Origin of the sequence: Klebsiella sp. A-Nf5 (genome assembly GCF_002810545.1) — a bacterium.
Classification (GTDB): domain Bacteria; phylum Pseudomonadota; class Gammaproteobacteria; order Enterobacterales; family Enterobacteriaceae; genus Klebsiella; species Klebsiella variicola.
In genome coordinates this window covers 1-106,084 of record NZ_PIOG01000040.1, presented here as the reverse complement: position 1 = coordinate 106,084, position 106,084 = coordinate 1, and the positions used below count along the sequence as shown (strand labels likewise).

The window sequence follows — 106,084 nt, the reverse complement described above, 5'->3', positions numbered from 1 at the left end:
TGACCGGGACGCTGATTTTTGGTGAGAACAGTGAGATCACCCCGCTGCCGGCACGCACCACTGACCAGGATCTGATTAAAGCCATGATGGAGGGCGGCACGGCTAAAATCTATCACTGCAATGATTCGGATAAGTGTCTTAAGGTCGTTGCTGATGCCACCGTGACCATCACCTCCAGTAAGGCGCTGAAAAGCCAGATTTCCGCTTTGTTAAGCAGTATCCAGAATAAAGCGGTGGCTGATGAAAAGCTGACGGATCAGGAGAAAGGGTTTATCTCCAGCACCACCATTCCGGTGTTCAAATACCTGGTCGATCCGCAGATGCTCGGGGTATCTAACTCACTTATTTACCAGCTGACGGACTATATCGGCTACGACATCCTGCTGCAGTACATTCAGGAACTTATCCAGCAGGCCCGGGCGATGATTTCAACCGGTAATTATCCCCAGTCGACAATGGATATGATCATGGAAAACCTCAACCAGGCGAGTGTGCAGATTGCCGCTTTCCAGTCCCGCGTTCAGGTTCAGCAGGACGCCTTGCTCGTGGTGGACAGACAAATGAGTTACATGCGCCAGCAGGTCTCTGCCCGCATGATGACCCGCTACCAGAATAACTATCATTTTGGGGGGAATCAGTAATGCTTGAGGTATATGCCATTGCTGGCGGTGACTGGTTACGGGGCAACCTGAACGCGATTGCGGCGTTTATGGGGACCGGCACATGGTCGACCATAGAAAAGATGTGTATCGCCATCTCGGTACTCATTGTGGCGGGGAACTGGGTAAAAAAACACAACGTGATGGACCTTTTGGGCTGGGTCTTTTCCCTCACCCTGGTCTCTATGCTGGTTGTCATTCGCACCCCTGTGCAGATCATCGATTACAGTAACGTCGCGCAGGTCTATGAAGTCGATAATGTACCTATTGGTCTGGCCATTCCGGCGTCGCTGACAACGCGGGTAGGAAACGCGCTTATCCAGAGTTATGAGATGGTCTTCGCGCTGCCGGACAGTGTCACGTACAGTAAAACGGGGATGTTATTTGGCAGTAATCTGGTCGCGAAAAGTACGGATTTTTTGTCACAAAATCCTCAGATTACGACGCTGTTTTCCGATTACGTACAAAACTGTGTGATGGGCGATATTTTTCTCAATCATAAGTACACTTTTGAGGAATTACTGAATTCACCTGATCCGTATACCCTGATTTTTGCAAACCCGAGTCCACTGCGTGGCGTGTTTGATAAAAACAACCAGTTCCAGACATGCGAGGAGGCCTCACGGGATCTGAAATCAGCTCTTGCGCTGGATACCCAGACAGGCGGTAAAACCTGGAACTACTATGTTCGTCAGCTGTTTGGCGGCAAACCTAATCCCGATCTGCTGTTCAGCCAGATGATTGGCGACAGTTACAGTTACTTCTACAGCTCGGGACAGAGCGCCGGGCAGATTATCCGCCAGAACGTCACGATGAACGCCCTGCGCAGCGGGATCCAGAGTTATGCGGCCCGCAGCGGCGATACCGCCAGTCTGGTCAATATCGCTAACACCTCATCCCTTGAAAAGCAGCGGCTGGCACAGGCCACAATGGGGCACCAGGCGCTTCGCGCACTTCCGCTGACGCAGACCGTTATCATGGGGATAATGATTGGGATGTTCCCGATCATGGTGATGGCCGCCATGTTTAATATGATGACGCTGCAGGTGCTAAAGGGGTATGTGTTTGCGCTTATCTGGCTGCAGACGTGGCCATTACTGTTCGCCATCCTGAACAGCGCAATGGCCTACTATGCGAAGCAAAATGGCGTCCCGGTCGTTCTCTCTGAGTTGTCGCAGGTTCAGCTCAAAAACTCGGATATTGCGACCACCGCGGGCTATATTGCCGTGATGATACCGCCCTTGTCGTGGGGGATCGTGAAGAGCATGGGAGCCGCCTTCTCCAGTGCCTACAGCCATTTTTCTTCTTCCGGGCTTGGTGCAACATCGCAGGCGGCATCCGGCGTGGTGGACGGGAATTACTCGTTTGCCAACATGCAGATGGAGAACGTCAGCGGCTACAGCTGGGGTACCAACAGCACAACCAGTTTCGGACAGATGTCGCGGCAGCTGGCGAATGGAGGCATGAGCACGCAGACGCGGGATGGCTCGATGGTCTGGGACAGTGGTGGTGCAATGTCAAAACTGCCGGTGGATATCAACGTCGGTCGTCAGATAGCCAGTGCGCAGCAACAGATGGCCCGTGAGGCTGATGTCCAGGCCGAAAGCGCGCTGCATGGCTATAACAGCAGCGTGACAAGTGCCTGGAATAGTCTGCAGCAATTTGGCACCAATAAAGGGAACAGCGCCTCAACAACGACCGGGGCCGATACTACCGAGTCTTCGCAGGATTCGATGGCCAGAAGCAAGATGTGGAATGCGGTTGTTGCTAATGCGAAAGCCAACAACATCAGTAATGAGGAGTCTTTCCAGCAGTTGATGGATGATTCATCGAAAAGAACTCAATCATTTGATGCACATGTATCTGGTAAATGGAGTTCAGGGGATCAACTGTTTGGCAAGTTAGGAAAGTGGGGCAGTGGTTTTTCTGCTGAAGTTGGTGGTAAAGGAAGTGCAGGCTGGGGGCACAGCTCAGGTAATACAGATAACGTTGGAACTTCCGGTCGGGAATCGAATGACAGCCGGCATGATACCAGCAGTCAGGCGGCGAAAGACTTTAAAGAAGCTTCGGATTACTTTACCAGCCGCAAAACCTCCACTTCGGGCAATATTACCGATAATAATGCCAGCTCGCGTGTTGACCAGTTTGCCGCGTCACTCTCCAGTGCCAAAAACAGCTATGACCAGTATACAACCAGCCGGACACGCAGCCATGAATACAGTGAAATGGCGTCACGCACAGAGAGCATGACTGGCCAGATGAACGAAAACCTGACTCAACAGTTTGCGAACTTTGTTCAGCATCGTGCTCCACAGGATGCCGAGGCCATTCTGACCAATACCAGTTCTCCTGAAATTGCGGCGCAGCGTGAAGCCCTGGCGCGTGAATTCGTCAAAGAGCAGGTAGAACCCAGGGTTGATGCTGCGTATCAACAGGGTCGTGAAAGCATTGGACAGAATATGGCTGGGGTGTCAGGTGGTGGTGACAATGGTTCGGTAATGGCCGACTACGGACAAAATTCTGGTCGTATCGATGCTATGACACAAGATGCGGGTATTAAGGATAATGTGGGTCAGAAAGTGGATGGGATGATTACAGAGAATAAACAACAGTATCAGGAAACCCGCGAAAACATACAACGGCAAGGCGTAGAGGTGAAAAATGAGAATGCTGAAATGGAAAAGAGCCATAAAACAAAAGCAAATGAGTTTAAAGGTGATTATAATGAAAGAAAGAGTAAGGTAAATTCTTTACCAGGGGCTGACTCTCCGGCTGAGTTAGAGGAAAAAGCAGCGAAAACGCAAAAGGATTTTCTTGATGGGAAAAGATGAAAATGATGATGACAAATAAAATCCTCATTGAAGAAGTAGATCAGCTGAAAAATATTTTTTCACGAGGTGAAATGGAGATACCATCTTTTTGGTCATGTCTATGGCCAGGGGTAATTATTGCTGCCTGGAATATGGTTTGCGCCATAATTAGTGTGGGGGGCGGGTATTTGTCTGTTAAATTCATATTTTGGGTGTTGGTGTTCCCCGGCGTTATAAGTCTTATGATTCTGCTTGGAGTGGCAAGTGCGCGTTCACTTTTTTTATCTGTTCCCAGAACCTATAGAATGCGCTCGCAGGTATATCGGTTTATATCTAGAAAAGTAATTGTCTATGCATTTGTGTATATGGCTTTAATTCTAGCACTTGCACTATTTAATAGGGTGTATTATGCCTCTCCATTTCCTTTTGCGTTCATGGTTCTTATTGCGACGATTTTTGTGTGGTTTGTTATGAATATTGATTTTGGAAGATATCAACTTTCGGTACTCTCATCTGCGATAAACTCTTTCCGCGCAGAAAAGTTGGGGGGGTAATCACCCAGATGCAACCTATCAATTATGGTGGTTTATTAACAGGCTAAAAGTTTCTTTTTGTTATTATTGGCTGTCTAGGTTTTAATTGGTTTTTACATCTCGCTTAAAATTCGTATATAGTGAATGCGCATTCCGAAATTATAAGAGAATGTGTATTCACTCGTATTGATTATGTCACAAGGATTCAGGATGAAGCTTAATAAAGTCATGGCTGTGATGGTCGTCAGCTCTGCGCTGGTGTTATCTGGATGTAGTGCAATGGGAACCGCTATTAAAAAGAGAAATCTGGAAGTAAAAACCCAGATGAGCGAAACAATCTGGCTGGAACCTTCAAATAATAAGACGGTTTATCTGCAAATCAAAAATACCTCCGATAAGGATATGAGTGGCCTGCAGGCAAAAATTGCCAGCGCCGTCACTTCAAAGGGATATCAGGTCGTCAGTAACCCGGATACGGCGGGCTACTGGATCCAGGCGAACGTGCTCAAGGCCGATAAAATGGACCTTCGTGAGTCTCAGGGCTGGTTAAGCCGGGGTTATGAGGGCGCTGTGACTGGCGCCGCTCTTGGGGCGGGGATTACCGCTTACAATTCCAGTTCCGCGGGAGCAGCCCTGGGAGTAGGGCTTGCAGCCGGTCTGGTCGGAATGGCGGCTGACGCGATGGTGGAAGATGTGAACTACACCATGATCACCGATGTTCAGATCGCGGAAAGAACCAAAACACAGGTTCAGACTGATAACGTGGCCGTATTACGTCAGGGAACATCTGGCGCAAAAGTGCAGACAAGTACGGAAACGGGTAATCAGCACAAATACCAGACTCGCGTCGTCTCTAACGCTAATAAAGTTAACCTCAAGTTCCCTGAAGCCCAGCCTGTTCTTGAAGACCAGCTGGCAAAATCGATCGCAAATATTCTGTAAGTTTTCTACTCCACGGCCCGGGCACTCCGGGCCAGACTGGCATCACCTTTCTGGTGTGTCAGAATTAATTCGTCCAATAATCAGTTAATTCCACATCTAAACGGTGAACAGTTGCGCAATTTATTTGTGCATCTGTGAGGCGTTGCCGCCTTCGGCGGAGTCTTTTCGTCTTTATTTGATCAGAGGTTATTTATGGCAATATCTGAACCTGTCAGGTCTCTTGAAACATATAAACTGATGCCTGGCGATATTTATTCACATCCTGCTGTGGGGGAGGCTTATTCCCTGCAACCCCGTTAGGTCTGTTTTCGCTGATTGATTTGTCCTTCCGACCCTAATACTTTACTGACGGATTAGTGCCATGAGTTTCAATGCCAAAGATATGACGCAGGGCGGTCAGATCGCCAATATGCGCTTTCGCATGTTTGGTCAGATTGCCAATATTATTTTCTACGTGCTGTTTATTTTATTCTGGGTGCTGTGCGGGCTGATGCTGATGTACCGGCTCAGCTGGCAAACCTTTGTGAACGGCTGCGTATACTGGTGGTGTACGACGCTGGGTCCGATGCGCGATATTATTCGTTCCCAGCCGGTATACACCATTCAGTATTACGGCCAGTCGCTGGAATATACCTCAGAACAAATCCTGGCCGATAAATATACTGTCTGGTGCGGAGAGCAGCTGTGGACCAGTTTCGTCTTTGCTGCCGTGGTTTCTCTTGTTATCTGTATCGTGACGTTCTTCATCGCCAGCTGGGTGCTGGGCCGCCAGGGGAAACAGCAGAGTGAGGATGAGAATACCGGCGGGCGCCAGCTTTCCGATAAGCCCAAAGAAGTGGCCCGTCAGATGAAACGTGATGGTATGGCCTCTGATATTAAAATTGGCGACCTGCCTATTCTTAAAAACTCCGAAATCCAGAACTTCTGCCTTCACGGTACCGTAGGCTCCGGTAAATCAGAAGTGATCCGCCGGCTACTGAACTACGTGCGCGCCCGGGGCGATATGGCCATCATTTACGATCGCTCCTGTGAGTTCGTCAAAAGCTATTACGACCCGTCACTGGATAAAATCCTCAATCCGCTGGATTCGCGCTGTGCGGCCTGGGATTTGTGGAAAGAGTGCCTGACGCTGCCGGACTTCGACAACATCTCCAACACCCTTATCCCGATGGGTACCAAAGAAGACCCGTTCTGGCAGGGCTCCGGTCGCACTATCTTTGCCGAAGGCGCGTACCTGATGCGTGAAGACAAGGATCGCAGCTACGAGAAACTGGTTGATACCATGCTGTCCATTAAAATCGACAAGCTGCGCGCCTATCTGCAGAACACGCCGGCAGCGAATCTGGTTGAAGAGAAAATTGAGAAAACGGCCATCTCCATTCGTGCCGTGCTGACCAACTACGTCAAGGCTATTCGCTACCTGCAGGGCATTGAGAAGAACGGCGAGCCATTCACTATCCGGGACTGGATGCGCGGTGTCCGTGAGGACCGACCCAATGGCTGGCTGTTTATCTCCTCCAACGCTGACACCCATGCTTCCCTGAAGCCGGTTATCTCGATGTGGCTGTCAATTGCTATCCGCGGCCTGCTGGCGATGGGGGAGAACCGTAACCGGCGCGTGTGGATTTTCGCCGACGAGCTCCCCACGCTGCACAAGCTGCCGGACCTGGTCGAAATCCTCCCGGAGGCGCGTAAATTTGGTGGTTGTTATGTGTTCGGTATTCAGTCCTATGCCCAGCTGGAAGACATCTATGGCGTCAAGCCTGCCGCCACGCTCTTTGACGTAATGAACACCCGGGCCTTCTTCCGTTCACCCAGCAGGGAGATCGCGGAGTTTGCTGCCGGTGAAATTGGCGAGAAGGAAATCCTCAAAGCCAGCGAGCAGTACTCTTACGGTGCGGACCCGGTGCGTGATGGTGTGTCGACCGGGAAAGAAAAAGAGCGGGAAACGCTGGTCAGTTACTCCGATATTCAGACGCTGCCTGATCTGTCCTGCTATGTCACGCTGCCCGGGCCGTATCCGGCCGTGAAACTGGCCCTCAAATACAAACCGCGTCCGAAAATTGCCGAGGGATTTATTCCTCGCTCTCTCGATGCGCGGGTGGATGCGCGGCTCAGAGCGCTGCTTGAAGCGCGGGAAGCTGAAGGCAGTCTTGCCAGGGCGCTTTTCACGCCGGATGCGCCGGAACCCGGGCCCGCTGCTACAGACAGTCACGCCGGTGAGCAACCTGAGCCGGTCAGTCAGCCTGCGCCAGCAGAAGTGACAGTATCTCCGGCACCGGTAAAAGCGCCGCCGCCAACGAAGATGCCGGCAGCGGAACCCTCCGCCAGGGCTCCTGCATCACCGCCACCTGAGGCGCCCGTCCTGCGGGTCACGACCGTACCGTTGATCAAACCAAAAGCAGCCGCAGCGGCCGCTGCTGCCTCAACAGCATCCTCTGCCGTTACCCCTGCTGCAGCTGCAGGCGGGACAGAACAGGAGCTGGCGCAGCAGTCCGCAGAGCAGGGGCAGGACATGCTGCCGGCCGGCATGAACGAGGACGGTGTGATTGAAGACATGCAGGCGTATGACGCCTGGGCTGATGAGCAGACGCAGCGGGATATGCAGCGGCGTGAAGAGGTCAATATCAACCACAGCCACCGCCACGATGAGCAGGATGATGTCGAGATTGGGGGGAACTTCTGATGATGTCGATTGGCTCCGTTAAATCGGCGGGCAGTGCCGGTAATTACTATACGGATAAGGATAATTACTACGTCATCGGGAGCATGGACGAACGCTGGCAGGGTAAGGGGGCTGAGGCGCTGGGGATCGACGGGAAAGCCGTGGATAAGGCGCTGTTTACGGAACTGCTGAAAGGGAAGCTGCCGGATGGCAGCGGCCTGACCCGGATACAGGACGGCGCCAACAGGCACCGGCCCGGTTATGACCTGACCTTCTCGGCCCCCAAAAGCGTGTCGGTCATGGCGATGCTGGGCGGCGATAAACGCCTTATCGATGCCCACAACCAGGCGGTAACCGAAGCGGTGCGGCAACTGGAGACGCTGGCCGCGACCCGGGTCATGACGGACGGTAAAAGCGAAACGGTGCTGACCGGAAATCTGATTGTGGCGAAATTCAACCATGACACGAACCGTAACCAGGAACCTCAGATACACACCCATGCCGTCGTCATTAACGCCACGCAGAACGGGGACAAATGGCAGTCTCTCGGCACAGATAAGATCGGTAAAACAGGTTTTATCGAGAACGTGTACGCGAACCAGATAGCGTTCGGGAAGCTTTACCGGGAGGCGTTCAAACCCCTGGTTGAGAAGCTTGGCTATGAGACGGAAGTCGTGGGCAAACACGGGATGTGGGAGATGAAAGGGGTCCCTGTGGAACCCTTCTCCACCCGGTCTCAGGAGGTCAGGGAGGCCGCAGGACCCGATGCCTCCCTGAAGTCCCGGGATGTGGCCGCGCTCGATACCCGCAAGTCGAAAGAAGCCATCGATCCGGCAGAGAAGATGGTGGAGTGGATGAACACGCTGAAGGAGACCGGGTTTGACATCCGGGGGTACCGTGAGGCCGCCAATGCGCGAGCCGCAGAGCTGGCCCGTGCACCTGCCGCGCCGGTGAACACTGACGGTCCGGATATCACGGATGTGGTGACGAAAGCGATTGCCGGTCTCAGCGACCGCAAGGTGCAGTTCACGTATGCCGACCTGCTGGCACGCACGGTCGGCCAGCTGGAGGCGAAGGACGGTGTCTTTGAGCTGGCGAGAAAGGGCATCGATGCCGCCATTGAACGGGAGCAGCTTATCCCTCTCGATCGCGAGAAAGGCCTGTTCACCTCAAACATCCACGTTCTCGATGAACTCGCCGTCAAAGCCCTGAGTCAGGAGGTGCAGCGCCAGAATCATGTCTCCGTCACGCCTGATGCGTCTGTGGTGCGCCAGGTCCCTTTCAGCGATGCCGTCAGCGTGCTGGCGCAGGATCGCCCGGTCATGGGTATCGTTTCCGGTCAGGGCGGTGCAACCGGCCAGCGGGAGCGGGTGGCCGAGTTAACCCTGATGGCCCGGGAGCAGGGGCGTGACGTCCATATCCTGGCGGCCGATAACCGCTCACGTGATTTTCTCGCCGGTGATGTGCGTCTGGCCGGGGAAACGGTGACCAGTAAATCCGCCCTGCAGGACGGGACGGCGTTTATTCCAGGCGGAACACTCATCGTGGATCAGGCGGAGAAGCTGAGCCTGAAGGAAACGATTTCCCTGCTCGATGGCGCGATGCGCCATAACGTGCAGGTCCTGCTCTCCGACAGCGGGAAGCGCAGCGGGACCGGCAGCGCGCTGACGGTGCTGAAGGACAGCGGCGTGAATACGTATCGCTGGCAGGGTGGCCATCAGACCACAGCCGACATCATCAGTGAACCGGATAAAGGAGCACGCTACAGCCGGCTGGCACAGGAGTTTGCCGTCAGCGTGCGTGAAGGGCAGGAAAGCGTGGCCCAAATCAGCGGGACGCGTGAACAGAGCGTACTCAACGGCCTTATCCGTGACTCCCTCAGACATGAGGGGGTGCTGGGTGAGAAAGACACGACCATTACAGCCCTGATGCCGGTGTGGCTGGACAGCAAAAGCCGGGGCGTGCGGGATTATTACCGGGAGGGGATGGTGATGGAACGCTGGGATCCGGAGAACCGGACGCACGATCGCTTTGTCATTGACCGGGTGACCGCGAGCAGCAATATGCTGACCCTGAAAGACCGGGAAGGGGTCCGTCTGGATCTGAAGGTTTCCGCGGTCGACAGCCAGTGGACGCTGTTCCGGGCAGAGACACTGCCGGTGGCAGAGGGGGAACGTCTGGCGGTGCTCGGGAAGATACCGGACACACGCCTGAAGGGCGGGGAAAGCATCACGGTGATGAAAGTGGAGGACGGGCAGCTGACGGTACAGCGGCCGGGGCAGAAAACCACGCAGACCCTGGCCGTGGGCGCGGGCGTGTTTGACGGTATTAAAATCGGCCACGGCTGGGTGGAAAGTCCCGGCAGGTCGGTTAGCGAGACGGCAACGGTCTTTGCGTCTGTGACGCAGCGTGAGCTGGATAACGCCACCCTCAACCAGCTGGCGCAGAGCGGAAGTCATCTCCGGCTGTACTCGGCGCAGGATGCGGCGCGCACGACGGAGAAGCTGTCGCGGCATACCGCCTTCAGCGTGGTCTCAGAGCAGCTGAAGACCCGATCCGGCGAGACGGACCTGGATGCGGCCATTGCGCAGCAGAAGGCCGGACTGCGTACCCCGGCAGAACAGGCCATTCACCTGGCCATCCCGCTGCTTGAAAGTGAGAAACTGACCTTCTCCCGGCCCCAGCTGCTGGCGACGGCGCTGGAAACCGGGGGCGGGAAGGTTCCGATGGCGGACATCGACACGACCATTCAGGCACAAATCAGGTCGGGGCAGTTGCTGAATGTACCGGTGGCGCACGGCTACGGCAATGACCTGCTGATTTCCCGTCAGACCTGGGACGCCGAAAAAAGCATCCTGACCCGGGTGCTGGAAGGTAAAGACGCGGTGGCCCCCCTGATGGACCGCGTGCCGGCCAGTCTGATGACGGACCTGACCGCCGGACAGCGGACGGCGACCCGGATGATTCTGGAAAGCACGGACCGGTTCACGGTGGTTCAGGGGTATGCCGGGGTGGGGAAAACCACCCAGTTCCGGGCAGTCATGAGTGCCATCAGTCTGCTGCCGGAAGAGACCCGTCCGCGCGTCATCGGCCTGGCGCCGACGCATCGCGCGGTCGGGGAAATGCAGAGTGCCGGCGTGGATGCGCGCACGACGGCGTCGTTCCTCCACGACACGCAGCTGCTGCAGCGCAATGGCCAGACACCCGATTTCAGCAACACTCTGTTCCTGCTCGACGAGAGCTCGATGGTGGGGCTGGCCGATATGGCAAAAGCCCACTCCCTCATCGCCGCCGGCGGTGGACGGGCGGTGCCCAGCGGGGATACCGACCAGCTGCCGCCCATCGCGTCGGGCCAGCCGTTCAGGCTGACGCAGCAGCGCAGCGCCGCCGACGTTGCCATTATGAAAGAGATTGTGCGCCAGATACCTGAGCTGCGACCGGCGGTCTACAGCCTGATTGAGCGGGATGTGCACCGCGCCCTGACCACCATTGAGCAGGTCACGCCGGAGCAGGTGTCGAGAAAAGAAGGCGCCTGGGCGCCGGGCAGTTCTGTGGTGGAATTCACGCCAAAGCAGGAAAAGGCGATAGAAAAGGCGCTGAGCGAGGGGGAAACCCTGCCGGCAGGTCAGCCCGCGACGCTCTACGAGGCGCTGGTGAAGGACTATACCGGACGGACCCCTGAGGCACAGTCACAGACGCTGGTGATCACCCATCTGAATAAGGACCGGCGGACGCTGAACGGTATGATCCATGACGCACGGCGGGAGAACGGGGAAACCGGCAAAGAGGAAATCACCCTGCCGGTGCTGGTCACGAGCAACATCCGTGACGGTGAACTGCGCAAACTGTCGGCCTGGACGGCTCATAAGGAGGCGGTGGCGCTGGTTGATAACGTATACCACCGTATCAGCAAAGTGGATAAGGCTAATCAGCTGATCACCCTGACAGACAGTGACGGAAAGGAGCGATATATTTCACCCCGGGAGGCATCGGCAGAAGGCGTCACGCTCTATCGTCAGGAAAAGATCACCGTGTCTCAGGGGGACCGAATGCGCTTCAGCAAAAGTGACCCGGAGCGCGGCTATGTGGCCAACAGTATCTGGGAGGTGCAGTCTGTTTCGGGTGACAGTGTCACGCTGTCTGATGGCAAACTCACCCGCACGCTGACCCCGAAGGCGGATCAGGCGCAGCAGCATATCGACCTCGCCTACGCCATCACGGCTCACTGCGCCCAGGGGGCCAGCGAACGGTATGCCATCGCGCTGGAAGGGGTGGCCGGTGGCCGGGAACAGATGGCCAGCTTTGAGTCTGCCTATGTGGCGTTATCCCGCATGAAACAGCATGTTCAGGTCTACACCGACAGCCGTGAGGGCTGGATAAAGGCCATCCAGCATTCACCTGAGAAAGCGACGGCGCACGATATTCTGGAACCCCGTAACGACCGGGCGGTGAAAACCGCCGATCTGCTGTTCGGGCGGGCAAGGCCACTGGATGAAACCGCCGCTGGCCGGGCAGCCCTGCAGCAGTCCGGTCTGGCACAGGGAAATTCACCGGGAAAATTCATTTCTCCGGGGAAAAAGTACCCTCAACCACATGTGGCGCTGCCGGCATTTGATAAAAACGGGAAAGCCGCCGGTATCTGGCTCAGCCCGCTGACCGATCGGGACGGACGGCTGGAGGCTATCGGCGGAGAGGGACGGATTATGGGCAATGAAGACGCCCGGTTCGTGGCGCTGCAGAACAGCCGCAACGGTGAAAGCCTGCTGGCCGGGAATATGGGGGAGGGGGTCAGAATGGCCCGCGACAATCCCGATACCGGGGTGGTGGTGCGGCTGGCCGGTGATGACCGCCCCTGGAACCCCGGGGCCATGACCGGCGGGCGGGTATGGGCTGATCCGGCGCCGGTGGCTCCGGTACCGCAGGCCGGGGCTGACATTATCCTCCCGCCAGAGGTTCTGGCGCAGCGGGCGGCAGAAGAACAGCAGCGCCGCGAAATGGAAAAACAGGCGGAACAGACTGCCCGGGAAGTGGCCGGGGAGGCGCGTAAAGCCGGCGAGCCGGCGGACCGGGTGAAAGAGGTTATCGGGGACGTCATCCGCGGACTGGAGCGTGACCGGCCGGGCACGGAGAAAACGACGCTACCGGATGATCCTCAGTTCCGGCGCCAGGAGGCGGCGATTCAGCAGGTGGCCTCAGAAAGTCTGCAGCGTGAGCGTCTGCAGGCTGTGGAGCGGGACATGGTGCGCGACCTGAACCGCGAGAAAACCCTCGGGGGCGACTGACGCGCCTGCGGCTTGTCTGCTCCGGCAGCCTCCCCGATTAAAATCGGGCAGTCTGCCGGAGCGCTAAAAGGAAAAAACATGAGAGCACAACACACATTTCCAGGTGCGACAGACCGCTGGCTTCAGCGCCTGCTGACCTGGACACCGGGACAAACGGATATGATTAAAACGGTCGCACTGGTACTGATGGTGACTGACCACACCGGCTTACTGCTGGCCGGAAACAATGAAGTGATGCGCCTGCTGGGACGGGGCTGTTTTCCACTGTTCGGACTGGTGTGGGGAATGAATCTGGCCCGGCACGCGGAAATACGCCAGTCGCAGCTCAACAGCCTGTGGGGCTGGGCGCTGGTCGCCCAGGTGTCGTTTATGCTCATCGGATATCCGTGGTATACCGGGAATATTCTGTTTTCCTTTGCCGTCACGGGTCAGGTCCTGCGGTGGGTCAGTCAGCCGTCCTGGTATTACACCCTTCCGGCGGCTGGACTGCTGGTCACCTGGATCCCCCTGTCAACCGCCAGCTACGGCATGGCCGGAGTGGGCATGCTCACCGCCAGCTGGCTGCTTTGTCGCGCACAGCATGCACCGGAACGGCTGGGATACGGGGTGCTGTGGGCCCTCATGGTGTTGCTGATGAATATGCATGACGTGAGTGAATCGGTGGCCGGACTGGCGATTGCGCTGCTGACGCTGATGGTGTGCTCATCTGCCGGAGAACGTGTGAAACGCTTCTGGCCGCGGCAGTTCTTCGTGATGTTCTATGCGGTGCACCTGGCGGTACTCGGTATTGTCGTCTCGATGTAAAAAAAAACCGGACACAGGTCCGGGGGGCGGGCACATTGCCCGTAAACGTGACAAAGGGGACATCATCGTTGTGTCCACTGCATTGCGAGGTGAAACGATGATACCGTTAGCGTATCGTATAGCACAGACCTGTAGCTTTTATTGATATGGCCCCTTATGAGTGAAGAAAAACGCCCTGTACTGAGCCTGAAACGAAAACCGGCGGAGAACAGTACGGCCCCCGCAGAGGCAACCCCTGCTCCTGGTGTGGTGCGCCGAAAGAAGGTCGTGGTGGTCTCGTCCCCGCCGGCCTGGAAGGCAAAAAAAGAGAAACTTGAGAAGGTTAAACAAGCGGCCGAAGCCGCCGCGCGCAACGCTGCGCCGGTTCCGGTTAAAGCGGTAAAGACGCCACCTCCGGTGCGTTATCTTCGCCTGCTGCCGCCGGAACAGGCCATTATGACGCTGAAGGCATTCTGGCCACAGCTGTTCGACGGAAACTCACCCCGTCTGCTGGCAACGGGCATGCGCGAACAGCTGTTTGCCGACATTGTGAACCGTGACCTGCCGCTGTCGCATAAACAGGTGATTAAGTGCCTGAAGAGTCTGACCCGGTCTGCGGGCTATCTGTCCCGGATGAAGGAGGGAGCCGCCCGCTATGATCTGCAGGGGAACGCCGTCGCGACCGTCACTGCAGGGGAAGCGCAGTACGCCAGCGAGCGCATGATGAAAGAACTCCTGCGAACTGAGCGTATGCGGAGCCAGTCAGCTGGCTGAATACAATCGAGGAGAGGAAATGGATTTTGAAGCGCGGAAACAAAAGGCGCTGGCGATAATGGCCAGCCGTAAGATGTGGAAAAGCAATTATGCACCGCTTCTGATACGACTGTTGTGGCGGCTGGGGATAAACATTCCCCCGCTGCCGTTTGCTCCGTTCTGGCAGGTTTTTGGCGTGATGGCAGGCTCTTTCTCCGTCGGATACGGACTGTGGATGTACTGGATGGTGTGGCGGGCCCAGGGGATGCCACCCCTGTTCGCTTGCAAAATCAGTCTTATTGCGGGCGTGTTATTTGGCCTGACGATGGCACTGTTTCATCTGTGGCGGCGAAAGGTGAATAAATTACCTGACTGGAAAGATTTATAACGGAATAATACAGGCTGTCAGGTTGTGAATATCCCCGATCTGACAGAACCCACATCCTCTAAAAAAACATTAACCCTGTATGGTGCGGTTATTATACTTGACTGCGTCCGTTCTGGTATTACTCCCGTCCGGAAAGGTCTTTTGCGTTTATTATTTTCTCATAGTCAGAAAAATATATTCAAACGAAAGAGAGGTCAAAGGGTGAAAGGCGTTGTGACTGAGGCGTGTGTGTTGCCCGGGTATGGGAAGTCGCGAAGAATGACAAGCCGTTCGGTACACTGAATGGCCGATTCGGGACTGCCTCGTCCCGGGAGGATGTGACGCTTATAAGTGCTCAACTTTCAATTTAAGTCATCCACTTTCAGCATTTAACTGATTTCAATATTTTCATTATATTACGACGTGCGATTTATGAAATGTACAGGCTTTCATATCGTGCGTTTATCATCAAATAAAAAGGAATATTACTATGTTTAAATATTGTATTCTGCGCAGACAGCAGCAGCTGTTCTGTTATTTCTGCGGTATCGTGCTTGCGATGGTTCTTATGCTCCTGTTCCCTTCTGTTTTCCCGGTGAGTGGGTTTTATCTGCTTATATCGTCTGTTGCACTGTTCTGGGCAGGCCTTGCCCTTTATACCCGTCACATCGACCGGATGAGAAAGCCAGAGGTCTCACCGCTGGTCAGTATTCGCGACAGTATTCAGGTGGTGGCCGAGGTGCCGCGCCATGAAAAGGCCCGGCTGGAATGGGAAATCCTCCGGGATGATGAGGTGTTTCGCCAGCAAAGGTGGGAGCTTACAGGCCTGACCGGACGGGTTATCAGCCGGGGGCTGTTGTATACGCCGGCGGTGATGCTGGTCGGTATCGGTATTCTCGCCTGGTGTTCCCCACAGGATGCTATCCGGCTGATTAATGCTCTTCGTAATATGCCTGCTGCGGAACTGGTGCATCAGATTGGTTTTGCCCTGTGCCTCTTCCTGCAGATTAGCGTCATATCAGTTCTGATTGCTGATGTTGTAGCCGGGAGAGGACTGCCGAATGTATTTCGCCGCGCGTTGCTCAACAGGCTGCCGGCAGAGTTCTGCCTTATCAGAAGAGGGACAGAAAGATGAGGAAGACGACAGAAAAACGCATCGGGAAAGAAAGGAACATCAGGGAATAAAATACATGGCAAAGATATTAATGATGGCGGGCAGTACCGTTGTTGTGCTGAGTTTGCTGGGATTTCTGGTGCTGCTTCTGAAAGGACGCGCAGTAACGAAGACTTCCCCGGTACTGAGGTCACTGAAAGCCCTGGGTATTCGCCCCTCAGAGGCTGAGCAACGGTTGTGTCGCCAGCGGGTCTGGGTGGGTAATGACACACTGATGACGCCACGGGAACAACATTTTTTCCGGGCATTACTGAGGCATACCAGCCGAAAGCGCTGGCTGTTGTGTCCTCAGGTCCGGGTGGCAGATATTGCCACACTCTCTCCCCATATCCGGCCACGATCCCGGACCTGGTGGCAACTCTTCAGGATGGCATCACAGTGGCACTGCGATGTGGTCATCGTTGACATCCATACCTTCGCCATCATCGGCGCAGTTGAACTGGATGATGCCTCACACCAGAAAAAACACCGTATCCGGCGCGATATTCTCCTGGAAGAGGTTCTGAGGCAGGCCGGTATTCCACTACTACGCGATCGGGATTCAGAGAGGCTGGTAAGAAGGGTCGGAGAGTTTCTGAAATACCGCGGAGCCGATGCAGCCGAAAAATCCATAACCGGTATGAATTCAACGGCAGAGCATACTGAACGAAAGGAGAATGAAAAATGATTATCGCCGCCGAAGTGAAACGTGATGAACAGGGGTACTGGACACATCCTGCGCTGGCACGAAGTGGTTGTGAAACTTCCACAGAATTAAGCTACTGGCTCAGAACCCATAAACTTCAGTGCTTTGTGATGACAATGCGCGATGAAGCGCCTGAAGCTTTCGCTGCCGGATTTACTGATGAAGCCCCGGATGCCCGTGGCTGGATACCGGAACCTCCGGATGATGATGGCTGGTTTCTGGGCTCTGTCCACGATACCGGCGACGGACCTGTCTGCTACTGGTTTCGGCATACCACAAAATCCTGACGCCTCCGCATGGCGTCGTTGTCCAACCCCGGGAACGGGGAAAAGCCTGTTTCCCCCGCTCCCGGCGTTTCTTAAACACCCGTTAAGGAAATACTGTGAAAAAAATTAACCGTACACTCCACAAATGTTGTCTGTCGGGGCTTATCAGCCTGGCTTTGTGTGCACCTGTTCCGGCCGTGTATGCCGCCAGCATCGAGACAGGATATTCTCCGGAAGGAACGGCTCTGCAGCTGGTCCTGAAGACTATTGATTCTGCGCAGCAGGAAATCCGGCTGATGGGGTATTCCTTTACCTCGCCTGAAGTCGCCGGTGCGCTTGTCAGGGCAAAGCGGCGTGGTGTCGATGTGAAAGTGGTTCTGGACTGGAAAGCCAATACCGGCAAGCAAAACCAGGCGAGCCTGGCGGCCATGAATCTTCTGGTCAATGCCGGCATCCCGGTTCGCACAGTGTCACAGTACAAAATCATGCACGACAAAGTCATCATTGCCGACGGCCGCAATATTGAAGTCGGGTCTTTTAACTACACCCGCGCCGCTGATCGGGTCAATTCAGAGAACGTGCTTGTCGTATGGGATGATCCAGTCGTTGCTCAACGCTATCTGCAGCACTGGTCGACCCGTTGGTCGCAGGGGACGGACTGGAAACGGGCTTATTAATGCTCCTCAGACATAAAACGAGCATCAATACGGTTTACTTACGTCCATGCTAAAGCACCTGGTCCAACCGTATCTCTTAAGCCTTGCCCCTGAAGGTACTCACTTTTAGTTCAGGATGGGGCTACTCTCCCTCACTCTTAAAAGAGGGCATAGCATCTCATTCAGTTGAAATTTGTACGCCAATACAAATTACAATTTTAGAAAGGATCTCTTGCAAATTGAAAGTAAGTTATTGATTTGCAGGATCTGAGAGTTCTGTAGTATCCTCCGTTCCGAAGACATTTCTGAGGTGTCAGGAGAGCGATAAATGTCACGTTCAGCAGATAAAACCACTTCATCTACGAATGCAAAACGTGCATACCGGAAAGGTAAGCCAATGTCTGCCAGTGAGAGACAGCTTGCCGCAATTGCGCGGAAACGCGAAACTCATAAAGAAGTTAAGGTTTTTGTTAAAAACCCACTAAAGGACGTGATGATAGCGGTTTGTGAGGAAGAAGGTCTGACACAAGCCCAGTTTATCGAGAAACTCCTCGAGCGAGAGCTTACAGAACGTGGTCTTATAGATGTAAAGACTTCACATTCTTGATCATGTTTTTATTGAGTGCTAGATTGTTGATGGTCTGAATAATTTTGGGTGTGCCGCGCCGTAAGGTGGCAGGGAACAGGTTCTGATGAGGTATCTACCCGGGACCAGAAAAGCAAAAACCCCGATAATCTTCTTCAATCTTGGCGGAAGGAAAAGATTAACGGGGCCTTCATAAACTGCATAGAACGTGTTGCTCTATGCAGGGAGTATATGTACATGCTCAGAAAACTTCAAGATCAGTTTCTGTGTCATTCGCTCCTTCCGCGCAACATAAGCGCAGGAAGCGGTGACTGATATCCTTGAAAACCACTATTCACAGGTTAAAAACCCGAATCCGGTATTCACGCCGCGTGAAGGGAAAAAGACTCTGCCGTTCTGCCGTAAGCTGATGGCGAAAGCCGAAGGCTTCACGTCCCGTTTTGATTTTTCCATTCATGTGGCGTTTTTGCGTTCGTTGGGTAAGCGGCACAGGATGCCGCCACTGTTGCGCCGGCGTGCAATTGACGCGCTACTGCAGGCAATGTGTTTTCACTATGATCCGCTGGCCAATCGCGTGCAGCGCTCGATTACCAATATGGCCATCGAGTGTGGACTGGCCACCGAGTCCAGGAGCGGCAACCTGTCAGTCAGCCGTGCCACCCGGGCGCTGAAGTTTCTGGCCGAGCTGGGGCTCATCACCTATCAGACTGAATATGACCCGCAGATCGGCTGTAACATCCCGACCGATATCACCTTCACCCCGGCTCTGTTTTCCGCGCTTGACGTTTCTGAGGTGGCTGTGGTGGCCGCGCGGCGCAGCCGTGTGGAGTGGGAAAACCTGCAGCGCAAAAAGCAGAAACTGAAACCGCTGGAGATGGACGAGCTGATCGCAAAAGCGTGGCGGTTTGTGCGTGAGCGTTTTCGCAGTTATCAGGCTGAGCGTAAATCTCATGGCCGGAAGCGGGATACTGCACGGCGGGATGCATCACGGCAGCGTCATGACATCGAGACGCGCGTGCGTCAGCAACTGACCCGCGAATACGCCACCGGCCGCTTCAGGGGCGATAAAGAAGCGCTGAAGCGTGAGGTTGAGCGCCGTGTGCAGGAGCGCATGCTGCTGTCGCGCGGGAACAACTACACGCGACTGGCCACTGTCCCCCTATAACATTCCTTCCTTAAAAAATCCGGCCGGCGCCGGAGGCTTTCGCACGCCTGTTGGCCGGCTACTACGTATTATCTTATCTTCAGGCCTGCATTCCTCACCATAATTCCGGTCTTCCTGGCGTCAACGTGGCCTTAAATGTTATCGCCGGCGTCACTTCTGACGGCCGATTTCTGTTATCCACATATAACTGCAAGGGAGTATTTCATTAGGCTACAACCGTGATACGCACAAAGCACATGCCGTCGGTCTTTCAGGGCGCGTGGTTCCTTTTAAACACCAGTTCTGTACCTCTTTTAAAGATCCTTTAATAAATCCTGTAAACACATAACCTGTTCATCGCCTGCCCTGTGGACAGGCTCCGGAGAATGCCCGGCCTTGCAGCGACCTGACGGTCGCGCCGGTTCGGCAACATCAGAAAGAGCTCCCATCGCTTCGCGACGGGCCCCGGCCGGAGAATTAAATTAGTTACAGCATTCAAAAGGAAGTTTGTCATAAAACCAGCGCCGGTTTGCCAGCCAGGTGCCCCTCCCCACCACTGAAAAGCGCCCCCGCCCCCGGCCGAAGGCCGGGAGTAGTGTCGCTTTTAATGATGGGTGTTGTAACTATTCTTCTTCATCGCTGTGGGTGGAGCTGCGGTCAGTTGTCTGGTACACTCTCGTAAGCGGCCCTGCGGCCCGCTAACGCGGAGATACGCCCCGACTGCGGCTGTCGCCTTGCCGGGTCCACTCCGACCGCGTACAGAGGCGTCTGAGATGTTTTTCGCGGGTATAGCTTTGCAGGATGGGGAGGGGGATTGGCAGAACCTGTCAAAACGACAGCCGGCTGCGCCGGGCGACGGCGCCATTTGCCCACAGTACTCCATTCAACTTCAGCTGGCGCCTCCATGCCGCTTTCGCGGCATTCAAAAGACTTATCGCTATTCCCGGCTGACGGGGTAAACAGTTCCGCATCCACATCTGGACGGAGATATTCTCAGTCCCGCTTTGCCATCTTTCCTGAGTCAGGCCGTGCAGAAGCCGGGAACTGCGAACTTCTGGAACAGGTGTGGGCTGGCCACGACGGATGATGGGTATGCCGGAAGTTTCGCGAGGAACGCGGGATCGGTGAAGGCGGCTCGGACCGCCTCAGTTGATTCCCACATCACATAGTTCAGGTAACTAGGACTATCGCCGATCGCCCGATGTAGTTGCATGGAAATGAAGCCCGGTTGATTTGTTATGACTTCGGCAGCCGCCCTGAAAGCGTCCATGAAGCCCGCTTCATCGGTGGAATAGTAACGTTCGCACTGTACCCGAAATGATCGTTTCTTACATTAGGAAGGTAATACTGTCGAGGCTCCTATTAACTGGTGGATTTCCATTAGTGTAAGCATTGCGGTCTAATGAGTTTTCTTTTCGAGACGCCATTCACATGGTGCTGTAGGTGGAGAGGCAGCACACATATTGCAACTATCTGTTGGCCCATCGACAGCGTGGCAAATACCGAATGTAGTTCTTGGTTTAGTCACCATCACAACTGTATCTGCATCATGTAACACTGATTCTTTTGGTCTACATTCCCATTTCGCAAGGCAGCGTGTATGAATTTGAGCAGATAGTTCACCTTTCACCCAAATCCCAGCTTCAGAAAATGCAAAATTACACAGAATCATATAGAAAATAAATCCATACACTGTTTTCATTCATCACCACCGCTATCGTCGTTGCCTCTGTCATCTTGTTGATCCATTTCTTGCATGCCCTGATCCTCTGGCTCGTCTAATTCAACTTGGTCTGAATCTGGCGCTTCATCCTTATCAAAATCAATGACCTCTTTTCCATCTTCAACGTGTGAGTCATAATCTTGACCGTCACCAGGAGTGACGACTTCGGCGGCTGTACCATCTTCAGTTTCAAAGCCTTCGTGAAACATATCTGGGTGATCTGGTGTATCACCTTCGCCATCATAAGGGTCAGAAAATGCAGGGGTTACTAATGAATAAAGAGTGAGAAGCACGGCCAATATGAAATTCTTCATATTTACACCACCATAAAGAATAATTGACAATTTTCGCCTGCTTATTACAAACATTGATTTCCATAGTAATTTTCAAAAACAACAAAATTTCAGCGCTATAAATCAACAATAAACAAATTCTCATGCTTGTTAAATTTCAAGTCAGAAGTATTATGTATATGAAAGATAAATGAATTCGCTATGTCTTGATTCGAAATCAAGAACTCGCATGAAATTACATTATTTAAATATAGCAGCCAATATTATTTATTCAATTTTCATAAAGAAGTAAAAATTCATTTAATCAAAAAAAAATAATAATCCATAAGAGAGTACGAAGATAATATTATTCATCGAAAGTATGGTAAATATAAGAACTCTGTAACTTACTTACAACATTATCTATCGTTTGACTCTGACCCACAATCAGTGCAGTTCTGCGAGTTTCTCACGTACCATTGTGAACCTGGCCCAAAGTCAGTATACCGCTCGCGGATAATACTGAGTGCGTCGCGGGCAAGACTATCAGGTAACTGGTTATGGCTGGATTTTTCGCGACAGCGGTTAGCTATACCAATCGGGCCAGATTCACGGTTAACAAGTGAAAGCGGTCCATATTCACGATAGAGCTCCAGCAACCGTCGGCGGTGTCTGGCCGGGTTGCTGCAAGACGTGTGGTAAGACGGGGGTCGATAACGTCCTGAAGGGGGTCAGTTTGGATATCGAAAATTTTTATACGTTAAGGTCGTTTTTGACCTTCCTACTTTAGCTGGCCGCAGCCGACGAAACTTACCCGAAGCCGGTTTCCGAGGTACAGCGAGACATCAGGGAACTGCGCTAACAACCCGAGCTCTAAGGGGATTCTTTATGGTATGTGAGAAGAGCCTTCTCACCAGTTTCGGTAGCTAATCGGGACCAGTCCGACCGCGTACAGAGTCGTCTGTGGCGTTTTAAGCGGATATGGCTTTGCAGCTACCGTGTTAAGTTCCCTGGTGTCGCTGAAATAGTTGATGAACATCCCCCTAAGCGTCAGCAGCAAGCTGCCGCCGCTAAGGCCCCGGAAATCACGCCCTTTACGTCGTAAACGCCGTAAAGCCCGCTCACCGGGGTTAAAAGGGATTACATTAACTTCTTCATTGCTATTAGCGGGTTAAAGCTAATCAGGGCAGGGGGAGGGTGGCAGAATTTATAGCCCGGCAACCGGCTACGCCGGGCTTTCGGCGCCATTTGACTCCACAGACACATGTAACCTCATCTGGCGCCTCCATGCCGCTGACGCGGCATCCAGAAGTTTCCCGATGCTGTAAGTCTTAACGTCTGCTTTGTGCCAAATGCAGACCTGGCAGCGCTTAGGCAGTCCGCTCCGTATTTTGTTTCACGAGTTATATTTTTCGCGGTTGCGTATTGAAAAAAAGATGAACAGTACCTATTTCATTATTTCCCGTGCTAATGGTTTTTCCTTTTCAGGAGTGCCCTTACGTGAATGCGAAAAAAAAGGCGGATGATTCGAGTGGGCGTTTTAACACTAGCCCTGAAGTGAAAACTCTGGTCTGGATCCGTGCTGCGGGTCATTGTGAGCTCTGCGGAACCGATCTGACACATGATTTTCGTATCGGTACGCCGATGAAATGGGGAGAAGTAGCCCATATTCTTCCTGCCAGCCCGAAAGGCCCCAGGGGAAACGCCACACACAGCGAAGAAGAGGCCCTGGCACTGACGAATGACAGCGAGAATCTTATGCTACTGTGTCCGGGATGCCATGATCGGGTTGATCGTGACGGCGATAATTATCCCGAAGACGATCTTAGCGGACTTCACTCTGCCTGCCTGACCAGAATTCGCCTAGCGGCTTCCACGCCCGGGGAGGAACGCGCCATACCGGTTATCGTTCAAAGCCAGCATCATCAGACTCTGGTTGCAATTCCGGCGCAGGCCCTTCTTACCGCCATGTCTGCAGAAGGGCTGACGGCACAGTGCCATCCGGTTACGGTTGTGTTCCCTGAGCCCAGTTCACGGGGAAGGGATGCGAGTTACTGGCAGGCGATTAAGGATTTAATCACTGAAAAACTCGAGGCCGGGCTTGCCCGCCGCGGGGGGCAATTTGGCGATAAGCCGGCGCTGGCCATAGTTGGGCTTGCGGATATTCCGGCGTTGTTTTTCCTCGGCCAGACCATTGGCGACCGCTATAAACGCTTTCAGTATTCATTTAACAGGGAACATATATTGCGCTGGCCGGATACAGATGCCCTGCCGCCGGCGTTTACCTCTTCTGAACTTCCGCAAGGTGAGGGGCCAGTTGCTCTGGTGCTGTCTCTTTCCGCAGCGGTACCGCGAGGCGATGTTACCGCCGCACTGCCGGGTGCCCGGATTGTAGAATTCACTGTCCCTGAACCCAGCTATGCCATGGTGACAAACCGCAGGGTCATCCATGCGTTCAGAGATGAGCTGCAGAAGCTGCTCAGTCAGTTAGAAGCCACCACGACCCAGGCCATTCATGTTTTTGCCGCGGTGCCTGCTGCGCTGGCCATTGAATTTGGGGCTTTGCTGACGACCCAGCATCAGCATCCCTACATCATCTTTGACCGTGACAAAAATAACGCAAACCAGTTTCGCCCCATGCTTAGCATCGGATGTACAGAGGAGCAACGTCCATGAGTAACGAACAGACTAAACACCGCAGCTGGGAGTATTTTCTTCTCCGTGCAGCCCGAAAAATTTCGTTATCAGCAGCTCAGTACAGCGTTATTGATGCTCGCTACTCTCAGCTGGAAAAAATTCTTTCTGCTGCCGATGATCCCCTGCTTGCGGATGCCCATATTTTTCCCCAGGGTTCTATGCGTCTTCAGACAACGATTAACCCGGTGCCTGGGGCGCCAGCAGATCTCGGGACAATTGATGCAGATGCGATTGTCTGGTTACCCCATGCCAGAGGGATCGATGCCCGGACTGTATTAGAGGTCATTGAACGTCGTTTCCAGGAGGGCAGTAGGGTTCAGGAGGATATTCAACAACTTCGTCGCGGTGTCAGGATTGTTTACGCCGATGAAAATCCGGGTTTCCACATTGATGTCACACCTGCACGTCCCTGCCATCATAATGAGCAAAGCGACGGACTGGGCATGCTCGAAGTACCCGACAGGGAGCACGGCTGGAAGGCAAGCAGTCCCATTCCTTATGCAGACTGGCTGCATGATGCGTCAAAGCATGACATCATGCTTGAACATGTTGTTGAGTTTAATAAAAGTCGTGCAGCAATGGACTCTGCGACCCAGGCCCCGCTGCCTGAATATAAAGAATATCAAAAAGATGATCCGTTACGTGCGAGCATTAAACTGATGAAAAGGCACAGGGATGAATGGGCGATCAGGACGAAAAATGAAGGATACCGGCCTATTTCGGCAGTTATCACCACGCTTGCGACTCACGCTTATCTGGATGTTGTCGCGCAGTCAGAATATACCGCCTTCACCCCGCTTCAGGCTATCCTGGCAATCGTGAACAGGATGCCTGACCATATTCACCGTTACAGTAATGAGTATTACGTCTGCAATCCTGAAGATAACGGCGAGAATTTTGCGGAAAAATGGAATCGCCCAGATGAAGGTTATAAATACGTTGATGCCTTTAATAAATGGCATGCGAGTGCCCGTTCGGCGCTGACGCTGGGGCTCGACAGCCACGCGTCGACAGAAACCTTTGCGAAGGCGGTCCAGGAGCAGTTCGGTATTGGTCCGACATTCGTTCGCGAAGTTAACGAGAGCATTCCGGCAAACTGGACGATGCCCGGGCGGCAAGACGGTGTGACACGAAACTCTGTCGCAATGGGGTCTCTGTTCGGGAGTTCAGTCAGCAGTAACCAGTCTCAGGCAAATGTGGCACCTGTCGGGCGACTCGGCTGATATGAATGATGAGATGATACAACGCGGCATTTCCGCCCTTAAAGACTGTCTGGGCGCGGATAATGCTTCGACTCTTCTCAGGCCCGCAGAATTGCGGGTCGGTGAGGCGGCCGCCTTTTATTTTCCTTTACCCGCTGATTACACCGGCCTTGAGCGAAGACTACGGATTGGTTTTCCCAACGGTTTCCCGTCTGAATCCCCTAGCCTTCAGGTTGAACCTTCACCGTGGTTAGTCTGGCCCCATGCCATGGCGTCCGGGTTGTGTCTCCATGGATTCAGGGAAAAGCCCGTTACGGGCTCGCCTGAGAAAATTGTTCATGACAGCTTGTCCCGTTTTGCGAGCATTGTGTCTTTTTCTCTGGAAAACGCAGATCCTGCACGGCGTGAGATGGAGTTTCAGAATGAAATTTCCACTTACTGGCTCTGGCAGCTTAAACGATCGGCACGTAACCTGATTCTTCTGGGAGAGCCTGAATCGGGTTCAGTTTTGTATGTTGTAAGCGATCCGAGGTATACCGGACATACTGGTCTCAACCCGGTATGGGTTTCGTCTGACAAGAACGCTATCCGCCGGCATTTCAGACATGCCACTGGCCGTTCGGTTGTGATAAGAAGCCCCCATGAAGCAGGTTTCTTTGTCAAACTGACGTCTTTGCCTGGCATTAAGGTGCCTGAACCTCACGCGTTTCTCGAATGGCTTGCTCCCCATATTTCTGAAGAATCCCTGGCCGCGATGTCTGAATGGTCAGAAAAAAGTAGTGCTTTGCTTTCTCGATGGGTTGTCATGGCATTACCGGGTGGGGACGGGGCGGCAAGATTTACTGTTAACCTGTGCACCAGAAAGAAGGAAACAGACCGTACAAATTTTTACGGCCTGAGATCCTCACGCCGTCAGTCCGGGTTAAAGAAAGAAGGACCTCCGGCCAGTATTCTGTCATCGCGTGTGAACGTTATTGATCGTGGGGCATTTTTTTCACGGGATCGAAGTAACACAGCAAAAACACTTGAGAACTCGCATGTTGTCTTTGTCGGTGTAGGGTCGCTGGGATCTGCTGTGAGTATTCAACTCGCCAAGGCCGGTCTGGGCAGGCTGACCCTTATCGATCCTGACAGACTGGAGTCACCCAATCTGGGGCGGCATATGCTGGGTGCTGAGGATTTAGGCAAATTTAAGTCTCAGGCCATGCGCCATCGTCTGCTTCAGGATCTGCCTGTGCTTGATGTCACCGCGCTGGATACATACATCGAATGGGTTATGAGTCAAAAACCCGATATTTTCGAGGATGTTGATCTGGTTATTATCACGACAGCTGACTGGGAATCAGAGTCTGCCCTCTGGGAAAAGAAAGCCTCCGGAGCGAAATGGGGGCTGATACAGGCCTGGAGTGAGCCGCATACACTTGTCGGGCATGCACTGATCGCACCTGAAGGCCGCTTTGATGCAAGATATCTTTTTAGCGATAGAGGTGACTTCAGGCACCGGTTTACCGACTGGCCGGATGGGGGCGTTGTGCCTCTTCCTGCCTGTGGTGAAAGTTTTATACCGGGAGGCTCGGCGGGAATGAATGGTGTTGCAACAATGGTCACTCAGGCCGCAATACGTTACCTGACGACTGTAGGGGATGTCACTCAATGGCATTCCAGTGTGTATCGCCCTGATGAGGCCGGAGTGTTAGGAGGACGCTATACGGGACCTGTACTTCCTGAAGGAGTTGTCCAGAGTATTTTTGAACGTAACTGGCCGAAACCCGGGCAAAACGCATGAATGAAATAGCATGGCGCTGGGCCTGGCCGGATATGAATGCGGAGCTGCAGGTTGGGCGGCAGGTCTCTGAGATGTTCGGTCACTACCGGCAGTCACAGGGAGAAAATGAGCGAGGCGGGCAGCTGTTTGTCGATCCCGCCCATCCCGGCGGCATTGTACTGTGTCATGCTTCAGCGCCACATCCTGCGGACCGCGCTGGCAGAACGTGGCTCGAACTGAGCAGCGATCGCTGCCGCATTGAAATCGAGAACGCAAACAGGAAGGGATTGCGCTTGGTTGGATACTGGCATACGCATCCGCAGGCAGTTCCTCACATCTCAGGGACTGACATTGCCAGTTTTGCGAGATTCGCGAGGCAAAATGCACATGATCTTCCCCATCCCGTGGCGGTGATTGTCGGCACGTCACCATCGACCGCAGGCATTAAAGCCTGGATATTTCGGGAGGGCAGGTATCAAGAGGCAGTGTATGCAGCATCCTTGTCGCGGCCTTAACGGACCCAATTCATCAAGACCCTTTATTTTGCATCAACGCAAAAAGCTCTGCCTGAAATAATGCATCATCCAGAGCATTATGGCTGGGTCTTCCTTTGGCAGATAAACGCTGTGTCATCATTGATGATTTGGTCTCAGACCACGTACAGCCTGTTGCCCCCATAAAGTAAGCTTTAATATCTAATGCACTGAAGCCAAATGGGTTGTTCCCCGTATATTTATGGAAGTAGTAATTGATGAATGACCAGTCAAAGGGGGCATTCAGTCCCGTAAAGACCGGCTTCTGGCTCGGTTGAAGGTGGGATGTGAGCCAGGTGGATAACTGAAGCATGGCGTCCGCGGGGGCTATGCCGGTGGTAGCCAGTGCCTGAAGGTTAAATCCCGTCACTGCCAGCGCCTCAGGATCAAAGCCAGTACAGTCAGGCTTCAACTCGGCATAAAAACGCACGTCGGGCGCATGCACCAGACAGGCCCCAATGGAAAGCAGACTAAATAATCCCGGGACCGGGCCGGATGTTTCAATATCGACTGAAACGAAAATCTCGCTAGCATTCATAATCACTCCTGCGATTGAGGGCACTGCTATCCGGTTTGTAAAAGAAAACGATACGCTATTACGGGTGGTATGTATCTACCACACCACCCTTTAAGTAATGCCTTCATCAGACTAAAACCATATGCGAACTTCCGCTGTTCGCTCATAGCGGACTGCGCTCACTTATTGCAGTGAGCGTTACCTTGAGTTTAATGCCAGCCTGGTATCGTCAGGATGACAGTACCGGTTTCAGGCCTTCGTCATTAAAAACGGTTCCGGTCTTCAGGACGCCATAACACCAGTGCACCAGTTTCCGCATCAGCGCGCCAATGGCCACCATTTTAGGTTTACCCCGCAGGCACATCTCATCGTAAATATTACGCATTCGCTTATTGTAGATTTTTCCGCACAGGGCGGACATGTAAAGCTTCGCTCTCAACTGAGGGGGGCCGATTTTCGACATCCGCGGTCGGCTCCGGACCGATGTGCCTGAGCGTTTCTCGATCGGCACCACGCCCAGAAAGGCGGCAGCCTGCTCAGCCGATACAAAGTTATGGCTGCGAGGCACGACCAGCATATGCATCCCCAGCTGGGGACCAACCGATTTAATTGAGGTCAGCAGTGTATAATCACGCCTCAGTGCAGGGCTGGCTTTGATATGTGCTTTTATCTGCCGCTCGATATTACTTACCTCCTCGCGCAGAAGCTGCGCCATACGCCTGCAGGAACTGATAATATCTGCAGGTGTGTCTGTCGACAGGTATTTTTCCAGCCTGTTCTCCTCACGCAGGGCATCACCCAGCAGAACATCCCGCCGTCGCAGGAGTGCACCGAGATATCTGATTTCGGGTGCCGGCGGCTCCCAGCGGTGTGGCTTCTTAAGGAATGCGTAACAGGCCAGCATATATGCATCCACCTTATCCGTTTTTGTCATGATTCCCATGCCACGTGCAAACTCCCGACTACGGTGAGGGTTGGCCAGTGAAACCTGGAAACCGGCATCATGTAATTCAGTGGCCAGCCGTTCGTGATAAACACCGGTAGCTTCCATTACCACATGAACATCTTCCGGACTGCAATGTTGAAGCCTGAGCCAGCGAAGAATATTTTCAACTGAATGCCTGTTATTCTGGATGTTACGGGTTTTTATGCGTCCTTTGATACCATCATAAAGCATGCAAAGATCCAGGGTGTTTTTACTTACGTCAATGCCGACTGGAAACATGGTCAAACTCCTCTCACATAAACCGTCACGCCTGTTCGCCTTGTACATACGGAGTCGAGCTCCCGGTAACCGTTCAACCTGATGTGCTGGCGTGAAAGGTGAAGCGGAGGGCCATGTGCTGCAAATCAAGGTTCAGCGGTGCCGACTTTTCTGACCTTAAGGGAAGGGGGCGGCTCACTCTGCTTCAGTGGTGGTAGCTAATCACCACAAACTGTTAGATACAAGGATGGGGGATTATTACGGCTAAAGCCGTAATGCTTTTTTTGTCCTCGCTTCGCTGCGGGGTCTCCGGCGTAAACGCCTCCCATACGCTGACGGCATCTGAAACATGACATTAAGCAATGTGCACTTTATGTTTAATTGTGAAAATTTAATGGACATTAAATTGCATAACATTTCAGAAAACGGAGTTTCGATGTCGTGTTTGTCCTCTGCCAGGTATGGCTTTCTGCTTGCCGGTCTGATATCAACAGGTCTTATCGAGGTGAGAAACGCAAAAGGTGTTGTGTACTACGCTAAGTATGACGGGAAAATTATAAATTTGAGAAATTATTCTACTAGTGCGCAAGAGTCTAAAGCTCGATGGACAATTGACATTATCGGGAATAAAGATATAAATACAGTTTCGAACCTCTCTGACAACAAGTTTGAAATCAAGTTTAGATATGGGGTTATATATGATTACGAATGATGAATATAAAAAAAGGAAGGAATCCCTTGAAGGGGCATCAATGGTTACGATTTGGGAAAATATTCACCCAGCTAGTCTAGCAGGTAAGGTGACGCTGTCATTTGATGAAGAGAAAGAGTTATTTTTCTGGTTTATAGAGCGTTTGATGTATGAGGGTAAAGTAAAGTTTGGAAACAGTGGCGAGTTCTGGACGGGTACAATAAAAGAACAGGTCTCTAAATTTAGAGAAAGTTTCCCAAATTCTCCTGAAGAGATGGAGTGTGGCGCTTTTAATGGGTATTGGTTTTTATCTGATGCTTGTCCTGCAGGGCTTGTCTGGATTCACGAAAACGGCTATCAGGATTGGACTTAGGTAATGATATTTTAACATTCTCCTCGTCATTTAGGACGAGGAGAATGTGTGCGCCCAGCATGGGCGCGAAAGGCATCGAAGAAATGCCGGAAGTAAAACGGCGTCAGCTGAATCTCTCGGAACGCTAGTCTTATGAAATTATTATTACTTCTCGTTTGTACTGCACTTATATCAAATGTGGCATGTGCAGTTGAAAATCTGTCTGATGAAAAGCCAGAACGCATAAGCTGTCCCGAACCTGTGATGCCGACTAAGGCTCAGGCATTAAGAATTGAAGGTACTGTTGATTATGCGGCATATGTTAATGAAAAAGGGGATGTTGATTCGGTAAACACTACGGGTGATGAGATTTTCTTCAGGGAAACTCAGACTGCCTTTAAAAAATGTAAATTTAAGCCGGGTCACCCCGGAGTTGAACGAGGAACAATAAAATTCAGCTTTTTTACGAAAAATTAGTGGCTCTGAGATGTATGTCAATTTTTAGTGATGAAGACGCGAAGAATAAGGGGCCTGATGCTCAGTCGACCGAAATCTCACGTTAGGAGAAAAAATCCGTCTGAAAAATCGATTAACACACACGCATGTGTACTATGTGCCGTTTTTCAATATGATTCTCACTGTCCATAATATTTTGATTTATCAGACAAAATAGTCTTCGCGTGTGAAACCGTTCCATTGAGCGTCGAACCCCTAAAACAGGGGGCCGCAGAGCCGGAAGCCATTTTATGCCGGTTTACCAAAAACAACGTTCATGGTTGGGAAACTGAATCATCGTTTTAAACATTTCCTGACCATGAATATTGTCGTCAGACGCGCAACGATGGCATGAGGTTGTGGCTCCTGTGTTAATAAAATACGAATTTCGATTCTTTTTGACCTTAAACTCATTTTTCAGGCGCACTTATCCTGCGGCCTGTGCCTGAAGCCATCGTTTACGGTCAATGTTATGCAGCCTTTCGGCCACTAATTCCGACGCATGCCTGCCGGCCTGCGCGCTGACAAAACGCAGGCGGTTGCCGCACAGGATGCATTTGTACGGGTCCGTGCGCAGGAACGCCTTCATAAGTGCAGCGAAGCCCGGCTGCTCCGGTTTTTTCCGCTCTTCCATCTCCAGGGCTTCATACACCTTCGGCAGCAGCTCGCCCCGTTTCCGGTTGGATAAAAATCCGTAGTAGCGCACCATCTTAAAGTGCTTCGCCGGGATATGATTTCTCATCTGTCCCCGCTGGGATGGGAACACATCAACCTGAGTGGGGATTACGTCTGGCGAACAAACCTTAAGCTGGGTCAGGGAAAATACCGTTCGTTACGCTCAGTAGATAGCAGCATGTACAAAAAACAGGCTTGACGTAGGATATTTTCCGTTTTCCAGGCGTCCCCTGATCCTTCAACTCACCAAAATTTCAACGCCACCCGAAATCTGATTTATTCAACAAAGCCTAGATTTTGTACAAAAGTCATTTTTTATATGGTTTATTAAAATTTACCTAAACAAAAAATTGATCTAAATCAAAAAAACAATAGCTTTGTTATAATTTAAAATGCATATTTTTAATATGATTTTTAAGAGACACCAAACCTTTTGATTGGTTTTTTTGTTTTTTTTATCTTATTTTATGCTTTTTTTTAGCATATTATTCTGTGATTATTGTTTTTTATGTTTTTTAATTCTTCACATATTGTGATTGGTTATTTTCTTGCATATTAAAGGCTTGTTGTTTAATTTTATTTCCTGAGTTTTTTCTGGGCTGAAAACCGTATCACTAAATACTAACTCATGGGCTAATCTGATAAATGGAGAAAAGACATTTTTTAATTGGTTATAAAATAAATGAGTTTTATTTCTATTCTATAGAAAACAGGACTCTATTTAGACTTAGTGAAAAAATGTCAAAGGTTGTCTTTAGGCGTACGATGGCTAGTTTATTCGAGTATCTTTTGAATAATTCTCAAGGGAGGGTGGTTTGCGATAATGAAATAATGACGAATGTTTGGGAGTTGAATAGTTTAAAATCTTCAAATCAAAGGCTTTGGCAAGTTATGGGGAATTTAAAGCGTACGTTAAAGAGTTTTGGTTTGGAGGAGGATTTAATAATTAGGGCTAATTCCAGCGGATATATTGTAAAATATAATACAGTCTGTGAGTTGTATATTAAAAAAATTTATAGTTAAAATAGTTATATAAGGATTAAAGTATGAAAGTAAATACATTATGTATTGCGGCTATGGCTGCTCTGTCCCTCAACTCCGCAGCGGCACTGGCCGATGATACCATCGTGGTAAATGGCGGTACAGTGCATTTTAAAGGTGAAGTCATCAACGCAGCCTGTGCAGTCGATGCCGGTTCGATAGATCAGACCGTTCAGTTAGGTCAGGTTCGTTCAGCCAAACTTGCTGCTGAAGGCAACACTAGCTCTGTGGTCGGTTTTAATATTCAGTTGAATGACTGCGATACAGATGTTTCCAAAACAGCGAGTGTGGCCTTTACTGGCACTGCAATTAATGAAAAAACCCCGAATGTCCTGGCTCTGCAGAGCTCTGCTGCTGGCAGTGCCACAAATGTTGGTATACAGATTCTTGATAAATCCGGCAAACCGCTGGATATGAACGGCACTGCTTTTAGCAATGCAACCACCCTGAACAATGGTACTAATATCATTCCATTCCAGGCTCGCTACTACGCGACTGGCGCAGCAACCCCAGGTATTGCTAACGCCGACGCGACCTTCAAAGTGCAGTACCAATAATTCACTCATGACGCAAGGACGCAGCCCGGGCCAGGATGGCCCGTTATCAACGACAGGACTGGGATGATAACGATGCAAGGAATGAAATCTGGTCTGCTGTTTTTTTTACTGTCGCCGCTCGCGCTGGCCGGAAATAACTGGAATGTGACGTTACCCGGCGGAAATATGCGCTTTCAGGGCATCATTATTGCCGAATCCTGCCGCGTTGCAGCGGGAGACCTGCAGTTGACGGTCAATATGGGTCAGATCAGCAGTAATCGCTTTCATTCAACAGGGGAAGATGCTAACCCCGCGCCATTTGATATTCACCTTCAGGACTGCAGCACGGCGGTCAGCCGGAATGTTGCTATATCGTTTCATGGCGCGGCCGATGGCAAAAATCCGGACGTGCTCTCGGTTGGTGAAGGGCCGGGTATCGCGACTGGCTTAGGTATTGCGATATTTGATAAAGAAGACCAATTAATTCAGCTAAATAGCCCGCCTGGCTCCTGGCGGCGGCTTTATACCGGACCCACCACGCTGCATTTCGTAGCCAAATATCGGGCGACCGGCAATCAGGTCACTGGGGGAGCAGCAAACGCGCAAGTTTGGTTCTCTCTGACCTATCAGTAATTAACCAGCAAATATGCCGAAAGTAGGAAACAACGGTGAGTACAAAAGGGGTAAACGTGAAAAAGAGACTGGGGATGACGCGAGGAATGCTGGCGGGATTATTGATGATTACCGCAAGCAGTTACTCCGCATGGGTGCAGGCTGGCGTCGCGCTTGGCGCTACGCGTGTTATCTATCCGGCGGGGCAAAAGCAAGTTCAGTTAGGCGTAAGCAATAATGACGATAGCAGCACCTATCTGATTCAGTCGTGGGTGGAGAACGTGGATGGTGGCAAAGATGGTCGCTTTGTGATAACCCCACCGCTGTTTGCCATGCAGGGGAAAAAAGAGAACACCCTGCGCATTATTGACGCAACCAATCAGCAATTGCCCCAGGACCGCGAAAGTCTGTTCTGGATTAACGTCAAGGCCATCCCTTCGATGGACAAATCCAAGCTCAGCAATAACACCCTACAATTGGCGATTATCAGCCGTATCAAGCTCTATTACCGCCCCGCTAAGCTGGCGTTGCCGCCGGATCAGGCGGCGGAAAAGCTGAGCTTTAGCCGCAGCGGTTCATCGCTCACGCTAACGAACCCAACGCCTTACTATCTGACGGTCACTGAACTCAACGCCGGAACCCGGGTATTAGAAAATGCGCTGGTACCGCCGATGGGAAAAACCTCCGTTAAACTGCCATCGGATGCTGGTAGCAACATTACTTATCGCACAATTAATGATTACGGCGCGCTGACTCCGAAAATGAAGGGTGTGCTGCGTTAATACGGCGTTAGTTAGCAGGATGGTCCTGTACATCTAAAAATAATAATTAACAGCCGGATAATTTAAAGCCGGAGGGATTATGTTTTATTTAAATTATGGAATGAGCCATTATAATTCACGGGTTGTCATATATAGTTCTCGTGCTATTTTGGTCATGGCGAAATTCCCCGTGGCGCTTTGTTTTGTCCTGCAGGCAAGCTATGCGCAGGCAGAGCTCTATTTTAATCCACGTTTTTTGGCTGACGATCCCGCCGCGGTGGCTGATCTTTCCGGATTTGAAAATGGGCAAGAAGTGCCGCCCGGCACTTATCGCGTCGATATCTTTCTTAACGATCGTTTTATAACCACCCGCGATGTGACCTTTACTCGCGGCGAAAAAGGCCACGGCCTGAGCCCATGTCTGACCCGGGGCGAGCTGACCAGTATGGGAGTCAACACAGCGAAGGTTAGCGGGATAAACGCCCTCGCCGCTGACGCATGCGTGCCCCTCATCGAACTCATCAATGATGCGTCCACCCGCTTTGATGTTGGCCAGCAGCGCCTAAATCTCACCGTGCCTCAGGCCTTTATGGACAATAACGCGCGCGGCTATATCCCCCCTGAACTCTGGGACGACGGTATCAACGCTGGGCTATTGAACTACAACTTCACCGGCAACAATGTCCACAATGATACCGGCGGCAGCAGTAATTACGCCTATTTGAACCTGCAAAGCGGCCTTAACCTCGGCGCCTGGCGCCTGCGGGATAACACCACCTGGAGCTATAGCAACGGCAGAAGCAGTTCCGGTAACGAGAATAAATGGCAGCACGTTAACACTTGGCTGGAGCGGGGTATTACCTCGCTACGCTCGCGTCTGACCCTCGGCGACAGCTATACCAACAGCGATGTCTTTGATGTCCTTAACTTCCGCGGCGGGCAGTTAGCGAGTGATGATAATATGCTGCCGGACAGCCAGAAGGGATTTGCCCCGGTGATACATGGTATCGCCCGCGGCACCGCACAGGTGTCGATCAAACAAAACGGTTATGAGATTTACCAGAGCACGGTACCTCCGGGCCCGTTCACCATTAACGACCTCTATGCCTCGGGCAGCAGCGGCGATCTGCAGGTTACGATTAAAGAAAACGACGGCACCAGTCAGGTCTTCAGCGTGCCGTGGTCAACGGTGCCGGTGCTGCAGCGCGAAGGCCATACCCGCTACACGCTGACCGCCGGCGAGTACCGCAGCGGTAACGCTCAGCAGGAAGAACCAAAGTTCTTCCAGAGCACTCTCTTACGCGGTTTCCCCGCGGGCTGGACGCTTTATGGCGGCACCCGTCTTGCTGACCGCTACCGCGCCTTTAACTTCGGCATGGGAAAAAACATGGGCGATTTCGGCGCTATGTCGCTGGATATTACCCAAGCCAACGCCACGCTGTGGGACGACAGCGATCATCAGGGGCACTCAATCCGTTTCCTCTATAACAAATCGCTGAGCGATATCGGCACAAATATCCAGCTCGTGGGCTACCGCTACTCCACCAAAGGTTATTACAGCTTTGCCGATACTACCTATAGCCGGATGAGTGGCTACGACGTCGAGACCCAGGACGGCGTTATCCAGGTGAAGCCCAAATTCACCGACTACTACAACCTCGCCTACAGCAAGCGCGGCAAGGTGCAGGTCAGCGTCACCCAGCAGCTGGGACGCACCGCCACGCTCTACCTGAGCGGCAGCCATCAGACCTACTGGTCAACCGGCAAAACAGATCAGCAGCTGCAGACCGGGCTTAACGCAGCAGTTGACGATATAAACTGGACTTTGAGCTATAGCCTGACTAAAAACGCCTGGCAGCAGAGGCACGATCAAATGCTGGCGGTGAACGTTAATATTCCGTTCAGCCACTGGCTGCGCTCAGATAGCAAATCATTATGGCGGCACGCCAGCGCCAGCTACAGTATGTCACACGATCTTAACGGCCGGATGACCAATCTGGCGGGACTGTACGGCACCCTGCTGGAAGATAACAATCTGAGCTATAGCATGCAGACAGGCTACGCCAGCGGCGGCGAAGGCGATAGCGGCGGAAACGGCTATGCGGCGCTGAACTATCGCGGCGGTTATGGCAACGGCAACGTCGGCTACAGCCGTAGCAACGGCTTTAAACAGCTGTACTACGGCGCCAGCGGTGGCGTATTGGCCCACGCCAACGGCGTGACCTTGAGTCAGCCGCTGAATAACACGGGGGTGTTGGTGAAAGCACCGGGCGCAGACAACGTCAAAGTGGAAAATCAGACCGGGGTGAGTACCGACTGGCGAGGCTACGCGGTATTGCCTTACGCCACCGAGTACCGGGAAAACCGGGTGGCACTGGATACCAATACGCTTGCCGATAACGTCGATCTCGACGATGCGGTTGTTAGCGTTGTACCGACCCATGGCGCGATCGTGCGGGCGGACTTCAAAGCTCACGTTGGGGTTAAGCTGCTGATGAACCTCAGTCATAACGGTAAACCTGTACCGTTCGGCGCGGTGGTCACCTCGGGCAGCAATCGGGGCGGTAGCATCGTGGCCGATAACGGCCAGGTCTATCTGAGCGGGATGCCGCTCGCCGGAAGCATACAGGTGAAATGGGGAGAAGGCACGGACGCCAGCTGCGTGGCCAGCTATCGCCTGTCGGAAGAGAGTCAGCGGCAGGCGCTTAGCCAGCTATCGGCAGAGTGTCGTTAAGGAACGCATTATGATAGAAAAACCACTTAATCTACTCGGCGCCTTACTGACGCTGGTCTGCGCTAACGCTTTTGCGGCAGACAGCACGATCACCATCAGCGGATACGTGCGTGACAACGCCTGCGCGGTGGCAACCGGGTCAAAAGAGTTTACCGTCGATCTGATGAATAACGCTGCCAAACAGTTCAGCTCTGTAGGCACCACTACGCCGCTGGTGCCGTTCAGTATTGTGCTGTCGCCCTGCGGAAGTTCGGTTACGGCGGTGAAAGTTGGCTTTAACGGTACCCAGGATAGAGACAATAACGACCTGTTAAAAATCGACGGCGGTACATCAGCAGCGGCAGGCATGGCGGTACAGATCCTCAATAACCAGCTAGTAAAGCTTCCGATCAATGTGCCCTCTTCGTCAATCACCTGGACGACCTTAACGCCGGGGCAAACCAACACCCTTGGTTTTTACGCTCGGCTGATGGCGACCCGCGTTCCGGTGACCGCTGGCCACGTGTACGCCACCGCGACCTTTACTCTTGAATTCCAGTAACCGGAGGCTGAGATGACACAACGATATGCAAGATGGCTTCTGGCGGGGGCGCTGGCGTTAAACCTGACCATGCTACAGGCCGCGGACATCACCATCACGGTAAACGGCAAAGTGGTTGCAAAACCCTGCACAGTCTCCACCACCAATGCCTACGTCGATCTCGGTGATCTCTACACCTTCAACCTGGTTTCAGCGGGTTCAGCTTCAGCGTGGCACAGCACCGCGCTCGATTTAAGTAACTGTCCGGTCGGCACCTCGCGGGTGGTTGCTACTTTTAGCGGCACGGCGGATAGCACTGGCTATTACAAAAACCAGGGCACCGCCGGCAACATCCAGCTCGAACTGCAGGACAACAGCGGGACGACGCTCAACAACGGGGCGAAAACATTGGTTCAAATCGACGATAGCTCACAGTCGGCACATTTTCCGCTCCAGGTTCGGGCACTGTCGGTCAGCGGCGGTGCCACTCAGGGAACTATTCAGGCGGTGATTAGCATCACCTATACTTACTCTTAAGTCATGAGTATATATTAATGAAAATAATAAAAACTTTATTAGTCGGATCAATGTTGATTTTATGGTCAACAAACTCATTGGCTTTTCAGTGCAAAAGCGGCAGTACAATCATCAAAGAGGAAGGAGGAACAGCTACAGTTATTGTAGATTTAAAACCGCAAATGAATCCTAATGAAAATTTGGTTATAGATTTAACCTCTCAAATTAGTTGTAGTAACACCCGAGAACCTGAAAAAGATCCTGATTGGCACGATTTAGTGTCGCTTTATAATGGTTCGATGTACAAGGGAGCATTAGAAAACTTTAAAGGTAGAGTTATATTTAATAATAACCCATATCCTTTTCCCGTAGTCAATGAATCTGGTCAGCTAACGATAAAGCCATCGGGAAAACCACCAACATTTAATACTCCAATGCCTCTTATTCTATATTTAACTCCAACAAGCGCGGCTGGAGGTAAAGTAATAAAAGCTGGGGATTTGTTTGCTGAGCTTGTTTTACATCAGGTAAATACAGTAACAACAGACTCCAGTTTTTATACGTGGAAAATAATTTCAAATAATGATGTGACAATTCCTACAGGTGGGTGTGATGTTTCATCTCGGGATAAAGTTATTGATTTACCAGACTATCCAGGAGAGGCTGCAATACCCTTAACTGTGCATTGTGCGAAACAGCAAAGTATCGGATATTATCTGTCCGGAACTACAGTCGATAGCGATCATTCAATTTTTAGCAATATCGCGTCCACCTCTGCAGCACAAGGAATTGGCGTTCAGATGAAGCGAAACGGCGTCGTAGTTCCGACAGGCAGTAATGTCTCACTGGGCACGGTAGGCTTATCCCCGGTAGATCTTGGACTGACTGCGACCTACGCAAGAACCAAGGGGCAGGTGACTGCGGGTAAAGTCCAATCTATTATAGGTGTAACGTTTGTGTACCAATAACTTAGCCAAGATAAGCAGAAAATATCTATTTTAACTGAGTTACTCATTGTAATATGAAGGGCGGGCAGGTTTTATTCCTAATATTCCTGTCTACGGAGTCTGCTACTGAGACGAGCAAGTATGGCTGCTTCGGGCAGTAATATAAAATTCTGAAGCAGCCATTCAGTGGTAAAACTAAACATTAGGCTGTGTCCCTTAATTGCATAACCTTATGTAAAAAACGGATGCAACCCAGTTTCACCATCGCCAGGTAATACCTCTCCGTTTTGTCGTAACGTATGGCAATGCAGCGGTATTCTTTCAGGCGACCAAAGCACCTCTTTACAACGTTGCGATTGCGGTAGGCTTCACGATCGAGCGGTGAACGACCATCTGCGACCATTTTTTCATTAAATTTGCGCGGCATGACAGCTTGCATCCCATTTATTTTCAGTTCCTTACGTAACGCATACCCGGATTAGGCATCAGTCAATACTGCGTAACTGTAATCACACCCGTTTTAGTTCCACGCACTTTTTGAGATTTCCGGGGTTTCAGCCATGAGTCGGTACTCTTCCGGTGTCAGGTTATTCAGGGATCCGTGGGGGCGCTCGCCGTTATATTCAGCCAGCCAGTGCTCTGTAATTTCCCGTGCTTCATTCAGTGTTCTGAACAGATAAAAATCCAGTATTTCTGTTCTGTATGTCCGGCTGAATCGTTCGATAAAGGCATTCTGCGTTGGCTTGCCGGGCCTGAAAAACTCCAGCATGACACCATGCTCTTCTGCCCATTGTGCCAGCGTCAGCGAGATCAGTTCCGGACCGTTATCCATCCGAATCTTTAGCGGATATCCGCGGTTTGCCACGATCCTGTCCAGCACTCTAACGACCCGCTGCGCCGGGATATTCAGGTCAATTTCGATCGCCAGTGCTTCGCGGTTAAAATCATCCACCACGTTGAAGGTCCGGAAGCGTCTGCCGCACACCAGCGCATCGTGCATAAAATCGATGGACCAGCTATGGTTCATCGCCTCTGGCGTCACCAGCGGAACCGGATTGCGCACTGGCAGGCGCTGTTTTCCCTTACGGCGAAAATTCAGTTTCAGCAGGCAGTAAATCCGGTGAACGCGCTTATGGTTCCAGCTTTTGCCCTGCCTGCGCAGCACCTGAAAAAGCTTTTTAAATCCGTATCGCGGATAGCGTTCAGCCGCCACGGTCAGTGCCATAATGACTGGCTCATCACGTTGCGTATCCGGCTGATAACGAAATACCGTCCTGCTCAGCGACAATATCCTGCATGCCTGACGTAAGCTCATGGCAAACTGCGCGGTCTGATAGCTGACCAGCTCACGCTTTATCGCTGGTTTTAAAGCTTTTTTTCAATAACGTCTTTCAGGGCGCGGCACTCCAGACTCAGGTCCGCAAACATCTGTTTCAACCGGCGGTTTTCATCTTCGGGGCCCTTCATCTTTTTGATATCAGAGGCTTACATACCGCCGAACTTCGCTTTCCAGTTGTAGTACGAGGCCTCAGAAATCCCGGCTTCGCGGCACACATCTTTGACGGTGCGTCCGGCTTCGACGGACTTCAGAACGGCAATGATCTGGTGTTCGGTGAATCGGGCTTTGCGCATGGCGATCTCCTCCTGGAACATAATCTGTATGCAGAAAGATCTCTAAATGTGAATGGTCCGCTTTACCGGGATGCTTACAAGCTGAATCTCTGTTTCCAGTTGGTTATGCACTGGCTGCCCGTTCATTAAGATGAAAATAACAGACTTATTACACGCTATTGAATTCTGCTACAGAACAAATTTTGTTTAATTTTTAAAGCAATATAGGATAGGTAAACCAGACCATTGAAATATTTTTTCACCATTCAAAGATGATATTCGATCAAGAATAAGAGTTGTTCCAGGTTTTATAAAAAAATCAGACAGAGAACTATTTATAACCTCACTAGATGAGTTTTCATCATCCTTGTTAATAACTCTTTCATTTGTAAGTATTAATTTATTTCCATTTCTTTTTAAATTAAATTTTATTTGCCGATCTATTTTGTTTTTGACTTTATTTCCTAGAGTGTAAACTCCATGCAACTCCAGAACCCCTTCATCTTTGAAAAAGTGAAAAATCACATTTGAATTAATTCCAGAATTAGCATTCTGAATTGTCATGTTACTTCTACATGTCTCTACATGATCTGAGTTATACAATAAAAAGTAACACACATAGCATAATGCTATTAGAGCAAAAAAAACAATGACTTGAAGTTTTGATTTATGTTTCATGCTGCTTATCCTCAAAAGTAAATAAAGACACACCACAATTACCTAGGCTTTTATTATCAAAATACTTATTTTTACATTGTACAATGCTAACATATGAAGTGTTTTCATTAGCTGTAATGAATAGGACACTGCCTGGAACACAAAGTTTTTTATATTTATACAGGAAACGTAAGTGTTTATCCGAATCAGTGGCATTTGAATTAAATCTGACATTACATTGCCCTAAGTATTTTACTCCCGGGGTGTAATTTTCAAAAACACTATCTTTTAGACCTATATCGGAATTTAAAAAAATACTAATGAAAAGGAAAAATATAGAAAAAGGTAAAACCAATCTTGCTAATAATTTTTTTAAGTTTTTGCTTACACTTTTTTTATTGATGGAAATATTGTTGACAGAGTCATGGATATTGTTTTTCTTTTCAACAACTGCATTAAAAATTACGCCGGCCTTGCGTATTGATTTTATCTCGATATCACTGCTCGAAATTTTTTTAAGCGATTTACGAAGCACCAGGAGTGCTTGGTGCATCGAACCATAACTTACCTGGCGGTATTTCTCTCCCCATACAAACTCCATTATCTCATCATAATTAATAAGGGTTTGACTATTTCTGCAAAAGTAACAAAGCATTTTACTTACGATATTGGTTAAATGTACCCTCATACCATTGGATGACGAAAGTATGACTCGTTCAATCGGATCGAACATTAACTCATTGTTTATTATAAACAACTCTGTTTCTTCCGTGTTTGTAAGGGTTTTCATTGACGATGACTGTTATTTAAAGAAAAATCCTAAGTGAGCGCAGTTTATATGGTGAATATTAAATGCATCTTAAACAATGGTTTTATGTGAGCTGAATGTATCGTTATTGGTGTGAGTGCTAGGTTAATTTAATTTTTTTATGATAAACATAATAATTACATTTAATATTTTAATTATTGAACTGTTATTTAAATGTTTCATTTTTAACTCACTTACAAAAATGTATAACAAAGATTCGCGGTATCGCTTTTTATTGCATGACTCCAATTTGTGTGACCTTCGCCCCATTAATTAACATACGAAGATATTCCTCTTATTTCCGCCTCGATGGCATACAACTCGCCGATCCATTTCAGGGCTTCCTCTGTCAGGGCTGACGGGGTGCAAACGTGCACATCGTGGATCTTACGGAGGGCGCGAGCCCAGCAGGCTGCTTCCGTTAGCTGGCCATTGCGGTAAAGTTCATTGAACCCGGCATACGCATCGACCTGCAACACACCACTGAAGCTGGCAAGATGGGGATGCGGGTGGATGTCCACTATTGCCGGGTAGGATCAGCGGTTGCAACGATTACAGATCAGAGCATCATCCATTAAATTGATAGATTACTCAGTTTTTAGTTAATCAAATTTAAAATTAAATTTCATAGCATTTTCAATTATTTAACTATCATATTTATATCAAAAATCATTTTGAAAAAACTATGATATTATTATTTATGTTTATAACTATATTCATGTTCCATTTACTCCAGCTCCGACTTATCATTTCTGTAATAACTAACTAAACATGTAGGGGCAAATTTCACAAATAAGGATTTTAATTTTTATGGAATTTTTTTTTACATCTTTACTACTTGAAATGATAATAAATGTATAGAAATTAGTAATTTCATTGTTTGCTGAATGTTTCTATCTTGTTAATTATCGTGGATTTTGGAAAAAAACTTATGTTATATTTTTTATATTGCAGTGCATTAACATGAATAAACAACATACAATTTAAAGATATGATTAACTATAACCCATCTAATCTGTGGTTATTCTTCTATAAAACTACATGGAATGTAGCATATGAAACTACGCATTTTTTCGCCCTTCGTTATAAATTAAATTCTTGAAATAAAATACATTGCGAACGAATATGGTTTTCAGCCTTCTCTTTTTGTCGCTGTGTTATTCAATTAATCTGAAGGCAGGATGCATATGAAATATAATTCAAAAGTAATATATGGATATAATATTGGTAATGAAATTCTATATCAGGTTTCCGGACGTGCTCTTTTGAATATCAAGAGAGTGAGCGGAATGTCATCTAAAGTTCATTTAATAAAACTAAGGAAGACCATGGCGGAATTGTTTTTATATCTATTAAAAAATGCGACTAAAAGGGTTGTTTATGATGATGAAATTCTGACTCAGATATGGGACAAACATGGATTAAAAGGTTCTCACCACAGGTTATGGCAAGTAATGAAGGATTTGAAAATAAAAGTTATTGAAATAGGTTTAACTGAAGACTTCATAATTAGAGTAAATGGAAAGGGTTATCTTTTAAAACATAAAGTCATTTTGCCATTATGTGTCAGTGAATGAATTTGGAGTTGAATATGTATTATATATTTAGTGATGATTGCTTTTTTTCTCATGGTATTTCCTGTCTCCTTAAAGAAAGAGGTGTTAATTTTCTTAATGTACCCATAGCTGACATACAAGATATATGCATCGTAAGTAAGCTGTCTATATTAAAAAATGACACCGTACTTATAGCAATTGAAAATTGCTATTTAAGAAATTATGTATGTAAAACCATTCCCAAACAAGAAATACATATTTGTTTTGTCTATGATTTTCGTTTTGAGGGAATAATATCATTATTTAATAACAAAGGAATTGTTTCAAAAAAAGCGAAAGAAAATGATCTTCTTTTATCTTTAAAAGAAGCCTCATCAAGGTTCGATAATTTTATTTTATTAGATACGGAAGATCAGGTAATTCTTGATTTACTCACATCAGGAATGGAAACGTCAAAAGCAGCACGTAAAAGAGGTGTGCCAATAAAAACGTTTTACAGCAAAAAATATCGAATGCTGAAAAATAGTGGTATAGCTAACAGTAGTGCGCACGCATTATTTTTACTTAACAAAATAAAAATAACAAACATGATCTTAAATGATAATAATTATCATTTTTTCTAAACTATCACAACATCCGGAGTTATTGAAAACACCCGAACTGGGGTAAGTTTCCTCGCTACCGGTCATTGCTGCCAGGAAACATATATTTCTGGCATGCTAAATGGGGTTAATTTCGATATCGAAAATTATTGTACTATAAGGGCCTCCACGGCATGTCAACGCCGCTTTTTTCGGTTTCTGTCTGCTCGTCAGTAAAAATAAAGGGGAGAAACTGCGGTACTATAGGTTCTGTCGCATTAATGGCAAAGTGGCGGCAAAAGAGGGGGGGACGAACTCCTGGACCTTCAGGAGTTAATTTATGCATTCATATGAGAACCGGATCCGGTCCGTCGAACTCTATTACCGGTACGGAAAGAAAGCCTCCGTTGTTGTCATGGAGCTGGGATATCCTTCCACAAAACAGTTGAGCCGTTGGGTGCGGATTTATGAACAGAAGGGCGATTTACCCAGAGATTTAAAGCCAAGGGAACGCTATTCACGTGCGCAGAAAATTGCTGCTGTCGAGCATTATCTTACACACGGTGGATGCCTGTCGTTCACTCGTCGCGCCATTGGTTACCCCAGCAACGAGGTTCTCAAATCCTGGATTCGGGAATTTTACCCGAACAGCCGTCTTCTGATTATTCGCTCAGGCACAAACAAATGCTTCAGCCCGGAAGAGAGATCTCAGGCCGTCAGAGAGCTCTGCAGCCGACGTGGAACCGCGCTTAAGGTTGCACAAAACATAGGCGTCAGCGTTCCAGTCCTGTACAAATGGAAGAAAGACCTTATCAGTGACGAGGCTTATCAATCCATGCACAAACGAAAAACTGTCCTTCAAGATAAAAACCAGGATGCTTTGCTCGGTGAAATCCAGCGACTTAGGCAGCAGGCTTATCAACTGCAGCCCGAACGGGACATACTGACCAAGGCGAATGAACTGATAAAAAAGACCTGGACATCAACTTTCTGATCCTGAAAAACAGGGAGAAAACCCTGATATTTGATGCCCTTAAGAAAAAGTACCCTGTTGCTGAGTTGCTAAGCGTTCTGCAACTTGCCCGCAGTTGCTATTTTTACCACAAAGCCAGCAAGCGCTTTTGCGATAAGTATGCGGAAATACGTGTGATCATGGCTAATATCTTTGAGGAAAATTACCGCTGTTACGGCTACCGGCGTCTTCACGCGATGCTTCGCGGTAACAACAGAGTTATTTCTGAGAAAGTCGTCCGCAGACTGATGGCAGAAGAGCAGCTCGTTGTTAAGCGCACCAGGCGACGACGATACAACTCTTACTGTGGCGAAATCGGCCCGGCACCGGAAAATTTACTCGCCCGGGATTTTAGTTCCTGCAGGCCAAATGAGAAGTGGCTGACCGATATTACGGAGTTCCAGCTTCCGGCTGGAAAAGTCTATCTGTCGCCGGTTATCGACTGCTTTGATGGCCAGGTTGTAAGCTGGTCGATAGGAACACGCCCGGACGCAACGCTGGTGAATACGATGCTCGATGAAGCACTCGATACGCTCAACGAACATGATAAACCGGTAATACACAGCGATCGTGGTGGCCATTACCGGTGGCCGGGCTGGCTTGATCGTATCAACATATCCGGAATTATAAGGTCCATGTCGCGCAAAGGATGCTCGTCGGATAATGCGGCGTGTGAAGGCTTCTTCGGGCGTATCAAAAACGAAATGTTCTATGGCAGAAACTGGGCTGGTATCACGCTGGAAAAATTTATCTGCTTCCTGGACAGGTACATACGCTGGTATAACGAGAAACGTATCAAGCTATCATTAGGTGCAATGAGTCCGGTGAAGTACCGGCAGCATCTTGGGATCATAACATAACAGTCCAGGAAAACATCCGCAGCCCCAGACGGACATCTCAAATTAGCTACTACAAACCTGGTGCGCTTAATGCGTTTTATGTTCAAGGTGACCTCATCGCGCTGGAGTTTCCCAGCCAGCGAAGTATATCTGCGGCAAGCCTGTCGCTGGCCAGACCAAAGGCCTCGACGACCTGGCTCATCGAACTACCGCTTATGGGTTGATGTATCACGAAACGCTGGCTGGCTATCACGCGACGGTCGGATGTTTGCACCAGACGCGCGTCAAACTGAATCAGCACTTCGCCTTTTTTATCGCTATAGACCCCCTGGAATGAGGATAAATCCCCCCCGAGTTCAAAATCGGCCTGCAAATTATCTTCATCACTACTGACAGAAATGAAACGGCCATCCGTGCGCAATTCCTGTGTCAAACGATTACGAAACAATACAGGCACCGAATCACTCCAGCGCGACCCGCTGTAGACTGTTATCTCTGCACCCTGAGGCTGAACCGCAATACGTGAACTGTTGATAAACTGGCTGGTACTGGGCTGCATAACACGCAGCGATCGGTTTATGGTTGGACCGCTGGCAGGCACTCCCGGCTGGGCTGGCAATAACCAAACCTGCGAAACAGGTCTTTGCGGCAACACCGTGCATGCGGCCAACGGCAGACATACCAGTACAATCAGCAGCCTTAGATTCTTGCGAGGTAAACAGGAAAACCCAAGAGTAAAAACGGCCATTATGGTGTAAACTCCTTCATACGTTCCGGCCCTCTTAAAAGGGCCGCTGGGTTTGCTTCCAGGCTGTTGATCGCTGCGCGTAAAGTGGCCAGGGTTTTGCGTAATTCAGCTAAGGCTGGCCCCAGTTCGTTAAATCCCTGAATGCCGTTGTTAAGTGAATGCTGATTATCGATGACGATCTGATTTAACAGACTGGTCGTCTTTTGCAATAGTGCCAGGGTATTGGCCGCATTATTAACCAAATCTTTCCCCTTACCGTCCAGCAGCAAGTTTGCATTGCGCATCAGACGGTTGGTTTGCGCCAGCGTCTCGTTACTTTGTTTCGTCACTATCGCCAGTTGCTGCAGGATGGTACTGATATCTTCACGCTGATCGGCCACGGTACCAGTAATTTTTTCCAGGTTGTCTAACGTTTTGACTATTCGCTGCTGATTTTCCGTAGTGAGTATCTGATTTAAGCGTAACAGGACCTCATTAACGTTGGTCATTACATCTTCGCCATTAGTAAGCAACTGGTTCAGCGGAGAAGGGGTTGCAATGATCACAGGGATCCTATCATTTTCTCCCTCCAGCACCGGGCTGGTTTCACTTCCACCGCTAAGCTGAATAATTGATGTCCCGGTAATACCTGCCATAGCCAGCCGTGCCTTGGTATCCTGGCGAACAGGCGTAGAGGCCTCAACTCTGATCCGGGCCCAAACTTTACCGGGGTTATCCCTGTCCAGACGAAGCTGAATCACCTCACCAACCCGGATCCCGCTAAAATTAACTGTACTTCCTTGGGAAAGGCCGCTCACCGCCTCGCTAAATACGATGTCGTACGTGTGGAACTGGCGATCTCTGTCAGATTTGCTCAGCCACAGGCTAAACAATAGCACTGCAGTGAAAATGATGAGAGTGAACAATCCAATGAGAACATGGTGAGCGCGAGTTTCCATTTTTTTATTGCCCCTCTTGTAACGTCGCCTGAGTCTGCTGTGCTGCTCGCCCGCGTGGGCCGTGGAAATATTCCTGAATCCAGGGATCTGGCGTTGCTGCCACCACGTCCAGTGAATCCACGACTAAAACTTTTTTTTGCGAAAGCACCGCTACCCTGTCGCAAATTGTATAAAGGGTATCCAGATCGTGTGTAACTAAGAATACAGTTAACCCAAGCGCATTGCGCAGTGTGGCAATGAGGTTATCAAACGCGGCGGCACCTATAGGGTCGAGACCAGCGGTTGGCTCATCAAGGAACAGGATTTCCGGATCCAAAGCCAGCGCTCTGGCCAGTGCAGCGCGTTTCACCATGCCACCTGAAAGTGACGAGGGATATTTATCTCCGGCGCTGCCGGGCAAACCAGCCAGTGCGAGTTTAACCTGCGCCAGCTGCTCGGCGTCGCGGCGAGGAAGCCCAGCAAACTCAATTAGCGGCAGAGCCACGTTCTCCGTGACTGTCAGCGAGCTGAACAATGCCCCTCGCTGAAACAGGACGCCAAAACGCCTTTCTAGCACGGAGCGGCGCACGCCACTGAGTTCGGTGATATTTTCACCAAATACCTCAATTCGTCCGTCCGTCGGGTGACGAAGACCGACGATGCTACGCAGGAGCACTGACTTTCCGGTACCCGACCCGCCCACTACACCCAGTATTTCGCCACGACACACATCGAGGTCGAGATCGACGTGTACACACTGCGGACCGAAGCAATTACGCAGTTTACGAATGCGAATTATGGCGTCCTGACTCATGTCTTTTACCATCCCATCTCCATGAAAAACAGTGCCGCAACCGCATCCAGCAGGATCACTACGAATATTGAATGTACAACGCTTGCGGTGGTATGTTCTCCCACCGATTCAGCACTTCCGCTGACCTTAAATCCTTCGAGACAACCGATGATGGCAATCAGGAAAGCAAACACCGGAGCTTTAATCATTCCCACCCAAAAATGCTCAAAGCCGACGTTGTTCTGCATTATGGTTAAAAACATTGTTGGGGATATATCCAGTGTTAAAGCACATACAACAATACCACCCAAAATCCCGCAGATCATACCGATGAAGGTCATCATTGGCAGCGCCACAAGCAGCGCCAGCACGCGTGGAAGCACCAGCAGTTCAACCGGATTTAGCCCCATTGTCTGGATAGCATCAATTTCTTCATTAGCCTTCATCAGGCCAATCTGTGCAGTGAAGGCACTGGCAGTTCGTCCGGCCATCAGTATTGCCGCCAGCAGCACGGCAAATTCGCGCAGGAATGAAAACGCCACCAGTTGAACGGTAAATATACTGGCGCCGAAAGTGGACAGTACCGTTGATCCCAGGAATGCAATTACCGCGCCGACCATAAAGGTCAGCAACGCAATGATAGGCACGGCATTCAGGCCAATTTGCTGCAGATTAGCGACCAGAGAAGTCACCCGCCAGTGAGCAGGACGCAACAGGGTGGCAAAAAGTACCTCCATCGTCAGCCCGATAAACCCGATGAGGGCAACAAGATTCTGCCAGAAGCTTTCTACCGACTTACCGATGTTCGCCAATAGCTCGGTCACGATCCCCGGCTGATGCTGCGCAGGAGGGGTGACGTAATTCTGTAGTGCCGATCTGACTGTTTGCAGCAGGACACGACGCTCTAAGGGAAGCGTTGGTGCAATACGTTCGAGCTCAAGCACATTTTTTTCACCAATAAGCTTAACCAGCAGCGTGGCGCCCGCGGTATCAAGTGTCCCTAACTGGCTCAGATCGAAAATGGCGTTCGAAAGGAGTTGAGGCTGTAACGCGCTGACGGCAGGCTCCAGACAAGCATAATGCGCTAGCACCCAGTCACCGGAGGCAGCGATACGGGGAGGATTTACCGTTTGATCAATGTTGAGCAGTCTAGCGAGCGTCTGTTCAGTCATCATGAGGGCCTGTAATTACTCAATCTGTTCACGTGGCCTGAAGGCAAACCACTAAAAGATGTCATTACCTCAAAACATGTTGCCAGGTTGCAACACTGAACCCGCAGCATCCTTTTGAAAGTCGATATCATAATAGGCGCCAGTAGTACGCCTAATGCCTGGTAATCAGGGCGCCTTTAGAGAATTTTATCAGTAAAAACAGATGCCTGCCCGGAAAATCAATCACACTAGGTAATGAATATTTACACTTCGCATAGTACGGTAAGCATAGCAGCAACGCGTAGTGTTGCTGCGCCAGCGTTGAACCGTTTCAACTTTCCAGGCGATCGATATCACACCTTTTTTTGGCCTGGCTCATATACACGACCACTACCATTTCTCCTGATGGCTGAAGCCGCCCGGAAATGGATGAGGCCGGATGTGATCAGTAAAGTGGCAAAAGAGATCGCCAGATGCTGTGCTTATTTCCCGGCCCTAAAGGGCGAGGCTTCAGGCGCATCAACGGCAATGTGAAGAATCAGGAATCGGAGCTCATCTCGCCTGTTGGTTGATGAGATGACGGTGGCTGGTTCATGTTCTTTAACGCTAATTTATACATACCCCCCATCTTTCAGGGGGATGCTAACTGGGCGCTGTTGCTCGGGGCTGCCTGAGAAGGCTTCTGACCTGACAATGCCTGCCATGAGACAGGCACTTACGAAGTCACAGGAGAGCACAACTATCGCTGAGCACAGCAGTGCTAAAGACCTGGAAAACTCTATTGTCTGGGGAACTTGTCATCAATCCCCCAGGTGATTACCGCAGCTTATACACACCTGCCTGCCAGGGGCTCAATGACAGGGATGAGCTGTGCGGCGCAGCCGCCTGCTGCTGAGTATCAATGACCACTTCCTCGATGGCATCATTAGCCGGGAGAGTATAGCGGACCGGGTACTCCTTAAAGTTCACCACGACCAGATAACGCTCGTTACCCAGCGTTCGGGTATAGGCATAAACGGTATTGTCCTGTGGATTAAGATCCTGATAGGCGCCATATACCAGAGCAGGGATATGGTGGCGTAGCTGAATCATTTTTTTATAGTAATTCAGCACTGAATCTTCGCGGGTTTCTTCGCGTTCGGCGTTGATCTCCACATAGTTTGGGTTGATGTGAAACCACGGCTTTCCGCGAGTAAAACCAGCATTCAGGGTGTCATTCCACTGGAAAGGTGTTCTGCTGTTATCGCGGCTCGTCAGGCGCACATTATCGAGAAACTCTGTGGCCGTGACTTTTCCACTCTGGACATAATCCTGCCAGAAACCTTTGACCTCGATGTCGTCAAATTCGTTGAGTTGCCTGAAGGGATAATTAGTCATTCCCAGCTCTGAACCCTGATAAATAAACGGCGTCGCCCGCTGAGTGAGGGTAATCGTCGCCAGTGCCTTAGCCGACGCCTCCCGCCATTGCGGCCTGTCATCCCCGAAGTGAGATACCGCACGGGGGTTGTCATGGTTATCTAAGAAGAACGTGTTCCAGCCATACTTTCCGACCGTGACATCCATTTTGCTGATGATCTGGCGGAACTGAGAGAGCGACCACGACTTGTGACGCCAGCGTTCATTGCTGTCGCGATCGAGACGAATGAGGTCAAACATAAACGCCATATTCAGCTCATGTCGGCGGCGATCAAAAAACTGCGACGAACGATCCAGCGGGACGCCAAAAATTTCACCCGCGGTGGCCACATCATACCGGGACAGAACTTTCCGGTTCATTTCCTGAATGTATCGATGAATATTAGGCCCCATGGTGTATTGTTCAGCAAAATTTTTCTGTTGTTCAGGTGTCAGATTGGGAAATCCCGGGATTTTGGAATAAGTTGCCACCGTATCAAATCGCATGCCTGAAACGCCTTTATCCAGCCAGAAGCGGAGCATTGCGTAAAGATCCTCACGTACTTTCGGGTTATCCCAGTTGAGATCAGGTTGCTGTCTGGCAAAATAGTGTAAATAGTACTGTCCTGACTTTGCATCTTTTTGCCATGCCGAGCCGCCGAAAAATGAGGGGTAATTATTAGGTGGCTGATTATCTTTTCCGTCACGCCAGAAATAATAGTCACGATAAGGGTTGTTTTTATCGCTTTTACTCTGAATAAACCACGGGTGTTGATCACTGGTATGGTTAATGACCACGTCGATCATTAAGCGCATATTTCGTTTTTTCATTTCGGCAACAAGGTTATCAAAATCCTCCATTGTGCCATACTCTTTCATTATCTGACGATAATTACTGATGTCATAGCCGTTATCTGTGTTCGGAGAGTCATAATGGGGATTTATCCAGATAGCGTCAATACCGAGCGATTTCAGATAGTCCAGCTTTTCAATGATACCGCGAATATCGCCAATGCCATCATCATTGGTGTCTTTAAATGAGCGAGGATAGATCTGATAAAAAACAGCTTCTTTCCACCATGCAGGATATTCACTTTCCTTTTGAACGAGAATATCCTGATTCACGGATGGTGCGGCACTGACAGCCGGGCAGGCCAGGCTTATCATCAAAGATGACAGCGCGACAGCCACCCCGGTACGTAGTGTAATAAAAGACATAATAGTTTCCTTGCAAAGTCAGTTGTGAATGAGACAGGTCTTTATTAAAGACATGCGTAACTCATCAGTAACCAGAGTATGAGTCCGGTAACAATGATTATTTTCAGGAGAAAATTATTTCCCGGAAAGCTATATACCGGAGGTAGCCTTGAACGCCTGGCTTTGATGAGCAAATAAGGGGGTAGTATAATACTCCACAACACCAGTGATATACCTGCAAAGGACAAGGCAGATAAAAAACCTTGCGGAGCAATAATACAGGCCATTGCAGGAGGTAAATAAGTCAGAAATATTGCCAGCGGGCGTGAATACTGACAGTTAATTTTGTTCAGTGTATCCTCAAGATAATCGCTTAAGCCGATTGAAGCCGACATCAGTGAAGCTAAAACGGCAATACACCCAAAGGCGACCAGTATCAGACTGGTAGCAGAGGTAGTCCGGTGGATATTGAGGGCAGTAATAAAGGCGCTAATATTCCCACCTTCATCGCTGACATGCCGGATAGCCTGAGGCGTGAGCGCGCCCATCGTGAGCGTCAGCCAGAAAGCATAGACAGTTAACGAAACGGCGAAACCGTAATAGAGAGAGCGGAGAATCGCGCGATGATTATCCCCCCGGTACATTCTTGTCAGGGAGGGAACGCTGCCATGAAATCCAAAAGCGATAACGCAGACCGGTACGATCGGCAGGTAATACTGTAGCGGCGTGCTGCCGGCGAGGTCGAGTAATCTGAGTGCTTTTACGCCTCCTGCGGTACCGGCGAACAGCAGGAGAAAAAGGGTGAATTTGGCAGCGATAAGGCCGGAGAGGAGAAAACCGGGCAATTTGCCGCCTGCCCACAGAATCAGCGAGGTCGTTAGCGACAACAAAATGATCGGCAGCCAGCTGCGGCCTGCAATATCGGGAGGGAGGAGATCACACAATATCGATGCTGCGCCTGATATGTACGCGTAGGTCAGTAAATAGAGTACGAAACAGAAAGCCACGCCGATGATAACGCTGGCAGCGGGTCCGAGCAGGGCGTGGGTGAAGGTATGAAAACTGGCTCCAGGAGGAAAGCGCATCGTAATGTCGACGAGGATCAACCCTGTGATCAGCATCAATATGCCTGTTACCGACAGGACCAGAAGGCCCTTTATAAACCACACGTGGACGAAAGCAACCGGCAACGCGAACATGCCTCCACCGATAATGGTCGCCACCATAAGAGACGTTCCCCGTAGCGGGAAATTTGTTCCTTTCATATGAGCTAGTGTCCGTAAGCGGCCTGACGAAGCAGGCCGGCAGTAGCTATTTATTTTGTGGCTTCAGCCAGTGATTCGCTGAAGTTTTTATGGAAGTCGTCGATTTGCCCGCTCTCATGAAGCGCAGACAATGCGCAACGCAGAATGGCGTGTCCTTCCTCAACGGTTGGATACATCGCCACTGTCGTGGCGAAGCCGCGATCGTGCAGTTTTTTGCACATCGTAATGGCGAGGTCTTCGTTACCTATCAGGATCCCCCGAATCGGCATTGTTGTGCCCCGGTTAACTATCTCGGTCCCGCCGAACACTTCGTCAAAATAACGAATGACGTTCTGTAGCTTCTCCTGACGGGCTGTGACGGTGCCGTCCAGGTGGAGATCGGCTGAGGCGACGCATGCTGCTATCCCCGGTAATGACGGTGGTCCACCAAAGGCGTAGGTTGTACCGTAGGTTTTAATAAAGTTGATGGTCTCAGCTTCCCGACAGGCGATAAATCCGCCGTGTGAGCCAAAAGCCTTGGACAGCGATCCGGCGATAATAATACGCTCGTCAAGTCGATGGTTGAGGCATGACATGACATATCCCGAACCGTAATCCCCGTAGATAGAGGTGCCGTGCGCATCGTCAATATAGGCGAAGCCGTCATACTGATGCGCCAGGCGAACGATATGTGCGACAGGGGCGATACCACCCATTGAGCCTACGCTGTCTGATACCGAGATCGGTGTCAGTCCCTGGCTGGCCGCATAGCGAAAAGCCTCTTCAATCCGCGCCTTGTCCTGGAAATCAATTCTGACGACTTCGCCAAACTGCTGTAAGAGTCCGCGGTTGATCTGCAACGTAGCGTGCGCGGTCTTCTCCATAATAAAGTACGGTTTTTTACTGAACGTAAAATGCGGCAGCGTCCCGGATGCCAGCAGCGGCAGCACCGCAATATGGCAGAGAGTCACCGCGTTGAACGTGAGGGTATGAGCCCCATGCATGATGTCGTTCAGACGCGCTTCCAGCTGCGGAAAGAGATCGACTTTAACCCGCGTTCTGGCGACAGAAACCTGCACACCAAAACGTTCAATGGCATCGACAACCGCTTTTTTCAGCGCCGGGTGGGTCTCCAGCCCAAGGTAAGAGCAAGAGACAAATTCCACCATTTTTCTGCCATCGTCGAGGGTAATGACCTTACCTTCTCTTTTTACTGCGACCAGTTCGTTAATATGTTCTGAAAATACCCTGGTCTGATATTTTAATGACCTGTCTATTTTCCTTTTTTGCCAGTTTTCCATTGTGTTACCTTCATTGTAGTGACTACCAGAAGAGATAAAATTGCCAGTGTTAACGTGCTCATGCCGAGGGTTCTGTCAAAACCCATACCGGTATCCGTCAGTTTTACGGCGAAATAGCTGATGGCACCGGCACTCACTGTTTGAATAAATCCGGTGACGGACGCCGCAATACCTGTTTTTTTCCCTTTGATTTGCAGGGCGATGAAGTTCGCGCTCGGGTAATAGGCGCCAAGGGTGAGGTTGAAAATCATCGATCCGGCGATGCACAATATCAGCGAGTGACTACCGATAATAAAGGGAAAGACCGACAGTGCATTAATACCAAACAAAAACCATGGATTAATTATTCGCTCGAATTTTGCGAACTGATTACCAATAATAAAAAATAATACGGATGCAGAGAACAGCAGCGAGTAGTGTATGGTGCTTAGCCCAAGCTGCTGCATAAAGATGGCCGGCGACAGTGAGATATAGCAAAACAGCGAACTCAGGATCAGCGAAACCAGCAGCGTTCCCTGAATAAATGCAGGGGTGATAAAACCGGAAGAAGAGGATACTGTGGCCACGTCATGATACACGAGGCGACGCGGAGAGAGCAAAAGGGTGACGACGCTAAACAGGGCCATGACAAGGAATATCGTGTTCCAGCTCAGATAGCCGAGGATTGCGGCGCCAGCCAGGGGCGCAATGAGAGGAACAACTGCACTGGCTGAAGAAATATCGGAAAGCGCGCGCTTGAGTGTTAATGGGGTAAACGTCTCTTTGGCGATGGCTTTGGACAGAACAGGCCCGGCGCCGGCACCCAGAGCCTGTAGTGCCCTGCCGGCTAACAACATCTCTAAGCTGTCGGACATAAAGCAGAGGAGACTTCCCGCCAGGAAGAGCAAAAAGCTGGCCGTCAGTATTCGTAATTTACCCAGCTTTTCACCGAGAAATCCTGACAGTAACTGACTGGCCGCGTATATCACCAGAAAACCACTAATGGTTAACTGTATAGCTGAATAATCAGTATTAAACGCTTTTTGTAACAAGGGCAGCGCTGGAACGATCATATCTGTCGCCAGTGCGGAAACCGATGCGGCGAGAATAAGATATAAGTATATCCTGTACATAATAAACTATTCCGTTGGGATTAATTAAATCATGAAATTATTATTTATCAACAGGCCGCTGATTGTTTACGAGTGAACAAGTACCGATTCCAGTTAGAATAAAAAGCCAGCTTCGTAAAGGACAAAGTTGCGAACTGGTAAGCAGAATATTACGCAACAGAGAGCAATATTCTGCCCGACTCATCGCCGATTCCATTATCGACATCACTGAAAAGCTAAATCGGTTTAGCAACGAGGCGTGACTCTGGTTGCCATGAGAGTGGCGCAGCCATTGACCTGCAGTTCGGGAAAGCATTTCCCGGCCGTAACGCGGCGATAGCCGCACATGGGAAATCAGACGATTAATAATGGGAACGATGAGGGAGATCGCAGCAATATAAAACGCTTTTCCTGGAGCGGATTCTGGCTGCAGGCCAACAGAATGGAGCTGTACATGGAGCGTTAAAACCAGCAGTTTCGATCCATTGTGGTGGGGCAACGGCCACTGAACATTGCCGATTTGCCGTTTATACAGCATTACCGCGTTTAAAGCCCATTTCACCCCTGTCATAAGAACCGGGTTCGTGCCCTGAACGACAAGATGGCGTAAGACATCATTCCTTCGCCAAAACAGGGTCGATGGTGTTAGTAACAGGTAAGGCATGCTCATTCCTTGCATCGCTTTGAACTGTACTAAATGGTAACGTTATTTTTTTTAAAGTTTCAATAAAATTTTATATTGATTTTATTTTATCTTTATAATCAGCAGATTATCATTCGTTCGATGCTGTAAAAAACAGGGAATCTTACTGTACTAAAATGTCTAAAATGGTTAATTCAAAGACACGGACGCTTCAAAAAATCTATCAGACTACTCACGACTAATGAACACCGCACTGAGTGGGGTGTGATGACGTTGTGGCGGGTACTGAATGTCGCCCGAACCAGGTTCTATGCGTGACTACACGGCGGTTGTAGCCAGCCATGAACTCTTCGGCAAAGGCGTTTGCGGCATCGGGTGTACTGATACCACGGAGCCGCAGCACCTTGAAAGGCGGTCCTGCCAACGTCAGGTAAGCCGGCTCCTAATAATTGTCAAAGCTCAGTTCAGATTTCCGGGGCAGGGCAAAGCTCAAAAGTCTACTCTGTGCCAGGAGCGGACATTACTGACACAAACAAAACCAGCAAATGGATTACCGGGCGGCCGGGGGCGACATTTCCGGGAGACAATCAACTGGAAACATTTTAATGTGAGAGTTTATGCAGGTCACAGCGTATGTATTACCATATGCCATTGGAAGAATGATGCATGCTACCTTTGAGTGTGGAATAACCAGAAGCCTATTGCGCCGGAGGATGTCTTGCCATGTTGACCGATCTCAGCAGAGATGAAAGTAAAAGACTTGCGGCAATCGACTTGTTGAAAAATCCTGACAAGGGCCGGGATGATGCGTTAAAAAAATATACTCATCTAATATGCCAATTGCTGAACATGCCGATGGGCTTTGTTTCTGTTCTCGATGAAGAAAAGCAATACATCAAATCAGCCCAAAATGTTGCCGTCACTGAAATCAGCCTGAGCGAGGCATTTTGCGTACAGACCCAGGAGCAGAGTAAGACATTCATTTGTCATGACACTCATCTGCACCCTACCTTTCGTGACTATCACGCGGTGAAAGAGGATCCATTCATTCGCTTTTATGCAGGCTGCCCACTTAAAACCCAGGATGGAGTACCCATAGGTACCTTGTGTATCCTCGATACTCAGCCCAGGGAACTTTCAGACGAGCAGCTCGATCTTTTTGAAAAGATTGCAGGACTTATATCGGATTTTCTGGCCTCGTGGCACTCCGTCGGCTACCTCGATATAGTCACGCTATTACCAAACCGGCAGCGACTGCTGAAGGATATAGAGGTTTCAACTGAAGGCGTATTCAGGCTCGTCATTATTGATTGTATTGATATGCCATTAGCCTACGAAATGGCTCGCTCACTCGGTATGACTGCCGTAGAAAATCTACTTCGTAATATGGTCGCAGAGCTGCAGATCCGCCTACCTTTAGAAGGGCCGCTCTACGCCGTGGCAGTTGGACGATTTGCCTTTTTTACCCATAAGGAAAAAACTCGGACATTAGAAGATATCTCTCAAAGCCTTCAGGGGATCCAGGCCAGGCTTACCCCTGAAGTTCCCCTTGATCTTGATATTCACATGGGTGACTCCGGGCTTTGCGATAAATCTCTGACATCGAATGAAATACTGCGCCGTGCAGTCAGCGCATTGCATGAAGGGATAAGTCAGGGGCGCCGGTTTACAGTTTATGATGACGCACTGGATAGCCGTAAGAAGACTGATTTCAGCCTTCTTACTGAAGTTAGACAAGCGCTACAAGAAAACCAGGGCTTATATCTGGTTTATCAGCCGAAAATCTCACTGGTGACAGGGCGTGTAACCGGAGCCGAAGCTTTGCTTAGATGGCAACATCCTAAAAATGGCGAAGTGTTGCCGGGTGTGTTTATTCCTCTGGTCGAAAAGACCAGCCTGATGCGTGAACTCACAGCATGGGTTATCGATCACACTATTGTGCAACTGAGTGCCTGGCAAAGCCGTGGACTTTCTTTCCCTGTGTCGATTAATCTGGCTGCCAGTGATTTTTCAAGACCAGATTTCTGCGATGAGCTGGAACAGAAAATGCTGGACGCGCGTCTGGATCCCGCCCTGCTGGGGGTGGAGTGTCTGGAAACCGAGAAGATGCTGGAAAGCCCCGCTGCACTTATCGGCCTGGACATGCTCAAACAACGCGGATTTAAAATATCTCTGGATGATTTTGGTTCCGGATACAGCAACATTAATTACCTGCGACAAATCCCGATGGACATCATCAAGCTTGACCGCTCTATTGTGAGTAAGGTTGCTGACGACAATGCCAGCCGCATTATTGTTCGCAACGTTATCACACTCCTCAAGCAGCTCGACTATATCGTTCTGGCCGAAGGCGTCGAGGATGCCAGGACCGTTGATATTTTAAGAAGGCTGGGCTGCGATGAAGTTCAGGGCTATTTTTTTGCCAAACCGATGACCCCTGATGCTTTTGAAACCTGGTATCACGGCAGAGAGGAAGCCTTAAAGTGAACGAGTATTAAGTAAAAACGTATGCTCGCCTGCCCGAAATATATAAACGGAAGGGAGCTGGTCACCCTGACCTGCTCTTCATTGATTATCAGCGGCCGATTTTAGTTCTGCATCCTGGTAATCATTACAAACTCTCACTTACGCTTCTCGCTCTAAGCGGTCTTAGAGACTGTCATGGGCATATTACCAGGCGTAGAAACCCTGCGAAGGTAGGGTTATCCCGCCTTTGCTGTTGAGAAAGGTAGTTTAATTTGCACCCGACATCACTCTCATTGATTAAAGCACGGGGTGGAGATTACTGCGGTCCACAGTTCTGACAAACAGTGAAAGAGAAGGCCTGCGTAAAGAAAAAAGGTGTCGCGATGCGTGATGCAATTACCTTATGACAGACCTTGCGGTGATTTACAGCACCGGGCGGATTCCGGACGCTGCGAGCCCACTCATTCCTACGAAGCCTGATTCTGCTGTACCTCAGGCCATATGATAGCCTGCGCAACAATCACATCCTGCCCATTAAACGTTGCGGCGGGGGAGCCATACAGTTGATAACCAAGCGCCAGTGCTTCTGAAACCCGATGACAAAATTTAGCGTCATCCTTACCTGTCAGGAGACGATAACGAGGAAGACCATCCGGAGGTTCATGGCCCTTATTTTTTATTTCTGGATTGCTCATGGTAGTGCTCCTCTTCAATTTTAGCCTTTTTGGCTCTCGTTATTCTTATCTTCACAAAACCATAAAAAATCATAATGATCAATCTGGACCATGCGTCCAGGGGAGTACTCCCGGGCCCTGGACGTCCCATGAGTGCCAGAAGAGGACGTTGTTAATGGCATGATATATGAACAAATGGAGTGCCGATCATCAATCCCAATATTAACCCATACTTGAAATATTTTCATCACAGGCCTGATAATGGAAGCGTTAACTATACACCCCAGCTAGCCTACGACTTTGGCGAGGCAATTCTTAAAGTTTAAAAGGGCTTTAGGGAAATTTTACTCAGCTAAATAACCGCCATCGATTGGATAAACTCCTCCGGTACAGAATGCTGAATTATCTGACAGTAAAAACAGTATGAAGTCTGCTACTTCTTGCATTTTTGCCATCCTTTTCATAGGGTGGCTATTTGCGAAACTACGTACGATATTTTCTGGGAACTCACTCATTCGTGGGGTTTGGACATAGCCCGGAGCTACTGCATTGATTCGAATGCCTTCACATGCAAACTCCAGCGCTGCGGTTTGGGTTAAACCGATTATGCCATGTTTAGCCACGGTGTAAGGTGCTAACCCAGGAATGCCAACCAGTCCATTTACTGCAGATAAATTAACTATAGAGCCACCAGATTTCATCATCTGAGGTATTTCATATTTTAGGCAGTAAAAAACACCGCTCAATGAAGTTGCAATAACCTTATCCCAGTTTTCAATTGTCTGCTCAGTTATATTTATACCATGTTCACCTGTTAAGCCTGCATTATTTACTGCATAATCAAGTCTGCCGAAATGTTTGATAACATCATCTATCATTTGCCGTACTTGTTCAGGCTGTGACACATCACATCCGATCCCCACGGCTTGTTGTCCCTGTGAAGATAATTGTTTCGCTTTTTGTTTAGCCTGTTCTGACGAACGGGATACAATAACGACCTTAGATCCATGCTTATGTAATTGGTCTGCGACTGCCTCACCTATACCTGTAGTGCTTCCTGTTATGACAGCAACTTTATTCTTGAAATTCATAACCCCCCCTATGAAGTAGAATTGAGTCTTTCAGCTGGGTTAGTATACAAATTAGCTGTGACAGTTTTTGTCAGTACTCTTTCTCCTCGCAGATCCCTTCTTTAAGCCTCCATTTTTTCAATAAAACTTCTCTGCTTTCACTATATGTAGAATCAAGTTGCACAATATCTTGAATTCTGTCCGTTCTAAAATGACGAAAATCATTTCTCATTTCACACCATGCAACCAAAAGCCAGCATGACTCCATGTATACCAATCCGATTGGCCATATGATTCGAGAAGAGTAACAATCCTTCTTATCACAATACTTTAGTTTTATTCTCATGCGATTTTTAATAGCATTGCGAACACCTTCAAAATATATCTCATTATTTTCTGAAGGACCGATCAGATAGGATTGACTCTCAATAAGGTTTTTTAATTCACCAGGAATGACGGCGTGTATTTTGGCTAGTGCATTCTTTGCGGTAATTTTGAAATTACAGTCAGTATTATGAGATACCCAATTTAACCCAAGTGTAATGGCATTGATTTCTTCATGAGAAAGGTTTAAGGGTGGCAAATGAAAGTCAGACTTAACGATGTAACCAATTCCAGCACCACCTTCAATGCATACTCCTTGATGCTGCAGCATTTTTATATCCCTGTAAAGAGATCGCACACTTATTCCCAGTCTTTCTGAGAGGGTGGATGCAGTGATCGGATATCTTTGTGCCCTTAATATCTGTAGTAGTTCGAGAAGTCTTTCTGTTCTAGTCATGTTGATAAATCCATCTTGATCTTGAGACGATATCTTAAATCATCTATTAGATAAGCATCTTAGTACAAAGCGAGTGTAACGGGCTAAGTTGAACAGCTACCGATGATTACTACAGTGCTATGTTCGTAATGCATGCATAAGCGGTGATCATGAGTGTAAAGGTCCGCAGTTCGCTCATAGCGAACTGCGCTCACGCGTTACCTTGAGTTTAATGCCAGCCTGGTACAGTCAGGTTGACAGTACCGGTTTCGGCCTCGCGGAGAATACTGATGATCTGTTCGTTGGAAAATCGCTTCTTCATGGGGATGTCCTCATGTGACTGATGAAGACATTACTAACATCGCGGTGTATTAATCAACGGGGAGCAGGTCAAACAGCGAGCGCCCCCATGAATCCCTGAATAACCTGACGCCGGAAGAATACCGGGTGATGGCTGAAACCCCGGAAATCTCAAAAAGTTCGTGCAACTTAAACGGGTGCGCTTACAAGGATATATAGTACCATTTCATATGATTTAGTTATTTGATGAGGATTAAGACGAATTATTATCCTCTGTACAACGTACCTTCGCCTGCTCGTGCGCGCCGCCACAGCTCATCATCCGACAGTGTGGTCTGAATGAGTTCAACAGGAACGCCATTATCATTGATAATCGCCACGAAGAAATCGTCGATGGGTTCATAGGGTCCGAGGAGAAGGCACTCGTCCTTTATCGCCTCAGACAAGTTATCAACCCTGAATGCAACATGGGGGACGCTTTTAATTAAAGGGTGTAAAGTCGAGTTCTCCGTGAATCTGTGCCACTGTATCCGGAACTTGCCGGGATTGTCGGTGGTATACATTCCGGCGACTTCACTGAATACGCCCTCTTCCCTACCGTCCTGGAGTGGGATCCCGATGTGATGAAACTCATATCTGACATTTTTTTTCATAAAGCATAGCCTGTGTGCATGAATTTTCTAAATATCTTTAGAACGTTTATATTGCTCTCATTATATGCTGCACAAATGGTACCGAATCACGAAGTGAATAGTTGAGTATAGCACTATGATCAAGCCCAGGATAAATATGGACTTCACTAATTGTACCAGAAATGTCGACATCCTCTGCAAAGTATCTCTGCATGAGTACGGGTACGTTAATATCATTGTCACCAATACCAATAAAAACCGGGTGCATTATATTCAGTGTAGGGTAGGCCATTTTTGGAAGTATCTCTTGAAATAATTTCCATATTTCAGGTTTTATACTGTTATTTAGCGTGAGAGCTTTATCAATGACAATCTGTTTGAGCGATGAGATGGCTAATATTTTAGACTGGGTGAGCACATCCCTTACCGGTTCCTGAAAGAAATCCCGGGAGTCAAGACTACCGTTTACATCTGCGCACGATTGCCATATATAAAAAATATAAGGCAGCCTGGGGTCTCCTGACATCGTGGGGTCAGTAAAACTTAGCATACTTTCGAAATTACGGCCTCCGGTGAAATAAGGTGTCCCTGTCAGGACTGAACCAGCAATATTAAGCGCTGGTGCGTACTGCATCTGATAACCCGCAGTAGAAAAGGCAGCGTGAGCGCCTTGTGAATGACCGATTAATAATATTCTGTTTTTTAGCGGGAATACACCAAGAGCGGCACGAATGCCATCAAGGACACTCCACGCCACACTGCGTGCGTGAAGATAGTGATGCAGTCCCTGAGACCCCAGTCCAGGATAGTCTGGTGCAAAAATGGCGTACCCCAGTGATAACCACGTATTCAGATACTGACTGTCCCTGAAAGAGCGGACATTCAGTGATGGCGCACATCCATAAGCGATACCGACAGTACCATGGTGCCAGACGATCAGCGGCCAGCCATCTTCAGGTTCAGAACCCTGAGGCAGAAAAATGGCAGCGCTGTCAGTTCGGATTCCCCCTCCCTGAACACCATCGCAAGAACTGTATTCTATACGATACTGATGGAGGGCAGCCGTGAGCCCGAAATCGGACTCAAGGCGTGTTTTAGTCAGTACTGTCCCAGCCAGCTTATCCGTATTATTGTTAAATCTGGAGCCACCCGGTTCGATCCTGACTGTATTAACGTGGGGCATATGTAGTCTTCCATAATTCAGTATTAATAAACTTAATGATTTTTAAACGATTAAAAATATGCTCATGCTCAGCGAACGGATCTCTCAGAGCATGAAGATACATATCAGACACAGCCCGCAGGATTTAGGCTGGAGACTGTGCGGCAAAAAAGATAATGGTGAGATTGTATCAATAATCGTTCTGATAGCATCCTGATTTATTTGCTAAACGACTCCTAACTCCGAAAACAAAGAAGCCCAAAGATATTTGTATTTTCTCTTTGTTATGAAACATCACCATGTCATAGTAAGAGAAATACGAGCGATTAGCTGCATGTAAAGATGCAGGAAGATAGAGTAATTTGAAAAGCATAGAACACCCCGACACACATTAATCGATATAAAGACAATCATAACCTGTGACCTGATTATCTTTAATGAACTATTATTAAAGATAATCAGGATATTATGGCTATGTCCGAAGGAGGTTCATCGCAAAACATTAGGTCCTCAAAGACTAATGGTTTAAAACAGTTATACATTAGCAAATCAAAGTTAAACGACAAATATACAAGCCAGTATTAAACCGTATTGCATCGTGTTAGGCTCTCGCCGTGTTATCATGGCAAAACATTTCTAACACATTCATTTGCTGATTCGGCCTGTAGTTTAGACCCGCGTTAGTAAGAATGCCCGCTGCTGAATACCTTGCCTGGTTTCGCAAATTCCGACTTGTCCGTACGCTCATGTCGGTAAAGAGCTATGGCTACCATCGATATCATGAACATAGTGATGAGAATACGGTCAGTTCATCCCGTCCACCATTACGTACCGCTCAGCAGTCTCTGCAAACCATTTCTGGGGGAGACCGCGTTAAATGAAGTGCATTCACTGCACATTATGAATAATCTGTTACAAACCCGATACCAGCGGCCTAAAAGTTGGCTATATTCCGGATTATTGATGGTAAACGGATGCTGGCCTTGCAATTCAGACGATCTTTTCTGGCGGCCTGTGCAATACAGGAATGATAGTTGTGCTAAGAAGCTGATGTCATTGAAGTCACGTTCTACGGAACGGAAGAGGGAATATCTATGCGACTTATCAGGAAAGAATCACCAGATGTGTACAGGGCTCTGGTTGGCGAACTATCACGCACGCTTATCCCGACCAGTATGATGGGGATCACGATTCTGGTCATCGGAAGCTTTGCCTTCTGGACCCTTGGAAGTATCCCTGTGGTGCTTGCTACTCTGATGGGCGGCGCTGGCTCAGTTGCGAAAGTGATTACAATATTGCTACAGATGAAAAGGCTTCGTCTGTCATCTGAATTACCAGGACTGGAGGGTTCCAGACGCTGGGAACTTGCCCATACCATCATGACGGTCACGGTTTCATCATCAGTGAGTGGTCTATCTTCGCTTATGTTTTTATCTACTTATAATCAACTGCATTTACTGGCCACCACGCTGTTATTCGGATACTGCGCTGGGGTCTCCACGCGTCTGGCCCCGCGACCCGTTATCGCCAGTACTGCCATGGTGATAGCCACGGTACCCGCCATTATTTGCACCTTCATGACAGGTGACACATCACACCGGATTGTTGCGTTAATCTTTCTGGTCTTCCTGCTGGGAGGGATCCACAGTGTTATGTATATCCATCATAACTCGGTGCGTAACATCAGCATGCGTCTGGATATGGAAGTCCTCGCCCGTAACGATCCCCTGACGGGGCTTGCTAACCGTCTGGGCTTGAGGGAAGCATTCCGACGAAGCGTACTGAACACCAGGTTGATTGCCATTCACTGTCTCGATCTTGATGGCTTCAAGGACGTCAACGATAACCATGGCCATGGTTCAGGGGATAGGGTGCTTAACATTGTTGCGGATCGACTGAGAAGAATTGTCCCTGAAGGGTCTACAGTTGCCCGGATCGGGGGGGATGAATTCGTCGTGCTGCAAAACATCTTTCATCATGTGGAAGAGTCTGATGAGCTGCGAAACCTGATTGATGCGAGTCTTCAGCTGCCCTTTGAACTGCCGGGCGTGACGGTTAGCATGAGCGGAAGTATCGGCACGACCAGCTGCGAAAGCCTGACGGCAGACCTGGATGTAATGATCAGTGTTGCCGATGAGAAGTTGTACAGTTGCAAACGCATCCGTCATCACGGGCGCATAACATCACCGATTTACTCCTGTAGTGAATCACGTTGCCAGCAGGAACACCCTTCTGCGACTTTCCTGCATGGATCGCCAGACTCTTCCGACTAAAATTATCAACTACAGTCAGCGCCCGTAAACGACGTCCGTTAAACAGGTTTTCCGACACGAAATCCATACTCCAGCACTGATCAACACCTATCAGGACGGGCGCTGTTGGCGATGTGCTGCACTGATATGCCTGCGCGGGCGTTTTCTCCGCAAGTATCTGCGCAAGTATCTGCGCAATCGGCGCCTGATTTTAATACAGGCCTCAGAGACCGTCCAGCTGTTGAGGCGATTGTGTGCGGATTACCCATTTGGACAGAGATTTTCCTGATGCCGGATAGATATAAGCAACAACCTAAAATCAAATTAAGTACTGGCAAAGCGGAGGTAGTCCATAAAAATAAAAAGTGGCTTCAGAAATGCCCATCTTTCTGCAGACTTCCCCGAGGCGGATGCCGGTTTCGGCCTGTTGCAGCATAAACCCAATCTGTTTTTCGGTATAGCGGGTCTATTTCATAGCGATGTGCCTCTCTGTGAGGTGGATGAAAGACCGAAGGCTTCAGTTTAGCCTGGCACTATTTTCAGGGAGGAGGTCTATATCCAGTGTTATAGCTTGAGCAATAAAACATAGCAAATGGAATATGTTATTGATATTTAATAATATTTTGACAAAATAAAAATCTATGGCATCATGCTGTCTTCTATATCATGAAGTCGTAGCACAGTAATTTCCCTGACATTTGGTGTATTTCATTACGCAAAGAATCTCATTGAGTTCTGTATGACCAGCCAGGGAAGTTAGAAAATGGAAACTAACATAAACTTACACTCCTGAGTAATGTCACAATGATTTATTCGATTGCTGAGATTTTTTTTTCCCTAGTCATCATTCTCATAGCTGCCGAGATTTTCACTAATGCACTCGAACACCTCGGCCATAAACTACGCCTTTCACAAGGTGTAACGGGTTCACTATTCGCGGCTGTAGGGACAGCGCTGCCTGAAACCATTGTGCCACTTCTGGCCATCATTTCCGGAAACAACTTGTCAAGCCACAGCGAGGAAATTGGAGTAGGGGCGATCCTGGGGGCTCCTTTAATGCTATCAACTCTATCTATTTTTTTGATGGGAGCTGCTGTTATAAGGAAGAGAGGATATGCAGGAAAAATCACTCCTGAGCCAGGTGGGTTTAAGCGCGATACAAATTTTTTCCTGGTAGCTTTCATTCTCGCAACACTTGCAATGTTTATTCCGCACGATAAGATTCTATACAGACAGGGTATCAGTGTGATTCTGGTACTGCTGTATTTTTTTTATGTGTATCGGACGATCAAAGCATCTAGTGAACTGGTTCTGGAAGGTGAAGAAACTCAAGTCGAGAAACCGCTGCTCTTATCCTATGCAAGGTTACCCGAAAGACTTATCACCATTATCATACAAGTTCTACTTGGGATCGGTATTCTTCTTGTTGGGGCCTTTGGTTTTATCAATGGTGTGGAAACCACCTCAAGATATTTTGGCGTTTCAGCTTTACTGTTATCACTTATTATTATTCCGATTGCAACAGAGTTACCTGAGAAAATTAACAGCATCTTGTGGATACGTCGTGGAAAGGACACTCTGGCGGTTGCTAATATTACTGGTGCGATGGTATTTCAGGGTACGATACTACCAGCTATTGGGATCACCTTAACGCCCTGGGAGCCACGTACGGAAGTCTTTACCGGAGTACTAATTACACTTACCGCCGCATTCTGGTTATGGTTCGTTGCCAAGAAAAGTACGATAACCGTGGGTTGGTTAGGGTTGAACGGTTTGCTTTACGCGCTCTATATCTGTATTTCGTTGTATAACCTTTAAACAACTCCTCTAAAATTTGGACCTGAGCCGAGATCACTTTATCTGCAGGGACTGCTTCGACTGAACAATATTTTCAATCACTGCATGGCGTAGCCAGACGAGGGATGGAAAACCCTGTACGAAGCCGGGATCCTTGTTAACAGCTATCCGCGCTCAGATGGGAATTCTGCCAGCATAATTTCCCGCACCATATAGGCTTCAATCAAATCATGCATAGTGCTCCATGCAATGTCAGGAGCGCTGGCTTGTTGTCTTCCATTTTGCCGGCATCATCAGGTCCGCAGGTGAGGGGAGGGCTCATCGATTCCGGTAGGGTTCCAGCAACGGACTGATTTCCAGTACGCGCTCCTCTGCACGCCTGCGGGGCATTTTTTTCTGTGCATTCGCTTTCTTTCCGCCTCCAGCTCATCCTGTTTCAGCTACACCAGTCTCAGTACGGAACCTAGCCGTTTATTGTCGACAACAGCACCATGATCAATACAGGCCTGTTTATCGACAACCCGATAGCAAACTCCAGGGCCAGCCTCTCAGGGCGTTTAAAAAAACGCAGTGTTACAGATGCATTATGTAAAGGAGAATATACAGTTAATTCTTTATGTTTCCATTAAGATAGGGTTGTAACAGTAAATGGTTACAGTGGGTTTAAACATAGCCAAAATATTACCAAATGACAATTCATATTGTTCTCATTTTTATTGTGAAAGGGGCTCAAGACTTTTCACTGATATATTGGGTGCTCATAAGTATCATAAAAAATGAAAATGTCACCGTATTTCCAGGTCTGCTCACAAAATTTTCGCCCATGTTGGTTTCCGTAGTTGTGAGATTTTTAACGGATTCAATATATAGTTTTTCATCATCAAGAAACGATACAACGCTCATCCGGTGATCAATACGCCACGATGACAGGGTAGAAGCCGGTAGCAGTAATGTTAATGTGTGATGCAACCGATCTGTGGAAACGTCGTCCCTGCGGGTTCACAGATTTGTCTCTTTCGATCCACCGCTATCACGCTCGGCGTCCAGTTATGGATGTCTATTTATCAGGACGCATCACTGAGGTGGGACTGGATCACAGGCGTATTGCCTATCGCCGCATCTGGCAGAGTTACTGTGCCGTGAAGGGTTTAATGTTAATCATAAGCGTGTATCGACTTTATCATTGGACTCGGCTGGGCGCAAAACGCAGACTACGTTGTAAAAGGCTGGCAACAGAACTTCTGTTACTGCTCCGCGCGGCGGCGCCAATCCGGTCTGGTCGATGAATATCTTCATGGACGTGCTGGCCGCAGGTCGAAGAATCAAGTGCCTTACCTGCGCGGATGGCTTCACTTAGGAATTCCTGACTGTTAATGTTGCCTTTGAAATTTCAGGCGTGCAAGTCACGCGAATTCTGGACAGAATCGCGCGGTAAAGCGACCTTACGGCGACGTTAAGAATAGCTCAGATGCCGGTGTTTATCCGCAAAGCGCTTGACCAGTAAGCTTGTAAACATGACATGAGGCTGCGACTTGTCCAGACCGATACGGAACATATTTATTTTACTACTATGCTCTCACATATATGTATTTTTTAAATTAATAACTCAAAGCGGTCAAATAAAAAAACCACCTCCGTTTATTATTCATTTAAAGAATCTACAATATAATAACACTCGGTTACTTGTTTTCGGTTATCTTTATGACATATGCCATTGCTCGCCCCCAATCCAATAAGTGGTTTATTCTTACGCTGGTAATATTAATGTATCTTCCAGTTTCGATTGATGCAACGATTTTACATGTTGCCATTCCTTCATTAACTTATAGTCTCAACGCGACCTCTAATCAGGTGCTTTGGATTATAGATATATACCCGTTAATTATGTCGTCATTTATTTTGCCGATGGGAGTATTGTGTGACAGATATGGCGTAAAAATTATTGCTTTAGGCGGCTCTATATTATTTGGATTCTCATCTGCGGTTGGAGCAATATCTGATTCAGCATCAACTCTTATAATATCACGTGGATTTCTTGCTATTGGAGCCGCCATGATACTTCCGGCAACGCTTGCCAGCATCAGACTTACGTTCCTGAATAACCAGGAACGAGCTATTGCGCTGGGAATCTGGTCAACAATTGGAACTGCCGGAGCAGCACTCGGACCGTTAGTAGGTGGTGTTTTACTGGAGTATTTTTCGTGGCAATCAGTTTTTCTAATCAATATACCTATTTGCATACTCGTTACCGCATTGTGTACAGCTATGAATATAAGAAAGGTAGAGAAAAAAACAAAAAAAATTAATGCAATAGAACCTCTGCTGCTTATAATTTCAATGCTTATGATTGTTTTCTCTATAAAGTCCATATTCAGTCAAAATGAAGAGCCAATGCTTGTTCCTTTGTTGATTTTCGGAATTTTATTAGGTTTTTTGTTTCTCAGGAAACAGTTAATATCCTCTGACTCAATGATTGATATCAGCCTTTTCAGTGATAGACATATCTTGGCTGGATTAATTATGGCACTATTTAGTATGATTTCTCTTGTCGGTTTCGAATTTTTCATTACACAAGAACTTCAGCTAGCTATTGGCATGAGCGCATTGAATGCAAGCCTCTTTTTGCTTCCCTTTATAATGTCTAGTTGTCTTTCTGGACCTTGTGTGGGATGGGCTCTGGGTAAAGTTGGATTACGCTCTATAGCATTTATGGGTATTTTTCTCAGTTCAGTAAGTTTTGCCGGCTTATCTTTAACAAATATTAGTAATCATAACTTACAGGCATGGGGAATGATGTTACTCCTTGGGTTCAGTATTGAAGCGGCTATGCTCGCATCCACGACAGCAATCATGAATGCGACACCTTTCGGTAAAGGTGGAGAGGCAGGAGCTATAGAAGGTATGGCTTATGAATTTGGAACAGGAATTGGCATAGTAATATTTGGACTTATGACATCCTCATTTTATACAAAAAATATTAAATCATACTTAGGTGAAAGTAATGTTCCTGACATCCATTTAGCATCATTATCGGAAACTATAAAGTATGCTGAAACTTTATCGGGTGTCGATAAAGAAAAACTGTTCAGCATAGCAAAGCAATCTCTCCTTGACTCACATTTTTATATCATGTTGATAGCTTGCATTTTTCTTTTAATTCTTTCCATTGTGATATTTTTCTTTCTAAAACCCAGAGTATAGATATAGGATTTAAGTTAACTCCAGCTTCCGGCTGGAAAAGTGTATCTGTCGCCGGTTATCGACCGCTTTGATGGCCAGTAGTGAGCTGATCGATAGGAACACGCCCGGCTGCAACGCTGGTGAATACCATGCTCCATGATGCGATCGGCACGCTCAGCGCAAATGACAAACCGGTGATACACAGCGACCGCGGCGGCCATTATCGATGGCCGGGTTGGCTTGATCGTATCAACACATCCGGACTTATAAGGTCCATGTCGCGTAAAGGATGCTCGCCGGATAATGCGGCGTGTGAAGGCTTCTGCGGGCGGGTCAAAAATGAAATGTTCTATGGAAGAAACTGGGCAGGTATAACGCTGGAAAAATTTATCTGCTTCCTGGACAGATACATACGCTGGTATAACGAGGAGCGTATCAAGCTATCATTAGGTGAAATGAGTCCGGTGAAGTACCGGCAGCATCTTGGGATCACAACATAACAGCCCAGGAAAACATCCGCAGCCCCGAGACGGATATCTCAATTTAGCTACTACAACATCTGTCTAGCCAATGTTGAAATGTCGTATTTAAAGCCAAGCTGAAGTGACGTCTGTGGTGAGTCCGGGCAATGCCTTCTTCAGTCTGATTCAGGGTTTGAGGACGGGCGAGGGTGCCAGGTTTTCTCGGCAATCATCATTTTCCGCACGGTCTCTTTTGAAATCCGGACACCGTATTCTGTGGTCAGAATTAGCCAGATGGCTGACGGATTCATATCCCGGCCGCGTGAGCGAATAAGCTGCAGTGCCTGATCTCTGATGGTGGTGTTTAACTGATGATTGCCTGGCTTTCCACGGCGCCGGCTGACCAGACCGGCTGGCCCCAGCTCGCGGTAGCGTTTAATCAGGCGGGAGCACTGACGACGGGTGAGCTCCATGGACTCTGCCACTTCTGCCAGCGTAATTTCCCGCGCCATATAGGCTTCAATCAAATCCAGGCGTAGCGCTTCGTGAAGTGTCAGGAGCACTGGTTTGTTGTCGTCCATTTTTCTCTCATCTGTCGGCCATATCAGATCCGCAGGTGAGGGAAGGGCTCATCGCTTCAGGCTGGGGATAAAATCCTGCGGACTGGCCAGCACCCGGGTTGATCGCCCTGAGCTCTTCCAGTGCACGCTCCTGAGCGCGCCTGCGGGGCATTTTTGTACTGCGCATTCGCTTTCCTTCAGCCTCCAGCTCTTCCTGTTTCTGCTGTGCCAGCCTCAGAACGGCACCCAGTCGTTTGTTATCAACAACCGCCCCCGATCAACGCAGGTCAGTTTATCGAAAATCTTATAACCCAGTGGCCGGTGCTGATGCCGGAAAGTAATGCTTCCGTCAGGGTAATCATAAACGGTAATTTTTTCACCTGCTATGCGCGTATTTTGTTCGGTGGGTTCAATGATATACATCACTTTATCATACTGAAAAGTCAGTGCTTTCGATAAGGTCCGCAGCTCCTGCCAGGCGAAGATATCATTCAGCTCCAGTGGACTCTGTGTGACCGCACGGTGCAGATCTTTAGGGTATTTTGCCGGCCGGGAGAAACGACGGTTAAAATCAGACATGAAATGTTCAATCCACTGATTGGCTTCAGCAACCGAGCTGATGTTCTGCAGTCGCATCTCTTTAATCGGGCGATCCTTCAGGGTTTTATTGACCCGTTCCACGCGTCCTTTTGCCTGGCTGCTGTTGGCACAAATCAATTCGATCGCCAGTTCCCGGAGAGCCCGTCCGAACTGGGTTGTGCCGGTACGTCGGCTTTCGGGTCCGCTGACCCTGAACACAGTATGCTTGTCGCTGTAAAATGCGACAGGTTTACCATGTTTATCAATGTATTGCCGGGTAGCCATCATGTAGTCAAAGGCGTTTTCTGAATCACAGAATCGCAGGTGCATCAGGCGACCTGTGGCGTCATCCATGAAGACCAGAAGACAGCATTTTGGGGCTCTGCCTTCGAACCAGTCATGGTGAGAGCCATCGATCTGAACCAGTTCGCCGAGACAGTCGCGACGATATCGCGGCTGGTAAACCCGGGGTCGCCGGCGGGAATGAGGACGCCAGAGACCGTCGGCTGTCATCCAGTTACGGATGGTTTCAACGGAGAGATAAATATGATGGCGTTCAGCCAGTTTTTCGGTTGCGAGCGTTGGGCCAAAATCTGAATAGTGGCACCGGATCAAATCCAGGGCTTTACAGCGTGTTTCTTCGTCGATCCGGTTGTTTGCAGGACGTCCACGGCGGGAAGATGCAAATGCGGTTGCGCCATCTGTCCGGTACAGACGCACAAGACGCTGCACCTGACGAACACTGAGCTTAAGTATGTCTGCTGCGTCGCGCTGAAGCAAAGCCCGGTCAAATACTCGCTGAATGATGCCAAGCCGGTAAAGTTCTTTGTCTGTCATAGTCACCAACATAAGATCGCGGTCCTGTGCTGTGCAAAATGAAGGCTTAGCGTACACGACGCGTGTGAATTGTGCTGAGACGACAATAACGCTTTGTGCTGACAAACCTGGTGCGCTTAACAAAGATTATGTTAAATAATGACATAAATAACATAAAAATCAATACGTTACGTAAGTTTCAGCTACTTTCCCACTCCAGTAACGAGTCATGGAAGTTTAAGGAACAGAGTCCGCTTATGAGTTTGCGATGCCTTAAATCCATGGTGAGCATAGAAGCCTTTGGCTTCTTCAGTAAGCGCGTGAACCATTATCGCACGAACGCCAATATTCTCAGCTACGCGATAACAGCGTAGAACCGCATCGTGAAGTAAATCGGCGCCAACCCCTTTTCCGTGCAATGAGACATCTACCGCCAGGCGAGCGAGTATAATTACCGGTATAGGATCTGGCATGTTACGCCGAAGACTACCTGTCGCTTCCGTATGGTTAACGCTACCGGTGGCCAGCGAGTAAAAACCAGCTACTTGCTTCGTACCCGTCTTGCAAACAACGAACGTTCGTGCGGCGCCAAGAGCTTGATTTTTTATACCTCTCTGTTTTAACCAATCATCGAGTACCGTTTCCCCACTGACGAAGTCTGCCAGTTGATGGGCGCTGGATAACGGCTCGGGCGCAGTTATACATCCCACTGAGGTTTCCTTGCCAGTAGTTTATTAATGGCAGGCTCATCCTCGACTGGTGCATCGAGCATGTCGATGAACTCTGCATACTGTTCGTCGTTAAAATTGAAAACACGACGATCAAGGATCACATTCTCCGCAGCCTTGCAGGCCATCTCTAGGATAAAGTCGGTTCGCGATTTATGAAGGATCTCTGCAGCGGCATCGATGAGTGCTCTCTGAGACTCTTTAGCTCTTAGGTTGAGTTGAACATCTGATTTCATACACACCTCTCCTGTATAGCAATTGGTATACAAGAATAACACAACACGAACGTATAGCAAATGCTATACACATCAAAGTGTCGATAATATTTTTTATGTTAAATATCAATAAGTTATTCTAATGCTTTGTTGTTACTGAAAGATGCTGAAAGTTACTTTTCTCAGAAACTGCCCTAAAAAAAATGATAAATCGCTCTTTTTACCTTCTTAGCTTCTTCGGCTAAAAAAAAACTGTGATAGCCTGATAATTACAAACCGAAGACAAGAGTGACACTGATGAGCTTATATGAGAAAAAATGGTTCCATGGTACGAATGAAAAATTTGAAGCGTGGTCTTTTCCACCTCCCAGAAAAAAAGGCAATGAAATACTGCAGGTACCGCATACAGCAGTATTTCTGACATCTGAAAAAGATTTTGCTCAGGGAGCAGGAAAGCATTTGTGCTCTGTTAAATTTATTAAGCCACCCAAAATTATTGATACTGTTAATAACTATGAAAGCAGTGAGCGACTGCGCTTACTGGTAATGAAAAACCCAGCGATTGCCCGTTCGCTTAATATCAACAAAACTTTCTGGCATGAAGGATGGAAGACCGGAGAGGTTATGAGATTTACCTATCAGGACAAATTTCTGGCCAGTGAACTCGATAGATGTATGAGAAGCCAGGCAAAACAAATGAAAACATCCCTGGAGGACTTTCTGCGTATTTTTAAGCATAACCTGACGCGGGGGTTGATTGAAGAAATGGTAAAAGCCACCCGGACCCTCGGTTTTGATGGTTTTGTGGGCTACGAAATTGATAAGCATTCTGCAGATGGTCAACGAAAAAGCAGGGAAATTATTGCATTATTAAATCCGGGGTTCATTACCCGGCCGGAATGGTTGGCATGAATCTGTAGATCAGAGCTAAGCCGTTCAGATGTTGCCGAAAGGAAAGTAGGGGCTACGCCAGAATTCCGAAGGGTTCTGTAAAAGCCTCTTTATCTGTCCTGTTCAGTCAGACCAATAATCATAACTGGCCTGGGGATACGACCCTCACTGAATAGTCCCCTTTTCTTTCATTATATAGCCTGTCGGTAATGCAAATGGCATTCAGGCGTTCAGGTCCGCGCCATTTTGTTTCAGATAATCACTGATGCTCAAACCGGACTGATGGTGAAGTGCAAGAATTCGTATGGGCAAAGTACGTTACGCCGCGCTGGCCCTTACTGAGCCAGAACTGGTGGATAATCTCTTCGAGTAAACGAAGAAAGTACTTGAATGTAGATAGTGATAGCCATCTCAACATATGGAAGACAGCCATTATTAAGTAATATAAGACCAGAAAATTAACTATACTGCACCGTTCATGATTATTAAAATGGCATCCCTGAGAGATTCATCATACTGATGTCATCTTTTAGCACGACCACCTCGTAACAGCATAAATAATGAGGTAAAAACCACTAACATCACATAAAACTGAACGGAAGAGACCTGTTCAGACAGAAATACTGACGACAGCATCATAGTTATCACAGGAGAGGGGGCAGTAATCGTGCTGGCCAGAGAGACATCAATATACCTGACACCATTAAACCAGAATATGAGCTCAAGGTAATAACAGCCTCCCATTGTCAGGGCAAAAATCTGGAAATCGGCGGAGAATAAGCTCCGGAGTAATTGCTGCTCAGGTACTGTGACCAGCGTGGCAGGGAATAAAAAAATGCAGGTAATGACAAGGCGGGTAACGGTTATCTGAGAGGGGGTGATGGAGGTACTTATCAGTGTTTCACGCAATATGACATGCGCAATACTCCATAAGGCAGGGACTGCCAGTGCCACCATAAAACCTGTTATATCTCCTGTTGGCTTCCAGGTACCTTTGGTTGTCAGGTGATATAATGCAAGCACGATGATACTCATCCAGAATATCTCATGGGGAGCTTTCTTTTTTCTATAAATACTCCACTCTGTTACTGCAGAAAATATCGGGTACATTTGTAATGCAATTGCCGCATTTACAGGTCCTGCTTTATCAAAGGCCAGCACATATAGCCACGTTGATAATGCAAACAATCCACCAGTGAAAAGCAGATTTACTGAACGAAAACTGCCTGATAATACAGTAAAAAAACGTTTGTCCTTTCGTGATTCCTGAATTAGCTGGAGAAATGCGCAGACCAACTGCCAGAATGACAGCCAGAAAGCAAATAGCAACGCGCTATATCCTGACGGGCGGCTGAAAGAGAGTACAGGCATAATACCCAGCAACACCAGGCTACCCGATGCAAAAAAAATTCCCTTCAAGGAAAATGAATTCCTCTTTTGCATATTTTTTCACTCCAGTGCGATCAGCTTTAAATAAATAGATATTGTATTGTATAATTATCACTCCGATAGAATGCAACAGGTATATTGCCTTCATGACAATCTGGATTCCTGATTTATCACTGAGAAAAGGGGCTCGATGCCGGGCACTGGCCAGTGCAATTATTGACGACATCCGTAGCGGGATTTTACCTGCCGGAGCACGTCTACCTCCGCAACGATATCTTGCAGACAAGCTGGGCCTGTCACCCAATACCGTCATGCGTGCCTATATGGATGTGACCCGACGTGGTTACATTGAGGGAATTGTCGGGCGGGGAACATTTGTTGTTTCGCCAGATAATCAAAGGAATACAGAGCGGGCTGGTGCGGTACTGAGACCTGATGCTGGCCCCATAGATTTTTCAGTCAACCTACCTTTCATGGAAAATAACGGAAACCTTCTTGAAGGCACTCTTGCCGGGATTATACGGGAGAATAATTCGCATATGCTTCTGGATCACTATCCGGATGCAATGCGGCTCCGGCATCAAGAGGCCGGAGCACAGTGGCTCTGCCGTCACGGGCTTAACTGCAGCGCAGATACTGTGATGATAACCAGTGGCGCACAGCAGGCGATTTTTATTGCGCTGATGACGCTGCTTAAGCCTGATGACGTTCTACTGACCGAATCCCTTTCTTATTCGCCGGTAAAAGAGATGGCGCAAAAGGCAGGCAGGCGGGTCGTGGGCATAACGATGGATGATGAAGGTATTTCACCGGAACATCTCCGGGCAGCTTGTCGACATTACAGGCCCCGGGCGCTGTATCTGATGCCTACCCTGCACACACCCACAGCGATTACAATGGGAGAGGACAGACGCCGCGAGATTGCACTGATAGCGAGAGAATTTGATTTTTATCTCATCGAGGATGATGTATTCGGTATGTTACCCGCTTCGCGTCCAGCTCCTGTTGCAGTGTATGCCCCATTGCAAACCGTATTCATCACATCACTGTCTAAATCGGTAGCCCCCGGGTTACGGGTGGGATTTATACATGCTCCAGACAAAATATTACGGGCACTGGCGTATACCAGCCAGCTTATCTGCCGGCATCAGCCGGCCATGATGGCCGAGATAGCCAGCAGATGGATACAGGAAGGTCGTGCTGAGGAAATGAATGCAATGCAGCGTGACCATGCCAGACGCCGTCAGGCATTGGCAGCATCCTGTCTTGGCAGTACGAGCTTTCATGCCAGTCCTGAGGGACATCATATATGGTTGTTCCCGGGGGAAAACTGGGATGCCGACACTTTTGCTACGGCCGCAGGTGTGGCTGGGGTACTAGTCAATCCGGCCAGCATATTCTCAATGAACCAGGAGAAACTCCCTGCGGCGGTCCGGGTGTGTCTGAGTCATGAACGGAGTGACCAGCGGGTTTCTGATGGACTGAACCGTTTAGCAGCCCTGATACGGCAGGAAAGCACTCAGGGCCCACTGGTATATTAAAGTGCTGCTGACTTGTGAGGAACGTGGATGTGTGACATCAGAAAATACTCTCTTTCCATCATTATTCTGTTCAGGATATCAGGCCTTGAATCAGCGTAAATACATACAGTCCGTGGAGAGGGCTATGCTGCTCCTTGAAACACTGGTCACCCGTAACGAAGGATTCCGTCTGGCCGAACTGTCAGAACAGTTTTCTCTGAATAAAACGACGTTACATGGGTTGCTCGCCACGCTTTCTTCGCTTGGATACGTTTCACGCCGTGGGCAGTATTATATTGCGGGTCTGCGGTTACGGGATGTCGCCCGGCCGCTCACGGATACGGACCAGCAACTTCGGGAAATCTTTACTCCCGCACTACGCAGGCTTGCTGTGCTCAGTAGCGAAACCTGTTGGCTGGCCGTGCCATGTGGTACACGTGAGTATCTCTATATTGACGCGATCGAAGGCGGAAGTTCGCTGCGTGTCGCCAGTCCCAGGGGGACACGGGAGGGACTGACCACTTCAGCAATTGGACGTGTCTTTCTCGCTTTTGATGATGACCTGACGAGAACCCTCAGAAAAGAAGGGATTATTACTGACAAACTCAATAGCGAGCTGCTCTGTATCGCTAAATCTGGGTATGCTCTTGATTTAGAGGAGGCGGAGGAAGGACTTAACTGCCTCGCGCTCCCCCTGCGACAGCATGGTTACGTAGTCGCCGCGCTGGGAATGGCGGGCCCTTCTCATCGCCTGCATCCTGACTATCTCAGACGGCTGGCTGTCAGAGTGATGAGGGAAATGTTTGACATTATCAAACTTTAACAGCTGATAGCTGGCATTGCTTGGGCAATATAATCCGGTCCGTTATAAAAACACTCTTTCATCAACCGGAGTGTTTTATATGTTCGAGAAAATTTCACGTGATGCCATTCGTACAATTACCTTACTGGCTCAGGAGCAACACCAGGCTGTTTGTATCAGTATTGTGGACAATGCAGGCCTGCTGAGAAGCTTCCTGCGAATGGACGGTGCTGTAGCCGGCGCAATTGATGTTTCGATTAAAAAAGCTCGCACCGCAGCCTTGTTTGGTTCTGATTCAGCCTCCCTGGGACAGGAAGCCCGTCCGGGCGGGAAAATTTATTCTCTGGAGTCGACTAACGGAGGCTTAATCAGTTTTGGCGGCGGGGTTGTTTTGCGGGACGATCAGGGCAATATTCTTGGCGCTGTTGGTGTGGCCGGGGCTACGGTAGATGCTGACCAGCAACTCGCTCTGTCAGGAGCCGCGGCTACATCTGCAGCAGGCAGGGTGTAAGGCTATGCAGCGTATTCACCCCGGTTTGCTGGCATTGTCCGTGACAGCGTTTGCTATTGGTATGGCCGAATTTATTGTGGTAGGTATTCTGCCTGAAATCGCGACAGCACTGACCATTGATCTACCCCGTGCCGGCAACCTTGTGGGTTTGTATGCGCTGGCTCTGGCTGTCGGTACACCGTTACTGGTGATGGCTATCGCTGGTTTCCCGCCAAAAAGGGTGCTGACAGCCCTGATTATTATGTTTCTGGCTGGAAGCCTGCTTTCGGCACTGGCGGACAGTTACCCTCTTTTTCTTACCGGGCGACTGATAACCGCCGTCGCGCATGGCAGTTTTTTCGCCATCGGGGCAACGGTAGCCGCCAGGATAGTCCCTGCGGGGAAAGCAGGTAAGGCCATAGCCGTTATGTTTGCCGGACTGACTCTGGCCATGGTTATTGGGGTACCGCTCGGCAGCTTCATTGGTCAGATAATGGGCTGGCGGGTGCCATTAATCATGGTGAGTTTACTGGCTCTGCTTGCATTACTGGCAACAATATTCTGGCTGCCCGGCATCAGAAATAGCGGATCCGGGAATGTAAGGGAACAGTTGCAGGCGCTGGCACATCCGGCAATCCTGACCATGATGAGCATTACTGTGCTGGGGTTTGGGGCCAGCTTTGCTGCATTTACGTTTGTGATCCCCATTCTGACGACACTCAGCGGATTTTCTTCCGAAGTCGCAAGCTTACTGTTGATAGTTTTCGGGGGAGCCACACTGACAGGTAACCTGGCTGGCGGTCATTTTTCATCGACCCGGGGCTGGTCCGTAACGCTGGGTACACAGATTGTGTTGCTGGCAGTGTCATTAATCGCTCTGGCCCTCTTTCTTCAGTGGAAAGCGGCTGTCATTGGGTTACTCTTCCTGTGGGGAGCCCTTGCATTTGGACTATCTCCTGCGGTACAGCAGGGCATGTTGTTAGTGGCTGAACGCTACACTCCGCGAGCTGTCGGATTTGCCTCTGCCCTGAATATATCTGCTTTTAACCTGGGTATTTTCTGGGGGGAAAATATCGGAAGTGTACTCGTGCATCATAATAAGCTCGCATACACTCCTTTAGCCGGGGCGGTGATGTGTATGCTTGCTCTGCTGCCCCTCTGGGGGCTTGTCAGATATATCGGCTGTCAGACTATAAAATAATAAAGTACCGGGTAAGCCGTCAGGCATGGCCCGGTTTAAAAAGATACGCTGACAGTTCGGCAGCGGTGATATCAAACTCGAATTGCTCTATTAATTCTGCCAGTTTTTTCCCGGCCGTTTCACAGTCAATCTGATTCAGCAAAATCCGGACAGCGACCAGTTTAAGCTGCGGAGAAAGATGTTCCCGCCGCGCCCAGCGTGGCTTTTACCTCGGTGTTTTTCCAGAACGTCAGCTTTGCTGTTTATTCGCCGTGCAAGCCATCAGTACTTTATCAAGCGATCCTACCAGCCAGTCGATATCCTCTGTCTGGAACGCCATCGGCGGGCGTAGCTTCAGCACGTTGCCATAGGGCCCGGCCACGGATGTCAACACTCGCTCGGCGCGCAAGCGTTCGATAACATCCAACGCCAGCGCTTTGTCCGGCGTTTTGCTCTCACGATTGCTTACCAGCTCGAAGCCGGTAAACAGCCCGGCGCCGCGCACGTCGCCGACGTTCGGGTGGCGATCTGCCAGCAGCGCCAGCTCGTTACGTAACAGCTCACCGACCCTGAGGCTGTGCTCCTGCAACTTCTCCTCGCGAATAACCTGCAGCACGGCCTGGGCGGCGGCCATCGACACAGGGTTGCCGCCGAAGGTGTTGAAGTAAGGAATATCGTCACTGAAGGCGGCCAGTACGTCGGCTTTTGCCAGCAACCCGGAGACCGGGATGCCATTTCCCATCGGTTTTCCAAGTGTCACCACGTCCGGCACAATGCCGTGGCGGCCAAAGCCCCAGAAACTCTCTCCGGTGCGGGCAAAACCCGGCTGCACTTCGTCAGCAATAAAGATCCCGCCGTTAGCGTGCACCACGTCGAGTGCCGGCTTCAGGAAGCCCTGCGGACCAGGCAGTACACCATCGGAGGAGAAAATCGAGTCCACCATAAGTCCGGCAAACTTGATGCCGTGGACGGCCATGTCATCGATTTGCTTCTGGATCTCCTGCGCCCACCAGATGCCGAGATCGGAGGCGTCCACCCGATAGCGATCCGGCGGCGGCACCAGCCGGGTGGTGGGTGCCAGCGGCTGACCGCTGCCGAGCGCCGGGGAGGCGCCAGAGGTCAGCTCGCTGGTACCATGATAGGCCTCCTGGCTGACGATGATCCCTGAGCCGCCGCTCCAGGCCTTAGCAATGCGGATTGCCAGGTCGTTAGCTTCGGAGCCGGTGCACATATACATCGCCTTATTGATGGCGTCAGGCACGGTGGTCAGTAGGTCGGCAGTGTAGTCCAGGATACGCTCGTGCAGATAGCGTGTGTGGGTGTTGAGCTGGCTCATTTGCTCGTGCACGGCAGCAATCACAGCCGGGTGGCAGTGGCCGATGCTGGCGACGTTGTTATAGACGTCGAGATACTTCTCTCCCGCCGCATCCCAGAGATACTGCCCTTCGCCGCGCACCAGATGCACCGGATTACGATAAAACAGACGGTAGGACTCGCCCAGCAGTTGGCCGCGTCTGTCGGTCAGCCTTCGCGTCTGGGCATCCAGAGCATCCGCATGCTCTGCGCGAAAGCTGTTGGTATCCATGATGGTAGAACGTGTCGCCATGATAACTCCCGGTTTCGGTTGACTCGCTGGTTAAGTTCACAGGTTTTAGCCTACACGTGACTCCCACCAAAATGCAATAAAATACACAAATACATTTTCATGCACTCAATTAGTGAAATAAAAACACCAAAAAAGTGCAATAAAATCCACAAAAAACCCAATAAAGTTAAAAGCTTCATGGCGATATTTTATTTATATTATTGTTTTTGATTGTTATCTATTAAATACACATACAAATGTTCTCCTGGCACAGAAAGTGCACATAATTACACATTGCCAATAACGCAATCGTTAAGTGAATACACAAAAAGCGTATTCATGGCGTAAGGCACAGCGCACCACCACTTTTAACCGCATTAAGGAGAGTTCAATGAAACGCTTTTCATTTCGCCGTACCAGCCTGATGGCCACCTGTGCTCTCGCAACGCTCTCCGGAGCGGCGCATGCGGGAACCATTACCGTGTATACCTCGCTGGAAGAGGATGAGATTAAGGACTACGTCGAGAGTGCAAAAAAGGATATGCCGGATCTGACCATCAACGTACTACGCCTCTCTACGGGCGATCTGGGTCCGCGCATTCTCGCGGAGGCTAAAAATCCGCAGAATGACGTTATCTGGGGATGGGCGCTGACCAACGTGATGGACCCCCGTATTGAGGGCTTACTGGAACCCTACACCGCAAAAGGTAGTGAAAAGCTTGGTGCCGCCTCCCGCGCACCGGACCATAAGTGGTTTGCCACCACTGGCTATATGGCGGCGTTCTGCGTTAACACCGAAGCCCTGAAGGCAAAGAACTTACCGGTACCGGAGACCTGGCAGGATTTGACTAATCCGGTTTATAAAGGCGAGGTGGTGATGCCGAACCCGGTGTCCTCCGGCACTGGATATCTGCAGATTGCGGCCTTGCTTCAGTCGAAGGGCGATGAGAAGGGCTGGGCGTTCCTGAAATCGCTGGACGGCAATATCGCCCAGTACACCAAGTCTGGCTCCCGTCCCTGCAAAGCCGCGCGCACCGGTGAGTACGCAATTGGTGTCTCGTTGGCCTTTGCCGCGATGCAGTCCATTGAAGAAGGCTATCCCGTTGAGATGGTCATCCCGAAAGACGGTGCAGGCTACGAGCTGGAAGCCTCCGGCCTGATGAAGGCATCGAAAAATAAGGCCGATGCTAAACGCTTCCTCGACTGGACGCTCTCCGGTAACGCTGCCACCCGGTACACCAAATACAAGGAGATTGTCACCATTCCGGGTGTACCGCAGTCGCAGGCTGCAAAGGCTGCGGGCCTGCCGGCGGACCTCTCTAAGGTGCTCTATCCGGTGGACTTCGCCAAAAGCGCCAAAGAGCGCGATACCATTCTCGCCACCTGGCAGAAGACAATCGGTCGTTAAGCTGGAGGAGGACGCTATGGCTTTGGTAATCGAAAATCTCTACAAAACTTTTGACGGCTACGTTGCCCTGGATCGCATCAACCTGTCAGTCGATAAAGCGGAGTTTGTCTGTCTGCTCGGTCCCAGCGGCTGCGGCAAGACAACACTGCTACGCATTATCGCCGGTCTGCTGGGAGCTGACGGCGGTAAAATCAGCCTCGACGGCAGGGATCTGGTCAACGTTCCGGCCCGTGATCGCGGATTTGGCATAGTCTTTCAATCCTATTCGCTGTTTCCGCATATGACCATTGCCCAAAACATCGGTTATGGCCTGAAAATACGCAACACACCGACTGCTGAAATCGAGGCTCGGGTCAGCGATCTGCTGGAAACGGTGAAGCTTGCTGGCTTCGGTCATCGCTACCCGGCCCAACTTTCGGGGGGACAGCAGCAGCGGGTGGCGATCGCCCGTGCGCTGGCGGTCAGCCCCTCCCTGCTGTTGCTCGACGAACCGCTCTCTGCGCTGGACGCACGGGTGCGAGCCGGACTCCAGCAGGAGCTGCGCGAGGTACAGCAGCACCTCGGCATACCGACCTTGATGGTAACTCACGATCAGGAGGAGGCGATGAGCATGGCGGATAAAATCGTCTGCATGCAGGGAGGTCGCATTATGCAGGAAGGAAGCCCGCGCGAGCTATACACCACGCCGCACACACGATTTGTGGCCGAATTTATGGGTCACAGCAACCTGCTGCCGCAGGCGGTGGTGCAACACTGGATGCCGGACTTGCTCGCAGGCGGCCAGCCGGAGGATGCCGAGCTATTTATCCGCCCGGAGCGCATTGGCATTCGCCAGGCTCCGGATGCGGAAGGGATGGTGGTGAGCACCAGCTTCCTCGGTAGCATTCAGCGAGTGCAGGTGCTGTGGCGATCTCAGCCGCTGCTGGTCGAAACCAGCAGCGCCGTGGGGCTGGCGGCTGGGGACCGGGTTACTCTCTCTTTTGACGCGCAGGACTGCGCATGGGTGCAGGCATGAGCAGATCACTTCTTCCTCCGCAATCAGCGGCTGACCGCTGGCTCTCCCGCCTCTGCCTTTGCCTACCGCTGCTGGCGCTGCTGGCCTTTTTCGGCGGACCAATGCTCAGCATCCTCTGGCACAGCCTGGTGGACGACCGCAGCGGCGCCGTCGGCCTTAATAACTACGTGACGCTGTTTGACGCTCCCGGCGTCTGGCGGGCGCTCGGCAACAGCCTGCTGCTGGGCATCGCAACCACGATTATTACCCTGCTACTGGGTTTTATCGTCGCTTACGGCCTGCAGTTTACCGTGATGCCTGCGAAGCGCTTTATCACGTTCGCTACCGCGCTGCCAGTGCTGGCGCCTTCTCTGGTACTGGGGCTGGGGCTTATTTTTCTGCTCGGACGCAACGGTATCGTCGGTAATATTCTGGGAGTGAGGCTGGATATTTACGGCTTTCACGGCCTGCTGATTGCCGACGTGCTATATGCCCTGCCGCAGGCTGTGCTGATAATTCAGGCTGCTCTGCGCCACAGCGACGCCCGTCAGTATGAGGCGGCCGGTGTGCTGGGGGCCAGCGGCTGGCGACAGTTTCTCGATATCACCCTACCGGGCGTGCGCTTTGGTTTGCTCAGTGCCGGGTTCGTGGTGTTCACGATTACCATTACCGATTTTGGCAACGCTGTGGTGATCGGTGGCGACTTCCCGGTGCTGGCGACTGAGATTTACAGCCAGGTCAGTGGGCAGATGAAATTTGGTATGGGAGCGGTAGTCGGCATTCTGCTGCTGCTGCCGGCGGCGGCGGCAATCTGGATTGAGCGGGCGGCGGCCAGGCGGCAGAAAATGATCGGCACTGCTTCGGCTCAGTCCTACGTTCCGACGCCGCAGCGCGGGCGCGATATTCTGTTCTGGCTGCTGAACATGCTGATTTCTCTGGCAATCGTCGCCACCATTACCACGGTGGTGATGGCCAGTCTGATCCGGCTTTGGCCCTACCGGCTGGACCTGACCCTCAAACACTACAATATTGACCTGGCGGGGGGCTACACGCCGCTGTGGACCTCTGTTGGGATCTCGGCACTGGCGGCCATAGTCGGCACGTTACTGTTGTTCCTGCTCACCTTCGGCATTCGCCGCCAGCCAGGGCGAACCGCAGACTTCGCTACACTGCTCAGCGCGCTGCCGGTGGGCGTACCCGGGCTGGTACTGGGGCTGGCCTACGTCTTTACCTTTAACAGTGCCGATCTGCCCTGGGGTATGCTCTATGGCACCGCGTTACTGGTGGCGCTGTGTAACTACTACCACTACCACACCCAGGGCTTCACCACCATGATGATGGGCATGCGCCACGTGCCCGGTTCGATGGAGGATGCCACCAACGTACTCGGCGGCGGGGTGGTACGTATAATGCGCGACGTCTACCTGCCGGCGATGCGGGTGACGATTATCTCGGTGGCGATGTTCCTGTTTATGCGCTCAATGGTGACGCTCTCGGCGGTGATTTTCCTCGTCACGCCCTCGCTGCCGCTCGGCGCGGTAACGGTGATGCGCCTCGACGAAGCGGGCTTCACCTCCCAGGCGGCGGCTTTTTCTACGTGCATCATGGGGATTGTCGCTATAATGGCGCTGCTCCTAAACCTGTTAACCGGCAAGCGCCGATAGAGAACCTTTATTCATGTTAGAAGAGACCCGCCTTCACCGTATCTGTGCGCTGCTCTCCACCCTCAACCGGGTCAGCACCGAGCAAGTTGTCCAGCATCTCGGTGTCTCCCGCGAGACGGTGCGCCGGGATGTGCTGAAGCTCGAAGCGATGGGCGCGCTGCGGCGGGTGCATGGCGGGATCGCCTCCATCGCTCAGGAAGCCGAGCCACCGCTATCAGTGCGCAATACTGTACGCGCGAAAGAGAAGCGCGATATCGCAAGGGCAGCAGTGCAGCAGCTGATACCGGGGCAGACGTTGTTTATCGACGCCGGCAGCACCACCACTCTGCTGGCGGACGAACTGCTGTCGATGCCTGGCATGATCATTATCACCAATAGCCTCAACGTGGCTCTCAAACTCAGTGGCGGAGAGATGCCCCTTAAGCATGAGGTTATCCTGCTCGGGGGCCATATGGGCCCGTCACTGCAGGCCACCAGTGGCGATCGGACCATCAGCGAAATCCACCATTACCGCGCCGACGTAGCCCTGTTGTCGCCGGTCGGAGTAACCGCCCGCGACGGCGCCAGCAGTTTTGCCCATCATGAGGCGGCCATCGCCAGTGCGATGGTGAGGTGCGCTAAAACACGTATTATTCTTGCGGATCACAGTAAAATCGGCGTCACCAGTCGGGTTATTTACGCTCAGATACCTGAGATAGATCTCATTATTACCGATCCTGCAGGTGCCGAACTTGCGGAGTGGCAGTATCTGCAGAAAAGCGGCCCGCAGACGCTCATTGCCTGAGTTTAAAGTTGTACGCAACCAGTTTCGCCACCAGACTGCCACCTTTTCGGAGAGTTGTAGTAGGTCAGACTAGCAGTATGTTGGAAAGCACGTAGATAAAACACCATGAGCGCTTGCAGTGATTACCCCTGTATGAGGTGTAACGTGATGCACTTAAGGTATTAAAAAGCCCCGTTTATGCGAGGCTCGTCATTTCAGAGAATCACATTACATTCGTGTGGCAATAAGAACAGAAGAGGCTTTGATCAGTGCTATCACACGTACGCCCACTGCCAGCTGTAACACTTCGCAGCTTTCATTGGTGATGACTGCCACGATTTCAAATCCGGCATCGGCATTTACATGAACGGTCGCATTTACCGCACCTTCCGTTACCTTGCTCACCTCACCTGCAAACTGATTGCGGGCAGAGAATTTAAGTCCACAGCTTTCGGTCGCCAGCGTAACCCAAGGAGCCTTTATCAGCGCGATAGCTTCTTTACCCGGCAATAGCCCGAGCACATCTTTGCTGCCAGATGTGACAATAGCAATCAGCTTTGCTCCACCTGCCAGTGTTAATTCGACTTCATCGTTAACTGCACCGTGTTCTGTTGAACTCACTATTCCGACGAGCTGATTACGAGCTGAAATAGCCATGTTACCTCCATGGGAATTGATCAGGGATTTGTTATAGCAAGTCCTTCCCTTCTTATCCATACCCATTTTCTTATCGTGGTTTTTAGTTGTGCAGTTTTGGAGTCCACGAAGCAGAAATGGATCGAGGAGGTTTCCTTTGATTTTGGCATAGCAAAGCTTATCTGCCGTGTTCCGAAGATGCAGAAATTCGGGTGATTTAAGTATGGTGACGTTGTCCATGCCCGCTGGCAGTCGCCAAACGCGGTTAAATGCCGCGATAAATTCGTCCGGTATTGTCGCTGTCATTTCCGCCCTTCCCGTTGCTGATAATGCTCTGGAGTATACCGCGCAAAACTTCATAAATATCACGGATTTCCCCGCCCTTCTCTGTCCGCCTGCGCTATCATTATGCCGCCGCCGGATTGACAGGTGTGCCTATCGCAGAGCTGGGCAAGCACGGCCCTGTATTTCATCCCTGGCAGAAAGGATCATTCCTGTTAAGGCTGGGGCATAAATTCCAGGTTCTAAAAAATTAACCGAAGCGTAAATCGCCTAACCGTGCCCAATTATTTTTTTGCCACTATCAGATGGCCCGGTTGCTGCAGCGATGAGATAAAAGGCAGAGGGGATTTCTCCCGGTTAAGAGCCGGGGATAACAACGGCTATACGAAACACGTTGTTTTCGATAGCTGACCCCGCATTAATCTGACAAGCTTTATTTTTTTAATTTCAAAAACACAGCACAAGATAACTTGTCTATTTTAGATCTAATAATAACCGTGTGAAATCACATTTATTGCACCAGGGCATGATGCATTTGCTCCCGGTCGGTGCAAAAAAAACAGAGAAAGCTGGCCAAATCCTTTTTTTTTAATGGCACCATTTTTGCTTTAATTCATTTTCACGAAATGGAGAGGTAATAAATATGGAACCTGTATTAAATCTTTTTACGACCAGTCATGACGAATACCATACTGATGAAACTGCTTCAACATTTGGCATACTGCAGACACTCCCTGAACACATCCCGTCAAAAGAAAACCATATTGTCCCTGGTGAAATAATTGAAGAGTGGATAAGTAATAAATATGGTGCTCTGATTAAACAACTGACAGACAGGATCTCAAATAATGCACTCCGGAATCTTTCGCGGGCAGGTCAGGACAATCCCTGTGATTTTCGCGAGATTATTACAGAAGTAATGACATCCCGGCTAATCAGAAGAGGGACCCTCAGCGCAGAGGCTCGAGCGCAACGAGTGGCAGATATTCAGACTGACCCAGCCGGTCGGGTGACGTTCTCCATATTGTTGTTACCTTTCCGGACACCGTCGCCACTAAAACATGACTCTTTATTACCGGACCTGGGGGAGTACTACACCCTGAGTGTACTCTATGCCCTTGCTGCCAGCTGCCGGCAGGTCCAGCGCAGTCTGTTTAATATGGCTCATTCCGTCTCCGAAACACTTAAAGCACAGGGAACTGATCCCTGGACATTGTTACGGCAAGCCGGAGAACGTACATCCGGTAAACGCGGAGAAGCTATGACTCTTATTGAAGAGGATTTGAGACTTAAATTTTTCGGGAAGGAATACATCCGCCGGCGAAAATTCATCCGCTCAATACTGCAGAATGACACATGTCTGAATTATGAATACCCGGAACATCTATTCTCATTTTTACTTCTGCTTTCTGATGCTGAAATGTCCCCTGTACAGTTCAGGCACTGGATACAGGCAGATATTACTCCGGTACATATTTATGCTATTCAGGATGAATATCGCTACCCGTGCTTCGATATGCTTGACAGAAAGATGATACGGGACTATCGCGACGATCTCCTGGCTTTTATGGATACCGTCAATATGGACAATCAGTTACTGTCACTTATCCGTTACGAAGATATCCAGAATAATTTATCATGGAAAACCCGGTATTTTAATGATCTTGAATACACCACCAAACTTAATGCTTTGATGGCGTGTGTCAGTGATTCTGAAGGGTTGTACCAGGCAGAAGGAAGGGGGGCTTTTCTTACGACTTTGCGTGAGCAGGATCCCCGCCTTCAGCAGTTGTTTGAACCGCTTCTCTTTGCACTACCCTACCCTCTCCTTGAAACGTATGCCCGGGAGCAGTCGCTTGAGTACGGCGAGTTTTACTGTCATTTCATGAATAATATCTATACCCCTCAGAAAGAAGATGTCGAGTTATTAAGACGGGTGATCCTGAATCAGGTGCTGCAGGCGGTTGCCAGATACGTTGCAGCCTATGAAAGCAATACTGCAGGTAAAAATACGACCGGGTTCGATGACGTGCGTTCCCTGTTCCCTGAAACCCTGCGCATGTCGATACACCGTAAAGATGAGAAACACGGGCATTACTCTGTGCAGATATCGCCTTCCTCCTCCCGGGTCCCCTGGCATGGTGTGGCTGTTCTGGAACCAACACAAAACGGGTTTCTGCTGGATGTCCGTCTGGAAAGAGAGGTTCGCGCAGCCGGATATACCGGAGTCAGTCCGACCGGACGTGAGCAGTGTCCCCTTTTTTTTGTCCCTCCCGGCATCAGTCTGGAACAGTTAACGCAGCGTTTAACCGATGATTCTTTCGCTTTACTGTCGTTGAGTTCATCCCTGTAGGAGGGCACCATGCGATATATTCCTGGCAGGATCCCTGTGATACTTGCTGTCAGTAATTTGTTTTTTACCTGTGCCGTGTCTGTTGACCTGACCATTGCCACCCTGGTGGGCTATCAGCTGGCACCGACTGATGAACTGGCCACGGTTCCGTTTGCACTTATCACGGTCGCCGGTGCGTTCTCGAGTCTGTTTGCGGCCGGCATGATTGGTCGGGGAAACGAAAAACTCGCGTTTATTCTGGGCTCTTTATGCGGTAGCGCAGGCGGATTACTGTCTTTCCTCGCTGTGCTGAAGAGCAGTTTTATACTCTTTTGCACCGGCTGCTTTCTGGTGGGGGTCTATCAGGCTTTCAGCCAGTACTATCGTCTGGTTGCTGCCGATCACTCCCCACCTGAAGTGAAAGGGCAGTCAATCTCTCTGGTTATGATTGGCGGTGTTGTGGCAGCAATCCTCGGGCCATTGCTGACGATTATTGCGCGGGATATCCCCGGACTCCCGCGCTTTGCCGGTGTTTATCTCGTTGTGGCAGGGCTGGGTATTCTGTCTGCGTTTAACCTGGCTCTGTTCCTTGAGCGTTCAAAAAGTTACTCCCCTTCCCCGGATACCCGGGCGATCCAGGGAGTATCGCCAACCAGCCGGGAGTTAATGAAACGTCCGGATTATCGTACGGCCTGGTTTCATCTGGTTATTGGCTCCTTCATCATGCTTTTTCTTATGACGGCGGCCCCGCTCTCCGTTACGCACCATCACTCGATGAATGATGGTGCACTGGTCATTCAGTTGCATCTTCTGGGGATGTATGTCCCTTCACTGTTTACCGGTCTCCTGATACGAAAAGTGGGTCTCACCGTTTTGTTGTATGCGGGGATTGCGCTTAACCTGGCCGCTATTGCGGTAAACCTGACCGGAGAAACGATGCTGGCATACAGCTTAAGTCTGCTTCTGGTCGGGGTAGGATGGAACTTTATGTTTGTTGGCGGTTCGACGCTGCTCAGTCTGTCCTACCGTGATAATGAGCGAAAAAAAGCGCAGGGTCTGGCAGAAACCAGCCGTTTTGTTTTCTCCGCGATAGCCACATCCGGAGCAGGCGTGATGCTGACCCTGCTGGGATGGAAGCTGCTGGGTCTGATGATGATACCGGTTTTACTGGTATGCCTGGCTTCCACCTGGCAGTACAGTCGGGCTGTACGGAAAGAGAGGACTGGCACGTCACGCCCTGCTGCGGACGGTTCTTCCACCCGATAATACAGCACTGCCGTCATGGGAGGCAAAAGAATGCCGCCCGGTCTCAGTGTTGTCCCTTACGCAGGTAAATCCCGGGTAATACGCCTGAAAAGCCATCCCGCGGGGTGGCTTTTCCCATTTTCTCACAGCCATCAGTGATGGCTACAGATCCCCGAACAATATCCTCAAACGCTCCAGTACTGGCGCGACGTCCGGGGTTGAAACCAGCGCCAGAAACTCGGTTTCGAACGCGGTGTATTCCTGCCTGGTCAGAAACAGCCTCAGACCGCCCAGAGTCATCACAACCTGCGCGTTATCGGCCTCGGGGAAATATATCCCGGCGACCGGACTCTGCCAGCTGCGGGCGTGATACTGATCTGCGGCTGAGCGGGCACGGAACAGGCGCCACAGGCACGAGAATGTGATCCAGTCATAGGTCTGGAGAAATCGTCCATCCCCCACGGTCAGTGCAAACCGGGGACCGGGCAGGCTGCTGGCGTCTGCCTGTGCCGTCTGGTTGCCGGCCAGCCAGAGTTCGACCAAGAGTCCGCCGGCCAGGATTTTGCGGATCAGATCCGGCATTAGCTGGCCGGTTTCTTGGGCGAACCGGTCCCGCTGCTCCGGCGTGTGGCGGCGCTGACGGACTGCCAGCGGCAGCAGCTTTTTCAGGCGAGCCGGCGTGCAGATCTGTGCCAGACACTCTGCCGGATACCGTTCCAGGGGGAATGCCTGCGAGGCCAGCGGACGCAGCAGAAATTCGGCGCTCAGCGCCTCGATATCTGGTCTCAGACTCCCCAGACACTGTGCGGCAGCGTCGGCCCAGCTGGTTTCGGCCTGCACACGCAGCTCGCGGCGGACATAGAATTCGTCGAACGTCAGTTGGTTTTCGAGGGCCGCCGCCGCCAGCTCACAGCTGATATGCAGGGCGGTTTCGATCCCCTGTCTCAGGGTGTTGAATTTATGGGAGCAGGAAACATGACAAGTCCCGGAAACGGGATGTTGAGTACCGATTCTTTCATCAGTTCCGAAACCGCTATTAAACGGTCCCTACAGTCATTCATTGTTCAGTTTCATTGCGTTTTCAACTTCAGCGACCATCTTTTGCAGCGTATCCTCACCTACATTTTTAATATGATCCAGTCTTTTCTCCACTCCGGTAATACCAAATACGTTCTGAAGAGCCTCCATGTTGAGGCGCAGGTAAGTTCCAAGGTTGCTGCTACTGACAGCTGTCCTCAGGTTCAATAACATTTGCAGAAACGCCCTGTCGTCAAGAATAGCCTCACGAACCCAGGCCCTCATTTCTTCCAGACCGATGACGTCCCGCCATGCGTTAAGAAAGCCTGACAAATGAGATATTTGAGCCTGCGCATGTCGAACGTCATCATCTTCAAGCCGAATTTTCATCATCAGACACAGGTGAGACAGCTCTTCTCTGGTTACGGGGTCACCATCTCCCTGCCGGGAAATAACACTCAAATAGCAGGTTGCCCAGGCAAAAGCCCTGGCATCGCGGAAAAGTCGACTGATGTAAGACATCGCCAAAGCAGGCTGTCTTTTCTTCAGCTGAGTAATGAGCTGAGATGCGAGGGTATATAAACCAAGTTCTTCCGGGCGAAAAAACAAATCCCTTTCACGGTAAAAGGGAATGATAGAATCACTACAGCGGAACAGAAACTGCAGAAGATTCTTCTGCGCATGAGATCCCGCGCTTTTTGTCATAACTGGAGTTAGTCGGGTCAGTATATGTTCAAACCAGGTCCGGGATGACACCCCATTTGCTGTTATGCTGTTAAGCAGCCGTCTCTCCAGCGCAGTATAGTTGCTGGCCGCGAGAGTAAGTAAGTCCTTAATATCAGCATCAGACATCACGTTCTGCGGAGCTGAGAAGGAAAAATAGAACCTCCAGTAAACCGGGCTTCCTAATCTACGCTGCGCATTAGCTCGTTCCGAATTGCTTCTGGCCTCGGAGCTAAACAGTCTAAGTGTTTTATCATCAAATCCCTCGATGCCAGGCAGCCAGTCATGTAATTCATAGATATGTCTCGCTTGGATGGAACCAAAGTGTCTTAAGGCCTGCCTCAGGTTTTCGGCCAGGGCGACCTGATCCTCATCCGAAACATCCCCGTCACGATTCTCCACTATCGACCATTCCGTCAGGTAATGCTCGACCCAGGTTGCGAGTGCAGGATTGACGGTTACAAGTAACTGAATGAGGCACAGATCCGGGAAAAAAATATAATCCCGTAGTCCGGAATAACGGAAACGGACTCCGTTTAGGGCCTGATTCACTTCCCGTGGAGTGGACAGGGCTTCGCCGTAAATCATGGTATAACCAGCCAAAGTCTGCAGGAGCTCTTTCTCCGGCTCGCCTTCATTGACCTCCTTCCAGAGAGCCAGTGCACCTTCACGGAATTCACGTCTTAAATCAAAACCTTCCGGCCTTGGAAGACAGAATGACAGAGGGACAATTTTCTGTAGATACAGCGCTCCGTTCTGAACACCAAGGCTACTCTCCACTGCATGAGCCATGCACATCACGGTCATAGCACATGACGTACCGGAAGCGAGAAAAATCAGCCACCGAACGCACCATGCGCAGTATTTCCACCGCCTGAGCCGGTTCAAGTCTGTCCAGATCATCGATCACCACGATAAAGCTGACGCCAAGCTCGGTTATTTTGTTTTCGATATCAATGCGGAGTTCTGATGCTGTTTTCCCTCGCCAGCTTAGGTCAGTATCCGACAGGGTATCCATTACGTCAGCAACAAACTCCCCTCCGGGGACAAACTTACCAGCAAAACGCGTCAGCGGCGCGAATCTGCGGGATGTCTGCTGAGCGTAGACCAGTATATTTTCCGCCAGAGGAGAAATTTTCCCGACATGAGCACCAACAGAAGTATCCAGCTTGTTGAGCCTGGCAGCGATCGTCAGAAGCAATGCGGTTACCGGGCTTTCATCGGGTGAATTGAGCCACGGAGTAAAAGGAATAATCTGTGTACTGCTTGGTACTCTGACTCTCAGCTGTTCTGACAGGAAATTCAACAGTGTGGTTTTTCCTGCCCCCCATCGCCCCTCAATACCAATCACGGTGCTGATATTCTCGTCGAGCGCACAGATGCTCTGTGCCAGACCTGCTGCAATTAACGTAAACCCGTAGCGATCCTCATCAGGCCTCTTCGCCGGGCCTTCAAATCCTGCACGAGACACTTCTTTTCCTGTTATCATTTATCCATCCCCACACATACAACGGAGTCCATTCAAGGCCTCCGCCTGACTGACCCTGGCCCAAATTCAGTGCAGTGCTAAATCAGAGATCTTCGTCTTTCCGGAGACTTCGGATGAATTCAGCCGGAGTCATGTCATTTAATGATGAATGCGTTCTCTCATGATTATATTCCCTGCGCCAGTTGTCGAGTTTGTCCTGCGCATCTTCCAGCGAGAGAAACCAGTGAATGTTCAGGCATTCATCCCGCAGACTGCCGTTAAATGATTCAATAAACGGGTTATCCGTTGGTTTTCCGGGGCGGGAGAAGTCCATTGTAACACCGTGCTCATACGCCCATTTATCCAGACTTTTCGAGATAAATTCGCTGCCGTTATCTGTCTGAATACGTACCGGCAGGCGCTTGCCCGGCACCCGCAACCTTTCCATCACACCGACCACATCCTCACCTTTCAGCGACTTTCCGGCATGGATCGCCACACACTCCCGACTAAAATTATCCACTACAGTCAGCGCCCGGAAACGTCGTCCGTTAAACAGGTTATCCGACACGAAATCCATACTCCAGCACTGATCGACACCGGTCAGGACCGGACGTTGCTGACGATGTGCTGCACTGACATGCCTGCGGGGGCGCTTTTTGCGCAGGTTGAGGCCTTCCAGACAGTAAATCCGGTGTGTTTTCTTGTGGTTAACAGGCCAGCCTTCCCGCCGCAGCTGAATATGAATACGCGGACAACCGTAGCGGATCCGGGTTTCCGCTATTTCCCGGATACGCAGGGTTATCGCCCGATCATCCCGCCGGCTCTGCCAGTGGTAAACGGTTCTGCTCTGCATCAGCAGTCCGCATCCCCGTCGGACACTGATACGGTAAGCCTCCCGCAGAAAATGCACCGCCTGACGCTTCTGAGCTGGCCTCAGAACTTTTTTTTAATAACTTCCTGCAGCATCTCCTTGTCCAGACTTAAATCGGCCACCAGACGTTTCAGACGCTGATTCTCTTCCTCAAGCTGGCGCAGGCGGCGCAGCTCTGTCACACCCATGCCGCCAAACTTTTTCTTCCAGTTGTAAAATGTGGCTTCAGAAATGCCCATCTTTCTGCAGACTTCCTCCACCCGAGTGCCGGTTTCGGCCTGTTTCAGCGCAAATGCTATCTGTTCTTCGGTATAGCGGGTCTTTTTCATGGCGATGTGCCTCTCTGTGAGATGGAAGAAAGACCGGAGACTTCAGTTTAGCCTGGCACTGTTTTCAGGGAGGAGATCAAATTAAAGTTTTCGCAACCTATTACGCTCTACTATTCCACCAACTTTGCAACAGTGACGGCATATGCTCGAATAAACCGATATCATTTATTGAATCCAAATTCATTATAAAAACTAAATTCGCTAAATTTAGGGGTAATTTCGGCCGAAGTGATAGATTTAATATCATCTTTTCCCTCTCATATCTGTACATTGGTTTTATCAACTTAGGGTTATTACTCAAGTAATTTATAACTTCATCATCTTTCGCCGATGGTTTTAATTTTAATCTAAACTTATTTATTAACATTGCTTTGATGTTTTTATTTTTATAATGTGTATAAGCTAGTTCATCAAAAAGTTTGAGGAGTGTCCATTCGCTGGTTTCTAAAGTAGCATAGACACCATTAAAAGCTCTGTTTTCCTTGTCTAATCCAACCCAGTCACTTTTGCATTTAAATCTTAAATCATGATCTACCTCATGCCACCCCTCAGATAGAACTGTTCGTATTTGCAACTCAAATGTATCATCGATAACTTCTAGTAAACTTTCTGGAACGAATGAGGAAAAATAATATGAATCTGGTAGCTTGAAAATCAAATTGCAACGTATTGCAGAAAATGTTTCGATTGCTGGCTTGTCTATTTGTGAGTCTTTCTCAATAAATATAAATTTTTTCACTAGGGCATTTTTAAGTATTTCAATATCATCAATAAAATACAATGCTATTCGAACACCAACAATATCTTGTATTTTTTTCATGCAATTATACTTGCCGGGATTATTCTTTATTTTTGACTCTAATGAGTATAAAGACTTTTCTCTATAGAAAATTCTATACATAATGCCGAGTGAATCTATAGTTCTCTCGATTAGTGCAATAAGGTTTAATAATTGATTATTGTTCATTTTTAGCGCCCCAAAATATCTTTGATGATTTGCATATTTTGTCCAGAGAATTCTAAACCTACCCAGTTTTTTCTTTTCGCAGAAATGATAACGCCTTCCTTCCTGAATTCGTCTATAGTGTTACTAATTTCTTGCGCGGAGTAATTACTTCCTCTGTAAAAAATGAACAACGGCCTGTGGGCGAATACAATCGTTTCCCGACCAATAGGCCAGAATTTTTCAAGTACATATGCTTTTAACTGATTTTCCTCTGTAACCACTGGCTGGTTCGTTGAGGCCATCATCAAACATGATGACAAAGATAACCTCGATGATTCATCCATGACAGGTGATATAAACTCATTTGAGTTATAATCACCATGCACATGGCAATTATAAAATGAGCAAGAAATGAAGGTGTTGTTTTTAAAACATTCCAAGTCAATAGAACAGTTAATGAAAGTACAATCATAAAAGAAAGATGAATGGACACCACCATTAATGAATAGATTACTTGATTCAAAATTTATCTCTTTGAATTGTGAGTTCTTGTAACCACCTGATACTCTATCAAGTAAAGTCTGCTCAAATACAACCTTTTCCTCATCTGAAAGTAGTATGAGACTATCTTTCAATCTATTCCAGACAAACTCTCTGGTTTGTAAGGTTCTGGAGGAAAATGCGTTAATAACCGCATCAATAAAAATACTATCAGCAAGCCACTCTTCGTCAGTATTTATTATATCAGTGCCAACAAAATGCCCTAAAACAAAGTTATTAACAAACCCAATTTTCTCATCAATACCTGACCTATCAAGTAAAGCATGATTTGACAATTTTTCGATCATCTCTTCAAATGTAGGCCTCAAATCATGTTCATATCGACTTCGACACTCTTCGATTAATTCAAGCTCATCATAGGAAATGTAGTTTATTAATGACTCCTTTGATGTCTTGGTATAATTAAGCTTAATCATATGTCTTGCTAATCGAGTAAGAAGCGCAGATTGTTCATTAACCTCAAGCTTCAAATTCTGTCTTTCTTTTTCACGATACAATATAAGATTAAAATATTTGTGAACAATCTCATCCGGCATGCTAATTACTTCATTAAATTGTTCGCTCGGAATGAATTTCAAAAAAGTCAGTAAAACTGGATTTGAAAGGTTTTTAATATTAATATTTAGCCTGTTAAGCATAGAATATCTTTCAAGACTTAACCAGTTTTTTGCTGAGGGCTCCTTAAGTGTATACCGCATAAATTCAAAATTTGTAGAGTTCTCACCAATCCACTCATCAAAATCATCACCTTGTAAAATTGCAGTCTTCCTTGTTGTTAATATAATCTTTGCATTATTTTCCAACATCTTTCCAATAGTTTCGAGCATGGCTTGAGACTTTTCAAATTGGAATTTCTCATCTTCTCTTTCATTAAGTAGCTCGTCAAAACCATCTAATATTACTGTGATTTTTCCATTCTTTATTTCTTTATTTCTTTATTTACTAACATGGGGGGCACTGCAGGGAAGGAACGAGCAAGCTCTCTTTGTAGAACGTGGTTGAATATTTTAGCATGTCTGTCACGAGAAAGTTCAGCAAATAAAACAAGATGTTCATCATCTTGCTCAGAAAGGATTCTCCCTATTTCGTACGCCGTGCACGTTTTCCCAAACCCCGCAGGAGCCTCAATAAGAATAAGTTTTGGCCCATTTGTATTTATGTCAGATCTAATATCACTTAAGATATCCACTTCATTTTCGAAATATTCCCCATCCTTATGGTAAGGAGACTGAATATATTCATAAGCGATATTAGCTGTAGGAAAGGATTTAGTTATATTTGATATATGTAAATTATAATCTCGTTCAAAATTTGCTTTTGTCCTTTTAACAGAAAAAAAACCTTTAAATAGATTTTTTTCAATATTATTTAATGATGTAAAATGCTCAAGGTTCACGTGATAACCTAAAGAAGACAGTTCTTCTTTGATATCGTCACTATTTGAGGGCTCAGTTGAAACTATGATCGCATTATCAAAAACACCTTGAGTAATTGTAAATACTAAATTGTTTTCATCCGAAAAATCTTGCCTGTAATCGAAACCATAATTATGATAAAGCGAAATTATTTCATCAATATTGTTCATAATCCCACCACCTACTAGCAATAATTGTTTGGGATTTAATCTTACACCTCTCTTTAATACGTAGCAATAGACTCTCTTATTAATAGCGTTTTCTTTGCTTTTTCATAAAATTTTCAACTTATAGTACCTGACCCTAACCCGAAATCCTGCACTATTCAGAAACAGAATGCCGGCAAGATCTACACTCCCTGAACGGAGGTGGTGCCGATGAAAAAATCACGATTCACCGAAGAGCAGATTATTTTTGCCCTGAAGCAGGCTGAACTTGGTCGTCCGTGCCGGAAGTCTGCCGTAAGCTGGGTATTTCCGATGCCACGTTCTATACATGGCGCAAGAAATACAGGGGGATTTCTCCTTCGGAGCTGAAACACATGCGGCAGCTTGAGGAAGAGAATCTCAGATCGAAGAAGCTGGTTGCCGGTCTGAGCCTCGATAAGGCCATGCGGATGTGCTGGCAAAAAAGAACTGACGCAGGAGTGTCTGCACGCATGGGTCCGGGACCTGCTGGTGAAAACTGTTAAACTCATACCTGAAGCCAACCAGGATCTTGAGGATATCTGGTATTACGGGTACCACCATTTCGGAGAGGAGTAGGCCGACAGATATATTAATCAGCTCTCCGGCATTTTTTTGGTTTTAAGTGATCATAATATCTGTGCTCCCCGCCCTGAACTGGCGAATACATATTGTCACTCCCCGTTGAATGACATATGCTTTATTTTCTGCAGACTGATACTGAAATTATTATTATCCGTATATTAAGTCAGCATCAGGATGCAGGCCGTCATCTTAACTGGCACTGGTCAGTAACTACATTGCGCTGCGTGAAAACTGACAGGGTTACAGGGGTGTACCAGGTCAGAATTCACGTAGCGCATCCTCCCCTTCTCTTCTCCCTTCCCTTTTTGGTTCGATCCTGTTTACCCTGGCATTACCCCAATTCTCCCAAACACCGTAAAACGGCCCTCAGCCCGCGTCATGACTGACTTCAGCGTGGTTCGGCGCTGAAAAAGGATCCTTTACGCATTTGGTTTTACCCGCAATAATGCGGGATAAGACAATAAAAGGATCCGCGCGCTGCGATTTATTGTGATGGCAGGATCGGGCCTTTCAGGCCAGAATAACTGTATCCATGACCAGTGCGTGCGCTACGTGAAAAATAGCCGATGAACAACATTATTCCCCTGCAGAATTCACCAGAACGCGTTTCGTTATTGCCGATCGCCCCGGGCGTTGATTTTGCGACCGCGGTGGCACTCCGGCGGATGGCCACCTCAACAGGAGCCACGCCGGCTTACCTCCTGGCACCGGAAGTGAGCGCCCTCCTCTGGTATATGCCGGACCAGCGTCACCACATGTTGTTCGCCACCATGTGGAATACCGGGATCCGTATCGGTGAAGCCCGGACACTCACCCCGGAATCCTTCGACCTGGATGGTCTGCGCCCTTTTGTGCGGGTGCTGTCGGAGAAAGTGCGCGCGCGTCGTGGGCGGCCGCCAAAAGATGAAGTGCGCCTGGTGCCGCTGACGGATGTCAGTTTTGTGCGTCAGATGGAGAGCTGGATGGTGACCACCCGCCCCCGCCGGCGGGAGCCGTTATGGCCGGTCACGGATGAGACAATGCGCAACTGGCTGAAACAAGCGGTGAAGCGGGCTGAAGCTGATGGCGTGCATTTTTCGATTCCGGTAACGCCGCATACTTTCCGGCACAGCTATATCATGCACATGCTTTATCACCGGCAGCCAAGGAAGGTTATCCAGGCACTGGCCGGGCATAAGGATCCGCGCTCGATGGAAGTCTATACCCGGGTATTTGCGCTGGACATGGCAGCCACCCTGGCCGTTCCCTTTACCGGTGACGGTCGAGATGCCGCGGAGATCCTTCGTTCCCTGCCACCCGCCGGCTGAGATTGTCGGGCAGGCGGCCGGAGCTTTTGCCGCTACGTGAAAGGACTCGCTCCGCTCCCGGGTGAGGCTCAACGTGCCGGACGCAGAAGCGTGACGCTTATCCGGTTGACCCGGACATCATTTCTGTTCGGGTCTGGGCTAATACCGCATCCAGTCCCCCCTCACCTTCATATCGCACCATGACATCATCCGCATTAAGCAGGCCCGGTCTTCAGGTGATCAACTGACATCTTCATACCGCAGACAATAAAAATTACTGTGATCCGGATATCAGCAGGAGTCCTGAGCGAGCAGGTTACAGTGTAAATACCTGAGGGGCCTTTCAAACCCGGCAAGCCTGGTCGTTATTCAGTACGAACATATAGTCAGTGACTGCGTCCCGGGGCGGTTCTGACAGCCATGGGCTTTCTCTTTACGATTGCAGGCGGACCGCGGGTACGACAGGATTAGCGAACTTCGGAGGACTGGTTTTAGCGGCAATACGGGGATCAATGCTTTGCTGAGCAGTTTCATTCAGTGCGGACCGGGGATGTACTCAAATATTGACTGTGGGATGCAGTCATATGGAGAGTACTCAGCTGGCCGGGTAACATCCCCGTCAAACTTACATACCGCAGTCAATATCAGCATATTCTGGCCAGAAATAACATACTTCAGTCAATATTGTCCGTTATTCACATGCAGGAAAGAGAGCGAATATTGACTGTGGTATGCGTGATGCATATCACAGTCAATAACTAATCGCTTATGCATACGACAGTCATGGTAATGCGTATCGCAGTCAATTTTCCGGCTTCATCGCCGAGAGCGCTTCAGCAAGTTTCTGAGGATCGATGCCTGCAGCCTTCAGTGCCTTAATGACTTCGTCATAATTCTGCTCCGGCGCCTGCTCCTCTTCCTCCCTGCGCGGTACCTTCACCGTCCCACTGATGAGTTTGGGATTGCGATAATGCACACTGAAGTAAGTCGCCCGGCCACGTTTAAACTCGGTGTAATCCAGATAGCCGATATCCCGCAGCTGCTCCATCGCCTTTCGGACCGTGTGGTTCTGCGTATAGACATTTGAGGTGAGATTCAGCCTGTCCCGCATACGTTTCATGGAGATAGGTGCGGGGTTCTGGGGAAGGCTCTCGATGTAGGTATACAGTGCCTGGGCCGATTCCTTCCGCTGCAGGGCGTCAATCGCTTTCAGCCGAAGCAGTACCCGCCTGTCCATGTGGTAAAGCTCAAAGAGCTTGGGTTCAGCCTTGATCTCCACGATATCCTCGTTGATGTCATAATAGGCTGACTGCACCAGATGGGTGGTCCATCCTTTGGTCTCGCTCTGGAATTTCAGGGTAACCGAGGCGAGTTTAAACAGGGAATTACTGATGCGATCGCGCATTTTCTTGTTTGAGCGCCGGGAGTCAAATCCACACATCTTAACGAATTCAACGAACGACAGTTCCAGGGTGTCACTTTTTACCCCATACTCTGACATGGAGCGAATGATCCCGAGCCACACTTTAAAATCCGTGTCCATATCAAGACGCGAACCGGTGATCTTAACGTCGGTGTACCCTTCGCTTTTAGCAATGGACAGCTGTACAAGCTCCTCAGTGGCATCTGTGACGTTTTTCCGGTTTGCCTTACTCCTGGAGGTTGATTTCAGGGTTGGAACGAAGAGACCGAGCCTCATGAGCGCTACCGGCTGCACAGTACTGGTACTGTTGACATCCAGCTTAACAACTTCGCCGGTTGTCTTGTCCACTTCCTGAAGATTGAGAGGTAAGCTGTTATTTTCGCTCGTCATCTTGATCCTCAACGGTTATCCACAAAAGAATGTCGTTATACGTATCGCAGTCAACGGATATACATACCTCAGTAAATACCGTTGCATATCACAGTATTAGATTTTGCATACATCAGTCAACATTTTACATTCCACAGTCGATCCAGTATGACGTTCAGGCCAGTTACTACGCCTGCTGCAGCGATCCGGGGATCTCTTTAGGATCTCAATATGATCTCTTTGGGATCAATTACTGGATCGAAGCAATGAATAACGCTCATCCCCGGCCTGTCTTCCACACTACTTTCAGGGTCCTGCAAGGATAACCAGAATGCCATATGTGTAACGCTCCCTGATTCAACATTAAATCTTGATTGCGGTATGTAGAATCTTCTTCTGCTGTTAACCAGCCTTCAGCTTTTTAGCTTCATACCATAGTCAATTTTTTACATATTACAGTCAATTTCATGAAGAGAGACTGATCCGGAGAAGTCGCAGGCATCGTAGCGTTCGTGCTTTGTGCTGCCTCTGTACTTTTCCGCTTCCTCGCCGCGTTCTCACTACGTGAGATCGCTTACTGCGGCGAGCGGCAGTGAGAAATATTGACTGCGGTATGTGATTTACTCCCTTTTCTCTGGTTTACTGCCTTCATTACCGTCAACTTTGCAATTTTTAGATGACTTTGCGATTTTATTGTTGCTTTGCAAAAAATTTCAAGATTTAATAAAATAATGCAAAGCGATGATTAAAGGATGCTCAGAATGGGACTGATGGACACACTTAACCAGTGCATTTCTGCTGGACATGAGATGACGAAGGCTATTGCCATTGCGCAGTTTAATGACGACAGTCCGGAAGCCAGGAAGATCACACGCCGCTGGAGAATAGGTGAAGCGGCGGATCTGGTTGGCGTTTCTTCTCAGGCAATCAGGGATGCAGAGAAAGCCGGCCGGTTACCCCACCCGGATATGGAAACCCGTGGCAGAGTTGAACAGCGTGTTGGTTATACCATCGAACAAATCAATCATATGCGGGACGTGTTCGGTACCCGACTGCGGCGTGCAGAAGATGCTTTCCCACCGGTGATCGGGGTTGCCGCTCATAAAGGGGGAGTTTACAAAACCTCCGTTTCTGTTCACCTGGCTCAGGACCTGGCCCTAAAAGGATTACGCGTTCTGCTTGTCGAGGGTAATGATCCTCAGGGCACAGCTTCGATGTATCACGGATGGGTGCCCGATCTTCATATACACGCGGAAGATACTCTCCTGCCCTTTTATCTTGGTGAAAAGGATGACGCCAGTTATGCGATAAAACCCACCTGCTGGCCTGGCCTTGATATCATTCCGTCCTGCCTGGCACTGCATCGCATTGAAACTGAGCTAATGGGCAAATTTGATGAAGGAAAACTGCCCACTGACCCGCACCTGATGCTCCGCCTTGCCATTGAAACGGTTGCTCATGACTATGACGTGATTGTTATCGACAGCGCCCCGAACCTCGGTATTGGCACGATCAATGTCGTATGCGCTGCTGATGTGCTGATTGTTCCCACCCCGGCAGAGCTGTTCGATTACACTTCTGCACTGCAGTTCTTCGATATGCTTCGTGATCTGCTCAGGAATGTGGATCTTAAAGGCTTTGAGCCGGATGTCCGTATTCTGCTTACCAAATACAGTAATAACAATGGTTCGCAGTCACCGTGGATGGAAGAACAAATTCGCGATGCATGGGGAAGCATGGTTCTTAAAAATGTGGTACGTGAAACCGATGAAGTTGGTAAAGGCCAGATCCGCATGAGAACCGTTTTCGAACAGGCGATTGATCAACGTTCTTCGACCGGCGCATGGCGAAACGCACTTTCAATCTGGGAACCTGTTTGTAATGAGATTTTTGATCGTCTGATTAAACCACGCTGGGAGATTAGATAATGAAGCGTGCCCCTGTCATTCCAAGGCATACCACACATACTCAATCGACTGAAGATACTTCATCACCGGCGCCGGCCGCGCCGATGGTGGATTCATTAATTGCGCGCGTGGGTGCTATGGCCCGCGGTAATGCTATCTCTCTTCCGGTATGTGGACGGGAAGTAAAATTTACCCTTGAGGTGCTCCGGGGAGACTCTGTTGAGAGCGCCTCACGCGTATGGTCAGGAAATGAGCGTGATCAGGAACTACTTACCGAAGATGCTCTGGATGATCTCATACCTTCATTTTTACTGACCGGTCAGCAGACTCCAGCTTTCGGCCGCCGGGTTTCTGATGTCATAGAAATTGCAGACGGCAGCCGTCGCCGTAAAGCCGCAATCCTGACGGAAAGTGATTATCGCATTCTGGTTGGTGAACTGGACGACGAGCAGATGGCTGCATTGTCCCGGCTGGGTAACGATTATCGGCCGACGAGTGCTTATGAACGTGGCCTGCGTTATACAAGCCGGCTGCAGAATGAGTTTGCTGGAAATATTTCTGCGCTTGCCGATGCGGAAAACATCTCTCGTAAGATCATTACCCGCTGTATCAATACGGCCAAACTGCCTAAATCAGTTGTTGCCCTGTTTGCACATCCTGGAGAACTGTCTGCCCGGTCAGGTGAAGCCCTTCAGAAGGCTTTTGCAGATAAAGAAGAATTACTGAAGCAGCAGGCTGAGACTCTCCACGATCAGAAGAAAGCGGGACTAATCTTTGAAGCTGAAGAGGTCATTAGTCTTTTAACATCCGTACTGAAACAATCTCGCGCATCAAGAGTTAATCTGAGCTCACGTCATCAGTTTGCTCCAGGGGCAACAGCATTGTATAAGGGCGATAAAATGGTGCTTAACCTAGATAGGTCCCGCATTCCTGCGGAGTGTATAGAGAAAATAGAAGCCATTCTTAAGGAGCTTGAGAAACCAGGAGTCTAATGCGGACACGCTTTAGTCTACGGTTATCTCCCTTTACTTCATTTCCTTTCTCACAGGCCAGAAAACATAACTGGCCTGAATATTCTCTCTGGGACCACGATCCCACCTGCGTCGTCGGTCAGGTTATCTGCCTGGGACCACGGTCCCACCTGCGTCATCGGTCAGGTTATCTGCCTGGGACCACGGTCCCACCTGCGTCATCGGTCAGGTAATCTGCCTGGGACCACGGTCCCACCTGCGTCATCTGTCAGGTTATCTGCCTGGGACCACGGTCCCACCTGCGTCATCTGTCAGGTGATCTGCCTGGGACCACGGTCCCACCTGCGTCGTCGGTCAGGTAATCTGCCTGGGACCACGGTCCCACCTGCGTCATCGGTCAGGTTATCTGCCTGGGACCACGGTCCCACCTGCGTCGTCGGTCAGGTTATCTGCCTGGGGCCACGGTCCCACCTGCGTCATCTGTCAGGTGATCTGCCTGGGACCACGGTCCCACCTGCGTCATCTGTCAGGTGATCTGCCTGGGACCACG

General features: G+C 49.4%; 86 protein-coding genes and 12 pseudogenes. 56 read left to right on the top strand and 42 right to left on the bottom strand.

Annotated features, from left to right (window positions below):
• The 16 genes from CWM53_RS05350 to repA all read left to right on the top strand — a co-directional run.
• Positions 1-641 (top strand): conjugal transfer protein TraH (locus tag CWM53_RS05350; RefSeq protein WP_206062606.1); only part of this gene is annotated, 641 nt, incomplete at its 5' end.
• Positions 641-3,490 (top strand): conjugal transfer mating-pair stabilization protein TraG, encoded by a 2,850-nt coding sequence (traG, locus tag CWM53_RS05345; protein ID WP_100730195.1) that lies wholly within the window; start codon positions 641-643, stop codon positions 3,488-3,490. The genes CWM53_RS05350 and traG, both read left to right, overlap by 1 nt.
• A gap of 2 nt (positions 3,491-3,492) precedes the next feature.
• Positions 3,493-4,023, top strand: a complete 531-nt coding sequence (locus CWM53_RS05340; protein ID WP_100730252.1) for a conjugal transfer protein TraS — start codon at positions 3,493-3,495, stop codon at positions 4,021-4,023.
• A gap of 189 nt (positions 4,024-4,212) precedes the next feature.
• Positions 4,213-4,944, top strand: a complete 732-nt coding sequence (gene traT, locus CWM53_RS05335; protein WP_100730196.1) for a conjugal transfer complement resistance protein TraT — start codon at positions 4,213-4,215, stop codon at positions 4,942-4,944.
• 361 nt (positions 4,945-5,305) lie between these two features.
• The gene (gene traD, locus CWM53_RS05330; protein ID WP_100730197.1) at positions 5,306-7,630 is read left to right on the top strand and encodes a type IV conjugative transfer system coupling protein TraD; all 2,325 of its coding nucleotides are present in this window, start codon (positions 5,306-5,308) and stop codon (positions 7,628-7,630) included.
• Entirely contained in the window at positions 7,630-12,891 is a 5,262-nt protein-coding gene (gene traI, locus CWM53_RS05325; protein WP_100730198.1) for a conjugative transfer relaxase/helicase TraI, read from the top strand. The genes traD and traI overlap by 1 nt, the downstream gene beginning before the upstream one ends.
• Positions 12,892-12,969: 78 nt before the next feature.
• Entirely contained in the window at positions 12,970-13,695 is a 726-nt protein-coding gene (traX, locus tag CWM53_RS05320; RefSeq protein WP_100730199.1) for a type-F conjugative transfer system pilin acetylase TraX, read from the top strand.
• 156 nt (positions 13,696-13,851) lie between these two features.
• Complete coding sequence (locus CWM53_RS05315) at positions 13,852-14,448, top strand: fertility inhibition protein FinO (RefSeq protein WP_004178053.1); 597 nt, start codon at positions 13,852-13,854, stop codon at positions 14,446-14,448.
• Between the two features lie 19 nt (positions 14,449-14,467).
• The gene (locus CWM53_RS05310; RefSeq protein WP_065808188.1) at positions 14,468-14,815 is read left to right on the top strand and encodes a DUF6404 family protein; all 348 of its coding nucleotides are present in this window, start codon (positions 14,468-14,470) and stop codon (positions 14,813-14,815) included.
• Between the two features lie 469 nt (positions 14,816-15,284).
• Positions 15,285-15,929, top strand: a complete 645-nt coding sequence (locus CWM53_RS05305) for a hypothetical protein (RefSeq protein ID WP_100730200.1) — start codon at positions 15,285-15,287, stop codon at positions 15,927-15,929.
• A 55-nt stretch (positions 15,930-15,984) separates the two neighbouring features.
• Complete coding sequence (locus CWM53_RS05300; RefSeq protein WP_100730201.1) at positions 15,985-16,635, top strand: DUF2726 domain-containing protein; 651 nt, start codon at positions 15,985-15,987, stop codon at positions 16,633-16,635.
• Positions 16,632-16,940: a hypothetical protein gene (locus tag CWM53_RS05295; protein WP_004200823.1), complete on the top strand. Its 309-nt coding sequence runs from the start codon at positions 16,632-16,634 to the stop codon at positions 16,938-16,940. Before CWM53_RS05300 ends, CWM53_RS05295 begins: the two co-directional genes overlap by 4 nt.
• Before the next feature lie 104 nt (positions 16,941-17,044).
• Positions 17,045-17,596: a phospholipase D family protein gene (locus CWM53_RS05290; protein ID WP_100730253.1), complete on the top strand. Its 552-nt coding sequence runs from the start codon at positions 17,045-17,047 to the stop codon at positions 17,594-17,596.
• 307 nt (positions 17,597-17,903) lie between these two features.
• Complete coding sequence (locus tag CWM53_RS05285; RefSeq protein WP_004199332.1) at positions 17,904-18,182, top strand: replication regulatory protein RepA; 279 nt, start codon at positions 17,904-17,906, stop codon at positions 18,180-18,182.
• A gap of 216 nt (positions 18,183-18,398) precedes the next feature.
• Complete coding sequence (tap, locus tag CWM53_RS32300; RefSeq protein WP_100730254.1) at positions 18,399-18,476, top strand: RepA leader peptide Tap; 78 nt, start codon at positions 18,399-18,401, stop codon at positions 18,474-18,476.
• Positions 18,469-19,326, top strand: a complete 858-nt coding sequence (repA, locus tag CWM53_RS05275; RefSeq protein WP_100730202.1) for an incFII family plasmid replication initiator RepA — start codon at positions 18,469-18,471, stop codon at positions 19,324-19,326. Before tap ends, repA begins: the two co-directional genes overlap by 8 nt.
• Before the next feature lie 1,000 nt (positions 19,327-20,326).
• Here repA and CWM53_RS05260 read toward each other — a convergent pair.
• The 3 genes and pseudogenes from CWM53_RS05260 to CWM53_RS31850 form a co-directional block, all read right to left on the bottom strand.
• Positions 20,327-20,575 (bottom strand): antibiotic biosynthesis monooxygenase family protein, encoded by a 249-nt coding sequence (locus tag CWM53_RS05260; protein WP_100730205.1) that lies wholly within the window; start codon positions 20,573-20,575, stop codon positions 20,327-20,329.
• A 428-nt stretch (positions 20,576-21,003) separates the two neighbouring features.
• Positions 21,004-21,396: a hypothetical protein gene (locus CWM53_RS05255; RefSeq protein ID WP_100730206.1), complete on the bottom strand. Its 393-nt coding sequence runs from the start codon at positions 21,394-21,396 to the stop codon at positions 21,004-21,006.
• 354 nt (positions 21,397-21,750) lie between these two features.
• Positions 21,751-22,057 (bottom strand): annotated as a pseudogene (locus CWM53_RS31850) (hypothetical protein); the annotation flags it as partial.
• Between the two features lie 743 nt (positions 22,058-22,800).
• Here CWM53_RS31850 and CWM53_RS05235 point away from each other — a divergent pair.
• From CWM53_RS05235 to CWM53_RS05220, 4 genes are read left to right on the top strand one after another with little or no spacing between them, the layout of a single operon-like run.
• On the top strand, positions 22,801-23,976 hold the full coding sequence (locus CWM53_RS05235; protein ID WP_100730207.1) for an HNH endonuclease: 1,176 nt from the start codon (positions 22,801-22,803) through the stop codon (positions 23,974-23,976).
• Positions 23,973-25,220 carry a nucleotidyltransferase gene (locus tag CWM53_RS05230; protein ID WP_100730208.1) on the top strand — a complete coding sequence of 416 codons (1,248 nt, stop codon included), beginning with the start codon at positions 23,973-23,975 and terminating at the stop codon, positions 25,218-25,220. Before CWM53_RS05235 ends, CWM53_RS05230 begins: the two co-directional genes overlap by 4 nt.
• 1 nt (position 25,221) lies before the next feature.
• A complete protein-coding gene (locus CWM53_RS05225) occupies positions 25,222-26,985 on the top strand; it encodes a HesA/MoeB/ThiF family protein (protein ID WP_100730255.1) in 1,764 nt (587 codons plus the stop codon).
• Positions 26,982-27,479: a Mov34/MPN/PAD-1 family protein gene (locus CWM53_RS05220; protein ID WP_048264961.1), complete on the top strand. Its 498-nt coding sequence runs from the start codon at positions 26,982-26,984 to the stop codon at positions 27,477-27,479. Before CWM53_RS05225 ends, CWM53_RS05220 begins: the two co-directional genes overlap by 4 nt.
• A gap of 13 nt (positions 27,480-27,492) precedes the next feature.
• On the opposite strand, the gene CWM53_RS05215 is transcribed toward CWM53_RS05220, so the two are convergent.
• Both CWM53_RS05215 and CWM53_RS05210 read right to left on the bottom strand, forming a co-directional pair.
• Complete coding sequence (locus CWM53_RS05215; protein WP_000994210.1) at positions 27,493-28,035, bottom strand: 3'-5' exonuclease; 543 nt, start codon at positions 28,033-28,035, stop codon at positions 27,493-27,495.
• 208 nt (positions 28,036-28,243) lie between these two features.
• Complete coding sequence (locus CWM53_RS05210) at positions 28,244-29,239, bottom strand: IS110 family transposase (protein WP_100730209.1); 996 nt, start codon at positions 29,237-29,239, stop codon at positions 28,244-28,246.
• Between the two features lie 677 nt (positions 29,240-29,916).
• Between CWM53_RS05210 and CWM53_RS05200 the strand changes: the two genes are divergently transcribed.
• The gene (locus CWM53_RS05200; protein ID WP_060657159.1) at positions 29,917-30,282 is read left to right on the top strand and encodes a DUF596 domain-containing protein; all 366 of its coding nucleotides are present in this window, start codon (positions 29,917-29,919) and stop codon (positions 30,280-30,282) included.
• Between the two features lie 132 nt (positions 30,283-30,414).
• The gene (locus CWM53_RS05195; RefSeq protein ID WP_100730211.1) at positions 30,415-30,738 is read left to right on the top strand and encodes a TonB family protein; all 324 of its coding nucleotides are present in this window, start codon (positions 30,415-30,417) and stop codon (positions 30,736-30,738) included.
• Positions 30,739-31,183: 445 nt separating this feature from the next.
• Here the strand turns inward: CWM53_RS05195 and CWM53_RS05190 are convergent, their stop codons facing one another.
• Positions 31,184-31,465 (bottom strand): hypothetical protein, encoded by a 282-nt coding sequence (locus tag CWM53_RS05190; protein WP_206053096.1) that lies wholly within the window; start codon positions 31,463-31,465, stop codon positions 31,184-31,186.
• A 27-nt stretch (positions 31,466-31,492) separates the two neighbouring features.
• Here CWM53_RS05190 and CWM53_RS32295 point away from each other — a divergent pair.
• The 8 genes and pseudogenes from CWM53_RS32295 to CWM53_RS05150 form a co-directional block, all read left to right on the top strand.
• A pseudogene (locus CWM53_RS32295) lies at positions 31,493-31,630 on the top strand (hypothetical protein); the annotation flags it as partial.
• Between the two features lie 847 nt (positions 31,631-32,477).
• On the top strand, positions 32,478-33,029 hold the full coding sequence (gene fimA / locus CWM53_RS05180) for a type 1 fimbrial major subunit FimA (protein WP_100730213.1): 552 nt from the start codon (positions 32,478-32,480) through the stop codon (positions 33,027-33,029).
• 72 nt (positions 33,030-33,101) lie between these two features.
• A complete protein-coding gene (locus CWM53_RS05175) occupies positions 33,102-33,641 on the top strand; it encodes a fimbrial protein (protein WP_100730256.1) in 540 nt (179 codons plus the stop codon).
• Positions 33,642-33,715: 74 nt separating this feature from the next.
• Positions 33,716-34,402: a fimbria/pilus periplasmic chaperone gene (locus CWM53_RS05170; protein ID WP_165785025.1), complete on the top strand. Its 687-nt coding sequence runs from the start codon at positions 33,716-33,718 to the stop codon at positions 34,400-34,402.
• 79 nt (positions 34,403-34,481) lie between these two features.
• Positions 34,482-37,115, top strand: coding sequence for a fimbrial biogenesis usher protein (locus tag CWM53_RS05165; RefSeq protein WP_100730215.1), 2,634 nt, complete (start codon positions 34,482-34,484; stop codon positions 37,113-37,115).
• A 10-nt stretch (positions 37,116-37,125) separates the two neighbouring features.
• A complete protein-coding gene (locus tag CWM53_RS05160; RefSeq protein ID WP_100730216.1) occupies positions 37,126-37,656 on the top strand; it encodes a fimbrial protein in 531 nt (176 codons plus the stop codon).
• Positions 37,657-37,668: 12 nt separating this feature from the next.
• Positions 37,669-38,172 carry a fimbrial protein gene (locus tag CWM53_RS05155; protein WP_100730217.1) on the top strand — a complete coding sequence of 168 codons (504 nt, stop codon included), beginning with the start codon at positions 37,669-37,671 and terminating at the stop codon, positions 38,170-38,172.
• A 17-nt stretch (positions 38,173-38,189) separates the two neighbouring features.
• Positions 38,190-39,119 (top strand): fimbrial protein, encoded by a 930-nt coding sequence (locus tag CWM53_RS05150; RefSeq protein WP_100730218.1) that lies wholly within the window; start codon positions 38,190-38,192, stop codon positions 39,117-39,119.
• Positions 39,120-39,314: 195 nt separating this feature from the next.
• On the opposite strand, the pseudogene CWM53_RS05145 reads toward CWM53_RS05150, so the two are convergent.
• The 5 genes and pseudogenes from CWM53_RS05145 to CWM53_RS05130 all read right to left on the bottom strand — a co-directional run.
• Positions 39,315-39,576: pseudogene (locus CWM53_RS05145) on the bottom strand (IS5/IS1182 family transposase); the annotation flags it as partial.
• Between the two features lie 42 nt (positions 39,577-39,618).
• Positions 39,619-40,730 (bottom strand): annotated as a pseudogene (locus tag CWM53_RS05140) (IS3 family transposase).
• Positions 40,731-40,916: 186 nt separating this feature from the next.
• Positions 40,917-41,387: a hypothetical protein gene (locus CWM53_RS30390; protein ID WP_133123800.1), complete on the bottom strand. Its 471-nt coding sequence runs from the start codon at positions 41,385-41,387 to the stop codon at positions 40,917-40,919.
• Positions 41,377-42,156, bottom strand: a complete 780-nt coding sequence (locus tag CWM53_RS05135) for a winged helix-turn-helix domain-containing protein (protein WP_100730219.1) — start codon at positions 42,154-42,156, stop codon at positions 41,377-41,379. Before CWM53_RS05135 ends, CWM53_RS30390 begins: the two co-directional genes overlap by 11 nt.
• A gap of 305 nt (positions 42,157-42,461) precedes the next feature.
• Positions 42,462-42,689 (bottom strand): annotated as a pseudogene (locus tag CWM53_RS05130) (IS66 family transposase); the annotation flags it as partial.
• Positions 42,690-43,361: 672 nt separating this feature from the next.
• On the opposite strand from CWM53_RS05130, the gene CWM53_RS05125 reads away from it, so the two are divergent.
• The 3 genes from CWM53_RS05125 (at position 43,362) to CWM53_RS05115 (ending at position 46,183) form a co-directional block, all read left to right on the top strand.
• Positions 43,362-43,751, top strand: coding sequence for a winged helix-turn-helix domain-containing protein (locus tag CWM53_RS05125; RefSeq protein WP_165785020.1), 390 nt, complete (start codon positions 43,362-43,364; stop codon positions 43,749-43,751).
• A gap of 14 nt (positions 43,752-43,765) precedes the next feature.
• Complete coding sequence (locus CWM53_RS30385; RefSeq protein ID WP_133123801.1) at positions 43,766-44,353, top strand: hypothetical protein; 588 nt, start codon at positions 43,766-43,768, stop codon at positions 44,351-44,353.
• A gap of 298 nt (positions 44,354-44,651) precedes the next feature.
• Positions 44,652-46,183, top strand: a protein-coding gene (locus tag CWM53_RS05115; protein ID WP_206053095.1) for an IS3 family transposase whose coding sequence is annotated in 2 segments (ribosomal slippage) — positions 44,652-45,285 and positions 45,285-46,183 — 1,533 coding nt in all. Because the reading frame shifts where the segments join, the coding sequence is not laid out codon by codon here.
• Between the two features lie 82 nt (positions 46,184-46,265).
• Here the strand turns inward: CWM53_RS05115 and CWM53_RS05110 are convergent.
• From CWM53_RS05110 to CWM53_RS05070, 9 genes are all read right to left on the bottom strand, one after another.
• Positions 46,266-46,910, bottom strand: a complete 645-nt coding sequence (locus CWM53_RS05110; RefSeq protein ID WP_055323523.1) for an ABC-type transport auxiliary lipoprotein family protein — start codon at positions 46,908-46,910, stop codon at positions 46,266-46,268.
• Positions 46,910-47,848, bottom strand: a complete 939-nt coding sequence (locus CWM53_RS05105) for an MlaD family protein (protein WP_100730223.1) — start codon at positions 47,846-47,848, stop codon at positions 46,910-46,912. The genes CWM53_RS05110 and CWM53_RS05105 overlap by 1 nt, the downstream gene beginning before the upstream one ends.
• A gap of 4 nt (positions 47,849-47,852) precedes the next feature.
• Positions 47,853-48,653: an ABC transporter ATP-binding protein gene (locus CWM53_RS05100; RefSeq protein WP_040107888.1), complete on the bottom strand. Its 801-nt coding sequence runs from the start codon at positions 48,651-48,653 to the stop codon at positions 47,853-47,855.
• Positions 48,647-49,792 carry an MlaE family ABC transporter permease gene (locus CWM53_RS05095; protein ID WP_100730224.1) on the bottom strand — a complete coding sequence of 382 codons (1,146 nt, stop codon included), beginning with the start codon at positions 49,790-49,792 and terminating at the stop codon, positions 48,647-48,649. Before CWM53_RS05095 ends, CWM53_RS05100 begins: the two co-directional genes overlap by 7 nt.
• Positions 49,793-50,587: 795 nt before the next feature.
• Complete coding sequence (locus CWM53_RS05090) at positions 50,588-52,384, bottom strand: glycoside hydrolase family 13 protein (protein WP_100730225.1); 1,797 nt, start codon at positions 52,382-52,384, stop codon at positions 50,588-50,590.
• 44 nt (positions 52,385-52,428) lie between these two features.
• A complete protein-coding gene (locus tag CWM53_RS05085; protein ID WP_100730226.1) occupies positions 52,429-53,628 on the bottom strand; it encodes an aromatic amino acid transport family protein in 1,200 nt (399 codons plus the stop codon).
• 50 nt (positions 53,629-53,678) lie between these two features.
• Positions 53,679-54,908 (bottom strand): aminotransferase class I/II-fold pyridoxal phosphate-dependent enzyme, encoded by a 1,230-nt coding sequence (locus CWM53_RS05080; RefSeq protein WP_100730227.1) that lies wholly within the window; start codon positions 54,906-54,908, stop codon positions 53,679-53,681.
• Entirely contained in the window at positions 54,881-56,020 is a 1,140-nt protein-coding gene (locus CWM53_RS05075; protein ID WP_100730228.1) for an MFS transporter, read from the bottom strand. Before CWM53_RS05075 ends, CWM53_RS05080 begins: the two co-directional genes overlap by 28 nt.
• A gap of 40 nt (positions 56,021-56,060) precedes the next feature.
• A complete protein-coding gene (locus tag CWM53_RS05070) occupies positions 56,061-56,663 on the bottom strand; it encodes a hypothetical protein (protein ID WP_175295250.1) in 603 nt (200 codons plus the stop codon).
• Between the two features lie 702 nt (positions 56,664-57,365).
• Here CWM53_RS05070 and CWM53_RS05060 point away from each other — a divergent pair.
• Positions 57,366-59,129 carry an EAL domain-containing protein gene (locus tag CWM53_RS05060; RefSeq protein ID WP_100730230.1) on the top strand — a complete coding sequence of 588 codons (1,764 nt, stop codon included), beginning with the start codon at positions 57,366-57,368 and terminating at the stop codon, positions 59,127-59,129.
• Positions 59,130-59,575: 446 nt separating this feature from the next.
• On the opposite strand, the gene CWM53_RS05055 is transcribed toward CWM53_RS05060, so the two are convergent.
• From CWM53_RS05055 to CWM53_RS05035, 5 genes are all read right to left on the bottom strand, one after another.
• Positions 59,576-59,803, bottom strand: a complete 228-nt coding sequence (locus CWM53_RS05055) for a DUF1737 domain-containing protein (RefSeq protein WP_012542191.1) — start codon at positions 59,801-59,803, stop codon at positions 59,576-59,578.
• Between the two features lie 323 nt (positions 59,804-60,126).
• Entirely contained in the window at positions 60,127-60,873 is a 747-nt protein-coding gene (locus CWM53_RS05050) for an SDR family NAD(P)-dependent oxidoreductase (protein WP_021462587.1), read from the bottom strand.
• Positions 60,874-60,943: 70 nt separating this feature from the next.
• The gene (locus tag CWM53_RS05045) at positions 60,944-61,633 is read right to left on the bottom strand and encodes a helix-turn-helix transcriptional regulator (protein WP_100730231.1); all 690 of its coding nucleotides are present in this window, start codon (positions 61,631-61,633) and stop codon (positions 60,944-60,946) included.
• 545 nt (positions 61,634-62,178) lie between these two features.
• A complete protein-coding gene (locus tag CWM53_RS05040) occupies positions 62,179-62,565 on the bottom strand; it encodes a hypothetical protein (protein WP_100730232.1) in 387 nt (128 codons plus the stop codon).
• 46 nt (positions 62,566-62,611) lie between these two features.
• Entirely contained in the window at positions 62,612-63,727 is a 1,116-nt protein-coding gene (locus tag CWM53_RS05035) for an alpha/beta hydrolase (RefSeq protein WP_100730233.1), read from the bottom strand.
• A 1,073-nt stretch (positions 63,728-64,800) separates the two neighbouring features.
• Between CWM53_RS05035 and CWM53_RS32200 the strand changes: the two genes are divergently transcribed.
• Positions 64,801-65,979 carry a GGDEF domain-containing protein gene (locus CWM53_RS32200; protein ID WP_100730234.1) on the top strand — a complete coding sequence of 393 codons (1,179 nt, stop codon included), beginning with the start codon at positions 64,801-64,803 and terminating at the stop codon, positions 65,977-65,979.
• Here the strand turns inward: CWM53_RS32200 and CWM53_RS32290 are convergent.
• Positions 65,933-66,061, bottom strand: a pseudogene (locus tag CWM53_RS32290) (IS3 family transposase); the annotation flags it as partial. The gene CWM53_RS32200 and the pseudogene CWM53_RS32290 overlap by 47 nt on opposite strands.
• Between CWM53_RS32290 and CWM53_RS32195 the strand changes: the two are divergent.
• On the top strand, positions 66,041-66,247 hold the full coding sequence (locus CWM53_RS32195; RefSeq protein ID WP_319826668.1) for a hypothetical protein: 207 nt from the start codon (positions 66,041-66,043) through the stop codon (positions 66,245-66,247). The pseudogene CWM53_RS32290 and the gene CWM53_RS32195 overlap by 21 nt on opposite strands.
• A gap of 69 nt (positions 66,248-66,316) precedes the next feature.
• On the opposite strand, the pseudogene CWM53_RS30375 reads toward CWM53_RS32195, so the two are convergent.
• Positions 66,317-66,421: pseudogene (locus tag CWM53_RS30375) on the bottom strand (transposase); the annotation flags it as partial.
• Between the two features lie 341 nt (positions 66,422-66,762).
• On the opposite strand from CWM53_RS30375, the gene CWM53_RS05020 reads away from it, so the two are divergent.
• The 4 genes and pseudogenes from CWM53_RS05020 to CWM53_RS05010 form a co-directional block, all read left to right on the top strand.
• Positions 66,763-67,776: a sodium:calcium antiporter gene (locus CWM53_RS05020; RefSeq protein WP_100730235.1), complete on the top strand. Its 1,014-nt coding sequence runs from the start codon at positions 66,763-66,765 to the stop codon at positions 67,774-67,776.
• A 914-nt stretch (positions 67,777-68,690) separates the two neighbouring features.
• Positions 68,691-69,256 (top strand): annotated as a pseudogene (locus CWM53_RS31835) (IS3 family transposase); the annotation flags it as partial.
• Between the two features lie 200 nt (positions 69,257-69,456).
• The gene (locus tag CWM53_RS05015; protein ID WP_165785019.1) at positions 69,457-70,956 is read left to right on the top strand and encodes an MFS transporter; all 1,500 of its coding nucleotides are present in this window, start codon (positions 69,457-69,459) and stop codon (positions 70,954-70,956) included.
• 21 nt (positions 70,957-70,977) lie between these two features.
• Positions 70,978-71,435: pseudogene (locus CWM53_RS05010) on the top strand (IS3 family transposase); the annotation flags it as partial.
• Positions 71,436-71,572: 137 nt separating this feature from the next.
• On the opposite strand, the gene CWM53_RS05005 reads toward CWM53_RS05010, so the two are convergent.
• The 4 genes and pseudogenes from CWM53_RS05005 to CWM53_RS04990 all read right to left on the bottom strand — a co-directional run bounded on the left by CWM53_RS05005 (position 71,573) and on the right by CWM53_RS04990 (position 74,315).
• A complete protein-coding gene (locus CWM53_RS05005; RefSeq protein ID WP_100730237.1) occupies positions 71,573-71,977 on the bottom strand; it encodes a helix-turn-helix domain-containing protein in 405 nt (134 codons plus the stop codon).
• 48 nt (positions 71,978-72,025) lie between these two features.
• A pseudogene (locus CWM53_RS05000) lies at positions 72,026-73,372 on the bottom strand (ISNCY family transposase).
• Positions 73,373-73,578: 206 nt separating this feature from the next.
• On the bottom strand, positions 73,579-74,061 hold the full coding sequence (locus CWM53_RS04995; protein WP_100730238.1) for a GNAT family N-acetyltransferase: 483 nt from the start codon (positions 74,059-74,061) through the stop codon (positions 73,579-73,581).
• On the bottom strand, positions 74,049-74,315 hold the full coding sequence (locus CWM53_RS04990; RefSeq protein WP_003026799.1) for a DUF1778 domain-containing protein: 267 nt from the start codon (positions 74,313-74,315) through the stop codon (positions 74,049-74,051). The genes CWM53_RS04995 and CWM53_RS04990 overlap by 13 nt, the downstream gene beginning before the upstream one ends.
• Positions 74,316-74,591: 276 nt before the next feature.
• Between CWM53_RS04990 and CWM53_RS04985 the strand changes: the two genes are divergently transcribed.
• On the top strand, positions 74,592-75,206 hold the full coding sequence (locus CWM53_RS04985) for a hypothetical protein (protein WP_100730239.1): 615 nt from the start codon (positions 74,592-74,594) through the stop codon (positions 75,204-75,206).
• 501 nt (positions 75,207-75,707) lie between these two features.
• On the opposite strand, the gene CWM53_RS04980 is transcribed toward CWM53_RS04985, so the two are convergent.
• Complete coding sequence (locus tag CWM53_RS04980) at positions 75,708-76,628, bottom strand: DMT family transporter (RefSeq protein WP_100730240.1); 921 nt, start codon at positions 76,626-76,628, stop codon at positions 75,708-75,710.
• Positions 76,629-76,720: 92 nt separating this feature from the next.
• Between CWM53_RS04980 and CWM53_RS04975 the strand changes: the two genes are divergently transcribed.
• The 4 genes from CWM53_RS04975 (at position 76,721) to CWM53_RS04960 (ending at position 80,587) form a co-directional block, all read left to right on the top strand.
• Positions 76,721-78,115, top strand: coding sequence for a PLP-dependent aminotransferase family protein (locus tag CWM53_RS04975; RefSeq protein ID WP_100730241.1), 1,395 nt, complete (start codon positions 76,721-76,723; stop codon positions 78,113-78,115).
• Between the two features lie 31 nt (positions 78,116-78,146).
• Entirely contained in the window at positions 78,147-78,917 is a 771-nt protein-coding gene (locus CWM53_RS04970; protein ID WP_264755251.1) for an IclR family transcriptional regulator, read from the top strand.
• A 79-nt stretch (positions 78,918-78,996) separates the two neighbouring features.
• Entirely contained in the window at positions 78,997-79,407 is a 411-nt protein-coding gene (locus tag CWM53_RS04965) for a GlcG/HbpS family heme-binding protein (RefSeq protein ID WP_047718088.1), read from the top strand.
• A gap of 4 nt (positions 79,408-79,411) precedes the next feature.
• Positions 79,412-80,587, top strand: coding sequence for an MFS transporter (locus tag CWM53_RS04960; RefSeq protein ID WP_100730242.1), 1,176 nt, complete (start codon positions 79,412-79,414; stop codon positions 80,585-80,587).
• Between the two features lie 229 nt (positions 80,588-80,816).
• On the opposite strand, the gene CWM53_RS04955 is transcribed toward CWM53_RS04960, so the two are convergent.
• Positions 80,817-82,172: an aspartate aminotransferase family protein gene (locus CWM53_RS04955; protein WP_100730243.1), complete on the bottom strand. Its 1,356-nt coding sequence runs from the start codon at positions 82,170-82,172 to the stop codon at positions 80,817-80,819.
• 370 nt (positions 82,173-82,542) lie between these two features.
• Here CWM53_RS04955 and CWM53_RS04950 point away from each other — a divergent pair, with 370 nt between their 5' ends.
• Genes CWM53_RS04950 through CWM53_RS04935 form a run of 4 tightly spaced genes read left to right on the top strand, consistent with a single transcriptional unit; the run spans position 82,543 to position 87,001 of the window.
• Complete coding sequence (locus CWM53_RS04950) at positions 82,543-83,559, top strand: ABC transporter substrate-binding protein (RefSeq protein ID WP_077257685.1); 1,017 nt, start codon at positions 82,543-82,545, stop codon at positions 83,557-83,559.
• A 16-nt stretch (positions 83,560-83,575) separates the two neighbouring features.
• A complete protein-coding gene (locus CWM53_RS04945) occupies positions 83,576-84,574 on the top strand; it encodes an ABC transporter ATP-binding protein (RefSeq protein WP_100730244.1) in 999 nt (332 codons plus the stop codon).
• The gene (locus CWM53_RS04940; RefSeq protein ID WP_100730258.1) at positions 84,571-86,217 is read left to right on the top strand and encodes an ABC transporter permease subunit; all 1,647 of its coding nucleotides are present in this window, start codon (positions 84,571-84,573) and stop codon (positions 86,215-86,217) included. The genes CWM53_RS04945 and CWM53_RS04940 overlap by 4 nt, the downstream gene beginning before the upstream one ends.
• Positions 86,218-86,230: 13 nt before the next feature.
• Entirely contained in the window at positions 86,231-87,001 is a 771-nt protein-coding gene (locus CWM53_RS04935) for a DeoR/GlpR family DNA-binding transcription regulator (protein ID WP_040225639.1), read from the top strand.
• A gap of 207 nt (positions 87,002-87,208) precedes the next feature.
• On the opposite strand, the gene CWM53_RS04930 is transcribed toward CWM53_RS04935, so the two are convergent.
• Positions 87,209-87,637: a TOBE domain-containing protein gene (locus CWM53_RS04930; protein WP_047718108.1), complete on the bottom strand. Its 429-nt coding sequence runs from the start codon at positions 87,635-87,637 to the stop codon at positions 87,209-87,211.
• Positions 87,638-88,541: 904 nt separating this feature from the next.
• Here CWM53_RS04930 and CWM53_RS04920 point away from each other — a divergent pair.
• Together CWM53_RS04920 and CWM53_RS04915 are read left to right on the top strand one after the other, a co-directional pair.
• The gene (locus tag CWM53_RS04920) at positions 88,542-90,251 is read left to right on the top strand and encodes an L-tyrosine/L-tryptophan isonitrile synthase family protein (protein ID WP_100730245.1); all 1,710 of its coding nucleotides are present in this window, start codon (positions 88,542-88,544) and stop codon (positions 90,249-90,251) included.
• A gap of 9 nt (positions 90,252-90,260) precedes the next feature.
• Positions 90,261-91,496, top strand: a complete 1,236-nt coding sequence (locus CWM53_RS04915) for an MFS transporter (protein WP_100730246.1) — start codon at positions 90,261-90,263, stop codon at positions 91,494-91,496.
• A 141-nt stretch (positions 91,497-91,637) separates the two neighbouring features.
• On the opposite strand, the gene CWM53_RS04910 is transcribed toward CWM53_RS04915, so the two are convergent.
• From CWM53_RS04910 to CWM53_RS04885, 7 genes are all read right to left on the bottom strand, one after another.
• Positions 91,638-92,315, bottom strand: a complete 678-nt coding sequence (locus CWM53_RS04910) for a hypothetical protein (protein ID WP_100730247.1) — start codon at positions 92,313-92,315, stop codon at positions 91,638-91,640.
• A gap of 213 nt (positions 92,316-92,528) precedes the next feature.
• The gene (locus CWM53_RS04905; protein ID WP_165785018.1) at positions 92,529-94,007 is read right to left on the bottom strand and encodes a pilA-like protein; all 1,479 of its coding nucleotides are present in this window, start codon (positions 94,005-94,007) and stop codon (positions 92,529-92,531) included.
• Entirely contained in the window at positions 93,985-94,704 is a 720-nt protein-coding gene (locus CWM53_RS31830; protein ID WP_165785017.1) for a P-loop NTPase fold protein, read from the bottom strand. Before CWM53_RS31830 ends, CWM53_RS04905 begins: the two co-directional genes overlap by 23 nt.
• A gap of 82 nt (positions 94,705-94,786) precedes the next feature.
• Positions 94,787-95,886, bottom strand: a protein-coding gene (locus tag CWM53_RS04900) for an IS3 family transposase (RefSeq protein ID WP_100730248.1) whose coding sequence is annotated in 2 segments (ribosomal slippage) — positions 94,787-95,634 and positions 95,634-95,886 — 1,101 coding nt in all. Because the reading frame shifts where the segments join, the coding sequence is not laid out codon by codon here.
• 100 nt (positions 95,887-95,986) lie between these two features.
• A complete protein-coding gene (locus CWM53_RS04895; RefSeq protein WP_100730249.1) occupies positions 95,987-96,853 on the bottom strand; it encodes a RelA/SpoT domain-containing protein in 867 nt (288 codons plus the stop codon).
• A 2-nt stretch (positions 96,854-96,855) separates the two neighbouring features.
• Positions 96,856-98,220, bottom strand: coding sequence for a hypothetical protein (locus CWM53_RS04890; RefSeq protein ID WP_100730250.1), 1,365 nt, complete (start codon positions 98,218-98,220; stop codon positions 96,856-96,858).
• A gap of 92 nt (positions 98,221-98,312) precedes the next feature.
• Entirely contained in the window at positions 98,313-98,978 is a 666-nt protein-coding gene (locus CWM53_RS04885) for a hypothetical protein (protein WP_100730251.1), read from the bottom strand.
• 207 nt (positions 98,979-99,185) lie between these two features.
• On the opposite strand from CWM53_RS04885, the pseudogene CWM53_RS04880 reads away from it, so the two are divergent.
• From CWM53_RS04880 to CWM53_RS04870, 3 genes and pseudogenes are all read left to right on the top strand, one after another.
• Positions 99,186-99,421: pseudogene (locus CWM53_RS04880) on the top strand (transposase); the annotation flags it as partial.
• 64 nt (positions 99,422-99,485) lie between these two features.
• Positions 99,486-99,775, top strand: a pseudogene (locus CWM53_RS31825) (type II toxin-antitoxin system RelE/ParE family toxin); the annotation flags it as partial.
• A gap of 369 nt (positions 99,776-100,144) precedes the next feature.
• Complete coding sequence (locus CWM53_RS04870; RefSeq protein ID WP_004187098.1) at positions 100,145-100,885, top strand: tyrosine-type recombinase/integrase; 741 nt, start codon at positions 100,145-100,147, stop codon at positions 100,883-100,885.
• Between the two features lie 781 nt (positions 100,886-101,666).
• Here the strand turns inward: CWM53_RS04870 and CWM53_RS04865 are convergent.
• A complete protein-coding gene (locus CWM53_RS04865; RefSeq protein ID WP_032740675.1) occupies positions 101,667-102,677 on the bottom strand; it encodes a RepB family plasmid replication initiator protein in 1,011 nt (336 codons plus the stop codon).
• A 740-nt stretch (positions 102,678-103,417) separates the two neighbouring features.
• On the opposite strand from CWM53_RS04865, the gene sopA reads away from it, so the two are divergent.
• Together sopA and CWM53_RS04855 are read left to right on the top strand one after the other, a co-directional pair.
• Positions 103,418-104,584, top strand: coding sequence for a plasmid-partitioning protein SopA (gene sopA, locus CWM53_RS04860; protein ID WP_000523813.1), 1,167 nt, complete (start codon positions 103,418-103,420; stop codon positions 104,582-104,584).
• Complete coding sequence (locus tag CWM53_RS04855) at positions 104,584-105,555, top strand: ParB/RepB/Spo0J family plasmid partition protein (protein ID WP_023320141.1); 972 nt, start codon at positions 104,584-104,586, stop codon at positions 105,553-105,555. Before sopA ends, CWM53_RS04855 begins: the two co-directional genes overlap by 1 nt.
• Positions 105,556-106,084 lie beyond the last annotated feature (529 nt).

Excerpts from the sequence above, each read along its gene's own strand:
- traG (WP_100730195.1), top strand. The coding sequence starts at position 641 with ATGCTTGAGGTATATGCCATTGCTGGCGGTGACTGGTTACGGGGCAAC.
- CWM53_RS05340 (WP_100730252.1), top strand. The coding sequence starts at position 3,493 with ATGATGATGACAAATAAAATCCTCATTGAAGAAGTAGATCAGCTGAAA.
- traT (WP_100730196.1), top strand. The coding sequence starts at position 4,213 with ATGAAGCTTAATAAAGTCATGGCTGTGATGGTCGTCAGCTCTGCGCTG.
- traD (WP_100730197.1), top strand. The coding sequence starts at position 5,306 with ATGAGTTTCAATGCCAAAGATATGACGCAGGGCGGTCAGATCGCCAAT.
- traI (WP_100730198.1), top strand. The coding sequence starts at position 7,630 with ATGATGTCGATTGGCTCCGTTAAATCGGCGGGCAGTGCCGGTAATTAC.
- traX (WP_100730199.1), top strand. The coding sequence starts at position 12,970 with ATGAGAGCACAACACACATTTCCAGGTGCGACAGACCGCTGGCTTCAG.
- CWM53_RS05315 (WP_004178053.1), top strand. The coding sequence starts at position 13,852 with ATGAGTGAAGAAAAACGCCCTGTACTGAGCCTGAAACGAAAACCGGCG.
- CWM53_RS05310 (WP_065808188.1), top strand. The coding sequence starts at position 14,468 with ATGGATTTTGAAGCGCGGAAACAAAAGGCGCTGGCGATAATGGCCAGC.
- CWM53_RS05305 (WP_100730200.1), top strand. The coding sequence starts at position 15,285 with ATGTTTAAATATTGTATTCTGCGCAGACAGCAGCAGCTGTTCTGTTAT.
- CWM53_RS05300 (WP_100730201.1), top strand. The coding sequence starts at position 15,985 with ATGGCAAAGATATTAATGATGGCGGGCAGTACCGTTGTTGTGCTGAGT.
- CWM53_RS05295 (WP_004200823.1), top strand. The coding sequence starts at position 16,632 with ATGATTATCGCCGCCGAAGTGAAACGTGATGAACAGGGGTACTGGACA.
- CWM53_RS05285 (WP_004199332.1), top strand. The coding sequence starts at position 17,904 with ATGTCACGTTCAGCAGATAAAACCACTTCATCTACGAATGCAAAACGT.
- tap (WP_100730254.1), top strand. The coding sequence starts at position 18,399 with ATGCTCAGAAAACTTCAAGATCAGTTTCTGTGTCATTCGCTCCTTCCG.
- CWM53_RS05260 (WP_100730205.1), bottom strand. The coding sequence starts at position 20,575 with ATGGACGCTTTCAGGGCGGCTGCCGAAGTCATAACAAATCAACCGGGC.
- CWM53_RS05255 (WP_100730206.1), bottom strand. The coding sequence starts at position 21,396 with ATGTTTGTAATAAGCAGGCGAAAATTGTCAATTATTCTTTATGGTGGT.
- CWM53_RS05230 (WP_100730208.1), top strand. The coding sequence starts at position 23,973 with ATGAGTAACGAACAGACTAAACACCGCAGCTGGGAGTATTTTCTTCTC.
- CWM53_RS05225 (WP_100730255.1), top strand. The coding sequence starts at position 25,222 with ATGAATGATGAGATGATACAACGCGGCATTTCCGCCCTTAAAGACTGT.
- CWM53_RS05220 (WP_048264961.1), top strand. The coding sequence starts at position 26,982 with ATGAATGAAATAGCATGGCGCTGGGCCTGGCCGGATATGAATGCGGAG.
- CWM53_RS05215 (WP_000994210.1), bottom strand. The coding sequence starts at position 28,035 with ATGAATGCTAGCGAGATTTTCGTTTCAGTCGATATTGAAACATCCGGC.
- CWM53_RS05210 (WP_100730209.1), bottom strand. The coding sequence starts at position 29,239 with ATGTTTCCAGTCGGCATTGACGTAAGTAAAAACACCCTGGATCTTTGC.
- CWM53_RS05200 (WP_060657159.1), top strand. The coding sequence starts at position 29,917 with ATGATTACGAATGATGAATATAAAAAAAGGAAGGAATCCCTTGAAGGG.
- CWM53_RS05195 (WP_100730211.1), top strand. The coding sequence starts at position 30,415 with ATGAAATTATTATTACTTCTCGTTTGTACTGCACTTATATCAAATGTG.
- CWM53_RS05190 (WP_206053096.1), bottom strand. The coding sequence starts at position 31,465 with ATGGTGCGCTACTACGGATTTTTATCCAACCGGAAACGGGGCGAGCTG.
- fimA (WP_100730213.1), top strand. The coding sequence starts at position 32,478 with ATGAAAGTAAATACATTATGTATTGCGGCTATGGCTGCTCTGTCCCTC.
- CWM53_RS05175 (WP_100730256.1), top strand. The coding sequence starts at position 33,102 with ATGCAAGGAATGAAATCTGGTCTGCTGTTTTTTTTACTGTCGCCGCTC.
- CWM53_RS05170 (WP_165785025.1), top strand. The coding sequence starts at position 33,716 with ATGACGCGAGGAATGCTGGCGGGATTATTGATGATTACCGCAAGCAGT.
- CWM53_RS05165 (WP_100730215.1), top strand. The coding sequence starts at position 34,482 with ATGTTTTATTTAAATTATGGAATGAGCCATTATAATTCACGGGTTGTC.
- CWM53_RS05160 (WP_100730216.1), top strand. The coding sequence starts at position 37,126 with ATGATAGAAAAACCACTTAATCTACTCGGCGCCTTACTGACGCTGGTC.
- CWM53_RS05155 (WP_100730217.1), top strand. The coding sequence starts at position 37,669 with ATGACACAACGATATGCAAGATGGCTTCTGGCGGGGGCGCTGGCGTTA.
- CWM53_RS05150 (WP_100730218.1), top strand. The coding sequence starts at position 38,190 with ATGAAAATAATAAAAACTTTATTAGTCGGATCAATGTTGATTTTATGG.
- CWM53_RS30390 (WP_133123800.1), bottom strand. The coding sequence starts at position 41,387 with ATGAAACATAAATCAAAACTTCAAGTCATTGTTTTTTTTGCTCTAATA.
- CWM53_RS05135 (WP_100730219.1), bottom strand. The coding sequence starts at position 42,156 with ATGAAAACCCTTACAAACACGGAAGAAACAGAGTTGTTTATAATAAAC.
- CWM53_RS05125 (WP_165785020.1), top strand. The coding sequence starts at position 43,362 with ATGAAATATAATTCAAAAGTAATATATGGATATAATATTGGTAATGAA.
- CWM53_RS30385 (WP_133123801.1), top strand. The coding sequence starts at position 43,766 with ATGTATTATATATTTAGTGATGATTGCTTTTTTTCTCATGGTATTTCC.
- CWM53_RS05110 (WP_055323523.1), bottom strand. The coding sequence starts at position 46,910 with ATGGCCGTTTTTACTCTTGGGTTTTCCTGTTTACCTCGCAAGAATCTA.
- CWM53_RS05105 (WP_100730223.1), bottom strand. The coding sequence starts at position 47,848 with ATGGAAACTCGCGCTCACCATGTTCTCATTGGATTGTTCACTCTCATC.
- CWM53_RS05100 (WP_040107888.1), bottom strand. The coding sequence starts at position 48,653 with ATGGTAAAAGACATGAGTCAGGACGCCATAATTCGCATTCGTAAACTG.
- CWM53_RS05095 (WP_100730224.1), bottom strand. The coding sequence starts at position 49,792 with ATGACTGAACAGACGCTCGCTAGACTGCTCAACATTGATCAAACGGTA.
- CWM53_RS05090 (WP_100730225.1), bottom strand. The coding sequence starts at position 52,384 with ATGTCTTTTATTACACTACGTACCGGGGTGGCTGTCGCGCTGTCATCT.
- CWM53_RS05085 (WP_100730226.1), bottom strand. The coding sequence starts at position 53,628 with ATGAAAGGAACAAATTTCCCGCTACGGGGAACGTCTCTTATGGTGGCG.
- CWM53_RS05080 (WP_100730227.1), bottom strand. The coding sequence starts at position 54,908 with ATGGAAAACTGGCAAAAAAGGAAAATAGACAGGTCATTAAAATATCAG.
- CWM53_RS05075 (WP_100730228.1), bottom strand. The coding sequence starts at position 56,020 with ATGTACAGGATATACTTATATCTTATTCTCGCCGCATCGGTTTCCGCA.
- CWM53_RS05070 (WP_175295250.1), bottom strand. The coding sequence starts at position 56,663 with ATGCCTTACCTGTTACTAACACCATCGACCCTGTTTTGGCGAAGGAAT.
- CWM53_RS05060 (WP_100730230.1), top strand. The coding sequence starts at position 57,366 with ATGTTGACCGATCTCAGCAGAGATGAAAGTAAAAGACTTGCGGCAATC.
- CWM53_RS05055 (WP_012542191.1), bottom strand. The coding sequence starts at position 59,803 with ATGAGCAATCCAGAAATAAAAAATAAGGGCCATGAACCTCCGGATGGT.
- CWM53_RS05050 (WP_021462587.1), bottom strand. The coding sequence starts at position 60,873 with ATGAATTTCAAGAATAAAGTTGCTGTCATAACAGGAAGCACTACAGGT.
- CWM53_RS05045 (WP_100730231.1), bottom strand. The coding sequence starts at position 61,633 with ATGACTAGAACAGAAAGACTTCTCGAACTACTACAGATATTAAGGGCA.
- CWM53_RS05040 (WP_100730232.1), bottom strand. The coding sequence starts at position 62,565 with ATGAAAAAAAATGTCAGATATGAGTTTCATCACATCGGGATCCCACTC.
- CWM53_RS05035 (WP_100730233.1), bottom strand. The coding sequence starts at position 63,727 with ATGCCCCACGTTAATACAGTCAGGATCGAACCGGGTGGCTCCAGATTT.
- CWM53_RS32200 (WP_100730234.1), top strand. The coding sequence starts at position 64,801 with ATGCGACTTATCAGGAAAGAATCACCAGATGTGTACAGGGCTCTGGTT.
- CWM53_RS05020 (WP_100730235.1), top strand. The coding sequence starts at position 66,763 with ATGATTTATTCGATTGCTGAGATTTTTTTTTCCCTAGTCATCATTCTC.
- CWM53_RS05015 (WP_165785019.1), top strand. The coding sequence starts at position 69,457 with ATGACATATGCCATTGCTCGCCCCCAATCCAATAAGTGGTTTATTCTT.
- CWM53_RS05005 (WP_100730237.1), bottom strand. The coding sequence starts at position 71,977 with ATGGACGACAACAAACCAGTGCTCCTGACACTTCACGAAGCGCTACGC.
- CWM53_RS04990 (WP_003026799.1), bottom strand. The coding sequence starts at position 74,315 with ATGAAATCAGATGTTCAACTCAACCTAAGAGCTAAAGAGTCTCAGAGA.
- CWM53_RS04985 (WP_100730239.1), top strand. The coding sequence starts at position 74,592 with ATGAGCTTATATGAGAAAAAATGGTTCCATGGTACGAATGAAAAATTT.
- CWM53_RS04980 (WP_100730240.1), bottom strand. The coding sequence starts at position 76,628 with ATGCAAAAGAGGAATTCATTTTCCTTGAAGGGAATTTTTTTTGCATCG.
- CWM53_RS04975 (WP_100730241.1), top strand. The coding sequence starts at position 76,721 with ATGACAATCTGGATTCCTGATTTATCACTGAGAAAAGGGGCTCGATGC.
- CWM53_RS04965 (WP_047718088.1), top strand. The coding sequence starts at position 78,997 with ATGTTCGAGAAAATTTCACGTGATGCCATTCGTACAATTACCTTACTG.
- CWM53_RS04960 (WP_100730242.1), top strand. The coding sequence starts at position 79,412 with ATGCAGCGTATTCACCCCGGTTTGCTGGCATTGTCCGTGACAGCGTTT.
- CWM53_RS04955 (WP_100730243.1), bottom strand. The coding sequence starts at position 82,172 with ATGGCGACACGTTCTACCATCATGGATACCAACAGCTTTCGCGCAGAG.
- CWM53_RS04950 (WP_077257685.1), top strand. The coding sequence starts at position 82,543 with ATGAAACGCTTTTCATTTCGCCGTACCAGCCTGATGGCCACCTGTGCT.
- CWM53_RS04945 (WP_100730244.1), top strand. The coding sequence starts at position 83,576 with ATGGCTTTGGTAATCGAAAATCTCTACAAAACTTTTGACGGCTACGTT.
- CWM53_RS04940 (WP_100730258.1), top strand. The coding sequence starts at position 84,571 with ATGAGCAGATCACTTCTTCCTCCGCAATCAGCGGCTGACCGCTGGCTC.
- CWM53_RS04935 (WP_040225639.1), top strand. The coding sequence starts at position 86,231 with ATGTTAGAAGAGACCCGCCTTCACCGTATCTGTGCGCTGCTCTCCACC.
- CWM53_RS04930 (WP_047718108.1), bottom strand. The coding sequence starts at position 87,637 with ATGGCTATTTCAGCTCGTAATCAGCTCGTCGGAATAGTGAGTTCAACA.
- CWM53_RS04920 (WP_100730245.1), top strand. The coding sequence starts at position 88,542 with ATGGAACCTGTATTAAATCTTTTTACGACCAGTCATGACGAATACCAT.
- CWM53_RS04915 (WP_100730246.1), top strand. The coding sequence starts at position 90,261 with ATGCGATATATTCCTGGCAGGATCCCTGTGATACTTGCTGTCAGTAAT.
- CWM53_RS04905 (WP_165785018.1), bottom strand. The coding sequence starts at position 94,007 with ATGGCTCATGCAGTGGAGAGTAGCCTTGGTGTTCAGAACGGAGCGCTG.
- CWM53_RS31830 (WP_165785017.1), bottom strand. The coding sequence starts at position 94,704 with ATGATAACAGGAAAAGAAGTGTCTCGTGCAGGATTTGAAGGCCCGGCG.
- CWM53_RS04895 (WP_100730249.1), bottom strand. The coding sequence starts at position 96,853 with ATGAACAATAATCAATTATTAAACCTTATTGCACTAATCGAGAGAACT.
- CWM53_RS04890 (WP_100730250.1), bottom strand. The coding sequence starts at position 98,220 with ATGCTCGAAACTATTGGAAAGATGTTGGAAAATAATGCAAAGATTATA.
- CWM53_RS04885 (WP_100730251.1), bottom strand. The coding sequence starts at position 98,978 with ATGAACAATATTGATGAAATAATTTCGCTTTATCATAATTATGGTTTC.
- CWM53_RS04870 (WP_004187098.1), top strand. The coding sequence starts at position 100,145 with ATGAACAACATTATTCCCCTGCAGAATTCACCAGAACGCGTTTCGTTA.
- CWM53_RS04865 (WP_032740675.1), bottom strand. The coding sequence starts at position 102,677 with ATGACGAGCGAAAATAACAGCTTACCTCTCAATCTTCAGGAAGTGGAC.
- sopA (WP_000523813.1), top strand. The coding sequence starts at position 103,418 with ATGGGACTGATGGACACACTTAACCAGTGCATTTCTGCTGGACATGAG.
- CWM53_RS04855 (WP_023320141.1), top strand. The coding sequence starts at position 104,584 with ATGAAGCGTGCCCCTGTCATTCCAAGGCATACCACACATACTCAATCG.